Annotated in this window: 107 protein-coding genes and 8 pseudogenes (2 of these 115 only partly in view); 54 read left to right on the forward strand and 61 right to left on the reverse strand. The window is 69.9% G+C overall.

What is annotated here, in order from left to right:
* Positions 1 to 95, forward strand: the final stretch of a protein-coding gene (locus tag OHS81_RS35530) for a tryptophan-rich sensory protein (RefSeq protein ID WP_328390201.1). The gene continues 112 nt to the left of window position 1, outside the view; 95 of the gene's 207 nt are visible here — the last part of the coding sequence; the start codon falls outside the window, past its left edge; the stop codon is at positions 93 to 95.
* Between the two features lie 92 nt (positions 96 to 187).
* On the opposite strand, the gene OHS81_RS35535 is transcribed toward OHS81_RS35530, so the two are convergent.
* The 3 genes from OHS81_RS35535 to OHS81_RS35545 are packed head-to-tail and all read right to left on the reverse strand — an operon-like array spanning position 188 to position 2,825.
* Positions 188 to 1,021, reverse strand: a complete 834-nt coding sequence (locus OHS81_RS35535; protein ID WP_328390203.1) for an FAD:protein FMN transferase — start codon at positions 1,019 to 1,021, stop codon at positions 188 to 190.
* Positions 1,014 to 1,454 (reverse strand): FMN-binding protein, encoded by a 441-nt coding sequence (locus tag OHS81_RS35540; protein WP_328390205.1) that lies wholly within the window; start codon positions 1,452 to 1,454, stop codon positions 1,014 to 1,016. The genes OHS81_RS35535 and OHS81_RS35540 overlap by 8 nt, the downstream gene beginning before the upstream one ends.
* A 9-nt stretch (positions 1,455 to 1,463) precedes the next feature.
* The gene (locus tag OHS81_RS35545; RefSeq protein ID WP_328390207.1) at positions 1,464 to 2,825 is read right to left on the reverse strand and encodes a ferredoxin reductase family protein; all 1,362 of its coding nucleotides are present in this window, start codon (positions 2,823 to 2,825) and stop codon (positions 1,464 to 1,466) included.
* A 145-nt stretch (positions 2,826 to 2,970) separates the two neighbouring features.
* On the opposite strand from OHS81_RS35545, the gene OHS81_RS35550 reads away from it, so the two are divergent.
* Both OHS81_RS35550 and OHS81_RS35555 read left to right on the forward strand, forming a co-directional pair.
* On the forward strand, positions 2,971 to 3,705 hold the full coding sequence (locus OHS81_RS35550) for a response regulator transcription factor (RefSeq protein ID WP_328390209.1): 735 nt from the start codon (positions 2,971 to 2,973) through the stop codon (positions 3,703 to 3,705).
* Complete coding sequence (locus OHS81_RS35555) at positions 3,702 to 5,183, forward strand: sensor histidine kinase (protein ID WP_328390211.1); 1,482 nt, start codon at positions 3,702 to 3,704, stop codon at positions 5,181 to 5,183. Before OHS81_RS35550 ends, OHS81_RS35555 begins: the two co-directional genes overlap by 4 nt.
* 44 nt (positions 5,184 to 5,227) lie before the next feature.
* Here the strand turns inward: OHS81_RS35555 and OHS81_RS35560 are convergent, their stop codons facing one another.
* Positions 5,228 to 5,704 carry an ArsI/CadI family heavy metal resistance metalloenzyme gene (locus OHS81_RS35560; protein WP_328390213.1) on the reverse strand — a complete coding sequence of 159 codons (477 nt, stop codon included), beginning with the start codon at positions 5,702 to 5,704 and terminating at the stop codon, positions 5,228 to 5,230.
* Between the two features lie 79 nt (positions 5,705 to 5,783).
* Here OHS81_RS35560 and OHS81_RS35565 point away from each other — a divergent pair, with 79 nt between their 5' ends.
* From OHS81_RS35565 to OHS81_RS35575, 3 genes are read left to right on the forward strand one after another with little or no spacing between them, the layout of a single operon-like run.
* The gene (locus OHS81_RS35565) at positions 5,784 to 6,191 is read left to right on the forward strand and encodes an ArsR/SmtB family transcription factor (RefSeq protein ID WP_328390215.1); all 408 of its coding nucleotides are present in this window, start codon (positions 5,784 to 5,786) and stop codon (positions 6,189 to 6,191) included.
* Positions 6,188 to 7,279 (forward strand): ACR3 family arsenite efflux transporter, encoded by a 1,092-nt coding sequence (gene arsB / locus OHS81_RS35570; RefSeq protein ID WP_328390217.1) that lies wholly within the window; start codon positions 6,188 to 6,190, stop codon positions 7,277 to 7,279. The genes OHS81_RS35565 and arsB overlap by 4 nt, the downstream gene beginning before the upstream one ends.
* Complete coding sequence (locus tag OHS81_RS35575) at positions 7,272 to 7,691, forward strand: arsenate reductase ArsC (protein WP_328390219.1); 420 nt, start codon at positions 7,272 to 7,274, stop codon at positions 7,689 to 7,691. The genes arsB and OHS81_RS35575 overlap by 8 nt, the downstream gene beginning before the upstream one ends.
* A 137-nt stretch (positions 7,692 to 7,828) precedes the next feature.
* Here OHS81_RS35575 and OHS81_RS35580 read toward each other — a convergent pair whose 3' ends face one another.
* Positions 7,829 to 8,248 carry a CBS domain-containing protein gene (locus tag OHS81_RS35580; protein WP_328390221.1) on the reverse strand — a complete coding sequence of 140 codons (420 nt, stop codon included), beginning with the start codon at positions 8,246 to 8,248 and terminating at the stop codon, positions 7,829 to 7,831.
* A 274-nt stretch (positions 8,249 to 8,522) separates the two neighbouring features.
* Here OHS81_RS35580 and OHS81_RS35585 point away from each other — a divergent pair, with 274 nt between their 5' ends.
* The 4 genes from OHS81_RS35585 to OHS81_RS35600 all read left to right on the forward strand — a co-directional run bounded on the left by OHS81_RS35585 (position 8,523) and on the right by OHS81_RS35600 (position 11,372).
* Positions 8,523 to 9,209 carry a CBS domain-containing protein gene (locus OHS81_RS35585; RefSeq protein WP_328390223.1) on the forward strand — a complete coding sequence of 229 codons (687 nt, stop codon included), beginning with the start codon at positions 8,523 to 8,525 and terminating at the stop codon, positions 9,207 to 9,209.
* A 120-nt stretch (positions 9,210 to 9,329) separates the two neighbouring features.
* Positions 9,330 to 10,016: a CBS domain-containing protein gene (locus OHS81_RS35590; protein WP_328390225.1), complete on the forward strand. Its 687-nt coding sequence runs from the start codon at positions 9,330 to 9,332 to the stop codon at positions 10,014 to 10,016.
* A gap of 95 nt (positions 10,017 to 10,111) precedes the next feature.
* Positions 10,112 to 10,750, forward strand: coding sequence for a GNAT family N-acetyltransferase (locus OHS81_RS35595; RefSeq protein WP_328390227.1), 639 nt, complete (start codon positions 10,112 to 10,114; stop codon positions 10,748 to 10,750).
* 40 nt (positions 10,751 to 10,790) lie between these two features.
* Entirely contained in the window at positions 10,791 to 11,372 is a 582-nt protein-coding gene (locus OHS81_RS35600) for a CBS domain-containing protein (RefSeq protein ID WP_328390229.1), read from the forward strand.
* Positions 11,373 to 11,494: 122 nt separating this feature from the next.
* Here OHS81_RS35600 and OHS81_RS35605 read toward each other — a convergent pair whose 3' ends face one another.
* A complete protein-coding gene (locus tag OHS81_RS35605) occupies positions 11,495 to 12,070 on the reverse strand; it encodes an Rv1733c family protein (protein WP_328390231.1) in 576 nt (191 codons plus the stop codon).
* A 198-nt stretch (positions 12,071 to 12,268) separates the two neighbouring features.
* On the opposite strand from OHS81_RS35605, the gene OHS81_RS35610 reads away from it, so the two are divergent.
* Positions 12,269 to 12,976 (forward strand): response regulator transcription factor, encoded by a 708-nt coding sequence (locus OHS81_RS35610; protein ID WP_328390233.1) that lies wholly within the window; start codon positions 12,269 to 12,271, stop codon positions 12,974 to 12,976.
* On the opposite strand, the gene OHS81_RS35615 is transcribed toward OHS81_RS35610, so the two are convergent.
* On the reverse strand, positions 12,967 to 14,712 hold the full coding sequence (locus OHS81_RS35615; protein WP_328390235.1) for a sensor histidine kinase: 1,746 nt from the start codon (positions 14,710 to 14,712) through the stop codon (positions 12,967 to 12,969). The genes OHS81_RS35610 and OHS81_RS35615 overlap by 10 nt on opposite strands.
* A gap of 461 nt (positions 14,713 to 15,173) precedes the next feature.
* Here OHS81_RS35615 and OHS81_RS35620 point away from each other — a divergent pair, with 461 nt between their 5' ends.
* On the forward strand, positions 15,174 to 16,067 hold the full coding sequence (locus OHS81_RS35620; RefSeq protein ID WP_328390237.1) for a universal stress protein: 894 nt from the start codon (positions 15,174 to 15,176) through the stop codon (positions 16,065 to 16,067).
* 147 nt (positions 16,068 to 16,214) lie between these two features.
* On the opposite strand, the gene OHS81_RS35625 is transcribed toward OHS81_RS35620, so the two are convergent.
* On the reverse strand, positions 16,215 to 16,721 hold the full coding sequence (locus OHS81_RS35625; protein ID WP_328390239.1) for a hydrogenase maturation protease: 507 nt from the start codon (positions 16,719 to 16,721) through the stop codon (positions 16,215 to 16,217).
* A gap of 178 nt (positions 16,722 to 16,899) precedes the next feature.
* On the opposite strand from OHS81_RS35625, the gene OHS81_RS35630 reads away from it, so the two are divergent.
* The 7 genes from OHS81_RS35630 to OHS81_RS35660 all read left to right on the forward strand — a co-directional run bounded on the left by OHS81_RS35630 (position 16,900) and on the right by OHS81_RS35660 (position 22,115).
* Positions 16,900 to 18,054, forward strand: a complete 1,155-nt coding sequence (locus OHS81_RS35630; protein ID WP_328390241.1) for a 4Fe-4S dicluster domain-containing protein — start codon at positions 16,900 to 16,902, stop codon at positions 18,052 to 18,054.
* Complete coding sequence (locus OHS81_RS35635; protein WP_328390243.1) at positions 18,051 to 18,533, forward strand: cyclic nucleotide-binding domain-containing protein; 483 nt, start codon at positions 18,051 to 18,053, stop codon at positions 18,531 to 18,533. The genes OHS81_RS35630 and OHS81_RS35635 overlap by 4 nt, the downstream gene beginning before the upstream one ends.
* Positions 18,530 to 19,357 carry an FAD/NAD(P)-binding protein gene (locus tag OHS81_RS35640; RefSeq protein ID WP_328390245.1) on the forward strand — a complete coding sequence of 276 codons (828 nt, stop codon included), beginning with the start codon at positions 18,530 to 18,532 and terminating at the stop codon, positions 19,355 to 19,357. Before OHS81_RS35635 ends, OHS81_RS35640 begins: the two co-directional genes overlap by 4 nt.
* Position 19,358: 1 nt before the next feature.
* On the forward strand, positions 19,359 to 20,147 hold the full coding sequence (locus tag OHS81_RS35645; RefSeq protein ID WP_328390247.1) for an oxidoreductase: 789 nt from the start codon (positions 19,359 to 19,361) through the stop codon (positions 20,145 to 20,147).
* Positions 20,144 to 21,514, forward strand: coding sequence for a Ni/Fe hydrogenase subunit alpha (locus OHS81_RS35650; RefSeq protein ID WP_328390249.1), 1,371 nt, complete (start codon positions 20,144 to 20,146; stop codon positions 21,512 to 21,514). The genes OHS81_RS35645 and OHS81_RS35650 overlap by 4 nt, the downstream gene beginning before the upstream one ends.
* Before the next feature lie 249 nt (positions 21,515 to 21,763).
* Positions 21,764 to 21,928, forward strand: a complete 165-nt coding sequence (locus OHS81_RS35655; protein ID WP_328390251.1) for a hypothetical protein — start codon at positions 21,764 to 21,766, stop codon at positions 21,926 to 21,928.
* Between the two features lie 19 nt (positions 21,929 to 21,947).
* Positions 21,948 to 22,115, forward strand: coding sequence for a universal stress protein (locus OHS81_RS35660; protein WP_328391666.1), 168 nt, complete (start codon positions 21,948 to 21,950; stop codon positions 22,113 to 22,115).
* A gap of 11 nt (positions 22,116 to 22,126) precedes the next feature.
* On the opposite strand, the gene OHS81_RS35665 is transcribed toward OHS81_RS35660, so the two are convergent.
* From OHS81_RS35665 to OHS81_RS35670, 3 genes are all read right to left on the reverse strand, one after another.
* Positions 22,127 to 22,987 carry a universal stress protein gene (locus OHS81_RS35665; protein ID WP_328390253.1) on the reverse strand — a complete coding sequence of 287 codons (861 nt, stop codon included), beginning with the start codon at positions 22,985 to 22,987 and terminating at the stop codon, positions 22,127 to 22,129.
* A gap of 386 nt (positions 22,988 to 23,373) precedes the next feature.
* Positions 23,374 to 23,559: a cation-translocating P-type ATPase C-terminal domain-containing protein gene (locus OHS81_RS37560; protein ID WP_443058815.1), complete on the reverse strand. Its 186-nt coding sequence runs from the start codon at positions 23,557 to 23,559 to the stop codon at positions 23,374 to 23,376.
* Between the two features lie 260 nt (positions 23,560 to 23,819).
* Positions 23,820 to 24,362 carry a universal stress protein gene (locus OHS81_RS35670; RefSeq protein ID WP_328390255.1) on the reverse strand — a complete coding sequence of 181 codons (543 nt, stop codon included), beginning with the start codon at positions 24,360 to 24,362 and terminating at the stop codon, positions 23,820 to 23,822.
* Positions 24,363 to 24,783: 421 nt separating this feature from the next.
* Here OHS81_RS35670 and OHS81_RS35675 point away from each other — a divergent pair, with 421 nt between their 5' ends.
* Together OHS81_RS35675 and OHS81_RS35680 are read left to right on the forward strand one after the other, a co-directional pair.
* Complete coding sequence (locus OHS81_RS35675) at positions 24,784 to 25,245, forward strand: Crp/Fnr family transcriptional regulator (RefSeq protein ID WP_328390257.1); 462 nt, start codon at positions 24,784 to 24,786, stop codon at positions 25,243 to 25,245.
* Between the two features lie 176 nt (positions 25,246 to 25,421).
* Positions 25,422 to 26,297: a universal stress protein gene (locus OHS81_RS35680; protein ID WP_328390259.1), complete on the forward strand. Its 876-nt coding sequence runs from the start codon at positions 25,422 to 25,424 to the stop codon at positions 26,295 to 26,297.
* 23 nt (positions 26,298 to 26,320) lie between these two features.
* Here OHS81_RS35680 and OHS81_RS35685 read toward each other — a convergent pair whose 3' ends face one another.
* From OHS81_RS35685 to OHS81_RS35700, 4 genes are all read right to left on the reverse strand, one after another.
* A complete protein-coding gene (locus OHS81_RS35685) occupies positions 26,321 to 27,019 on the reverse strand; it encodes a helix-turn-helix domain-containing protein (RefSeq protein ID WP_328390261.1) in 699 nt (232 codons plus the stop codon).
* Positions 27,020 to 27,095: 76 nt separating this feature from the next.
* Complete coding sequence (locus OHS81_RS35690; RefSeq protein WP_328390263.1) at positions 27,096 to 28,142, reverse strand: zinc-dependent alcohol dehydrogenase family protein; 1,047 nt, start codon at positions 28,140 to 28,142, stop codon at positions 27,096 to 27,098.
* Entirely contained in the window at positions 28,139 to 28,900 is a 762-nt protein-coding gene (locus tag OHS81_RS35695; RefSeq protein ID WP_328390265.1) for a universal stress protein, read from the reverse strand. Before OHS81_RS35695 ends, OHS81_RS35690 begins: the two co-directional genes overlap by 4 nt.
* Entirely contained in the window at positions 28,897 to 29,577 is a 681-nt protein-coding gene (locus tag OHS81_RS35700) for a CBS domain-containing protein (protein WP_328390267.1), read from the reverse strand. Before OHS81_RS35700 ends, OHS81_RS35695 begins: the two co-directional genes overlap by 4 nt.
* 228 nt (positions 29,578 to 29,805) lie before the next feature.
* On the opposite strand from OHS81_RS35700, the gene OHS81_RS35705 reads away from it, so the two are divergent.
* A complete protein-coding gene (locus tag OHS81_RS35705) occupies positions 29,806 to 30,798 on the forward strand; it encodes an Acg family FMN-binding oxidoreductase (protein WP_328390269.1) in 993 nt (330 codons plus the stop codon).
* A gap of 130 nt (positions 30,799 to 30,928) precedes the next feature.
* Here OHS81_RS35705 and OHS81_RS35710 read toward each other — a convergent pair whose 3' ends face one another.
* Positions 30,929 to 31,246, reverse strand: coding sequence for a hypothetical protein (locus OHS81_RS35710; protein ID WP_328390271.1), 318 nt, complete (start codon positions 31,244 to 31,246; stop codon positions 30,929 to 30,931).
* Between the two features lie 213 nt (positions 31,247 to 31,459).
* Between OHS81_RS35710 and OHS81_RS35715 the strand changes: the two genes are divergently transcribed.
* Complete coding sequence (locus OHS81_RS35715) at positions 31,460 to 31,846, forward strand: CU044_2847 family protein (RefSeq protein WP_328390273.1); 387 nt, start codon at positions 31,460 to 31,462, stop codon at positions 31,844 to 31,846.
* Positions 31,847 to 31,954: 108 nt separating this feature from the next.
* On the forward strand, positions 31,955 to 36,085 hold the full coding sequence (locus OHS81_RS35720) for an nSTAND1 domain-containing NTPase (RefSeq protein ID WP_328390275.1): 4,131 nt from the start codon (positions 31,955 to 31,957) through the stop codon (positions 36,083 to 36,085).
* Between the two features lie 191 nt (positions 36,086 to 36,276).
* On the opposite strand, the pseudogene OHS81_RS35725 reads toward OHS81_RS35720, so the two are convergent.
* Positions 36,277 to 36,546 (reverse strand): annotated as a pseudogene (locus OHS81_RS35725) (IS701 family transposase); the annotation flags it as partial.
* A 172-nt stretch (positions 36,547 to 36,718) separates the two neighbouring features.
* On the opposite strand from OHS81_RS35725, the gene OHS81_RS35730 reads away from it, so the two are divergent.
* The 4 genes and pseudogenes from OHS81_RS35730 to OHS81_RS35745 all read left to right on the forward strand — a co-directional run.
* Positions 36,719 to 36,928, forward strand: coding sequence for a ferredoxin (locus OHS81_RS35730; protein ID WP_328390277.1), 210 nt, complete (start codon positions 36,719 to 36,721; stop codon positions 36,926 to 36,928).
* Positions 36,918 to 38,291 carry an NAD(P)/FAD-dependent oxidoreductase gene (locus OHS81_RS35735; RefSeq protein WP_328390279.1) on the forward strand — a complete coding sequence of 458 codons (1,374 nt, stop codon included), beginning with the start codon at positions 36,918 to 36,920 and terminating at the stop codon, positions 38,289 to 38,291. The genes OHS81_RS35730 and OHS81_RS35735 overlap by 11 nt, the downstream gene beginning before the upstream one ends.
* Positions 38,292 to 38,322: 31 nt before the next feature.
* Positions 38,323 to 39,522 carry a cytochrome P450 gene (locus OHS81_RS35740; RefSeq protein WP_328390281.1) on the forward strand — a complete coding sequence of 400 codons (1,200 nt, stop codon included), beginning with the start codon at positions 38,323 to 38,325 and terminating at the stop codon, positions 39,520 to 39,522.
* Between the two features lie 219 nt (positions 39,523 to 39,741).
* A pseudogene (locus OHS81_RS35745) lies at positions 39,742 to 39,885 on the forward strand (PIG-L family deacetylase); the annotation flags it as partial.
* Positions 39,886 to 40,378: 493 nt separating this feature from the next.
* Here the strand turns inward: OHS81_RS35745 and OHS81_RS35750 are convergent.
* Complete coding sequence (locus OHS81_RS35750) at positions 40,379 to 41,347, reverse strand: LysR family transcriptional regulator (protein WP_328390282.1); 969 nt, start codon at positions 41,345 to 41,347, stop codon at positions 40,379 to 40,381.
* A gap of 201 nt (positions 41,348 to 41,548) precedes the next feature.
* On the opposite strand from OHS81_RS35750, the gene OHS81_RS35755 reads away from it, so the two are divergent.
* The 3 genes from OHS81_RS35755 (at position 41,549) to OHS81_RS35765 (ending at position 43,517) form a co-directional block, all read left to right on the forward strand.
* Entirely contained in the window at positions 41,549 to 42,205 is a 657-nt protein-coding gene (locus OHS81_RS35755; protein ID WP_328390284.1) for a CatB-related O-acetyltransferase, read from the forward strand.
* Between the two features lie 5 nt (positions 42,206 to 42,210).
* Positions 42,211 to 43,101, forward strand: coding sequence for a Vgb family protein (locus OHS81_RS35760; RefSeq protein ID WP_443058882.1), 891 nt, complete (start codon positions 42,211 to 42,213; stop codon positions 43,099 to 43,101).
* Positions 43,102 to 43,169: 68 nt separating this feature from the next.
* Entirely contained in the window at positions 43,170 to 43,517 is a 348-nt protein-coding gene (locus OHS81_RS35765) for a YciI family protein (protein ID WP_328390288.1), read from the forward strand.
* A 97-nt stretch (positions 43,518 to 43,614) separates the two neighbouring features.
* On the opposite strand, the pseudogene OHS81_RS35770 reads toward OHS81_RS35765, so the two are convergent.
* Positions 43,615 to 43,991: pseudogene (locus tag OHS81_RS35770) on the reverse strand (transposase); the annotation flags it as partial.
* Positions 43,988 to 44,992, reverse strand: coding sequence for an alpha/beta hydrolase (locus OHS81_RS35775; RefSeq protein ID WP_328390290.1), 1,005 nt, complete (start codon positions 44,990 to 44,992; stop codon positions 43,988 to 43,990). The gene OHS81_RS35775 and the pseudogene OHS81_RS35770, both read right to left, overlap by 4 nt.
* A 119-nt stretch (positions 44,993 to 45,111) precedes the next feature.
* On the opposite strand from OHS81_RS35775, the gene OHS81_RS35780 reads away from it, so the two are divergent.
* The 4 genes from OHS81_RS35780 (at position 45,112) to OHS81_RS35795 (ending at position 49,123) form a co-directional block, all read left to right on the forward strand.
* Entirely contained in the window at positions 45,112 to 45,732 is a 621-nt protein-coding gene (locus OHS81_RS35780; RefSeq protein ID WP_328390292.1) for a TetR/AcrR family transcriptional regulator C-terminal domain-containing protein, read from the forward strand.
* A gap of 129 nt (positions 45,733 to 45,861) precedes the next feature.
* Positions 45,862 to 47,130 carry an FAD-dependent monooxygenase gene (locus tag OHS81_RS35785; protein WP_328391668.1) on the forward strand — a complete coding sequence of 423 codons (1,269 nt, stop codon included), beginning with the start codon at positions 45,862 to 45,864 and terminating at the stop codon, positions 47,128 to 47,130.
* A gap of 168 nt (positions 47,131 to 47,298) precedes the next feature.
* The gene (locus OHS81_RS35790) at positions 47,299 to 47,430 is read left to right on the forward strand and encodes a thiamine pyrophosphate-dependent enzyme (RefSeq protein WP_328390294.1); all 132 of its coding nucleotides are present in this window, start codon (positions 47,299 to 47,301) and stop codon (positions 47,428 to 47,430) included.
* A 220-nt stretch (positions 47,431 to 47,650) separates the two neighbouring features.
* Positions 47,651 to 49,123, forward strand: a complete 1,473-nt coding sequence (locus OHS81_RS35795) for an FAD-dependent monooxygenase (RefSeq protein ID WP_328390296.1) — start codon at positions 47,651 to 47,653, stop codon at positions 49,121 to 49,123.
* A 159-nt stretch (positions 49,124 to 49,282) separates the two neighbouring features.
* On the opposite strand, the gene OHS81_RS35800 is transcribed toward OHS81_RS35795, so the two are convergent.
* From OHS81_RS35800 to OHS81_RS35820, 5 genes are all read right to left on the reverse strand, one after another.
* Positions 49,283 to 49,996: a GntR family transcriptional regulator gene (locus tag OHS81_RS35800; RefSeq protein ID WP_328390298.1), complete on the reverse strand. Its 714-nt coding sequence runs from the start codon at positions 49,994 to 49,996 to the stop codon at positions 49,283 to 49,285.
* A 240-nt stretch (positions 49,997 to 50,236) separates the two neighbouring features.
* The gene (locus OHS81_RS35805; protein ID WP_328390300.1) at positions 50,237 to 51,064 is read right to left on the reverse strand and encodes an alpha/beta fold hydrolase; all 828 of its coding nucleotides are present in this window, start codon (positions 51,062 to 51,064) and stop codon (positions 50,237 to 50,239) included.
* Between the two features lie 438 nt (positions 51,065 to 51,502).
* Positions 51,503 to 51,934, reverse strand: a complete 432-nt coding sequence (locus tag OHS81_RS35810; RefSeq protein ID WP_328390302.1) for a hypothetical protein — start codon at positions 51,932 to 51,934, stop codon at positions 51,503 to 51,505.
* Between the two features lie 239 nt (positions 51,935 to 52,173).
* Positions 52,174 to 52,968, reverse strand: a complete 795-nt coding sequence (locus tag OHS81_RS35815; protein WP_328390304.1) for a class I SAM-dependent methyltransferase — start codon at positions 52,966 to 52,968, stop codon at positions 52,174 to 52,176.
* Positions 52,969 to 53,148: 180 nt separating this feature from the next.
* Positions 53,149 to 54,501, reverse strand: a complete 1,353-nt coding sequence (locus tag OHS81_RS35820; RefSeq protein ID WP_328390306.1) for a cytochrome P450 — start codon at positions 54,499 to 54,501, stop codon at positions 53,149 to 53,151.
* Positions 54,502 to 54,967: 466 nt separating this feature from the next.
* Here OHS81_RS35820 and OHS81_RS35825 point away from each other — a divergent pair, with 466 nt between their 5' ends.
* Positions 54,968 to 56,413, forward strand: coding sequence for an oxygenase MpaB family protein (locus tag OHS81_RS35825; RefSeq protein ID WP_328390308.1), 1,446 nt, complete (start codon positions 54,968 to 54,970; stop codon positions 56,411 to 56,413).
* Between the two features lie 90 nt (positions 56,414 to 56,503).
* The gene (locus OHS81_RS35830; protein WP_328390310.1) at positions 56,504 to 56,824 is read left to right on the forward strand and encodes a hypothetical protein; all 321 of its coding nucleotides are present in this window, start codon (positions 56,504 to 56,506) and stop codon (positions 56,822 to 56,824) included.
* A 532-nt stretch (positions 56,825 to 57,356) separates the two neighbouring features.
* On the opposite strand, the gene OHS81_RS35835 is transcribed toward OHS81_RS35830, so the two are convergent.
* Entirely contained in the window at positions 57,357 to 57,575 is a 219-nt protein-coding gene (locus tag OHS81_RS35835) for a hypothetical protein (RefSeq protein WP_328390312.1), read from the reverse strand.
* On the opposite strand from OHS81_RS35835, the gene OHS81_RS35840 reads away from it, so the two are divergent.
* The gene (locus OHS81_RS35840) at positions 57,555 to 58,100 is read left to right on the forward strand and encodes a hypothetical protein (RefSeq protein ID WP_328390314.1); all 546 of its coding nucleotides are present in this window, start codon (positions 57,555 to 57,557) and stop codon (positions 58,098 to 58,100) included. The genes OHS81_RS35835 and OHS81_RS35840 overlap by 21 nt on opposite strands.
* Positions 58,101 to 58,128: 28 nt before the next feature.
* Here the strand turns inward: OHS81_RS35840 and OHS81_RS35845 are convergent, their stop codons facing one another.
* Positions 58,129 to 58,260 (reverse strand): hypothetical protein, encoded by a 132-nt coding sequence (locus OHS81_RS35845; protein WP_328391716.1) that lies wholly within the window; start codon positions 58,258 to 58,260, stop codon positions 58,129 to 58,131.
* On the opposite strand from OHS81_RS35845, the gene OHS81_RS35850 reads away from it, so the two are divergent.
* On the forward strand, positions 58,229 to 58,768 hold the full coding sequence (locus OHS81_RS35850) for an aldo/keto reductase (protein ID WP_328391670.1): 540 nt from the start codon (positions 58,229 to 58,231) through the stop codon (positions 58,766 to 58,768). The two genes, OHS81_RS35845 and OHS81_RS35850, sit on opposite strands and share 32 nt — an antisense overlap.
* Positions 58,769 to 59,138: 370 nt before the next feature.
* Here the strand turns inward: OHS81_RS35850 and OHS81_RS35855 are convergent, their stop codons facing one another.
* Positions 59,139 to 59,900, reverse strand: coding sequence for an SDR family oxidoreductase (locus OHS81_RS35855; protein ID WP_328390316.1), 762 nt, complete (start codon positions 59,898 to 59,900; stop codon positions 59,139 to 59,141).
* Between the two features lie 189 nt (positions 59,901 to 60,089).
* Between OHS81_RS35855 and OHS81_RS35860 the strand changes: the two genes are divergently transcribed.
* Both OHS81_RS35860 and OHS81_RS37565 read left to right on the forward strand, forming a co-directional pair.
* Positions 60,090 to 60,962, forward strand: a complete 873-nt coding sequence (locus tag OHS81_RS35860; protein ID WP_328390318.1) for a helix-turn-helix transcriptional regulator — start codon at positions 60,090 to 60,092, stop codon at positions 60,960 to 60,962.
* Between the two features lie 348 nt (positions 60,963 to 61,310).
* Positions 61,311 to 61,418 (forward strand): annotated as a pseudogene (locus OHS81_RS37565) (IS630 family transposase); the annotation flags it as partial.
* 107 nt (positions 61,419 to 61,525) lie between these two features.
* On the opposite strand, the gene map reads toward OHS81_RS37565, so the two are convergent.
* Positions 61,526 to 62,293: a type I methionyl aminopeptidase gene (gene map / locus OHS81_RS35870; protein ID WP_328390320.1), complete on the reverse strand. Its 768-nt coding sequence runs from the start codon at positions 62,291 to 62,293 to the stop codon at positions 61,526 to 61,528.
* 65 nt (positions 62,294 to 62,358) lie between these two features.
* Here map and OHS81_RS35875 point away from each other — a divergent pair, with 65 nt between their 5' ends.
* Positions 62,359 to 62,664 carry a helix-turn-helix domain-containing protein gene (locus OHS81_RS35875; protein ID WP_328390322.1) on the forward strand — a complete coding sequence of 102 codons (306 nt, stop codon included), beginning with the start codon at positions 62,359 to 62,361 and terminating at the stop codon, positions 62,662 to 62,664.
* A 110-nt stretch (positions 62,665 to 62,774) separates the two neighbouring features.
* On the opposite strand, the gene OHS81_RS35880 is transcribed toward OHS81_RS35875, so the two are convergent.
* From OHS81_RS35880 to OHS81_RS35890, 3 genes are all read right to left on the reverse strand, one after another.
* On the reverse strand, positions 62,775 to 63,059 hold the full coding sequence (locus OHS81_RS35880; RefSeq protein WP_443058816.1) for a zinc-ribbon domain-containing protein: 285 nt from the start codon (positions 63,057 to 63,059) through the stop codon (positions 62,775 to 62,777).
* A 170-nt stretch (positions 63,060 to 63,229) separates the two neighbouring features.
* On the reverse strand, positions 63,230 to 63,463 hold the full coding sequence (locus OHS81_RS35885) for a hypothetical protein (protein ID WP_328390324.1): 234 nt from the start codon (positions 63,461 to 63,463) through the stop codon (positions 63,230 to 63,232).
* Positions 63,447 to 64,358, reverse strand: a complete 912-nt coding sequence (locus OHS81_RS35890) for a class I SAM-dependent methyltransferase (RefSeq protein WP_328390326.1) — start codon at positions 64,356 to 64,358, stop codon at positions 63,447 to 63,449. Before OHS81_RS35890 ends, OHS81_RS35885 begins: the two co-directional genes overlap by 17 nt.
* 546 nt (positions 64,359 to 64,904) lie before the next feature.
* Between OHS81_RS35890 and OHS81_RS35895 the strand changes: the two genes are divergently transcribed.
* The 8 genes and pseudogenes from OHS81_RS35895 to OHS81_RS35930 form a co-directional block, all read left to right on the forward strand.
* The gene (locus tag OHS81_RS35895) at positions 64,905 to 66,863 is read left to right on the forward strand and encodes a RiPP maturation radical SAM C-methyltransferase (RefSeq protein ID WP_328390328.1); all 1,959 of its coding nucleotides are present in this window, start codon (positions 64,905 to 64,907) and stop codon (positions 66,861 to 66,863) included.
* Positions 66,860 to 67,804, forward strand: a complete 945-nt coding sequence (locus OHS81_RS35900) for a TauD/TfdA family dioxygenase (RefSeq protein WP_328390330.1) — start codon at positions 66,860 to 66,862, stop codon at positions 67,802 to 67,804. Before OHS81_RS35895 ends, OHS81_RS35900 begins: the two co-directional genes overlap by 4 nt.
* A 22-nt stretch (positions 67,805 to 67,826) precedes the next feature.
* Positions 67,827 to 69,146 carry an MFS transporter gene (locus OHS81_RS35905; protein WP_328390332.1) on the forward strand — a complete coding sequence of 440 codons (1,320 nt, stop codon included), beginning with the start codon at positions 67,827 to 67,829 and terminating at the stop codon, positions 69,144 to 69,146.
* A complete protein-coding gene (locus OHS81_RS35910) occupies positions 69,124 to 69,357 on the forward strand; it encodes an MbtH family protein (RefSeq protein ID WP_328390333.1) in 234 nt (77 codons plus the stop codon). The genes OHS81_RS35905 and OHS81_RS35910 overlap by 23 nt, the downstream gene beginning before the upstream one ends.
* An 89-nt stretch (positions 69,358 to 69,446) precedes the next feature.
* Positions 69,447 to 72,926 carry a non-ribosomal peptide synthetase gene (locus tag OHS81_RS35915; RefSeq protein ID WP_328390334.1) on the forward strand — a complete coding sequence of 1,160 codons (3,480 nt, stop codon included), beginning with the start codon at positions 69,447 to 69,449 and terminating at the stop codon, positions 72,924 to 72,926.
* The gene (locus tag OHS81_RS35920) at positions 72,923 to 79,891 is read left to right on the forward strand and encodes a non-ribosomal peptide synthetase (RefSeq protein WP_328390335.1); all 6,969 of its coding nucleotides are present in this window, start codon (positions 72,923 to 72,925) and stop codon (positions 79,889 to 79,891) included. The genes OHS81_RS35915 and OHS81_RS35920 overlap by 4 nt, the downstream gene beginning before the upstream one ends.
* A complete protein-coding gene (locus OHS81_RS35925) occupies positions 79,888 to 83,820 on the forward strand; it encodes a non-ribosomal peptide synthetase (protein ID WP_328390337.1) in 3,933 nt (1,310 codons plus the stop codon). The genes OHS81_RS35920 and OHS81_RS35925 overlap by 4 nt, the downstream gene beginning before the upstream one ends.
* Positions 83,821 to 83,835: 15 nt before the next feature.
* Positions 83,836 to 83,934 (forward strand): annotated as a pseudogene (locus OHS81_RS35930) (ABC transporter permease); the annotation flags it as partial.
* Between the two features lie 48 nt (positions 83,935 to 83,982).
* On the opposite strand, the gene OHS81_RS35935 reads toward OHS81_RS35930, so the two are convergent.
* The 8 genes from OHS81_RS35935 to OHS81_RS35970 form a co-directional block, all read right to left on the reverse strand.
* Positions 83,983 to 84,189: a hypothetical protein gene (locus OHS81_RS35935; protein WP_328390339.1), complete on the reverse strand. Its 207-nt coding sequence runs from the start codon at positions 84,187 to 84,189 to the stop codon at positions 83,983 to 83,985.
* A 101-nt stretch (positions 84,190 to 84,290) separates the two neighbouring features.
* A complete protein-coding gene (locus OHS81_RS35940) occupies positions 84,291 to 85,799 on the reverse strand; it encodes a hypothetical protein (RefSeq protein WP_328390341.1) in 1,509 nt (502 codons plus the stop codon).
* 499 nt (positions 85,800 to 86,298) lie between these two features.
* Positions 86,299 to 86,637 (reverse strand): helix-turn-helix domain-containing protein, encoded by a 339-nt coding sequence (locus tag OHS81_RS35945; protein ID WP_328390343.1) that lies wholly within the window; start codon positions 86,635 to 86,637, stop codon positions 86,299 to 86,301.
* A gap of 2 nt (positions 86,638 to 86,639) precedes the next feature.
* The gene (locus tag OHS81_RS35950; protein ID WP_328390345.1) at positions 86,640 to 87,746 is read right to left on the reverse strand and encodes a tyrosine-type recombinase/integrase; all 1,107 of its coding nucleotides are present in this window, start codon (positions 87,744 to 87,746) and stop codon (positions 86,640 to 86,642) included.
* Positions 87,747 to 87,954: 208 nt separating this feature from the next.
* Positions 87,955 to 88,293, reverse strand: a complete 339-nt coding sequence (locus tag OHS81_RS35955; protein ID WP_328390347.1) for a hypothetical protein — start codon at positions 88,291 to 88,293, stop codon at positions 87,955 to 87,957.
* Between the two features lie 196 nt (positions 88,294 to 88,489).
* Positions 88,490 to 89,479 carry a hypothetical protein gene (locus tag OHS81_RS35960; RefSeq protein WP_328390349.1) on the reverse strand — a complete coding sequence of 330 codons (990 nt, stop codon included), beginning with the start codon at positions 89,477 to 89,479 and terminating at the stop codon, positions 88,490 to 88,492.
* A 78-nt stretch (positions 89,480 to 89,557) separates the two neighbouring features.
* Positions 89,558 to 90,055, reverse strand: a complete 498-nt coding sequence (locus OHS81_RS35965) for a DUF1772 domain-containing protein (RefSeq protein WP_328390351.1) — start codon at positions 90,053 to 90,055, stop codon at positions 89,558 to 89,560.
* 266 nt (positions 90,056 to 90,321) lie between these two features.
* Positions 90,322 to 91,071: a hypothetical protein gene (locus tag OHS81_RS35970; protein ID WP_328390353.1), complete on the reverse strand. Its 750-nt coding sequence runs from the start codon at positions 91,069 to 91,071 to the stop codon at positions 90,322 to 90,324.
* Positions 91,072 to 91,351: 280 nt separating this feature from the next.
* On the opposite strand from OHS81_RS35970, the gene OHS81_RS35975 reads away from it, so the two are divergent.
* Positions 91,352 to 91,807: a MarR family transcriptional regulator gene (locus tag OHS81_RS35975; RefSeq protein WP_328390355.1), complete on the forward strand. Its 456-nt coding sequence runs from the start codon at positions 91,352 to 91,354 to the stop codon at positions 91,805 to 91,807.
* Between the two features lie 66 nt (positions 91,808 to 91,873).
* Here the strand turns inward: OHS81_RS35975 and OHS81_RS35980 are convergent, their stop codons facing one another.
* Together OHS81_RS35980 and OHS81_RS35985 are read right to left on the reverse strand one after the other, a co-directional pair.
* On the reverse strand, positions 91,874 to 92,752 hold the full coding sequence (locus tag OHS81_RS35980) for a GNAT family N-acetyltransferase (RefSeq protein ID WP_328390357.1): 879 nt from the start codon (positions 92,750 to 92,752) through the stop codon (positions 91,874 to 91,876).
* Between the two features lie 187 nt (positions 92,753 to 92,939).
* Positions 92,940 to 93,215: pseudogene (locus OHS81_RS35985) on the reverse strand (IS5 family transposase); the annotation flags it as partial.
* A gap of 345 nt (positions 93,216 to 93,560) precedes the next feature.
* Between OHS81_RS35985 and OHS81_RS35990 the strand changes: the two are divergent.
* Positions 93,561 to 94,814, forward strand: coding sequence for an IS110 family transposase (locus tag OHS81_RS35990; protein WP_328390359.1), 1,254 nt, complete (start codon positions 93,561 to 93,563; stop codon positions 94,812 to 94,814).
* 107 nt (positions 94,815 to 94,921) lie between these two features.
* On the opposite strand, the gene OHS81_RS35995 is transcribed toward OHS81_RS35990, so the two are convergent.
* On the reverse strand, positions 94,922 to 95,806 hold the full coding sequence (locus OHS81_RS35995) for a DUF2268 domain-containing protein (RefSeq protein ID WP_328390361.1): 885 nt from the start codon (positions 95,804 to 95,806) through the stop codon (positions 94,922 to 94,924).
* Between the two features lie 434 nt (positions 95,807 to 96,240).
* Positions 96,241 to 96,330, reverse strand: a pseudogene (locus OHS81_RS36000) (alpha/beta hydrolase); the annotation flags it as partial.
* Positions 96,331 to 96,486: 156 nt separating this feature from the next.
* Between OHS81_RS36000 and OHS81_RS36005 the strand changes: the two are divergent.
* Positions 96,487 to 96,726 (forward strand): annotated as a pseudogene (locus OHS81_RS36005) (IS5 family transposase); the annotation flags it as partial.
* Positions 96,727 to 96,765: 39 nt separating this feature from the next.
* Here OHS81_RS36005 and OHS81_RS36010 read toward each other — a convergent pair.
* From OHS81_RS36010 to OHS81_RS36060, 11 genes are all read right to left on the reverse strand, one after another.
* The gene (locus OHS81_RS36010) at positions 96,766 to 97,536 is read right to left on the reverse strand and encodes a maleate cis-trans isomerase family protein (protein ID WP_328390363.1); all 771 of its coding nucleotides are present in this window, start codon (positions 97,534 to 97,536) and stop codon (positions 96,766 to 96,768) included.
* 73 nt (positions 97,537 to 97,609) lie between these two features.
* Positions 97,610 to 98,092: a MarR family winged helix-turn-helix transcriptional regulator gene (locus OHS81_RS36015; protein WP_128509163.1), complete on the reverse strand. Its 483-nt coding sequence runs from the start codon at positions 98,090 to 98,092 to the stop codon at positions 97,610 to 97,612.
* A gap of 78 nt (positions 98,093 to 98,170) precedes the next feature.
* Positions 98,171 to 99,058 carry an alpha/beta fold hydrolase gene (locus OHS81_RS36020; RefSeq protein ID WP_443058817.1) on the reverse strand — a complete coding sequence of 296 codons (888 nt, stop codon included), beginning with the start codon at positions 99,056 to 99,058 and terminating at the stop codon, positions 98,171 to 98,173.
* A complete protein-coding gene (locus tag OHS81_RS36025; RefSeq protein ID WP_328390366.1) occupies positions 99,055 to 99,717 on the reverse strand; it encodes an isochorismatase family protein in 663 nt (220 codons plus the stop codon). The genes OHS81_RS36020 and OHS81_RS36025 overlap by 4 nt, the downstream gene beginning before the upstream one ends.
* Complete coding sequence (locus tag OHS81_RS36030; protein WP_328390368.1) at positions 99,714 to 100,406, reverse strand: SRPBCC family protein; 693 nt, start codon at positions 100,404 to 100,406, stop codon at positions 99,714 to 99,716. The genes OHS81_RS36025 and OHS81_RS36030 overlap by 4 nt, the downstream gene beginning before the upstream one ends.
* Positions 100,397 to 100,942, reverse strand: a complete 546-nt coding sequence (locus OHS81_RS36035; protein ID WP_328390370.1) for a (2Fe-2S)-binding protein — start codon at positions 100,940 to 100,942, stop codon at positions 100,397 to 100,399. Before OHS81_RS36035 ends, OHS81_RS36030 begins: the two co-directional genes overlap by 10 nt.
* Entirely contained in the window at positions 100,939 to 103,293 is a 2,355-nt protein-coding gene (locus OHS81_RS36040) for a xanthine dehydrogenase family protein molybdopterin-binding subunit (protein ID WP_328390372.1), read from the reverse strand. Before OHS81_RS36040 ends, OHS81_RS36035 begins: the two co-directional genes overlap by 4 nt.
* The gene (locus OHS81_RS36045; protein WP_328390374.1) at positions 103,290 to 104,138 is read right to left on the reverse strand and encodes an FAD binding domain-containing protein; all 849 of its coding nucleotides are present in this window, start codon (positions 104,136 to 104,138) and stop codon (positions 103,290 to 103,292) included. Before OHS81_RS36045 ends, OHS81_RS36040 begins: the two co-directional genes overlap by 4 nt.
* A 43-nt stretch (positions 104,139 to 104,181) precedes the next feature.
* Positions 104,182 to 105,579 (reverse strand): MFS transporter, encoded by a 1,398-nt coding sequence (locus OHS81_RS36050; protein ID WP_328390376.1) that lies wholly within the window; start codon positions 105,577 to 105,579, stop codon positions 104,182 to 104,184.
* A gap of 115 nt (positions 105,580 to 105,694) precedes the next feature.
* Complete coding sequence (locus OHS81_RS36055; RefSeq protein ID WP_250050341.1) at positions 105,695 to 106,963, reverse strand: FAD-dependent oxidoreductase; 1,269 nt, start codon at positions 106,961 to 106,963, stop codon at positions 105,695 to 105,697.
* A 53-nt stretch (positions 106,964 to 107,016) separates the two neighbouring features.
* Positions 107,017 to 108,048, reverse strand: coding sequence for a hypothetical protein (locus OHS81_RS36060; RefSeq protein WP_328390378.1), 1,032 nt, complete (start codon positions 108,046 to 108,048; stop codon positions 107,017 to 107,019).
* A 786-nt stretch (positions 108,049 to 108,834) separates the two neighbouring features.
* Between OHS81_RS36060 and OHS81_RS36065 the strand changes: the two genes are divergently transcribed.
* On the forward strand, positions 108,835 to 109,455 hold the full coding sequence (locus tag OHS81_RS36065) for a flavin reductase family protein (RefSeq protein WP_328390380.1): 621 nt from the start codon (positions 108,835 to 108,837) through the stop codon (positions 109,453 to 109,455).
* 307 nt (positions 109,456 to 109,762) lie between these two features.
* Here the strand turns inward: OHS81_RS36065 and OHS81_RS36070 are convergent, their stop codons facing one another.
* The 6 genes from OHS81_RS36070 to OHS81_RS36095 all read right to left on the reverse strand — a co-directional run.
* Entirely contained in the window at positions 109,763 to 109,996 is a 234-nt protein-coding gene (locus tag OHS81_RS36070) for a DUF2277 domain-containing protein (RefSeq protein ID WP_328390382.1), read from the reverse strand.
* 28 nt (positions 109,997 to 110,024) lie between these two features.
* Positions 110,025 to 110,843 carry an alpha-ketoglutarate-dependent dioxygenase AlkB family protein gene (locus tag OHS81_RS36075; protein WP_328390384.1) on the reverse strand — a complete coding sequence of 273 codons (819 nt, stop codon included), beginning with the start codon at positions 110,841 to 110,843 and terminating at the stop codon, positions 110,025 to 110,027.
* A gap of 30 nt (positions 110,844 to 110,873) precedes the next feature.
* On the reverse strand, positions 110,874 to 111,434 hold the full coding sequence (locus OHS81_RS36080) for a hypothetical protein (protein WP_328390386.1): 561 nt from the start codon (positions 111,432 to 111,434) through the stop codon (positions 110,874 to 110,876).
* Positions 111,435 to 111,463: 29 nt separating this feature from the next.
* Positions 111,464 to 112,003, reverse strand: coding sequence for a methylated-DNA--[protein]-cysteine S-methyltransferase (locus tag OHS81_RS36085; RefSeq protein ID WP_328391676.1), 540 nt, complete (start codon positions 112,001 to 112,003; stop codon positions 111,464 to 111,466).
* A gap of 297 nt (positions 112,004 to 112,300) precedes the next feature.
* Complete coding sequence (locus OHS81_RS36090) at positions 112,301 to 112,471, reverse strand: hypothetical protein (RefSeq protein WP_328390388.1); 171 nt, start codon at positions 112,469 to 112,471, stop codon at positions 112,301 to 112,303.
* 35 nt (positions 112,472 to 112,506) lie between these two features.
* Positions 112,507 to 112,721, reverse strand: the 3' end of a protein-coding gene (locus tag OHS81_RS36095; protein ID WP_328390390.1) for a hypothetical protein. The gene runs 532 nt beyond the window's last position; the window shows 215 of its 747 coding nt (coding positions 533-747); its start codon lies off the right edge, out of view; its stop codon occupies positions 112,507 to 112,509.

The raw sequence follows: 112,721 nt of genomic DNA on the forward strand, positions 1-112,721 counted from the left end.
GTACGGCCGCCCGTGTCCTCCTGCCCTATGCGGCGTGGTGCGCCTTCGTCACCACCCTCAACCTCGCCATCGCCCGGAGCAACTCGTCCTGTTGAGACTCCCCTTCGGGGCGAAGGGTGCCGGCGGGCAGGGAAGAGCGCAGCGCATATCTCGGGAATGAGCGGAGCGTCCTCGGGCGGGTCGTCGCCTACAGGAACGGCCGCGGGGCGCTACCGGGAGGCGGCTCCTCATCCCGCCGACGTCCCGGGCCGACGACGTCGCACACCGATCCCGGGAAGTTTTGGGTGTGCCAGCTGCTGCCGTCCCATGCCACTGCGAAACCCTCGTGACCGTCGAGCCCCGCCAACCAGTCGCGGGCGCCCGCACCCATGGCGAAGGCCGCCGTGGCATAGGCGTCGGTCGTGGTGAGACTGCGGCCGACGACGGTGACCGAAGCAGGACCCGTCGCGGGAGTGCCGGTGTGCGGATCGAGAATGTGGGCCCCGCGTTCGGCGGTGCCCGAGGTCGCGACGGCCAGGTCGCGTCCGGTGACGACGGTGCACAGCTCGCCCGGGCGCAGTGGGTGAGCGATCCCGATGCGCCAGGGAGTGCCGGGCGCTGCTTCCCCGCTGAGCTGGAGGTCGCCGCCGCCGTTCACGCAGAGGTGATGGGCGCCGGCGGCCTTCAGGATCTGTGCGGCACGTTCGACCGCCCAGCCCTTGACCAGCCCGGTCGGATCGAGGCTGCCGTTCGCGGTGACGCTGAACCAGCCACCGGTGGCATGTCCCACCTGGTCACAGAGGTCGAGCACCTCGCATACCTCCGCGGGGCAGTCGTCGAGTCCCAGCTCTCCGCGTGCCAGCCGGCTGACGGCGCTGTCGGGACGGTACGTCGAGAAGACCTCGTCGACGTGGTGCAGCCACCTGACGGCTTCGACCAGGGCAGACTCGACGGCGGGGGTGCGGGCGTCGCGGATGTCGAAGGAGAACACCGTGCCCATCGTCCGCTCGACGTGACGCAGTCCGCGCCGGGCCTCAGACACCGGCCCGGTCCAGGGCGCTCTGCAACGACCGGATGTAGCCGGCACTGGTGTAACTGGCGCCGGACACTGCGTCGATGCGGGCGCTGTGCGTGCTCAGCGCTTCCTGTGTCAGGCGCGGGACGGCGTAGGTGGCGATCTCACGGTCGCGGCCGTTCTCGGACGGCGCGTGCAGCACCTTGACGGCGGTCAGCCGGCCGGCCTTGAGGGTGGCCGCGACCTGTACGGTGCCGTAACGCGTGCTGATCCGGGCGCCGGTATAGGTGCCTTCGGCCGGGTGGCCGCCTCGCTGCGGACGTCCGGTGGGCGACGGGGCAGGTGCGACGCCCGCCCGGGCCGGGTCGCCGGTCAGGCCGGCGGGCTGGTGCGGCTTGAGGGAAAGCAGGAGGACGATCAGCGCGCTGGTCGACGCTGCGGTCAGAACGGCTCGGCGCACGGGGGCTCCTCAGAACTCGAACGACTCGTGGTGGATACGGTGCCGGGGTATGCCGGCACCGCGCAGCGCGCGCCGGGCGGCGCCGGTCATACCGGGCGGACCGCACAGATACACGTCATGGCCGGCCAGGTCCGGTATCAGGCTCTTGAGTGCGCGGGCGGTCAACGGCGCGGAGTGCCCGGCCGGTTCATCGACGAAGTAGTGGACGGCCGTGCCGCGCGCGGCCGCGATCGCGTCGAGCTCGGCGCGCAGGGCGAGGTCTTCCGGACGCCGTGCCCGGTAGATGAGCGTGACCTCGCCGGGGAGGGTTTCGAAAAGAGCCCGCAGCGGGGTGATGCCCACGCCGCCCGCGAGCAGCAGCACCTTCGCCGACCGGCGGCGCGCTTCGGTGAAACCACCGTAGGGGCCTTCGGCCCATACGCGAGTGCCGGGCCGCAGCCGGGCCAGGGCCGCGCTGTGTCCGCCGGCCTCCTTCACGGTGATGCGCAGGTGGTGGGGGAGCGGCGGCGCGGAGAGGGAGTAGGGATTGGCGGTCCACCACAGGCCCGGCGCCAGGAAACGCCAGCGGAAGAACTGGCCCGGCCGGGCCCCGAGTTCGGTCAGCCGCTCCCCGGTGAGGTGCACCGACACCACGCCCGGTGCCTCGGGGCGGACGTCGGCGACGCGGAGCCGGTGGCGCAGGGCCCGTCGTACCGGGACCACGAAGCGGTACCAGACGATCAGCGCAGCCACCGTCGTGTACAGGGCGTACCAGCCGAGTTGGGCCGGCTTCCGGCCCACGAAGTCGGCCCCGTTGGCGAGCTGATGACCGAAGGCGAGGAAGACGGCCAGGTAGGTGGCGAGATGGAGGTAGTGCCAGGTCTCATAGCTCATGCGGCGCCGGGCGGCACGCGCCGAGACGAATCCGGTGCCGACCAGCAGCACGAAGCCCGCGGTCGCCTTGAGCATGTCCGGGTAGTCGAGGACGAGTGTGGTCGTCTCGTGCAGGACGTCGCTCCGCGAAGTGAGGGCGTAGCCCCAGACGATCAGCAGGGTGTGCGCCAGAACCAGCGAGATGGTGTAGCGCCCGCCCATGGCGTGCCAGCGCGCAAGGCGATCGGTGCCCAGGTTGTGGTCGAGGAGCGGAACGCGGGCCATCAGCGCGACCAGTACCGCGCAGGCGTAGCCGGCCAGCAGTCCGGTGATCCGGCCGGCGCCGGTGAGCCAGTCCGCCGGGCCCACCACGGACGCCGTTCCGGTCCACCACAGGGCCAGGATACCGGCGGCCCCCGCGCAGATGACGCCCTGGGCGAGCAGCGGAGCCGCGGGTGGTAGCCGCCGTGACGGGGCGCTGCCGGGGGCACCGCGGCGGGTGTGCGAGATGGCGCTCATGGGGGCTTCCCTTCCGTGGTCGGCGCCAGCGTCGCAGCGCAACCTCTGAAGACCCTCTGAGTGGCGGCCCGCCGAGCCATTCATAGGAAACTCAGAGCTGACTCATACCCGTGCACACCTCCGCGCGAGGGATGCTGGAGTCACCATGCACACTCACCGCATCCCCGCCCCGCTGCACAGCGCTGACGGCTCGCCGGTGCGGGTCCTCGTGATCGACGACGAGCCGGACCTCACCGAGGTGCTTTCCGGCGCCCTGGCCGGTGAGGGCTGGGAGGTCCGCAGTGCGGCCGACGGCGTCTCCGCGCTCGCTGTGGCACGGACCTTCCGGCCGCAGGCCGTCGTCCTGGACTGGATGCTGCCCGACATCGACGGTCTGCAGGTGCTGCACCAGCTGCGCCAGGAACTGACGACGGTCTGCGTCCTGTTCCTCACCGCACGTGACGCCGTCGAGGACCGGATCGCCGGGATCACTGCGGGCGGTGACGACTACGTGACCAAACCGTTCAGCCTGGAAGAGGTCCTGGCGCGGCTGCGCGGTCTGCTGCGCCGGGCCGGTATGGCGCATGATCCGGACGGGGACCGGTTGGTCGTCGGGGATCTCGTCATGGACGAGGAGGCGCGGGAGGTCGTTCGCGGCGGTGAACTGATCGAGCTGTCCCGCACCGAGTTCGAGCTGCTCCGGTTCCTGATGCGCAACCCCCGGCGAGTGCTGTCCAAGGCCCAGATTCTCGACCGGGTCTGGTCCTACGACTTCGGCGGCCGGTCACACATCGTCGAGCTCTACATCAGCTATCTGCGAAAGAAGATCGACGTGGGCCGGACTCCGATGATCCACACGGTCCGCGGTGTCGGATACGTGCTCAAGCCGGAGCCGTTGTGAACCGGCTCGTTCCGCGCACCCTGCGCAGCCAGCTCACCGCCGGTCTGGTCGTGCTCCTGGCGCTGGCCTGTCTGGCGGTCGGCGTCACCACGGTCGTCGCGCTCGAAGGGTTCCTGGTAAGCCGCCTCGACCAGCAGCTCTCCGCCTCCGCCGGCCGCTTCGCGGTGAGTCTGGAACACGAGTCCAGGCCGGACGCCGACAACCGGCCGGACACCCGCGGTCAGTCCGAGGGCACCTTGGGTGCCCGGCTGCTGCGCGGCACGCCGACCCAGGCTGCTGTCGTACGGGACCGGTCGGACGCCGCGGTGCCGCTGTCCGCCGACGACCGTCGGGCGCTGGCCGCGCTCCCGACCGACGGCTCCGGACACGGCATCCGGCTTTCCGCGCTGGGGCGGTACCGCGTCAACGCGGTAGTGGGCGACGATCACGACGTGCTGATCACGGGTCTGCCGCTCCGCCCGGTCGAGGAGACGGTGCACCGGTTGGTGGCGGTCGAGGCGGTGGTGTTCGGCGGGGCTCTCCTGGTCACCGGCGTGCTGGGAGTTCTGTGGGTACGTCTGTCGTTGCGTCCGCTGCGCCGTGTCACGACCACGGCCGCGAGCGTCGCCGAACTACCGTTGGCCAGTGGCGAGGTGGCGATGCCGGCGCCGGTGCCGGTGGCCGACGCGCGCACCGAGGTCGGGCAGGTCGGCACGGCCCTCAACCGGATGCTCGGCCATGTCGGCAACGCCCTGGAGCGTCGTCATGCCGGCGAAGAGCGACTGCGGCGCTTCGCCGCCGACGCCAGTCACGAGTTGCGGACGCCGGTGGCCAACGTCCGTGGCCATGCGGAACTCGCCCTTCGGCACAGGGGGCCGGTGCCCGGTGAGGTCCGGCGCTCCCTGGAACGGATCCAGGCCGAGTCGGAGCGGATGGGCCGTTTGGTGGACGATCTGTTGCTGCTCGCACGCCTCGACGCCGGCCGTGCCCTGGAGAGCAGGCCGGTGGATCTGACGCGACTCGTGCTCGACGCGGTCGACGATGCGCGGGCGGTCGGTCCGGGCCACCGGTGGCTGCTCGACCTCCCTGAGACGGCGGTGACCATGACGGGGGACGAACACCGCCTGCACCAGGTCGTCGGCAATCTGCTCGCCAACGCCCGGACCCACACCCCGCCGGGGACCGCCGTGACGGTGCGGCTGGCGGCTGACGACCGGGGAACCCGGCTGACGGTCGCCGACGACGGCCCTGGCGTGCCCGAGCAGGTCCGGCGGGAGGTCTTCGGCCGCTTCGTGCGGGGGGACCACAGCCGCTCGCGAGCGGCCGGTGGTACCGGCCTGGGACTGGCCATCGTGGAAGCCGTGGTCACCGCGCACGGCGGACAGGTCATGATGAACAGCCGCCCTGGGCACACCGAGTTCACCGTGACCTTCCCCCCCCCGGATCTTGAGCGTTGCTCGCGGGAACCGTCGAGCGGGGCTCGGCGCGGAGAAGGTTGAGCGCAGAGGCGCCCGGCCCCGCTGAGCGGTACGGGGCGAGGGCGTCAGTTTCCGCAGGCGCAGCCCGGGGCGGGATCCGCGTCGGCCGTCTCGCGCGCGCAGCAGCCGTTGCGGCTGGTTCCTGTGGACGGATCGGCGCTCCTGCCGAGGGTGTCGGCGTCGGCCTTGACGACGTAGACCTCCCATGGCTCCTTGCCGGGGCCGTGCACCCACACCTTGTCCTGGAGGGCGTAGCAGCACGAGGTGTCGTTCTCCTCGAAGGTGGCGAGGCCCGCGTCCTTGAGCCGGGTCGTCGCTGCCGTCACGTGATCCGTGGACTCGACTTCCACGCCGAGGTGGTCGAGGCGGGTTTCCTGTCCGGGGTCGCCCTCGATCAGCACGAGCTTGAGCGGCGGCTCTGTGAGGGCGAAGTTGGCGTAGCCCGCCCGCCGCTTGGCCGGTTCGGTGCCGAACAGCTTCGAGTAGAAGGTGATCGAGGCTTCAAGGTCGCTGACGCGCAGGGCGAGCTGTGCACGTGACATGGCGAGACTCCGATCGGCTTGCATTGATGCATGCCGATTCAAGGTTGCGTCCTGATTCGATAAACGTCAACATAGAGGCATGTCGAATCAAGAGCTTGAGGTTCCCGGGCAGGCCGACCAGGACGGCGCGTGCTGCCCGGGCCTGCTGTCCGCCCCGCTCGACGAGGGCCAGGCCGTGGAGCTGGCGACGGTGTTCAAGGCACTGGGCGACCCGGTGCGACTCCGCTTGCTGTCGATGATCGCCTCGCGCGCCGGCGGTGAGGTCTGCGTCTGCGACCTCACCCCCGCCTTCGACCTGTCGCAGCCGACGATCTCGCATCACCTCAAGCTGCTGAGGCAGGCCGGCCTCATCGACTGCGAGCGGCGCGGCACATGGGTCTACTACTGGCTGCTGCCGGAGATGACCGACCGCCTCGCGGGCATCCTCATGCGTCCCGCGGGCGAGCCCCTGCCCGCCCCCGCTGAGGCAGCAGGGGCGACCTCGTGAGCGCCGTACCCGAGCAGACGGTCGCCGGCCGCCTGTCGTTCCTCGACCGCTACCTCGCCGTGTGGATCCTCGCCGCGATGGCGCTCGGCCTGGGCCTCGGGCGCCTCGTGCCCGGCCTCGGGGACGCCCTCGCCGAGGTGACCGTGACCGGGGTGTCCCTGCCGATCGCGCTCGGCCTGCTCGTGATGATGTACCCGGTCCTCGCCAAGGTGCGCTACGACCGGCTCGACACCGTCGCCCGCGACCGCCGGCTGCTGCTGCCCTCCCTGCTGCTGAACTGGATCGTCGGTCCGGCGCTCATGTTCGCGCTGGCATGGCTGTTCCTGCCGGACCTGCCCGCATACCGCACGGGTCTGATCATCGTGGGGCTGGCCCGCTGTATCGCCATGGTGGTCATCTGGAACGACCTCGCGTGCGGCGACCGCGAGGCCGCCGCCGTCCTGGTCGCGCTGAACTCCGTCTTCCAGGTCATCGCGTTCTCGGCGCTCGGCTGGTTCTACCTGTCGGTGCTGCCCGGTTGGCTCGGCCTTGAGCAGTCCGGCCTCAATGTCTCCGTGTGGGAGATCGCCCGCAGCGTGCTGCTCTTCCTCGGCGTCCCGCTCGCCGCCGGCTACCTCACCCGCCGGATCGGAGAAAAGACAAAGGGGCGCGCCTGGTACGAGTCCGAACTGGTGCCGCGCATCGGTCCGTTCGCCCTGTACGGCCTGCTGTTCACGATCGTCATTCTGTTCGCGCTGCAAGGCGACGCGATCACCTCGCAACCGCTCGACGTCGCCCGTATCGCGCTGCCGCTGCTCGTGTACTTCACCCTGATGTGGGCCGGCTCCATGGCACTCGGACGCTCCGTCGGCCTCGACCACCCGCGGGCGACGACCCTTGCGTTCACGGCCGCCGGCAACAACTTCGAGCTGGCCATCGCGGTGGCCATCGCCACGTTCGGCGCCACCTCCGGACAGGCCCTCGCGGGCGTGGTCGGCCCGCTCATCGAAGTCCCCGTGCTGATCGGCCTCGTGTACGTCGCGCTGTACGCACGCCGCTTCTTCATCACCCCCGCACCTCTGACCGAGGAAGGCCCCGTGCATGTCTGACCACGCCCTGCCCGCCGTGCTGTTCGTCTGCGTCCACAACGCCGGACGCTCGCAGATGGCCGCCGCGTTCCTCACGCACCTGGGAGGCGACCTCGTCCAGGTGCGGTCCGCCGGGTCCGCCCCCGCCGACGCCGTGAACCCGTCCGTCGTCGCGGCGATGGCCGAGGTGGGCATCGACGTCTCGGCCGAGGTGCCCAAGGTGCTCACCGTCGAGGCCGTGCAGGCATCCGACGTCGTGATCACGATGGGCTGCGGTGACACCTGCCCGGTCTTCCCCGGTAAGCGGTATCTCGACTGGCAGTTGCCCGACCCCGCCGGGCAGGGCGTCGAAGCCGTACGGTCCCTCCGGGATGACCTCGAGCAGCGAATTCGCGGACTGCTCCATGAGATCGCCCCCGAGGGGCGGGCCTGACTCCTTGCCCCGGACGGGCCTCCGCCTTGCGCCCGCACCCACCAGAGGCCGAGAGGGCCTGCCCGATGCGTCTCGTGACTGTTGAGCGTGCTGATCGTTTCGGTCGGCGTGGGGCGGTTGGGGCGCTGTGGTGGTCGTCAAGCAGTCGCACAGATGGCTTCGACGAAGTGCCCTACCTTGTCTTCCGGCAGATGCCGGGCGAGGTCGGCCTCACTGATCATGCCGACCAACCGGTGATCGTCGATGACCGGTAGCCGCCGGATCCGGTGTTCTGCCATGGCGTGCAGGACCTGTGCGCTTCCGGCTTCGGCGCTGATGGTGAAAGGTTTGCCCTGGGCGAGCTCGCCGGCGGTCATCCTCTTCGGGTCCTTGCCCCTGGCGAGGCACTTCAGGACGATGTCGCGGTCGGTGATGATCCCGTGGAGTCGGTCATCCGGGCCGCAGATGGGGAGTGCGCCCACATCGAGGTCGTGCATGAGGCGTGCCGCGTCTTCCACGGTTTCGGTCTCCTGCACGCAGGTGGCGCCGCTGTGCATGATGTCGCGTGCGGTGGTCATAACGCTGACTCCTTCACGTTTGTCCGGGCAGAGCGTGACGTGATCCACTGCCTGCCGCCCTGCGAGCCGTATGAACAGTGTCTGGCTCTTGGGCTGCAGGTTGAAATGGGTCGAATGGCCCCGCCTTCCGTGGGCGAGCGGCGTGGCATCGTCCCGTCCCTGCCGATCGGCAGGGAAAGGGACCGGACGGCCCCTGCCCGGCCGGCTCGGTGCATTTCAGGCTGGAAGTGTCGTTGCCGGCCATGTGACCTCGTTCCGGGTACTAGGAGGCATCATGCTGAACACTCCGCACATCGTCAGGGATGTGATGACGAAGACCGTGGCCGCGGTCGACCGGGGGGCGCGGTTCAAGGAAGTTGTCGAGACCATGGAGGAGTGGAAGGTCAGTGCTCTGCCGGTGCTGGCGGGGGAGGGCCGCGTGGTCGGAGTGGTCTCCGAGGCCGATCTGCTGCCGAAGGAGGAGTTCCGGGAGTCGGACCCCGACCGTCTGGAGCAGCTGCGACAGGTGGACGACGTTCGCAGGGCGGAAGCGGTGACGGCGGGGGAGCTGATGACCAGCCCGGCCCTGACCGTGCGTGCCGATGCCACGCTCTCCCAGGCCGCACGGATGATGGCGCACGAGTCCGTCAAACGGCTTCCGGTGGTCGACGGGCACGGGATGCTGAGGGGCATCGTCAGCCGTGCCGATCTGCTGAAGGTCTTTCTGCGTTCGGACGAAGACCTCGCGGAGGAAGTCCGCCGGGACATCGTGGGCGCGCTGTTCGCGGCGCCGACCAAGGATCTCCAGGTGACGGTCGCCGACGGGGTCGTCACGCTCAGCGGGCGGGTCCGGGACACCTCGCTCGTCCCGGTGATCGCTCGCTTGGTGCGGTCGGTCGAGGGCGTGGTGGACGTGGAGTTCGATGTGACCGGCACTGCGTCCGTACGGCCCGAGCCGCCGGTGGCGGGACGGCAGAGGTGACCACGCGGTGCGGGGGGCAGCTGGGCGGTGACCTCACGCGGTACCCCCTCGGACCAGCGGCGGGCGGCATCCGGCCCGGCGGGCGGTGCAGGTGAGTAGGGCCCGTCCCGAGGAGGCGTCATGGAACACACTCCGCACACCGTCAGCGATGTGATGACCCAGACCGTGGTGGCGATCGGGCAGGAAGCGCCGTTCAAGGAGATCGTCCGGACCATGGAGCAGTGGAAGGTCAGCGCTCTGCCCGTACTTGCGGGGGAGGGCCGTGTGGTCGGAGTGGTCTCCGAAGCCGACCTGCTGCCGAAGGAAGAATTCCGGGAGTCGGAGCCAGACCGTATGGAGCAGCTGCACCGGCTGGACGATGTGCGCAAGGCCGGTGCACTGAGGGCGGGAGAGCTGATGAGCACGCCTGCCCTGACGGTGCAGGCCGGTGACACCATTGCCCAGGCGGCGCGGACGATGGCCTTCAAGTCTGTGAAACGGCTTCCCGTGATCGACGGTCAGGGGCTGCTGCAGGGCATCGTCAGCCGCTCCGACCTGCTGAAGGTCTTTCTGCGCTCCGACGAGGACCTGGCTGAGGAGGTGCGTACGGAGGTCGTCGGCCGGCTGTTCGGCGCCGCCTCGAAGGAGGTGGGGGTCACTGTCGCCGACGGTGTGGTCACCCTCCACGGCATGGTCCCTCACACCTCGCTCCTCCCCGTTGCGGCCCGCCTGGTGCGGGCGGTCGAGGGCGTCGTGGACGTGACGTTCGACGTCGCGGGCCCCACTCCTGCCCGGACGGGACCGCCGTTGGCGGAGCCGCAACTCTGAGGTGGCCCGGAGGCGACGGGGCAGGCACGTGGCAGGGCCTGTCGGTCCCTGTGACAGCACCGGACGGCCCTCGTGCGCCAGGGGCGTCACCGCCCATGGTGGGACTCAGGACCCTGCAGAAGGGCACCGCGATGACACGCACCGCATCTCGTGTGCAAGAGGTCTGTGCACTGCCTGCCGACGGAAGCACGGTCCGGCTGCGCCCCGCCCGCCCGGAGGATCGCGGACAGGTACTGCGGCTCTACGAGGAGATGTCCGTGGACAATCTGCGCAGCAGGTTCTTCGCGGTGAGCCGCCGCTCCGGCGAGCAGGCCGCGGACCGGCTCTGCGCCCTGGCCGCGCCCGGACACCGCACCCTGGTCGCCGTGCACGGTGACCGGCTGGTCGGTGTCGCCGAGTACGAGACCGTGGACGACCCCACGTCTGCCGGGATCGCTCTGGCGGTCGCCGACGACTTCCACCACCGCGGCGTCGGCACCCTGTTGCTGGAACACCTCGTCCACACCGCCCGCGAGAACGGGGTCGCGGTCTTCACCGCCGACGTGCTCGCCGACAACCACCTCATCCACACGGTCTTCGCCACGATCTACCTGAGCTTGCCGAGGCCGCATGCCATCCCGTCATCGCCAGGCCGGACGGAATCACCGCAGTCGACGCCCGGGTCCGCCTGCTGCCACGTCGCGCACACGACCCCTGCTTGCGCCGGCTTCCGTGAAGGCACCGACACGAGCTGAGAGCGGGTCCGAGATGAAGCGTCGATGCGTCGGAACCGTGATGACCGATGATGTCGTCAGCGCGCGGAGCAGGACACCCGCTGACGACATGGCGCGGTGGCTGGCGGAGTACGACATCAACGGCCTGCCCGTCGTGGATGCCGAGGACAGGGTGATCGGAGTCGTCTCCGCGACGGACCTGCAACGCAACCGGCGCACCACAGACACGGACGGCGTGCTCACCGCCGAGGCAGTGATGTCGGCTCCGGCCCGTACCGTCCGTGCCGACGACTCCGTAGTGCGTGCGGCCCGCCTCATGAGTACAAGCGGCATCGAGCGGCTCCCCGTGGTGGATGAGGAGGCCCGCTTGGTCGGCATGGTCACCCGGCGCGATGTGCTGCAGATCTTCGCCCGTCCGGACGCCGACATCCGCGCCGAGGTCATCGACGAGATCGTGGTGCGGGCGCTGTGGCTGAGCCCGCGGAGCGTACAGGTGGTGGTGTGTCAAGGCATGGTGACTCTCAGCGGGAGGCTGGAGTCCAGCGGTGCAGCGGCCATCGCAGTGCGGATGACGCGGCAGGTCGACGGCGTCACGGCCGTGGTCAACCGCCTCACCCATCGGTACGAGGCCCCGTACCGATAGCCGGTGCAGCTTGCGGCTGAGGTCTCCGAGCCGACCACTTCCGTGCCTCTTGCGCGGCCGTGGTCGGCGTGGAACACACGGGCGAGGCGGGACGGCCCTCGGAGTCACCAATCCGCCGCGGTTCAGGGCTGCCGGTGCCGCCACCGGAAGTCTGTTTCCGCCCAGTCCTTCTCCCACTGGGCGTAGCGCCGGCGGTTCAGCAGGACGACTCCGGCTTTGTTCGCGCCGATGAGCAGCAGACCTGTGGTGGACGCGGCGACAATGCCGACCGCGATGCTTTGGGCGACGGCCTCCCCTGGGGCGGCGGGATCCCGCAGCAGGGACCCGTACCGGTTTATCCATGCGGTGGTCCGATCGCCCGCCCGCAGACCTGGTGCCACGGTCGTCTCTCCTGTGTGTACTGTGCCGTCCGTGGCCGTCCAGCGCACCGTGGCGTGGACCCGGCCGCCGGCGCCGCCCGCGGAATCAACGCCGATGCGAGCGGGGGGATCTTCCGTGAGTATGGCGGACACGCTCTTCCCCTCGTGCCCCTGGCGCTGGGAGGAGGTGTCCAGCGCACTCGCGGCCGCCACACCGGCGGCAGGTGCCGTGACGGCGATCAGGACCGCAGTGGTCAAGAACATCCAGGATTCGGCCACGTCCGTCCCGCGCTTGAGCGGGTTGTCCCGCCACAGCAAGCGGATCTTCTTCAGAGGCATGAGGCACCCCTCTCGCCTCCTTTGACTTTGGCACGCCCGAAGAGCGCAGGTGAGGGGCCGAACGGCCCCACCAGGGGACGGAACGGCGGCCGCGGGTACGGCAGGCGTGGGACTGTTCGGCCCTGGCGGGCCGGTCCGGGACGCCGCACGATGGGTGGTAGGCGGGGGCGTTCCTCGTACCCCGGCCCGGAGGGCACCATGACCGACGCAGAGACATTCTCACCGCAGCGGCCGATCCGCGTGTTCCTTCTCGACGATCATGAAGTCGTCCGCCGCGGTGTGCAGGACCTGCTCGATGCCGAGCCTGACATCGAGGTGGTGGGTGACGCCGGTACGGCGGACCATGCGCTCGCCCGCGGCCCGGCGTTGCGGCCGGATGTCGCGGTGCTCGACGTACGGCTGCCGGACGGGGACGGAGTCTCCGTCTGCCGGGAGCTGCGCTCGCGCATGCCGGGGCTGGCTTGTCTGATGCTCACCTCGTTCGACGACGACGATGCGCTGCTCGACGCGATCATGGCTGGTGCGGCCGGCTATGTACTGAAGGAGATCAAGGGGGCAGATCTGGTCTCAGCGGTGCGCACGGTCGCCGCCGGCCGTTCCATGCTCGACCCGGCGACGACGTCGCGGCTGATGAGCACGCTGCGGGGCGAGGACTCCGGCGAGGAGCCCGAGGCGGACGTGCTGTCGGGCCTTTCACCACGGGAGAGGGAGATCCTCGGGCTGATCGGCGAAGGGCTGACGAACCGTCAGATCGGCAAGCGGCTCTATCTTTCCGAGAAGACCGTCAAGAACCACATCTCCCGCCTGCTGGCCAAACTCGGTGTGGAACGGCGTATCCAGGCGGCCGTCCTCGCCACCCAGGCTGCCCCGGCGCCGGACACGCCTGCCGGCGGTCTTCACGACTGAGGCATGCGGTGCGGATGTGCGTCCCCCCGAGGCAGCGGCACACACCACACCAGGCGGGTTCCGCCTTCCGCCAGTGCTTCCGTAGTCATCTCCCCGCCCATGCTTTCCGCCCGTTTGGCCAGGTTGCGCAAGCCGCTGCGCCGCCCGACTTCGCGGATTCCCACGCCGTTGTCCTTGACCGTCAGCGTCAGCCGCTGATCACGGACGATCAGGGACACATCCGCCGCACTGGCATGAGCATGCTGCGCGGTATTGGAGAGTGCTTCGCCGAGCACGGCCACCACATGCTCTGCGACCTCTGCCGTCACCTCCGTGTCGATGAGTCCCTCCATGCGGAGGGACGGCGTGAACCCCAGCGCGCCGGACGCCCGTTCCACCGAGAGGGTCATGCGGACCCGCAGGCCGTGGGCGGCCCGGCCGGAGTCATGGGTGCGGAGGCCGAAGATGGTGGACCGAATGATCTTGATGGTCTCGTCCAGATCGTCCACTGCCCGGAACAGTCGTTCGCTGGCCTCGGGGTGATCCACGAAGCGCAGCGCACTCTGCAGGGTCATGCCGGTGGCGAAGAGCCGTTGAATGGCCAGATCGTGCAGGTCACGCGCGATGCGCTCATGGTCCTTGAGCAGAGTCAGCTGTTCGGCGTCCTGTCGTCGGTCGGCCATCTCCATGGCGAGGGCGCCTTGGCCGGCGAACGTCAGGAGAGGCGCGGTCTCCGGCTCGGTGAAGGGATCGCGGCCGTGGAGCCGGCACAGCAGCAGCACACCGCGCACCCGCTTGCCGGTAATCATCGGGACGGCGACTGCGGGCCCCAGCCCCATCCAGCGGGGCGGGCCGATGGTGATTCTGGGATCGTGCTCGACATCAAGGCTGATCAAGGGACTCCGGGCGGTGAGAGCCGCCCCGACGAATGATCCGTGGCGGGGGAGGATCAGGCCTCTGTGCGCCTCGGCATCCACGCCGACAGCGAGAGCCACACGCAAGTTGTCGCCGTCGACCGGCAGTGCCAGCACTCCGAGGTCGGCGGAGAGAATACGCACGGCGTGATCGACGATCATCTTGAGGACGTCTGTCCCACCCACCCCGGGCAGCAGGCCGGCGACGATCTCACCATTGGCCTCCAGCCACCGTTGCCGGTAGCGAGCCTCTTCGTACAGACGGGCATTCTCGATGGCCACACCGGCCGCCACGGCCAGAGTCGACAGCACGGTTTCGTCCTCGGCATCGAACTCCCTGCCACCGCGCTTCTCGGTGAGGTAGAGATTGCCGAAGACCTTGTCACGGACCCGGATCGGCACCCCGAGAAAGGAGCGCATCGGCGGGTGATTCGGCGGGAATCCATACGACGCGCGGTGCTCGCCCAGGTCGGCCAGGCGTAGTGGTGCGGGATGGCGGATCAGTTCACCCAGAATGCCGTGGCCGGCCGGAAGGGGGCCAATGGCACGAGCCCCCTCCTCGGAAATCCCGACCGGAAGGAATTGGGAGAGCTGGTTGTCGTCACCGATCACGCCGAGCGCCCCGTACTCGGCGTCCACGAGGGCGACAGCGGCCTCGACGATGCGGCCCAGCACCTGCGACAGCTCGAGCCCCCGGCCCACGGACATCACTGCTTCGAGCAGGAGAGAGGGCGGGCCGCTCTTGCTCCCTCCCACCGCCCGCAGGCGCTCTTGCAGGTCATCCGGCAGCGCGCCCAGACGCGACTGAGCGTCTTCGGACCGGTCCGTTCTCTCGTCGTCCACGACACCCTCCGCGGTGGCCGCCCGGGACGCTGCCACACCTTCCACCGTACTGACCGTGGACGCCCGAGCATGTGGGGACGGGACGAGGCCCGCCGACTGAGCTGCGCGGAGAGACATGCGTTCATGCGTCTCGGTAGGCAAGGACCCGGACCGTGCGGTGGCGGGAGGCAGAAGAACAGTGGGCCGTTCGGCCCTTCGGCGGCGCCCATTGGCTCATTGAACGGGGACGGAGGAGCCAGCAGGCTCGATAGGCGAGCCGGGCACCCACTCGGCCTGACCGGGATCAGGCGACAAGGCGATCGCGGAGTACACCGCCGTCATCCTGACCGTAGGAATACCACGGGCGGGAAAGTGTGGCCCGCACCACCACGACCACGGCCGGGCGGCGCACGAGGGAGCGGTGACTCCGTGCCGGGGATGCAGGTCTGATTCCTTTCACCACCCCCGAAAGAAGGACAGTCATGGAGCCGGAAGTGATCACTGTTGGGCTGGACGGTTCACTGGAGAGCCTGGCAGCCGCACAGTGGGCAGCTGACGAAGCGGACCGGCGGAATTCCGTGCTGCGGCTTCTCCATGCCTGGATATTGCTGGCTGCCGAGGCGCCGGACACTCCGCCCGACCGCGATCAGAACGCCGGGGCGCGGCAGATCGTGGACCGGGCTCTGGACGAGGTCCGTGCACGCCATCCCCATCTGCAGATCATCGAGGATCTGGTGGGATCCGAGGCCGAGCCGGCGCTGCTGCGCGCGGCGGGCGAATCGCGGATGCTCGCGCTCGGGTCACGGGCTCTCACGGCTTGGGAGAGCTATGTGCTCGGTGATGTCAGTCTGGACGTCGTCGGTCGGGCCGAAGGGCCGGTCGTTCTCGTCCGAGGGGGCTGGTCCGCGAATCCGCCACCGCCGGAATTCGCGGATCTCATCCCTCGGTCCGAGCCGCGAATCGTCGTCGGCGTGAGCCTGAACGGGCCTTGCGACCCCCTGCTTGCCTTCGCGTTCGACGCGGCGGCGAGCCGCGGGCTTCCCCTGCAGGCTGTGCACGGGCGTTCGCTCCCTGTGCGCGCCTACGCGCCCTGGGGGGTCGGCCCCGACGTCGCGGAGGAAGTCATCAAGGAAGCGGACGGCGAGCTGCGAGAGAGCCTCCGCCCTTGGCGAGAGAGCTTCCCCGAGGTGCCGGTTCAGCTGACCGTGCTGCCGGAGAGCCCGACCCGGGCCATGGTGCAGACAGTCCAGGGGGCCGAACTTCTGGCGATCGGCCGCAGGCGGCACCATCCACCCCTTGCGCCACGTGTCGGCCCTGTCGCGCACGCCGCGATCCACCACGTGACCTGCCCCGTGGCTGTGGTCCCCCACGACTAAGGGCACGGCCAGGCCATGGCAGGCCATATGGGAGGTGTCGCTGCCGACGCTGAGGGGCTGGACTTCCCTGGGGCGGATCCGAACGGCCCCTTGAGGGGCGAGCCGCCGAGGGCTCGTGTCGAGGTGCCCGATGCCAGGAGCCGGGCCTCACCGGTCGGCCGGAGCGTGTCGCACGAGGTCCTCCTCGATCCGCTGGACGAGCGGTCCCACCGCGGCTGCGACCTGAGACGACAGCCCGGTACCGAGGCTGGTGTCGGCTGCTTCGACGGCGTAGACGAGCAGCTCTCCGGGGAGCCGGCCCAGTGTGCGGGCGAGTTGAACGGCGTCGCCCAGCGCGAAGCCGTGCGAGCTGGTCCCGCCAGGGCGCGTCTGCGGCAGATCGCCATCGAGCTGGAGGCGGTGCACATGCCCGGGACGGGCCGGGTGGGCGTGAGCGGCGTCCACGACGACGGCCAGGCGGGCGCCCTCCCACGCGCCGATCAGCCGGGTGGGATCGCCGTCGGTACATGTGAGCGTGACACCGCGGGGGAGCGGCCGCTGCTTGCCCCGTTGGGCGAGGCTGGTCACGACCGCCCAGCCGACGCCGTCGTCGTGCCGGTAGTCGTTTCCGACACCGATGACGGCGATCCGTGCAACGGCAGCAGAAGCGTCCATGAGGGGATGCCTTCCCCGTGCTGCCCGGTAAGCACCAGGCAGGGATTCGCGCCCTGACCAACCCGTCCGGGGGACCGAGAGGGCCGTATGGGGCAGCGCGGGGATCGTCGGCCCGTATCCGGGGACGAGGGCGGCACATACTTGCGGCGCTGAGATGATCCGTGCCGGAAGGCGGGCGATGACGGGCAAGGACACCACCGCGGTGATCGGCACGGACGGGCTGGATGCGCTGATCCGCGTCCTCGCCGCACGTGGCCGAACGGTCATCGGGCCGACCGTGCGCGACGGCGCGATCGTGCTGGCCGAGATCGCCGGCGGCGACGAACTGCCCTACGGCTGGGGCGTCGAACTGGAGGCCGGACACTACCGGGTGCGCCCCCGCGAGGACGGCGCGGCGTTCGCGCACAGCGCGGGCCCGCAGTCCTGGAAGACGTACCTGCACCCGCAGCGTGAGCGGCAGTGGACCGCCGACCGCGGGGCTGACGGCGCGCTGGTGATGACCGAGGACGACACGACGCCGTCGTCGTACGCCTTCCTCGGGGTGCGCCCTTGCGATCTGCGGGCCATCTCCGTGCAGGACCGGGTCCTGGCCGGCGGGCCGCACACCGACAGCCGCTACCGCGCTCGCCGGGAACGGGCCTTCCTGGTGGCGGCGGAGTGCACCGATCCGGGCGCTACCTGCTTCTGCACGTCCATGGGCGCGGGCCCCGCCGCGGACAGCGGCTACGACCTGGCGCTGACCGAGGTGGTCGAAGACGGCGACCACCGGTTCTGGGTACGGGCCGGCAGCGACGAAGGTGCGTCAGTGCTGGCTGAGCTCCCACGCCGGCCTGCCGACCACGAGACCGAGTCCGCGGCGCGGGAGCGGGTCGCCGAGGCGGCCGACCGCATGGGCCGCAGCATGCCACTGGTGGACCTGCAGACGCTGATGCGTGACACGTTGCAGGCCGACCGCTGGAACGATGTCGCCTCGCGCTGTCTGACCTGCGGCAACTGCACCATGGTGTGCCCGACCTGCTTCTGCACCACAGCCGAGGACGTCACCGACCTGAGCGGGGACCACGCCGAGCGGTGGCGCCGCTGGGAATCCTGCTTCGACCTGGAGTTCTCCCATCTGCCGGGCGGACCGGTGCGGGCGTCGGGCCACAGCCGCTACCGGCAGTGGGCCACACACAAACTCGGCACCTGGTACGACCAGTTCGGCAGCTCGGGCTGCGTCGGCTGCGGCCGGTGCATCGTCTGGTGTCCGGTGGGCATCGACATCACCGAGGAGGCCCACGCGCTGAACGCGGAGCGTGCGGCAGGAACGGCACGGGGCGAAGCGTCCTCATGACGGCGCAAGGACGCAGAATCCTCAGCGCTCTGGGGCCCGAACACCGTGACCGGCTGCTTGCTTTCGCACGTGGCGTCTCCCTGCCGGCCGGCCTCCGCCTCTTCGAGGAGGGCGGCGCGGCCGACCGGTTCTGGATCATCCGTACCGGGATCGTCGTCCTCGACGTGCATGAGCCGGGCCGTGGCGCCCTTGTCGTCGAGACCCTTGGTGAGGGTGAACTGCTGGGCTGGTCCTGGTTGTTCGAGCCTTACTGCTGGCACCTGGGCGCGCGGACCAGAAGCGACGTCGAGGCGTACGAGTTCGATGCGCACCGGGTGCGCGCCGCGATCGACGAGGACCCCGCCTTCGGCCTGGCGGTCACCCGGAGTGTCGCCGGCGTGGCGATCGGCCGACGGCTGCGCGCTGCCCGTACCCGCCTTCTGGACCTGTACGGCCCGCCCGGCAGCAGGACCGCCGCGGCCGGTGGTGAAGCGCCGTGACGGCCGCGAGCCCCGCCCCGGCCGCCCCGTTGCCCTACCGGGTGGTCGAGCGGAGGGACGAGACCTCCGATACCGCCGAGATCGTCCTCGAACCCGTGGTGTCGGCCCTGCCGCCCTTCGTCCCCGGGCAGTTCGCGATGGTGTACGCCTTCGGCATCGGCGACATCCCGCTGTCGCTGAGCGGCATCGCCGGGAGCCGGCTGACCCACACGATCCGCGCGGTCGGGGCGGTGTCCGGAGCCCTGCACGCCCTCCAACCCGGCGAGACGGCCGGCGTACGCGGGCCGCTCGGCACCCGCTGGAACCTGCCCGCCGCGGCCGGGCGAGACGTGGTGGTCGTGGCCGGCGGCCTCGGCCTGGCGCCGCTGCGGCCGCTGGTCCACGAGGCGCTGGCCGCGCCCCAGCGGTACGGACGGCTGAACATCCTCGTCGGGGCCCGTACCCCCGGCGATCTGGTCTGCACGCGGGACATCGACCGGTGGCGGGCGGCCGGTGCCCGTGTCCAGGTCACCGTCGACCGCCCCGATGACAGCTGGCAGGGGGACGTCGGCGTCGTGACCGCCCTCCTCGACCGGGCCCGGTTCGACCCGGCCGAGGCGGCGGCCTTCGTCTGCGGGCCCGAGGTCATGATCCGGGCCACCGCCCGCGACCTCGTCCACCGCGGGCTCGCTCCGGACCGGATCCGGATCTCCCTGGAGCGCACCATGCACTGCGGGACCGGTCACTGCGGCCACTGCCAGCTCGGCCCGTTGCTGCTGTGCCGGGACGGGCCTGTCGTCACCTGGAATCGCGCCGAACACCTGCTTTCTGTAAGGGAGTTGTGACATGGCCGCCGTGCCCGGTCCGCGTCCGCGGCTGGCCGTGTGGAAGTTCGCCTCCTGCGACGGCTGCCAGCTGACCCTGCTCGACTGCGAGGACGAACTCCTCGGCATCACCGAGCGGGTGGAGATCACCCACTTCCTGGAGGCGTCCAGCGGGCCCGGCCCGGGACCGTTCGACCTGTCGCTGGTCGAGGGCTCCGTCACGACCCCCCAGGACGCCGAGCGGATCCAGCAGATCCGTGCCGCCTCCCGCCGTCTGGTCACCATCGGCGCCTGCGCCACCGCGGGCGGGGTCCAGGCGCTGCGCAACTACGCCGACGTGGCCGAGTTCCGGGCCGCGGTCTACGCCCGGCCGGACTACATCGAGACCCTCGCCACCTCCACCCCCATCAGCGCCCATGTCCCCGTCGACTTCGAACTGCGCGGCTGCCCCATCGACCGAGGTCAGCTCGTCGAGGTCATCACCGCCTACCTCGCCGGCCGCACGCCCGATGTTCCCGCGCACAGCGTGTGCTTCGAGTGCAAGCGGCGCGGCACCGTCTGTGTGACGGTCGCGCACGGCACCCCCTGCCTGGGCCCGGTCACCCACGCGGGGTGCGGCGCGCTGTGCCCGGCATACGACCGGGGCTGCTACGGCTGCTTCGGCCCGTCGAACTCGACCAACTTCCCCTCCTTCATCCCGCTGTTGCGCCGCGACGGCATGGAAACCCTGGACGTGGTGCGGGTACTGCGCACGTTCAACACCGCCGCGCCGGAGTTCGAGACGGCCGTACGGAAGGAACTGCCCGGGTGACCCACCGCGAGTCGAAGGTGCTGCAGGTGGCGTCCCTCGCCCGCGTCGAAGGCGAGGGCGCGCTGCATCTGCGCCTCCACGACGGCGAGGTCGCCGAGGCCCGGCTGAAGATCTATGAACCCCCGCGGTTCTTCGAGGCGTTCCTGCGCGGACGTGCCCACACCGAGCCGCCCGACATCACCTCCCGGGTGTGCGGCATCTGCCCGGTCGCCTACCAGATGAGCGCCTGCCGCGCGATCGAGGACGCCTGCGGCATCGTCGTGGACGGCCAACTGGCCGCGCTGCGCCGGCTGCTCTACTGCGGCGAATGGATCGAGAGCCAGACCCTGCACATCTACCTGCTGCACGCACCCGACTTCCTCGGCGCCGACAGCGTCATCGACCTCGCGCGCACCCATCGCCCCCACGTCGAGCGGGGCCTCGCGCTCAAGCAGACCGGTAACGCCCTCATGGAACTGCTCGGCGGCCGCGCCATCCATCCCGTCAACGTACGTCTCGGCGGCTTCCACCGCGTCCCGGCCAGACCCGAACTGCGGCCCCTCGCGGAACGGCTCAAGCGCGCCCGGGACGACGCCGTGGCGACCGTGCGCTGGGTCGCCGGCTTCGACTTCCCCGACGCCGGGATCGACACCGCACTTCTCGCGCTCGCCGAACCGGGCGCATACGCCATCGCCTCCGGGACCCCCACCGCGATGGCCGCTCCGAGCACCGCAGGGCTGCCCGCCGACAGCGACCGTGCGCTCCCCACCCGTACCTTCCCGCTCCACACCTTCCCCGACCACGTCATCGAGACACAGGTGCCGCACTCCACCGCCCTGCACTCCCTGCTCGACGGGAACCGCCACCTCACGGGGACACTCGCCCGCTACGCCATCAGCGGCCGCTGGCTGCCCCCCGACGTGCTGCAGGCCGCACGGGAGGCCGGGCTCGGCGACCCACGTGAGGGAGCGGTGTGCCGCAACCCGTTCCGCAGCATTGTCGTCCGGGCGATCGAGGTCCTGTACGCGGTCGGCGAGGCGCTGCGCCTCATCGAGGCCTACGAGCCCCCACCACGCCCGTACTTCGACGTCCCCGCGCGGACCGGCACCGGCCATGGTGCGACGGAGGCCCCCCGCGGGCTCCTCTACCACCGCTACAGCCTCGACGCCGACGGAAACATCACCGCCGCCGCCCTGGTCCCACCGACCGCGCAGAACCAGGCCGCGATCGAGCAGGACCTGCGCCGCACGGTGCAACAGCGTCTCGGTGCCGGCCCCCATCCCTCTGACACCGAGCTGACCGCCCTGTGCGAACGCGTGATCCGCAACCACGATCCGTGCATCTCCTGCTCCACGCACTTCCTCGATCTGACCATCGCTCGCAACTGAGGAACTCAGGGCCCACCAGGACTGGTGGGGGGCCACCAGGCCCTGCCCGCAAGCACCGGGAGGCATCGCAGCGTTGGCGATCTGATGACGCCCCATGCCGCGATGCGCCGGGTTCCATGGACTTCCAGAGGCGCCCGCCCCGTCGTCGTCGGCATGGAATCCCACGCTCACCACCGAGTACCGCTCGCCTGGGCCGCGGACGAGGCGGAGCGCCGACGCTTGCCGCTTGTCGTCGTGCACGCTCAGGGAATGCCCGCACCGACCGGTCCGGACGGACACCTGCCGTCGTGGCAGGAGTGGTCCGGCACCGGACACCGAACGGCCGAGGACACGCTCGCCCAAGCCGTCTCTTTCGCCGAGTCACGCCATCTTGACCTGTCCGTAAGAGGCCTGCTGGCCGAGGGCGCACCATGAGGTGATCACCGGTCACCCGGTGGAAGTCCTCGTCCGTGAGTCACGGCACGGCCTCGCACTTGTCACAGGAACCCGAGGACTGGGTGGATTCGCCGGCATGCTCCTGGGCTCGGTGAGCCAGGGAGCGCTCCACGCACAGTGTCCGGTCGTCACCGTTCCCGTTCCGGACGGGCGTGCCAGTCGCTGACGCGGAGTGGGTCAGATGCGCGGGACGACCGCGACCGGGCAGAAGGAATGGTGCAGAACGGCGAACACAATGGGGCCGAGAAGCATCGGGGTGCGCTGCATTCGACGCCCGACGACCAACAGGCTTGCCTGTGAGCACGCCCCCAGCAGGACCGGTGCCACTCTGCCCCGCTGCACGTGTTCGACTACGTGGACACCGGGGTACTTCGCTCGCCAGGGCGCCAGGATGCCGGTCAGCATCTTCTCCTCGCCGACTGCGGACTGATCCTCCTCCGGAGGGTCGGCCGGGGCGGTGGGCACATAACGCCCGACATCCAGCGGCTCCCACGCCCGTACGGCGCGCACGCTCGTGCGGTGGGCCTCGGCGGCAGCAAACGCAAAGTCCAGCACTGCCTCACCCTGTGTCCCGGGCTCCTGGACGCCGACTACGACCTCGGGCCGTCCATAGGCGATGGCCTCTTCTTCGCGCACGGTGACCACCGGGCACGCCGCGCGTCCGAGGACGTGCAGGCTGACCGAACCGAGCAGGAACCCGGCTATCGCACCGTGCCCGCGCGATCCGAGCACCATCAGCGTGGCCTGCCCACTGTGGTCCACCAACGCGTCGACCGCTTGCTCCGAAACCTGCTCGGCCGTCACCGAGATATCCGGATGCAACTCGAGCGCCATGGCTTCGGCTGACGCGAGCACCTCGGCTCCATAGCGCTTCTTGTTCGCGGCCTCCCGGGCGATGGGGCGGTTCAGGGGCTGCGAGGTCCAGGAATGAAGAAGGTGCAGCGAGAGGCCTCGGGCCGCCGCTTCCTCGGCGCCCCAGCGCACGGCCGGCACGCTGTTACCGGTGCCGTCCAGCCCTACGACAACAGACCCGCCCATCACCAACCTCCACACAGCCAGGACTACAAGCCTCCTCGGCCCAGCATCGCCGCAGCCCAGGGGCACATACATGGGCCGAGCGGTCCTACCGGGAGGCCACGTGGCGCCCGGGAGGTGCCGATCACCCGATGCGCCGTGCACCTCTCGGGAAGGACCGACGCGGCGACCCGCTTCGGGTCCTTCGGCCCCTCGCCTTCCCGCCCCTCGTCAGGTGAACCTGTAGGTGTGAGGACACCGGCAGCGAGGAGGCGCCGCGACACGGCAACAGCCCCGGCCGGCTGCCTCGCCGACCGGGTACCTGAACCGGCTGGGCCGGGTGACTTCCAGCAGTTGCCGCCCGACGGTCTCTGCACGGCGCTGGAAGTACCACCGGACGGCCTGACGCCTCAGGAAGTGGCGCGGCGGAGCGGTTCGTGCGGGGGCCTGGGCGGGCGGTCCATCACATCGCGTTCGGGTGGTTCGGCTCCAAGTGCCAGGGCCGGCGCGGGCAGTTCGCCGTGCCTCGGGGTGCAGCGAGGGTCAACGACGGCGAAAACGCGTGGATGTTCACTTCCCTGTGCCGACTGTGCCATGGCCGGGGGCGGGCGAGCATGGGGCGAAGCGCCCGAGGAAGGGGCTGGATGGTCCTCGACCGAAAGCAGGGCCGGTCGGTCCCTCGGAAAGGGCCGACCGGACCCCCTCCAGGGCTGGGGTGTGAGCTTTACTGAAAGTGACGAGGAGGACGAGGAGGCGCGGAGCAGCGGAGCGAAACCGTGCACCGCGCAATCAGGGCCCGCGAGAAGTGGGCGGTCCTCCTCGCCGGTGTGTGTCCGCCTGATACCTGAAACGGCGGTCAGCCGGCTCTTCCTTCTGCGGGAACGACCGCGACGGTGCACGGCGCGTAGTGGAGCATCGCGTGGTTGACAAGTCCGAGCTGCAGCGCCATCGGGTCTCGTCGCCGTCGAGCTCCCACCACCAGCAGATCTGCGTGGGCAGCGGCCTGCAAGAGCGCCGGCCGCGCACGGCTCTCGACGACGAGGAGGACGCCGGAGAGCCCGTGTCCTCGGCTGCCGACGATGATCGCGGCGGCACGGTCGCTCGCGTCGACCAGTCCATGGACCGGGTCCTCGTTGCAGACGTCAGCCGCCAACACCACCTCCGGGCGTCGCGACCGCGCTCGCCCTTCAGCGGTGGAGACAACGGTCTGGGCGGCGCTTGCCCGTTGAACGCGTGGGGAGCTGCCGGGAGAGAGCGCGGACGCCTCGTAGGGTGCCCACAACGACGCGTACAACAGGCGCAGCGGGCATCCGCGTAGCGCGGCCTCATCAGCGGCCCAGTCCACCGCGCGCAGGGCGTCAGGGGAACCGTCGATGCCTACGACCAGGGGAAGGTCCATTCGGTTCACCGCCTGACGGGGGAGGAGGCGTGTCCACTGGATGCCAGGTTGCGGCCGGTGGAGAAGGGAGAACAGGGGCTCATCGGCCCAACGGCGGGCCGTTCGGCCTTCGGGGAGGACCGGTGTTCGCCTGCGCGGTGCCTCGACCCGGCGGAAGCTGGTGGGAGAGCACGAGTGCGCACGGCGGTGCGTCAGGCGGAGCTCAGTGGCTCCTGGGATCGGTCAGCCAGCGAGCGGCTCCCGCAGACCGATGTGGCGGCCGCCGGTCCCGGTGAGCTCCCGGCCTTGGGGCCCTTCGGCCCACCACACCACACCGAACAGCCCCTGCACCGTTCCCCGTCCGCGTGCGCACTCTGGTGGTGACCGGCTTGTGCAAAGCCGGCGGCCGCACGTCGTCGGCGGAGATCCGGGAGAAGCCGTCATGATCACCATGTCATTGCTCAATGGGCTTCCAGCCGACGGGCGCGAATGCCTGATGCGGTTCGCTCAGGAGGTGTCGTTTCCGGCAGGGGCACGGATCTTTGAGGAACGCGGGCTCGCCGACCGGTTCTGGATCATCCGCACCGGCTCGGTGAATCTCGACATCCAGGTAGCGAGTGGTCGGTCGGTGGTTGTTGACATGCTGAGCCATGACGACCTGGTGGGCTGGTCATGGGTGGTACCGCCGTACACCTGGCGCATGGGCGCGGAGGCGTTCACTCCCGTACGGGCATACGAGTTCGATGCGACAGCGGTGCGTGCCCTGTGCGAGGCGGATCCGGTCCTCGGACTGGCGGTGACCCGCCGAGTCCTCGACGTGGTCGCACGCCGTCTCCAGGCCACGAGGCTTCGTCTCGTCGATATGTGCGGGCCGGGAGCGAACACCATGCCGGCTCCGCCGTGAGGCAGCCGGGGACGAACCGCGGACGTGGTCGGCATGGAGTGCCTCGCCGGCCGCCTCGAAGGAGAGCCGAGCGGCCCACCCGTCGGCCGCCATCAGGCCCTGCTCCCCGATGTCTGACGGTGCGACGGTGACGGAAGGGGCACTTCTTCGCTGATGCGGGAAAGGCGGTGGGGACGATGGTGCGCCCCCTGGTCGTCGGCATGGACGGATCGGATGACGGTTTCCTGGCGCTCGATTGGGCGCTGGACGAGGCCGCCCTCCACGAGCTGCCGCTGCGTCTGGTGTACGCCTCACGATGGGAGCGTTACGAGGACGCGGCGCTCGGGCTGAGCCTGAAGCGCCCAGCCGGGGAGGTACTCGCCGATAACATCGTCGGGGCGGCGGTCGAACGCGCCCACCTGCGCAACGCCAACGTCGACGTCACCACACAGGTCCTGGGGGACGACCCGGAATCCGTGCTGCTGAGCGAAGGCGACCATGCCTCCGCGGTGATCGTCGGGTCACGCGGCCGTGGTGCATTCACCGGCCTGTTGCTGGGATCGGTAGGGCTGGCCGTAGCAGCCCGCGCCCGCTGTCCCGTGATCGTCGTACGCGGAGACAAGGCGGGGCTCGCGGGGACGCACGAGCGCGTCCTCCTGGGCGTCGGTGACTCGGCCAAAGGCTCGGAGGCCGTCCGGTTCGCCTTCCGCGAGGCCGCGGCCCGAGGCTGCACCCTCGATGCCGTCCGCACCTGGCGCTGCCCCGCGCACGAGACCACCGACCACCCGCTGCTCGCCGGAGATCCGGAGCGCTACCACGAGGGCCGGGCATCGGCCGTGCTGGACGAGGCGCTGGAGGAGACGGCCGGTGAATATCCGACGGTGCGGGTCCGGCGCACCACGGTGGAAGGGCCGGCCCACAAGGTGCTGACGCGGCGTTCCGCCGCCGCGGATCTGCTGGTGCTCGGAGCGCTGCGCCGTGACACTCGTCTGGGTCTCCAGCTGGGGCGCGTGGCGCACACCGCTCTGCACCACGCGGAGTGCCCCGTGGCGGTCGTGCCGCACTCGGCCTGAACACGGGGCCGCCCTCGGCTCTGTCACCCCTTCGATGATGCATGCGCACCCATGACACGAATGCGTCGGCCGGTGATCCGCGTCGGATGGATGGCGATCCACTGGTGACGTCCGTCGCCCACCCAGGGGCCGGTGTGGGCGCGTTCCTCCAGACGACGGGCCTCGTAGACGTTGGTGACCAGGTGGGCTCGCCCCACGACCAGGACGCTCCAGCCCTGGCTGAATGCGTCATCGATGTGATCCACCTCCATTGCGACCTCTTGGCCGGCCGCTGCGGCCGGCCCGGCTTCCGGTGCGGTGCGGTAGCCGATCAGCTCGTCGGCGACGGTGTAGTTCACGGGAAAGACCGCGGGTGCCTCCTCGATGGTGACCGCCACCCTGCCGACACCGTGGGTGGAGAGCCGTTCCCGGCACTCAGCGGGGCTGAGCACGAGCACTTCGGGATGCGCCGCGGCCTTGCCGAAGCCCGCCGGCAGCTCCATGGTGTCTCCCACCAGCTCGGCCACCGTGGTATCCAGCGCGCCGGCGAGGCTCAGCAGAAATCCGATGCCGGGCCGGGCAGCGCTCTCCTCCACGTACTGGAGATAGTCGGGCGAGGCAGCGGCGCGGGCCGCGACCTCCTCGCGGGTCAGCCCCAATTGCTGCCGGCGCAGCGCGACGCGCCGCCCAAGGTCACTGCTGGTCCGGACCGGCTCCGAGTAGCCGGGCTTCTTGTTCGTCATCGTGTACACATCCCTTCGTCGAGCGGTGTCGGCGGGGCGCCGGCCGTGGTTCGCCCAGCGGCCGCGGCCAGTTGGGTCATGGTGCGCGCCTGTTCAGGACGACCTTGAGCGCGCCGCTGTCGGCAGGGGTGGAGAAGACGGCGTAGGCCTCTTCCATGCGATTGAGGGGGAAGGTGTGTGTCACCAGCGACGACAGGTCGAGTCGTCCAGCAGACGCCATGCGCAGCAGCACGGGGGTGGTGCAGGTGTCCACGAGTCCGGTGGTGATCGTCACGTCTTTGATCCACAGATCTTCGAGGTGCAGCGTGGCCGGTTTTCCGTGGACACCGATGTTGGCGACGTGGCCGCCAGGGCGTACGACGCGGGTGCACAGCTCGAAACTCTCCGGCACCCCTACCGCCTCGATGGCGACATCGACGCCGAACCCGTCGGTGAGGTCCGACATCATGTCTTCGGGAGACTCCGAGACCTCCACGATGGCGTCCGCTCCCAGCCGACGCGCCGCCTGTAGACGGGAGTCGGCCAGGTCGACGGCGATGATCCGGGCGGGGGTGAGGAGCCGTGCCGTGACGATGGCCGCCAGCCCGATGGGTCCCGCACCGATCACGGCAACGGTGTCGCCCGGCCGGACGGCTCCGTTCAAGACACCCACCTCATAAGCCGTGGGGAAGATATCGGCCAGCATGACCGCGTCGTTGCTCGCCACGGAATGCGGCAGTGGATGGACGGAGAGGTCGGCGAACGGGACACGGACGTATTCGGCCTGAGTGCCGTCGATCAGGTGCCCGAGAACCCAGCCGCCGCCTCCCAGGCACTGGCCGTACCGCGCCTCCTTGCAAAAGCGGCAGCGGCCGCAGGCGCAGATGCAGGAAACCAGCACCCGGTCGCCGGGCCGGACCGCCCGTACGTCGTCACCGATCTCCACGATCTCGCCGACGGCCTCGTGCCCCAGCACCGTGCCCGGTGCCACGTCGGGCACATCCCCCGTGAGGATGTGCAGGTCCGTGCCGCAGATCGTGACGGCGTCGACCCGTACGACGGCGTCGGTCGGCTCCTGGACGTCCGGATCAGGGACCTGGTCCCACGAGGAGCGGCCGGGCCCGTGGTAGACGAGTGCCTTCATGGTGCGCCTCTCCGTGCACGAGGCGAGTGAGGTGCCTTCATGCCCAGCCTCTGGCGGAGCGCATGCCCGGCACATGGGCCGGTCGGTCCCCACGCGGGGTGCATCGGCCCCATCTGCCCGGGTGGCGAGAGCGGGGTGGATCGGTGGTCATCCCGGCGTTCGCGATCGACCGTACCGAGTCCACGAGGCAGTCCGCACAACACGCTGCCGTGTACGGCGCGCAGCGGGACGGCCCGCCGAGCGGCGGTTTCGAACGCGAACGCCAGCAGCCCGTCGCAGGCGGCGTGCAGACTGACGCCGACCGTCACATTGCCGCTTCCGATGCGGGCCGGGGTGTCCTGCCGGGCACGGACAAGCACAGTCGGGACGGCGGTGCGGGTCACCAGTTCCAGCCCGATCTCTCCCAGGGTGAAGCGTGCGGCGGCTCCGAGACCTCGCGATCCGAGAACCAGCAGGTCCGACTGTTCAGCCGCCTTGGCCAGGGCGTCCGACGGTTCTCCGCGCACCAAGCTCACGTCCACAGGAAGGTCGGGGTGGGACGATGCCACTGCTGTCTGAGCCTCATCGATGATCCGGTGCGGCCAGTAGTTCTCTTCCGCTTCCTCGGACGGCGCGCCGGTCGGCTCCGGGGCGAGCAGGATCCAGGCGTGCAGAAGCTGCAGCCGCGCCTTGCGCAGCTCCGCCTCCCGCGCCGCCCACAGCGCCGCGGACAGGGACTGGAGAGTGCCGTCCAGACCGACCGTGACGAGATCCTTCATGCGCGTGCTCCGCTCCCCTTGGCAGAGTCGGCGGCCATGGCCGGCTTCAGGTCTTCGGAGACCGACACGACGCCGTCGACGCCGGCGCACATGCGGACAAGAACCGGGGTGAGCAGAGGCTCGGCCACGGAGCCGTGCAGTGCCACCTGACCCTGGACGACGTCGGCGGTCACGCCTGCTGCGCCGAGGCGTGCGGTGCGTCCGATGATCTCCCGCGAGATTTCCTCCTGGATCGCCTTGTCCTGGCGGAGGAAGACGCGCAGCAGATCGCTGCGGCTGACGATGCCCAGCAGCGTCTCCGTCTCATCGACCACGGGCAGACGCTTCACGTTCTGCACCTCCATCAGCCGTGCCGCCTCCACCACGGTCCATTCCGGGTGAGCGCAGACCGCCGGAGCGGACATGAGTGCGTCGGCGGTGCACCCCTCGGCCCGGGCCCGCTGCCACGCCTCGAGGTGGGGCAACGGTGTCCGGCCGGAGAGATCGGACCGGTCAGCCGCCTTCCGCAGCAAGTCGGCCTCCGAGACGATCCCGGCCGGTCTGCCGAGGCCGTCGAGTACCGGCACGGCACTCACCGCGTTGTCGGCGAGGATCTGCGCGATGTCCTTGAACGGCGTGTCGAGCTGCACACTCACGACCTGCCTCGTCATGAGCTCACCTATCGTGCGGTGCTCCATCTCCGGCTCCTCTCCCCGTGGCGGTCGACGCCTTGCCCCCACTTCTCCAGCGTGGCCGGAGCACGGGCGCTCCCGGCATGAGCCACTCGGCCCCATCGGCCGGCCGGCAGGCCCGAAGGGCCCGAGTGGCCTGCGGCAAGGGACCTATGGCCCCTGACGCGACCACAGCGGCCCCACCACGCTGAAGAAGCCCACCGATCCACCGTCCGCCCCGTACGGGAGGCCCCGGTGTTCATCCAGACCCTCGACGACACGCTGGTGAAGACCCTCGTCGCTGACGCCGTCACCGCGCCGTCCATGCACAACGCCCAGCCCTGGTACTTCAGCTACGCCCGCCACAGCCGTACGTTCACCCTGTCCGCCGACCTCGAGCGCGCAATGCCGCACGCCGACCCCACGACCCGTGGCCTGCACCTGGGGTGCGGAGCTGCGCTGCTGAATCTGCGAGTGGCGGCATCTCATGCCGGCCATCGCACCTCAACGACCCTCCTCCCTGACCTGCATGCCCCGGCGCTCCTGGCCGCCGTGCGGCTGGACGACCCTCATGAGCACATGGACGAGTCCCTCCCCGGTCTCCATCCCGCCATCCGCAACCGTCACACCAGCCGCTCCCCCTTCACGGAACGTCAGATCCCGGAAAACATCCTCGCCACTCTCGCCGAGGCCGCGGCCCGGGAAGGGGCACAGCTGAGCTTCCTCACCACCCCGCACCGCGAGACCGTGCTGGATCTGATCATGCATGCCGAGGGCTACAACCGGATGGACGACGGCCGCGATGCCGAACAGCGCCGCTGGACTCACGACACCGCTGCCGAACCAGCCGTCGACGACGGCATCCCGGACTACGCCTTCGGCCCCCGCAAGCGCACCGGCTCGACCCCCGTCAGGGACTTCGCCGGCCGGGGCACCATGCCCGACCGCGCCTACGCCGACTTCGAGAAACGCCCCCAACTGGCCTCGCTCAGCACCATGGGCGACACCCCGGCCGACTGGCTACGCGCCGGCCAGGCACTGGAGCGTGTCCTGCTCCTGGCCGCCCTCCAGGGACTCGCCAGCTCCTTCGCGACGCAGCCCGTCGAATGGCCGGAACTGCGCTGGATTCTGCGCGACCCGCAGTCCGGCACCGGCTATGTGCACATGATCCTGCGCCTGGGGTACGGCCCACAGGGGCCCAGGACCCCGCGACGTCCGCTGGACCAGGTGCTCACGATCAAGCCGTGAATGACGGCTGGATGAGGGAGCGAAGGTACGGAGGCTGACGACATCGCGCCAGCGGGGCTGCTCCCTCCCGGCGACCATGCTGGGCAGGCCGGAGCACGGCCGAGCTGCAGACGGTTCCTCGCGTGCAGCATCACGCGCATCGCCGAGGAACGCACGGGCCGAACGGCCCCGCAAGGGTCCAAGCGGCGGCCGACCGGCCCACCGGGCGGCGTCCCTCGTCATCGAAGAGGACCAGTGACCAGCCGTCCCCGGCAGTAGCGGGTCTGGATCCGGTGTTCCCCGCGTAGGAGACCATGCCCGCGTAACGCGGGTTGCGGAGCATCTTGGCGACCGGCCCCCAGCGCAGGCGTGCCCGGGTGTCTTGTGCGTCGTCGAGCTGGCGGTCGACACCGGCTTCGAGGCCGAAGCGATCGGAGGGCTGTGGGCCCGGTGTCAGGCGTACGCTCACGGCGCACTCGCCTTCCTGGCGTACGGGGGTGGCCGCCCGTCAGAGGCCCTCCGGCTGGTGCACACGGCCCAGCAGTTCGGGGGCTAGGGAACGTGGAGCCCTGTGACGCGTCCCGCCGGGGCGTGCGTTCAGCGGATTGAGCCGGGTGCCAGGCAAACGTCTTGTGCAGGTTTGGTGGTGCGTGCTCGGCCGGTTTCGGCGTGATGGTTTGACGTGCTGTCCGGTCTGGCCGTCGAGGTGCAAAATGGCTTCTTGGAGGGGGAGCTGATGTCAAGTTTTGCGCGTATGCCGCTTGATGGTGGCGGGGCGATCTTGTTTGAGGCCACCGCGGAGCCTGAGGGGCCGGTGAAGGCCGGGCGGGTCAGCGAGGCGGTCCGTGAGCTGCCACAGACGTTGCAGGCTTCGCTGGCGCCGGTCCGGGAGACGGCACAGACGGTGCTGGAGCAGTTGAGGCAGGCCGGTCCTGATGAGGTCGAGGTCGAGTTCGGGGTGAATCTCTCGGCGAAGGCCGGAGCGGTGATCACCAACGGTGAGGCGGCTGTTCATCTGAAGGTCCGCGTGCTGTGGAAGAACGGGGAGCCGGCGGAAGTCGCTCGGTGAGACGGGGGTAGGACGGTGGAGGACGGTCTTTCGCTTGGCCCCGGTATCAGGCGGAGCACGGGAGGTGTGGGCGGTCATACGGGTCCCGGTGGTGAGCCTGCGTCCTCGGTGCCGGTTTCGGTCGTTCAGGTCCTCGCGGCGGACGGCAGCGTCGCAGGTGCGGGCTTCCTGGCCGGTGAGGGTATCGCCGTTACCTGTGCCCATGTGGTGGACCCCGCTGGGCAGGGCCCCGACGGACGGGTGGAGCTGGTCTTCCCTCATCTGCCCGACGCTCCGCGGGTGTGGGGTCGTGTGGTGGCCGGGCAGTGGCGGGCTGCGGAGGCGGAGGATGTCGCCGTCCTGCAGTTGGAGAGTGTTCCGGCGGGCGCAGGTGCGCTGGCGCTGGGGTCGGGGGCGGGGTGCCAGGGGCATCGGGTGTCCTCGTTCGGATTCCCCGTCCAGGCGCCGCCGGGCGGCCATTTCGGTTATGGCACGGCCGGTGACCTGCTGCCCGGCGACGACGGTGCAGGCTCCCTGTTGCAGTTGTCCGGGGCCAACGACCTCACGACAGGCTTCAGTGGCGGGCCGGTCGTCGACGAGGTGACAGGTCTGGTCATCGGGATGGTCACCTCGATCGCTTCCCCGGACGACCACCTCAAGGGGCTGGGGATCGCCTATGCTACGCCTGCCGAGGTATTGCGGCAGGTCCGGCCGGAGCTGACCGAGGACGAAGTGTGTCCCTACCGCGGGCTGGAGCCGTTCACCGCCGAGCACGCCGGGTGGTTCCACGGCCGGGACGGGGCCGTGGAAAGCGTGCTGGCGGCGCTGGGCCGGCAACGGCGGATGCTGTTGCTGCTGGGTCCTTCCGGTGCGGGCAAGTCCTCCCTGCTGCAGGCCGGTGTTCTGCCCGCCCTGGCCGCTGGTGGCTTACCGGGCAGCGACCGCTGGCTGCCCCTGCTCACCCGGCCGGGAAGGGATCTGCTCGCCGAGCTGGAACGCGCCGGACTGCCCGGAGCCGCCACCGACGGAATCCTTCCCGCGGTGGAGCGCCGCCTGGCCACCGAAGCCGACTGCGACCGCCTGCTCCTGGTCATCGACCAGTTCGAGGAAATTCTCACCCACCCCACCACCACAGACGGCGGCTCATCCGACAGCTGTCTGGCCGCCGCGGAAGAACTGGTGGCAGCCATCGACTCGCACGCAGCCCTCAGTGTCATCCTGGTCATGCGTGACGACTTCTACCCACGAATGGCCGCCCTGGCCCCCCGGCTACTGGAGGCCGCAGCGCCCGGACTGCTCAACGTACCCGCCACACTGAGCGTCCCGGAACTCCAGGCGATCATCACCCGCCCCGCCCTCACAGCGGGCGTGCGGATCGAGGACGGCTTGCCGGAGCGGATCATCACCGACGTCCTGGCCGCCGACCCCGCCCGGCAGGCACCGGTCACGCTGCTACCGCCCCTGGAACTGGCCCTGAGCCAGCTGTGGGAACGCCGCGACCACGGCCGGCTCACCCATCACGCCTACCAGAGCATTGGCGAGGTCACCGGCAGCCTGGCAAGCTGGTGCAACCGCGCCCTCAACAACCTGCCAGTAGACCACCGCCCGACGGCCAAGCGGATCCTCACCGCGCTGGTACGCCCCGCCGACGAAGCCCACGCCACCCCGGCAGCACGCCAGCAAGTCCCCCTCACCCGCCTGCGCGCCCTCACCACCGGCCCCGAGGCCGCAGATCCAGCGGCTGATGCGGCCTTCGACGAGGTAGTGGCTTGCTTGACCCGCTACCGCATCATCACCACCGGCACCACCACAACTCAGCCCGGCGACACCCCTGGTGAGCCGACGGCAGAGCTCATCCATGACGCACTCATCCGCGACTGGAGCGACCTGCGCGACTGGGTAACCCAGGACCACCGCTTCCAGATCTGGTTGCACCGCGCCGCCGAACAGCAGGCACGCCATGCCGAAAGCGGCCTTCCCGGGGACCTGCTGGACGGAACAGCTCTTGCCGAAGGCGTCGACTGGGCACATCAACGCCCCCTGCCGACAGACATCACCACGCTCCTGACAGCCAGTCGGCAGCACCAGCAGGCCGCAGTCCGCCGCACCCGACGCATCAACACGATCCTGGCCGGCATCCTCACCCTCGCCCTGATCGCCACCGCAGTGGCCTTCTGGCAACGACAGACCGCCCTCACCGCGCAACACAATGCCATCACCGCACAGCACGCGGCCCAATCACGACAACTGGCCGCCCGGTCCGCCACTCTGCTGGACACCGACCCCGACCTGGCCTCACTCCTTGCCATCCAGGCCTACCGGACCAGTCCCACCCACGAAGCAATGGGCAGCCTCTACACGGCCGCCGCACTCCCTCTCCGACACCGCCTTACCGGCCACACCAAGCCCGTGAATTCGGTGGCGTTCAGTCCCGACGGCAAGACCCTCGCCTCCGGCAGCAACGACCACACCGTGCGGTTGTGGGATGCAGCCACCGGCAAACCCCGCGCCACCCTCCACGACCTCAGCGGCGGGGTGAGTTCGGTGGCGTTCAGTCCTGACGGCAAGACCCTGGCCACCGGTAGCGGCGAAACCGTGCGGTTGTGGGAGGTAGCTACCGGCAAACCCCGCGCCACTCTCCACGGCCACACAAGCTTGGTGGGTTCGGTGGTGTTCAGTCCGGATGGTAAGACCCTCGCCTCCGGTAGCTACGACGACACGGTGCGGTTGTGGGATGCAGCCACCGGCAAACCCCGCGCCACCCTTCACGGCCTCAGCGGCGGGGCGGGTTCGGTGGTGTTCAGTCCTGATGGCAAGACCCTCGCTGCCGCCGCCAGCTTCGACGGCGTGCGGTTATGGGTGGTAGCCACCGGCAAGTCCCGCGCCATCCTCCACAGCCTCAGCAGCGGGGTGAGTTCGGTGGCGTTCAGTCCCGATGGCAAGACCCTCGCCGCCGGCAGCGGCGACACGGTGCGGTTGTGCGATGCAGCCACCGGCAAACCCCGCGCCACCCTTCACGGCCATAAAAGTCCGGTGAGTTCGCTGGTGTTCAGTCCGGATGGCAAGACCCTGGCCTCCGGCAGCGACGACGACACGGTGCGGTTGTGGGATGCAGCCACCGGCAAGTCCCGCGCCATCTTCCACGGCCACAGATATGGCGTGAGTTCGGTGGCGTTCAGTCCGGATGGCAAGACCCTGGCCTCCGGCAGCGACGACGACACGGTGCGGTTGTGGGATGCAGCCACCGGCAAACCCCGTGCCACCCTCCTCGGCACGGGCTTGCCGGATTCGGTGGCGTTCAGCCCCGGTGGCAAGACCCTCGCCACCGCCACCGGCATCAACGGCGTGCGGCTGTGGGAGGTAGCCACCGGCAAGCGCCGTGCCACCCTCAACGGCCACACAGGCGCGGTGATTTTGGTGGCGTTCAGCCCCGACGGCCAGACCCTCGCCGCCGTCAGCACTGACGAGACCGTGCGGTTGTGGGACGCAGCCACCGGCAAGCCCCGCGCCACCCTCCGCGGCCACACAGGCAGGGTGGGTTCGGTGGTGTTCAGTCCCGACGGCAAGACCCTCGCCACCGCCACCAGCTTCGACGGTGTGCGGTTGTGGGAGGTAGCCACCGGCAAACTCCGTGCCACCCTCCGCGGCCACACAGACGGGTTGAATTCGGTGGTGTTCAGTCCCGACGGCAAGACTCTCGCCATCGCTGCCAGCTTCGACGGTGTGCGGTTGTGGGAGGTAGCCACCGGCAAACCCCGCGCCACCCTCCACGGCCACACAAGCTCGGTGCGTTCGGTGGCGTTCAGTCCCGACGGCAAGGTTCTCGCCACCGTCAGCGACATCGACGGCCCCGTGCGGTTGTGGGACGCAGCCACCGGCAAACCCCGTGTCACCCTCCGCGGCCACGCTGACAAGGTGCGTTCGGTGGTGTTCAGTCCCGACGGCAAGACTCTCGCCACCGCCACCAGCGACGACGGCCCCGTGCGGTTGTGGGACGTAGCCAGCGCCAGATCCCGCGCCACCCTCCAGGGCGCCGGCGACGGAGTGCGCTTGGTGGTCTTCAGCCCCGACGGCAGGACCCTCTCCACCGTGAGTGACGGCAGTTACGTGCGACTGTGGGCCGTGGCCCTCCCTGATGCAGTCGAAGCCAGCCGGGAAATCTGTCGGGCACTGCACCGGAATTTCACCAAGGAAGAACGGTCTTCGTACCTGCAGGGCCAGGCGTCCGATCCACCATGTCCAGCCTCATCGGCCCACTGAAACGGCCCGTCGGCGTGGACGTACACCGCACCGTCGGCCGGGTCGGCGGTGCGCTTCTTCACGAGCTGCCAGTCATGATCAGTCTCTCCATCCGAGGGTTCCGTCCCGGAACCAGTCCTCTGCCACGATGATGGGGACAGTGCTGGTGATGTCGTTTCTGCTGCCCCCTTTTCGGTGGTCCGGGCTGCCAGGGCAGTCAGGGCAGTCAGGAAAGCGTGGGCGAGCATGGCCAGGGTGATGTGCCGGTACCAGCCCGGACAGCGGCGGGCCTCGTACTGGTCCAGGCCGCACTCGTTCTTGGCAGCCCGGAAGGCTACTTCGATCGCCCAGCGGGATCCGGCGACCCGGACCCGATCCGTGCCTGTGGTGCCGTTGGGCGCGTAGGCGACGGAGTACGCGATCTCATCGGTCCTGGTCAGGCTGCGGCGGGCCGGCATCCACCGCTGGTGACGTCGGGGTATCGACCCCGGGTCCTGCGGTGGTCTCCCCACCGGGCGGCGAAGCCCCGGCCAGCCGAGCGGACCGCTCGCTCGCGGGGCAGACGCCCGGTGTGACAGGTCGCAACGAGCGCCTGGTGCGACGCAGGCGTAGAAAGGGAAGGGGGCGCCGGTACGACTCAGGGAGTGGCTGGCCATGCAGATCGTTGTGGACCTCACCCGCTGCCAGGGCTATGCGCAGTGCGTCTTCCTCGCGCCGGAGGTGTTCGAGCTGCACGGGGAAGAGGGGTTGCTGTACGCCCCGGACGTCCCGGACGACCAGGTCGAGCGCGTGCGCCGGGCCGCGGCGGCGTGTCCGGTCCAGGCCATCCTCCTCGGCCGGGAGGTGAGCGCCGGTGCCCAGTGATCTGCACAGTGGCCGCATCGTCATCGTGGGTGCGTCGCTGGCCGGGTTGCGGGCCGCGGAGACGCTGCGCGAGCAGGGCTTTGCCGGCTCCTTGACCGTCGTGGGGGACGAACCCCATCCACCCTACGACCGTCCTCCGCTGTCCAAGCAGGTGCTCCTCGGCAAGGCCTCGGCGGACGCCACAGGGCTGCCGATGCGCCGGGACCCGGACGCCGACTGGCGGCTGGGAGTGCGTGCCACCGGCCTGGATCCTCTCGGGAAACGGGTGCTGCTGGCCGACGGCGAGTCGCTGCCCTTCGACCGGCTGCTGATCGCCACCGGAACCCGGGCGAGGCCCTGGCCCAACCCGGAGGAGGCCTCCCTGGACGGGGTGTTCACGCTGCGCACCCGCGATGAGGCCGTGGGGCTGGCCGAGCGGCTGGCCGCCGGGCCGGAGCGGGTGCTGGTGATCGGCGCCGGTTTCACCGGCTCGGAGATCGCCTCGGCCTGCCGGGAGCAGGGCATCGAGGTCACGGTGGCGGAACGAGGCCCTGCACCCCTGGTGGGTGCGCTCGGCGGGACCTTGTCGAAGCTTGCGGCCGTCATGCAGCGCAATCACGGTGTGGATCTGCGCTGCGGGGTGACGGTCACCGCCCTGCGCGGGGACGGGAAGGGCCGGTTCAACGGTGCGGACCTGTCCGACGGAAGCCGGGTCGACGCGGACGTGTGCGTCGTGGCGCTGGGGGCGGTCCGCAACGTCGAGTGGCTGGCGGAGGCCGGGCTGGCAGCGGGGCCGCGCGGTATCGCGTGCGACGCCGGGTGCCGGGTCTTCACCATGTACGGGATCGTGACCGACGACGTGTTCGTGGCCGGTGACGTCTCGCGGTTCCCGCACCCGCTGTTCGGGTACCAGTTGCTGTCCCTGGAGCACTGGGGCAACGCGGTCGCACAGGCCGAGGTGGCGGCGCACAACATGGTCAGTCCCGGGCCCCTGCGGCGACCGCACCTTGCCGTCCCGACGTTCTGGTCGAACCAGTTCGGGCTCAACATCAAGTCGGTGGGCGTGCCCACCTTCTCCGACCACCTGGTCATCGCCCAGGGCTCGTTGGAGGCGCGCCGTCTGGCGGTGGTCTACGGCTACCAGGGACGGGTCACCGCCGCGGTCACCGTCGACATGGCCAAATCGCTCGACTACTACCGGCACCTGATCGAGACGGCTGCTCCCTTCCCGCCCCCGCCCGGCGCGGCGGACCGGGCACTCGCTGCCGACGTCCCGATCCCTTCCGACGTGCCGGATCCGAAGGGACTGTCCCACGGCCCCACCGTGGCGCTCACCGGCTACCTGCCCGACCGCCGGCTGACGGTGGTGCAGCCCACCGGCTGACCCACGTCCCGCCCGACCACGAGGAGCCACCATGCCCTCCGACACCTTGCTGGCGCGGATCTCTGACTACGTGAACCGCCCCAACCCCTACCCGCTGTACGCGGAACTCCGCGCGGCCGGTCCCGTGGTGCGGCAGGCGGACGGCAGTTACCTGATCGGCACCTACCACGACATCGCCGCTCTGCTCCACGACCCGCGGATGAGCGCCGATCCGCGCTCTCGCAGCGCCCGGGCTCCGTCCGAGGAGACGGTCAAGCCGCCGTTCCTGCGGCTCGACGACCCCGAGCACCACAGGCTGCGCACCATGGCCATGCGGCCGTTCGGTCCGCCGCACAGCCCGGGCCGGATCGATGCCATGCGCGGCGAGATCGCCCACATCACCCGGGAACTGATCGAGGCGCTCCGGGACCGCGAGCAGATCGACGTCGTCGACGACTTCGCCTACCCCCTGCCCATCACGGTCATCTGCCGACTGATGGGTGTCCCTCGCGAGGACGAGTCACTGTTCCAGGGATGGACCGAGGCACTCGTCGCGTCCGCTGACATCGGGCCCGAAGAAGACACCACCGAACGGGACAAGGCAGCCATCAAGGCCCGGCAGGAGATGGGCCGGTACCTGGTCGACCTCGCCGAACAGCGCCGCGGCCGGCCCACCGACGACATGCTGTCCGCCTTCATCAACGAACCGGACCCCGCCCTGCAGCTCAGCAATGAGGAACTGGCGGACACCACCATCCTGTTGTTCATCGCCGGCCACGAGACCACGGTCAACCTGATCACCAACGGCGTCCTCACCCTGCTGCGCCAGCCCCGCCAACTGGACCGGCTGCGCCGCGAACCCGACCTGCTGCCCCGAGCGGTGGAGGAACTGCTGCGCTACGAGCCCCCGGTCCACATGCGCGAGAGGATCCCTCTCGTCGACATCGACCATGCCGGCGCCACGATCCCCAAGGGCACATCCGTCGTCCTGGCACTGGCCTCGGGCAGCCGCGACCCCAAACGGTTCCACGAGCCCGACCGGTTCGATCCCACCCGCCCGGACAACGAACACTTCGGCTTCGGCAGCGGCATCCACCTGTGCTACGGCGCGCCCCTCGCCCGCATCGAGGCCGAGACCGCGCTCGGCGCGCTGATCCCCCACCTGAGCACGGCACGCCTGGTCCAGGACCCACCCCCCTACCGGCAGAACGCCATGCTCCGCGGACCCCGCCACCTGCCCGTCCACCGGTGACTCGACTACCCGGCGGCAGACGCCGCAAGGACCGTTGCCCGGGTGAACGACGGGGATCGGACGACAGTGGCGTGGGTGAGGAAGGCCGCACAGGTCAGGTCGGCGGGAGCAGTCCGACCAGCTGACGCGCCGTGAGGGCCTCGCGGGGCTGCGGTCAGCGGCCTTCCCAGTGCGGTGGGTGCTTTTCGGCGAAGGCGTGGGCTCCTTCCTGTGCGTCGCGCCAGTCAGGGCGAGAACATCTTCTTCCTCAAGATGGGCAAGGAGAGGTTCGGCGAATTGAGGGACATGGAGACCTTCGTACGCGTCAAGGACGCCACCGGCGCGGCCGTACCCGAGAACGATCTCTTCGCCGGACTGCGCTGATCCGCCCGTCCGGCCGAGGCCCGTCCGCCCGGGCCCGGGGGAAAGCTCATCGGCCGCCCGGCGCGATCGGGCGGGTCACACACCCGGAGGCTTGTCCACGCGAGTTCCGCTCCGGCAGCCCGCTTCCAGGCACTCGCCGGCCGCGTCGACGCGTGCCCGCACTGCTGACCCGACACCGCGCTCGTCCCCACACCACCTGGCAACCGCACAGGTGGGAGACCTGCGGGCTGCTGAGTCGGAGGTGCGCGACAGCCCAGGTCACAAGCCCGGCGGTCTGCTCCGATCAGGACAGACCGCCGGGGAAGCGACACGAAGCTGAGGCTCCGATGTCCGACACGCCGTGAGACAGCGGAAGAAGCAGCAGGTCGCGCGGGCGGTCTCCGACACCAGCGGCGAGACCCTACAAGCGAAGCCAGTCGCCCGCTGCGCGCTGGCCTGCGGCGACTGAGAACCACTCACACCATGCGGTTGGGCCGGCTTCTTCCTGTCGGGCTCAGTTGCCGGGTGCTGAGGAGCGCGGACCACGACCAGCTGTGGCTCGTCCTGTTCGCTCTTCACGGGCTCCACCCCTGTCAATCTCGCGCGCCCCGAGTTCGCGGGCGGTCTCTATGAACGCCCGTACATGCGGCGCGGGGGCGGACTCGGGCAGGACGAGCGCCCATTCGGTGCGTGGCGCATCATCGATCGGGACCAGCACCACTCCGGGGTAGGTGTAATAGCGGGGGACATGACCGTTGAGCGGGCAGACCGCGCGCCCGGTGGCGACCAGGGCCAGGACCTCGTGGAAGGTCCTCGCCTGCGGGCCGCGGTGGACCAGGCGTCCACCCGGCGTCCGCTCCGGGCACATCGCCCGGTACCACTCCTCGGGAGTACGCCTGCCGGGGTCCGGAACTGTCCGACCGGCCAGATCCTCAAGCGACACGCGAGCCCGTGACGCCAGATCGGAGCCCGTGGCCACAGCCAGGACCCGGCCCTCGGTCAGCACTACAGGCCCGAGCCGGAGTCCGGGTTCAGGCACCGGGAGCCACATCAGTTGCGCCGCTACCTCGCCGGCCCGTATCCGGGCGAGCGGATCGCTGAAGTGGTACTCCACGAACTCCACACTGCACTGGGGGTGGCGGGCGCAGAACTCCTCGACCAGCCAGGCCAATTCGGAGGGGAGCGCGCCCATCGCACCCAGCCGCACGGTCCCGGAGCAACCGCGGGCAGTGTCCGCCGCACGGGTCAGGGCCTTGCGGATCAACCCGTAGCCGGGGTGGAGATCGTCGCGCAGTCGCCGGCCCAGGGGCGTCAGTGTCACGGTGCGGGTGCTGCGGTCGAACAAGGCGCCGCCCAGGCGGCGTTCCTGCCGGCTGACGGACTGGCTGACGCGTGCCTGGGAGAGATGCAGCCGCTCCGCGGTCCGGCCGAAGTGCAGTTCCTCGGCGAGCGTCAGGAAGATCTCGATGTCCCGCAGTTCCACGGCTCCCCCATTTATCACTCCCGCTTATGGCCGCCTTGCGGAAAACGGCGTTGCTCCGGCCGGACAGCCTAAACGAGACTGGGCCCTGTCCCACTGGCCCACCGGCACCCGGCTGGGAACAGCGTCAGCCCTGCCTGTCCGCCCCTTCTCCTGTCCGTATCGTCCGCCGCCGCGGACCGCACCACACAAAGGATCCTCGCCTTGGCACCTGATCCGACCACCGTTCACCCGCTGCCCGCGCACGACCGGGTGGTGTTCCTCAAACCGCTGGTCGCCTCACCGAAGATCGTCGTCGGCGAGTACACCTACTACGACGACCCCGGCGGCGCGACGGAGTTCGAGCACCACAACGTGCTGTACGCCTACGGGCCGGAACGCCTGATCATCGGCAGGTACTGCGCGATCGCCACGGGAACCCGCTTCCTGATGGCCGGCGCGGAGCATCCGACGGCGGGTGTGTCCACCTTCCCGTTCACCATGTTCGGCGGCCGCTGGGCCGAGGAAACCCTGGACATCGTCACGGCCATGCCCAGCCGCGGGGACACGGTCATCGGCAATGACGTCTGGTTGGGCCACCAGGCGACCGTCATGCCGGGTGTGCACATCGGCGACGGCGCCATCATCGCGGCCGGCGCCCTGATCACCGCCGACGTCCCTCCCTACACCGTCGTCGGTGGCAACCCGGCCAGGCCGATCCGGCAGCGGTTCACCGACGAGGACGTCGAGCGACTCCTCCGCGCAGCATGGTGGGACTGGCCTGTCGACCTGGTCACCGAACATGCCCGCACCATCATGGCCGGAACTCCCGCGGACATCGCACGCATCGCCGCCGAGCACGATCTGGAGAAACCCCTGTGACCCAGGTGTCCATCGACGAGCACGCTGTGACGGACAGCGAAGCCGGACCGTACGCCATCACCACCGGGCCGGACGGCGCACTGTGGTTCACCCTGGTCCACAGCGGCCGCATAGGTCGGCTGATCCCCGGCGGAGAACCGACGAGCCACCAGCTCGACCCCGCGTGCGGGCCGACCGTCATCGTCCACGGCCCCGACGACGCCCTGTGGTTCACCCAATACCAGGCACACCGGATCGGGCGGATCACCACCGGCGGCGTCATCGACAACTTCGCGATACCCACCCCCGGCTGCGGGCCCTTCGGTATCGCAGCAGGGCCGGACGGTGCCCTGTGGTTCACCGAGACTGCCGCCGACCGCATCGGTCGCCTCACCCTCGACGGCCGGGTCACCGAGTTCCCGCTCCCCGTCACGGGCGCGTTCCCCTCCGCGATCACCGCCGGCACCGACGGCGCGATGTGGTTCACGCTCAACCAGGCGAACGCCATCGGGCGGATCGGCATGGACGGCGCAGTGGCCCTCCACTCACTGCCGACCAAGGACGCCGCTCCGGTAGGCATCACCGCGGGGCGCGACGGGGCTCTGTGGTTCGTCGAGATCTCCGCCGGTCAGATCGGGCGGATCACCCCCGACGGGCAGGTCATCGAGTTTCCGCTGCCCGACCGCGCAGCCCGGCCCCACGCCATCACCGTCGCCGACGACGGCACTGCGTGGTTCACCGAGTGGGGCGGCAACCGCGTCGGCTCGATCACTCCCGACGGCACCATCACCGTGCACGACCTGCCCACCCCCGGCTCCGAGCCGCACGGCATCACCCTCGGTCCCGACGGCGCCTTGTGGGCAGCTCTGGAGAGCGGTGCGCTGGCTCGCATCGCCCCTGTGGACAACGCCACCTGACCAACGACTCCCTCACACCCGCCAACGTCGACAACGGCCGCCCGCACGGCGGCCGGAGAGGAACACCCGTGAAATACGCACTCGTGATCTTTGAGACAGATGAGTCACGCCGCCGGATCCAGGCCGACCGGGACACCTACCGCGCGGATTACCAGACCTGGATCGGCACGCTTGCGGCGGCCGGAAAGCTGGTCGGCGGCGACGCCCTGGAAACCGAGCACCACAGCCCGGCGACCGTGCGCAAGACGACCGACGGGGCGTCATCAGTGACCGACGGGCCCGCGCACACCGGCGAGGAGACCCTTGGCGGCTGGTTCGTGGTCGAGGTGGCCGACCGTGCGGAGGCTGTCGAACTGGCCAAGGCCCTGCCCACTCCGGAGACGATCGAGATCCGCCCGCTCCTCGAATCCGCCTGAGCCCCACCACCGTCGTACCGGAGCGGTTCGAACGGCAGCACCGCGCCTCGGAGCTGCCGTCGGCACCGTTGACGCCGTACCGCACGCCCGCCGAAGCTCAGGAAAGCCGGTCGATCGCTCTGACACGTCGGTAGGTGATCACGCAGCAGGCAACCTTGAGGAGGGCTTCATGGATGCCGTCACGTCACTCCCAGCGGATCCTCAGGCGGCGGAACCCGCGGATCCAGGCATCCGTGCGCTCCACCACCCAGCGGACACCACCGAGACCGGACCCGTGCGGCGTACCACGGCGGGCAATGACGGGCTTGATCCCGCGCTCCCGCAGCAAGCGGCGGTACTTGTCGAAGTCGTGGCCCCGATCGGCGAACAGCACGCGTGGCCGGTGGCGGGACGGCCGGTTCGATCCCTGACGCGGGGAATCGCGTCGAGTAGAGGCAGGAGCTGGGTGACGTCATGGCGGTTCCCGCCGGTCAGCGTATGTCCGACAGCTCCGGATCGTCGCTGATGAACGCGTCACCGTTCATGACTCCGAGCTCAGCAGTGACTCCGATGCCGTCGGCGAACGCCGCCGTCCAGGCGGAGACGGCCCGACGGCTCGCACGCACGCCGGGGGCCAGCACATCGAACATGTGCGGTACTCCGGGCACGAGGTGAACCTCGACAGAGTTTCCCGCCGCGCCCAGCCGGGCGGCGAACTCCAGCGCTTCGTCCCGTGCCGGATCGACTCCGGCGACCATGAGGTACGCGGGCGGCAGATTCCGCAGGTTCTCGGCGCGGGCCGGAACGGCATAACCGCTCCCCGGGTCGCTCCCTCGCAGGTACATCCCCCAACCTGCCTCGGCCCCATGGCGGTTGAAGAGCTTGGGGTCGGTGACCGCTCGCGCCGATGCGGTCGTCAGGCGGTCGTCGAGGACGGGGTAGCCCAGGTGGAGGTACCTGATGTGCGGACCCTCCCGGTCACGGGCGGCGAGGGCTACGGCCGTCGCCAGGGCGGCACCGGCCGAGTGCCCGCCCACGGCCAGGCGCGACGCGTCGAACCCCAGGTCACCCGCCTGGTCCGCCGCCCAGCCCAGTGCTGCGTAGCAGTCGTCGAACGCGGCGGGGTACGGGTTCTCCGGAGCGAGCCGGTAGTCGGGCGCGACGACGGCGATGCCCAGCTCGGCGGACAGCCGTCGGCAGGTGGCGTCCTCCGCGTTGGGGCCGCCCAGCACGAACCCGCCGCCGTGCATCCACACCGCGACCGGCAGCGGGCCCGCCCCCCTTGCGGCCGGCGTATAGAGCCGCAGGCTCAAAGGGTGCCCGTTCGCGGGGACGACACGGTCCTCGACGTCGACCGCACTGTCCGAGCTGCCGTCGCCACTGGCCGCGCTCGCAGCCGCACGTGCCGCCGACAGGTCGGCGAACACGTCGAGTGCGGGCAACGCCTCGTAGACGGGGAGGAACTCAGGATCCAGCAACACCATGGACTGCCACACCGTGGACTCCCTTCTCTTGTCCGCCGGACAATAACTGCCCCTTGTTCAGTGGACAAGAGTTGACGCCGTATATTGTCCGCCGGACAAGAGAGATTACGAGGGAGCGACAGGGGAGTGGCATGGGCATCAGCCGAGCAGCGGTCGTCGACGCGGCGCTGGAAGTGCTCGACGAGCAGGGCCTGGACATGGTGACCATGCGTGCCGTCGCGGACCGGCTGCGAGTGCAGCACAACACCGTTCGCTGGCACGTGGACAACAAGCACCGTCTGCTCGTGCTGATGTCGGACGCCGTACTCGCGGGCCTGGACGTCACCACCCTGCCCCGCCGGTGGGAGGACCGCGTCCGGGCCCTGGCGCGCTGGTGCCGCGGCGCGATCCTCGCGCGTCGCGATGCGGCCCGCCTGCTCGCCGGGCTCTCCACGACGGAGGCGAACACCTACCGGTTCGCCGACACGATGATCCAGACCCTGCTCGACGCGGGCTTCTCGCCCCGCACGGCGGCCTGGGCGAACTGGACCATTTTCTATCTGGTCCTGGGCATCACTCAGGAACAGCAGGCACATGCCGCCGAGCCGCCTGAGCGGGTGACGGAATTCGACGACCCCGACTACCCGGCGCTGAGAGAGGCCGCCGCGCATGTCACCGCCGGTAGCTACGAGGAGCGCTTCGAGTTCGCACTGAACATGCAAGTGGTCGCGCTTCGAGCGGAGTTGGACCGTGCGGGCGGCGTTCCGGCGTGACTCGGTCCGGGCCCGGAACGGTGTGACGTGCAGGCGTCGCCCGCCGGCGTTTCGCGGAACTCGGCGGCCGGAACCTGCGTTGTGCTTCCCACCAACATTCCCGGACACGGGAGAACGGAGGGACGGCCGATTCGAGTCACCATCGTGGGAGGGGGCATCGCCGGGCTGGCCTGCGCCCTGAGCCTGCACGCCGCAGGCTTCCGTCCGCAGGTGCGGGAGGCGGCACGGACCATCGAGGCGGTCGGCGTGGGTATCAACCTGCTGCCGCACGCGGTACGGGAACTCGCGGAACTCGGCCTGGCCGACGAACTGGCCGCCATCGCGCTGCCCCCGCACCGGCTGAGCTACCGCGACCGGGCGGGCGAGCCGGTGTGGGAGGAAACCCTGGGGCTCGCGGCGGGTTACCGCTGGCCGCAGTACTCCGTACACCGCGGCCGTCTGCACCTGATGCTGCTGGCGGCGGTGCGCAAGCGCCTGGGCTCGGACTGCCTCCGCACCGGTCTGCGCTTCCAGCGCTTCGAGCAGACACCGCACGGCGTCCGGGTTCATTTCCTGGACCGGACCGGCGGCACACCCGTGGCCGAGGACACCGACCTGCTGATCGCTTGCGACGGCATCGACTCGGCGGTACGCGCCCAGCTGTACCCGGCCGAAGGGCCCTCGCACGGGAACGGCGTCCACATGTGGCGCGGGGTCGCACCATACCCTCACCTCCTCGACGGCCGGTCGATCGTGGTGGCCGGCGGCACCCCCGGTGCGAAGTTCGTCGCCTACCCGATCGAGGACCGGGTGACGAAGGGCGGCGACGCCCTGGTGAACTGGGTGCTCGAAGTGCGCCGCGGCACACGCGCCGCACCGCTGGACCGCTCGAACCGCCGCATCACGACGGCGGAAGCCCTCACCGGCGTGACGGACTGGAGCCTGCCCTGGATCGACCTGGCGAAGCTGGTCGAACGGTCATCGGCGATCTTCGAGTACCCCATGCTCGACCGCGACCCCCTGCCGCGCTGGAGCTTCGGCCGGGTCACGCTGCTCGGCGACGCAGCTCACCCGATGTTCCCGATGGGCATGAACGGCGGATCGCAGTCCGTCGTCGACGCCCGGGTACTGGCCTGGTGCCTGGCCCGGGAGCACGACCCCGCAACCGCGCTCCGCCGCTACGACACGATGCGCCGGCCGACGGTCAACGCGATCGTCCTGGCCAATCGCGAGCTGGGACCGGAGAAGATCATCGCGCGGGCTGCGGAGCGCGGCGGGGCGCTGCCCGTCGACGAGGCCACGGAGATGGCGAGCGACTACAAGGAGCTGACCCGGGCGACAGTCGCACAGGTCAACTCCCGTGCCTCGTGGACCGTTTCGGGCGGGGCCGCGGACGCGGCCACGGATCCTGCACGGTGAGGACGCGCCCGCGGCAGGGGCTCCGTGACTGCCGCAGGATCGCTGTGCGTAGTCGGAACTGTTCGGCACTGCACGGGGGTTGCCCGTTCGGCTGATTATTCTCAGGGCGCGCTGTCCCGGCTGCCGGCGTTGAGCATGTTCCGCGCTCGGCGTTCGAACAGAATCGGGATGGGCCTCGGATTCGGGCTGCCCGCCGCTGTCGGCGCCCAACTCGGCGCCCCGGACCGCCCGGTGCTCGCCCTCATGGGCGGCGGTTCGATGCACTACGCGATCACGTCCCTGTGGACCGCGGCCCACTGAAAGGTCCCCTTGACGATCGTCGTCTCCTCCAACGACGAATACCGCGTCCGTCCAGCCCGTGCTCGTCGAGGACCGCCAGTGTGGCGGCGACGATATCGCCCTGTGTCGTACCCATCCGATGCGCCTTCCCGGTCGACTTCCGCCTCCCTCTTGTCCACTGGACAATTCCAGGGCATGCTCATCCTTGTCCAGTGGACAAGAGTGGGAGGAAGTGGTTGTCATGCTCGACGTGCTCATTGCCGGGGCCGGCCCGGTGGGGCTCTGGCTCGCCGCGGAATTGCGCCTGCAGGGGGTGGAGGTGGCCGTCGTGGAACGCCGGGCGGCACCGGACGGACGGTCGCGCGCGGTCGGCATGCAGGCCGGGACGCTGGACACCTTCGCCACCCGCGGCCTCGCGCAGCGGTTCATCGAACGCGGCACCCCGGTGCCGACCGGCCACTTCGGGGCGGCGACCACCCGGCTGGACTTCTCCACCGTCGGGGCGGCCCACCCCTTCATGCTGGCGCTCGGTCAGTCCGTCACCGAGCAACTCCTGGAGGAGCATGCGGTCACCGTGGGCGCCCGGGTGCTGCGCGGGGAGGAAGTCGTCTCGCTCACCCAGGGGCGGGACGCAGTCGAGGTGGTGATCCGGGCCGGCGGCACCCACCGGACGGTGCGGGCCCGCTGGGTGGTGGGCTGCGACGGCAGCCGCAGCGCGGTACGACAGGCGGCCGGCATCGACTTCCCCGGCCAGGACACCACGCTGACCGGGTGGCTCGCCGACGTAGAACTCGACGATCCGCCCACCGCGCCGCTCGCCGCCACCGGGCCGGCCGGTTCGTTCCTGGCGGCCCCGATCGGCGATGGCGTCCACCGGCTGGCGGGGCTCTCCACGGCCACCATGCACCGCGGGACCGGCGAACCGCTGACCCTGGAGGAGGTGCGCGGGCAAACCCGCATGCTGCTGGGACGGGACCTCGGCATCCGCACCCCCCGGTGGCTGTCGCGCTACGGCAACGCCACCCGTCAGGCCGCGCGGTACCGGGCCGGACAGGTGCTGGTGGCCGGAGACGCGGCGCACATGTTCTTCCCGGCCGGTGGGCAGGGCATGAACCTCGGCATCCAGGACGCCACCAACCTGGGCTGGAAACTGGCCGCCACCCTCCAGGGCCGGGCCCCCGACGGACTACTCGACAGCTACGACACGGAGCGCCGGCCGGCCGCCCGCGCCGTCATCGACAACACCCGCGCGCAGCTGGCCCTGTTCGCCGCGGCGAGCCCGGAGCAGATCGCCCTGCGCGAGGTCTGGTCCGCCGCGCTCGCCGAACCGCAGACCAACCGCCAGTGGGCCCGCCGGATCGCCGGCTTCGACGACCCGCTCCCCGCCGACACCACACCCGGTGCGCACCCGCTGAACGGCACCCGGCTGGCCGGCCTCGCCCTGGACACGGCCGACGCACCCACTGCCCACCCGTTGATGTACCACGGCCGACCACTGCTGCTGGACCTCGGCGGGACGCGGACACCGTGCCTCACGGATGGCCTGGAGCAGCGGGCAGGAACCGTCAACACCGAGGCGGCGCACGCGATCTGGCGGGACGTCACCGCCGTCCTGATCCGGCCGGACGCCCGGATCGCCTGGGCCAGCACCGACACCGACCCGCAGCGCCGGGCCGCGGACTGCCTCACCACCCTGCGCACCCTGTGCCGCTGAACGCCGCTCGGCGAGCCCACCCGCCGGCTCCGCTCGGCGGCCCTCAATCCCGGAACAGGCCGGATCGGCGCGCGACGCCCAGCCTCCAGGCGGGGGGACCCCCATCCATGCGTGCATCGTAAGGCGGGGAACCTCCCGGCCTTGAGCTCTTCCTGGGGTTCAGGAGACCCGGATGCTGGCCTCGGTGATCGATGAACTGGACATGAGCGTGTCGATGATCTGCTCTTGCGAGGCCCGTGCCCGAGCCTCCATGGCCGTGCGGGCCGCAGCAGGATCGCGCTCACGGATGGCATCCAGAATCGCGTGTCGCTCATGTGCGGCCGACGCCGAGAAGGGCAGCGACTTCAGGGTGATCCGCAGGATGCGTTCCAGCTCGTCGAAGACCCGGGTGATCGACTGCGCCAGCATGTCATTACCGCACCTGTTAGCGATGATCGTGTCGAACTCCAGGTTGGCGCGCAGGAAGGCGTCAACGCTCTCCGCATTGCCCAACTCGTAACTGACTTCGAGGAGTTCTTCCATTCGGGCGAGATCGTCGGCCGGGCAGCCGAGCTCGGCTGTGAGGCCGGCGGCTTCGGTCTCCAGCAGTTGCCGGAACGCGCAGAGTTCCCGCGCCCCCTTCAGGGTCACAGGCAGGATGCGGTAACCCGAGCGCGGCAGTGCCTGGACCAGCCCGTCGCGCTGCAGCCGAGTCAGGGCTTCCCTCACCGGCATCGCGCCGGCCCCGGCCAGGTGTGTCAGGTCCGACTTGGTGACACGCGCACCTGGCTCCAGCTCGAGTTCGATGATCCGCCGCTTGATCGCAAGGTACGCACGTTCGGTGGCGTTCAGGCTGGGGTGGTCTGCGCTGAGGATGACGGGCAGATACTTCACGTACCCATCCTATGGATTTGATATCCCAGTGAGAAGATCTTGGATCCTAGCGGTCGGGAGGCTGGGGGAGGAGATCCCTACTCGCCAACGGCCCCGCGCCCCTGGCGCAGCGGCCCGTTGCCGCCGCTCTTCTGTCTGGCTCGGTCCCCTCTGCCGGCATTCTCCGCAGTGGACGTCGCGGGTCCGCAATCGAATCCGTCGGCCAGAGGGCGGCAAAGCATAGGGGCCCAGGACAGACGATCAGGCCGTCGTCGTCTCCATGACAAAAGTGTCTGCGATCTGCGCAACCCACTCCGGATTCTCAAGCGGCGGGTAATGCCCGATGTCAGGCACCCGCAGCAGCTGTGCCACCGAGCCCATTTCCGCGACCGTGTCATCGACCAGCTGATCCTGCACGAAGAAATCGTCGGTGCCCTGCACGAGCAGGACCGGGCACCGCACATCGCCGAGCCGGCCGCGCAGATCATGGGAAGCCCACGCCTGACCGTCGCACTGCCCAGCCTGCTGGGAAGTGCTGCGCTGAAGCCACCGAAGTTCGACTTCCTGCCCGGATGTCAGCTTCTTGCTCGCCGAGGCCACCGCCGCATACTCGAGGTGATCCGTCCAGCCGGCATCGGGCGCGCTCGTCCGACCTGCCAGCAACGCAGCAGCCTCGGCCGACAGCGGTGTCCACGACGCTGCTTGCATCGCGACGACCCCTCGATAGCTGTCTCCATGGTGAGCGGCAAGATCCAGTGCTGTGAGGCCTCCGACTGAGGCGCCGAGTACAAACGGCGAGATTCCAGGCAGCACCGTGCGCGCGAACGCGTGCACGAACTCGGCGTGGTCGTGAATAGAAGTCCCCGGCTGCCACTGCGCTGGGTAGGAACGGCAGTGCCCGGGAAGATCGGGGGCGATCGCGCGGTATCCGCGTTCAGCGAGCAACGGCAGAAGGTGCCTGTAGACCCGAGAGTCGGTGGCCCCCGGGTGAATACACACGATCGGGATGCCTTCCCCGGCCTCGTCGAAGTAGGTGCGTGCACCGTTGACCGCGACATAGCGGCCCGTGATCGGTTCGAAGATCGTCATTGCTCAAGTCCTTGCTGACCACGTACAGAGATCTTTAGCCGTGCGGTAGCGGCCTGGCGTCAGCATCTCTCATGAGATCTCTGTAAAGCAATCTGAGATCTCAGATTGTGCCCGCAGCTGGTCCTCGAAGCCCCGTCGAACTGGATAGACGGCACGCTTGGCCGTAACGGCTCCTGGGTGCCCGACCCGCCGCCGACACCGCGCGGCCGGCCCGCGGCCCGGCCGACGCGGGCGGCGAGTTGTCCGCGGGTCAGCCGCGGACAGGAACCGGCGGACCAAACACTCAGTCAGGGTCGTCGTGGTACTCAGTGGGTCTCGTTCGGCGGCGTCACGATGATGCGGGTCGGGGATGCGAGGCTGTCGCCGCTGGGGTCGACCGTGTACGAGATGCCGAAAATGGCGGTGTCACCAGGCTTTAAGTCCGTTATGCGCGGCTGCTCACTTCCGGGGTGAACAGGGGTGGAGGTGCCATCGATGTCCCGACGCGGTGCGAGCGGCGGCGTAGCACGGTTTCCTCGTTCCTCCGGCCTGCTGGCCGGGTCGGCGCCGGCCCTGGCCCGTACGCGGATCTGTGTACGGGCCAGGGCCACCGTGAGGCAGCAGCGCTTGTCCGCGGTCTGACGACCAGCGCCGGACGGGTGTCCGTTTTGGTGGAGTGGTGTAATCCGTGTACTGCCCGGGGGAGTGGTGCAGCTTGACGGTGACGGTGTAGTCCTGACCCAGACCCGCCGCCCACTTCTGCGTGAAGGACTTGGCGAACAGGCCGAACCTGGCCATCTCCGCCGTCATCCGGGCGAGAGCCCTCTCCGTGTCGTCCCAGGCGCCCATGAAGTCCGTGCCGCCGTCGTGCGTCCAGCAGGATGTCGTCATGCTCCAGGGCCATACACAAACCCCTCCCACCCCAGGCGCAGCCGATACGCAGGTCGCCCATCAAGTCACATCGGAGGTATGCCCGACAGGTATGCATCTGGGGCTGATGACACCTTTCGGGCATAGGCGAATCCCGGACCACATCGAAGCGCGGCGTGGAACGCGCGTGTCAGCCATCGGAAACCCGCCCGCGTTGCCCGGAGTCGCCGGGAAGCAGGTTCTGAAGGCTGACCGCCGGGTCATGGCATGGGTCGTTGTGCGGTGACCGTGAAGTAGTCGAGGGTGCCTTCACGGTAGGCCCGCAGGAAGTTGCGGGGCCAGGTGCCGGGCTCCCACATGCGAGCCAGCCAGCGGTCCCAGCCCGGCCATACCGACGCCCCGATCGGGTGGGCGCGGACCCCGGTCAGGCCGGCCCGTTCGAGGCTGCCGGTGAGCTGCGGGATGGTGTGGGCAACGTCCAGGCCGGTGCGGTAAGTGTCGAGCAGTTCGGCCAGCCGCCCGGGTCGGGCCGGGTCGGCGTCGGGGACGAAGAAGCTGGCGATGACGGCACGGCCGCCGGGCCGCAGCACGCGTGCGGCCTCCCGGGCGAACGCGTCGAGGTCGCGGAAGTGCTGGGCGGCTTCCACGCTGTACAGGCAGTCGAACTCGCCCTCCGCGAAGGGCATGCTTTCGGCTGCTCCGTGGGCGAAGCGCAGCTGTTCGGGACGGTGGGCCAACAGATCGGCGTTGGCCTGTTCAGCCCGCTTGAGCTGCTGTGGATGGATGTCCATGCCGGTGACGTGCGCGAAGCCGTACTCCTTGAGCGCAACGGTGCAGCCGACCCCCAGCCCGGGTCCGACTTCCAGGGCTCGCGGCTCCTGCGCAGCCGCCAAGGTGGCGAGCACGTGGCGGTACATGGCCTGTTGGCTGCTGATCCGGTCGTGTTCGGTCAGCGGCCGGTCGAGGTCGATGTCCTGCCAGTGGCCGAAGTTGATGAACCCCCCGCCGAACAGGGGCATCGAGCTGAGATCGGCCGGACCATACGCTTCCTGCACTGCGGGCGGGATGGGGTACGGGACCGCCCCGGGACACTGCGTCATCTGCACCTCCGTGATCTGGAGCGCGCCGCCACGGGGGCGACCGCACACCCAGTACTACCCTCAGCAGCCGTCGGGGCGGGGGCGGTGCCGCCGTTCCCTTTGCCGCCCGTGCGCCGGTGGCGGCCTGCCGAGGTGTCACCTCACTTCGCGAGGAGCGACCCTCATCAGGAGGTTGGCGGGGTGGTTGGTAGAGGTCATGACTCCCCGTACCTGCGCCCCTGGGAGCGGCTCCAGACGCCACCGGCGGGCCACGGCCGCGACCACCGTGGTCATTTCCGCGCGCGCGAACGATTCACCGATACATCTGTGCCTTCCGGCGCCGAAGGGAAGGAACGCGCCGCGGGGAGCGGCCTTCTGGCCGGGCAGCCAGCGGTCGGGATGGAACCTCAGGGGGTCCTGGAAGTGGTGCGGGTTCCGGTGCAGGACGAGGGCGCTGAACATGAACTCGGCACCCGGGGGAAACCGGTAGCCCGCGAGTTCGACCTCCGTGGTCGCTCGTCGCATCGTGACGCCTCCGGGGTTGCGCACGCGCAGCGCCTCGTCCACCACCCGCTGCGTGTACGGGAGACGGCCGAGGCGTTCGAACGAAGGCGCCTCTCCGCTCCTCGTCCGCAGTTCCTCGTGGAGTTCCCGGTCGACGGCGGGGTGCCGGCCCAGCTCGTGGAAGAGCCAAGCCAGCCCGCCTGCCGTTGTCTCCGTGCCGGCGACCAGCAGTGTGATGAGTTCGTCGTAGACCTGTTGGTCGGTCATGGTGTTGCCGCTGTCGGCGTCCTGAGCCTGCAGGAGCATCGACAGCAGGTCCGGCTGCTCGGCGGAGAGGCCGGTGCGCCGGGTGCGGATGAGGTGGTCGATGGCCCGGCGCAATCGGTCGTGTGCGGCCGCAAGGCGGCGGTTGCCGGGAGTGGGGAGCTTCTGCCAAAGACCGGTCGGATCGATGGCCCGGTGGTACACGCCGCGGAGCACGACGGGCACGTCGCGGCGGATGTCCGCGGCAATGTGCGCGTCGAGTGCGGTCGAGAACAGCGTGGAGGTGACGATGGCGAGGGAGAGGTCAGTCATCTCCTGGGTGACGTCGATGACCTGTCCGGCCTGCCAGGAGGCGACTCGTTCGTCGGCCAGCCGCGCCATGGCTCGCGCGTAGTGATCGATCTGCCGGTGATGGAAGGCCGGCTGGATCAGGCGCCGCTGGCCGAGGTGGAAGGGCCCTTCGGAGGTGGCGAGGCCCTCGCCGAGGTAGTCGCGGAGCTTCTCGAAGGAGCGGCCCTTCGCGAAGTGGCCGGCGTCGGTGACCATCACCCGGTCGACGACCTCCGGTCCGGCGAGGACGTAGGTCGGTGTGGGTCCCAGGTAGACGGCAACGATCTGGTCGTACGCGGTGAGGGAATCGAGGAATTCCAGGGGGCGCCGCCACATTTCGAGTGCGTGGCCGATCAGCGGAAGGCGTCCGGGAGCGGTGGGAGGGGCCGTGAGGCGAGCGGCGGTGGCCATGTGTGCCTTCCTTTGGCCGCGGGCCCGTGCCTGCCCGGCGACCGAGTAGTACTCCTCGGGACGTGATGGACCGGTGATGCGGGTGCAGGCGTGCGGGACACACCGGGCACCACCCGCCCGGCGACGTCCCCACGGGGCGAGCAGTGCATACATCACGGAAGGTAGCGTGACGGACACTCAGTGCGATACCGGGATCTCGGTCAGTCGAGGGCACCAGGGGCTGGAATGAGCCGCCCAGGTGCACGCCGAGGCGTGCATCATGCGGGGCCTGGAGACGCGCGCGCCCGCTACCCCTCCAGCGCCGTTCCGGAAGCCTCGTGCAAACCCAGCGGCCTCGGACGGGTGAATTCGGGGACCTGGCCGCTCCCGGATTCCGGCAGGACCGTTGGGCTGGGCGGATAGCCGGATGATCGCTCTTCGGGCGTCCCCTGCTCATTCCTGTACACGTGCTGGAGGAGACGTCCCCTTGGCTACCGCTGATCTTCCTGGACCTGATTCGCTGCTGCGCCGCACGCTGGGGGAGTGGCGGATCGGGTTGGTGGTGTGGCGGCTGCTGGTTCTGCAGACCGCGGATCCGGCGGTCGCCGCCGGCATGGCCAACTTCTCCACCTACCGCGCGCACCCGTGGCGGCGTATCGAGCACACCATGGACAGCGGGAAGCGGCTGTTCTTCTCCGACCGTGAAGGGCTACGCCGTGAGGTCGCCCGTCTGGAGCGCACGCACCGCCGTCTGGCCGGGACCGACGAGCAGGGCAGGCCGTTCACAGCGTTGGACCCGGCGGTGCGGGTGTGGGTACTGGTCACCTTGTACGAGTGCATGACGGCGATGCGGGAACTGTCCGGACGCCCGCTGGCGCCGCCTGAACTGGATCAGATGTACGGAGAATTCCGCGCGGTGTGTGCCGAGTTCGGCCTCTCCGACGACCTGCTCCCGGCCACGGCCGCGGACGTGCCCGCGTATATGGAGCGCACGATCCGCGAGCGCCTCGAATACAGCGAACCCGTGCGCTACCTGCTCTTCGACATGCTCCGTGAAGCACCCGCACCCCGCCGCCTCGGCCACCTGAAGCCGGCCTGGCCGCTTGTGCGCACGGTAGCCGCCCACGTGATCGGTGCGCTGACCATCGCGGACCTGCCGGAAGCCTTCCGCGAGCGCTTCCACTTGCCCCGCACCCGCCGCGCGGCCCTGCTGTCCTTCCTCCTGCACCGTGGCATGCGTGTGCTGATGAATGCGCTGCCCGAGCACCGCCGCTACCGCACCCCGCTGGCCGGCAACTCCCCGACTTCGCAGCCTTCCACCGCCTCCACCGACCGTCCTTCCCCGCCGGAGGCAGGGCCTGTCCGGCTTCCTGCACCACGTCGCCGCAAGGGTGCCGATTCCCGCCCGGCGCGTCTGCGGACCTTCTTCCGCCAGGTCCTCGACCAGACCGGCGACGGCCGCATCAGCTCGGCCGATCTGCAGGCCATGGCGCACAACGTGTGCTGGCCGCTCGAACTCACCCCTGAGCGCGAAGCCCGCGTCTATGCCGCCTTCGAGACCTGGTGGCAGCACCTGCGGACCGGCATGGATGCTGACGACGACGGACAGGTGACCTGCGAGGAGTTCGTCACCGCCATGCTCACCGGGATCGACGCCGGACCGGGCTATCTCGAGCAGGGGTTGCATGTCGCGGTGCGGGCGATCTTCCACGCTGCGGACACCGATGGCAGCGGACACCTGTGCGCCGATGAGTACCGCACGATCTTCGGCGGCTCCCGGGTCCACCCCGCCGAACTCAACCACGGCTTCCGCCAGCTCGACCACGATGGAGACGGCCGCATCACCGAAGACGAATTCGTCCAGGCCTTCACCGACTACTTCACCGCCCGCACCGACAACACGGCCGGCAGCCAACTCCTCGGACGCCCGTAGTGACATGAGAGGGCTGCGTCGCGCAGTCCCCGGTGTGACCCGGCCGAGCACCAGGTCACGGCGGAGTCGGGGGCGGCTGGACAGCCACAGGTGTCCGCGACTGCGGACCACGCCGCGCATCACGGTGCCGAGTGCGTCTGCCGGCCAACGGCCTGGGTACGCCCTGGTCGCTCGGACGAATATCACGAGGCGCTCTACGAGGCGCTGCGGCAGACGTCGCGGGTCGGCGTCGTCTTCACCGCCGTCGATAAGCCCTTCCACGATCGGGAGGCCGGAAAGATTCGGCACCGGAGATCCTGGGACCTTTACAAGGACGACGGCGCGTCGCAGGAGCTGTGGGAGGCCGCCCTCCTTCTACGGGATCTCCTCGACAAGGGCTGGGACTTCTTCGCTCCGCATGCGCCGTTCTGACGTGCGCGGCTCATTTTACGGGTGAAGAGGCGGTATTTCGTCCGTGCACAATTCGGTCTTCCGCGGTCATCAGCGGCTGCTACGGTTCCGGCCCAAGCGAAGTGGCTGGGGGTGCCGGAATCCAGGACTCCGGCTCGCTCGAAGATGGCACCGGCTCATCGTGCGGTGCGAGGTGCACCTGCGGGAGAAGACGTTGGAGAGGGGCGGGCATGAGCGGCACCTATCTGCCGGGCACCCGGGGCGGCGAGGACCCGAACCTCCCCGGCGAGCGGCAGCAGAACGAGGAGCTGATCCGGTTGGTGATGAGCGACCCGGGCCCGGCGGCCGAACTCGCTTACCCTGCCCTCCTGAACGGCATCGACTACCTCTTGAGTGTCATTGACCTGCTCGACGGCCCCGACCCGGCGCCGCGCGCGCTCAAGTTCGCCGTCCTCCACCTCCAGGCTGCGACGGAGGTGCTGCTAAAGGCGTGCCTCGCAGGCATCGACTGGCGACTCGTCTTCACCAAGCCTGAAGAGGCGGACGAGGTGAGCTACAAGACCGGGGACTTTGCGAGCTGCGGAATCGCCGACACCATCAAGCGGCTGCGCCAGCACGGAGTGGCCATCTCGCCCGAGGAGAAGGGGGCGATCCCGCCTTCTCCAAAGAGCGCAACAAGCTCCAGCACTTCGTCGCCACGCTTGGCGCGGCCGCGATCGAGGCTCGTGCCGGCGTCGTCCTCGAGATCCTCATGCGTTTCATCGACACCCACCTGTGGCGAGGGATCGACGCCGATCACGTCGACGCGTACTTCGAAGACAGGGAGACGATCCGTGCCAGTGTGCCCCGGATCCGGGGCTACGCCACCGCCCGGATGGCTCAGCTCGCTCCCGCGCCGGAGCCCTTCAAGAGCACCACACTGCGCTGCCCCGCCTGCGGCATGTGGGCCGTGGTCGCGGAAGTGGATGAGAGCCACTGCCGCCTCTGCTTCACCCACTGGGAGTACGACATGGCGCTCCTCGTCGACTATGCGGTCGGCGTGCTCGGACTGTCGGTGAAGGACTTCCTTGACCACGACGGGGGCGCCCAGGTCTGCCCGGAGTGCCAGAGGCACAGCCTGCTCACCGAGGCGTACTTGGCCGAAGCGCCGGACAAGCCGCGCTCCTTCTGCTTCCACTGCGCGAGGCCCTTCGACGGCCTCGTCACGTGCACCCGCTGCACCCTGCTCTTCCAGCCGGAAGGAAACGGCGACCTGGTGTGCAGCGACTGCTGGACCACTGCGCTCGCATCGGACTGATCGACGACACGGAGAAAACCATTCGTTGTCACGTCCGGGCTGCGAGGTAGTGGGTCCAGCTGTCGTTGGCGTATCTGGCCCACGTCTCCGCTGTGGCGGGGCTGAGGCCGAACAAGTCGGCGACGACGATGGGCGGGAGTGTGGTGACGGCCTCGATCATCGCGGTGTTCCTGGGTCGCCGACAACAGCCTGCACCACCTCGGCGTGGATCACATCGAGTACTCCCTGTTCGAACGGGAAGTCGAGCAGCTCTTCCCCACCCTGGACGAACTCGGTATCGGCTTCGTCGCCTCCTCCCCCTCGGCCGCGGGCTCATCACCGGCACCGCCAAGCCCGCCGGCCAGTACGAGGCCACCGACATGCGCAACGTCGACCCGCGCTGGCAGCCGGGCAACTTCGAGAAGAACGTCGAAGCCGTCGACCGGCTCGCCGAGCTCGCGGCGGCCCAGGGTGCCACCGTCTCCCAGCTAGCCCTGGCCTGGCTCCTGACCCGGGGCGAGCACATCGTGCCGATCCCCGGCACCCGCAGCCCGAAGCGCATCGAGGAAAACGCCGGCGCCGCCGACCTCGCCCTCACCGACGCCGACATCAAGGCCATCGACGAGATCCTGCCGCTGGGGGGCTTCGGCGCCCGCTACACCGAGGGGCACGTGCCCACCTGGATCTGATGATCCACCTCGGGGCAGATGCCACTCAGGTCGGCTCCGGTGAGCTCAGCGCAGGGCGGCAAGACCGTCGGCGGCGCGGGCGTCACCGACGAGCCCATGCTGTCCATGGCTCTCCACCTGCGAGAGCAGGAGATGAGCCTGCGCGACATCGCCAAACGGCTCGTCTTACCGCGGGCGCGAAGATGGGACAGCACCCCTCGCCCGCCACCGTCATGCGGATGCTGCGCGAACACGACGAACGCGCGGTCGCGGCCTTGGCGACGTAGAGAGGCAGCGCAGTGGAGCCATCAAGCTCTCAAGATCAACAACTGGCGGCTTTTGGGCTTACCTCGGCTCTACCCCAGGAGGCCGCCGATCGGGGGGAAGGGTGTCAGTCTTGGCGGCTGGGGAGCATGGCCAGGGCCTGGGCGCGCTGTGCGACGAGGTCGTCGTAGGTGCCGTCGCGTTCGGCCCAGCGGTGCACGAGGACGCCCTTCACGAGGATCTCGTGGGGGGTGGGGTCCTGCGAGAGCAGGTGCATGACCTCGGTGGCGAAGTCGTCGAGCGGCAGCGCGTGTGGGTTCACCTTTTCCTGTCCTGCCGTGGCGACGGCCGGGGGGACAAGCTCAACGACACCGACACCGGTGCCGTCGAGCTGGGCGCGCAGTGCCTCGGAGTAGGCGTGCACCGCGGCCTTCGATGCGGCGTAGCTGGGCATGGGCGGGAACGGCAGGAAGGCGATGCCGGAGGTGACGGTGATGAAGGTGCCGGCACCCCGCCGGGTCAGGTGCGGGGTGAAGGCGTCGATGACCCGGATGGTGCCGAGCAGGTTGGTGTCGATCGTCGTTGCTGCCGCCTCGAAGTGCGCGGGGTCGCGCAGGTCCTCCAGGAGCATGACGCCCGACATCGTCACCACGGTGTCCAGCTCGGGGTACCGGGCGAGCACGGCGTCACGGGCAGATGCGACGGAGGCAACGTCGGTGACATCGATGCTGATTGTGCCGAAGCCCTCTCCGGCGAGTTCCACGAGTGCCTCCTGGCCGCGACCGCCAATGGCCACGGTGCTGCCCGCCGCGGCGAACCGCCGGGCCAGCTCTCGCCCGATACCCGAGGTCCCGCCGACGATGAGAACGGTGCGGTTGGAGAGATCCACGAGGTCTTCCCTTCAGTCCAGGGCGCCGCCGGCGTTCAGGCCCGCGGCGCAGACAGTGATGCTCTCTGTCTCTTTCAAAACAGTGCTATCGCAGTCTTGACGGCATTCGCCGGGTGTGGCAGGGCCCCCGTCTTCCCTGGTCCTGCCAGGGCCCCCTCTGAGACACGCGCACCGCATTACGGTGTCGGTATGAAGGATGAGGAATCCGGCAACCGGCTCGGCAGCTACCTTCGCGCCCGGCGTGAGCTGGTCTCCCCGGCGCAGGCAGGGATCCCACCTGGCGGTAACCGCCGCGTGCCCGGTCTGCGCCGTGAGGAAGTCGCCCTGCTCGCCGGAATCAGCCCCGACTACTACCTGCGACTGGAACGCGGCCGCGACAAGAATCCCTCACCGCAGGTCCTCGAATCACTCGCGCGCGTCCTGTGTCTCGACGACATCGAGCGGACGTATCTGCTCGGCCTCACGGCAGCACGCCCCAGGGCACCGCGCCGCAAGCGGCTCGAGCACGTACCGGCACGGGTGCACCAGCTCCTCGCCCACCTCCAGATCCCCGCGTTCGTCGAAGGGCGCGCTTTCGACGTCCTGGCCTCCAACCCCATGGCCGTCGCGCTCTCCCCGCGCCTGCGGCCTGGCCAGAACCGGCTTCGTTCCCTCTTTCTCGATCCCGAGGAACAAGCCTTTCACCAGGACTGGGCCAAAGCCGCCGCCAGCTTCGTCGCCGCTCTTCGCACCACCATCGGGGACGACACCGACAACCCCCGGTTCGTCGAACTCGTCGGAGAACTGGCACTGTCCAGTCAGCGGTTCCGCATCCTGTGGGCCCGACACGACGTCCGCAGTCTCGACGGAGGCACCACCACCGTCCACCACCCCGTCGTCGGTGAACTACGCCTCCACCGCGACAAACTCCCCATCGACGACGTCATCCTCGTCGTCTACTACCCCGACAAGGACAGCGACAGCGACGAGAAGCTGCAACTCCTCGCCGCACTCTCACAGACCGAACTCACCGGCACAGCACACAGCAGGGCAGCAGACGCCCCCCACCCGAAGACACCCTGACGAACACCGGCCGCCCGGCAGTACGGCCAGAACGGCCGCGCCACGATTTCCGCCATCCGCGGACCGCCTCGGCGCCCGGTCATCAGTCGTCGGTGGCGTCCAGGGCGCGCAGGGGCCGCAGGCCGCCTGGGGCCCGAAGTTGGAGCCGTTGCTGCTGTCTGAAGACGAGCGGGCTGAGTTGGAGCGGTGGACGCGTCGGGCGACATCGGCCCAGGCCCTGGCTCTGCGGGCGCCGGATCGTGCTGGCGTGTGCGGGGCCGGAAGTACCGCCGAGTGTCGCGGTTGCCCGGGATCTGCGGGTGACCGCGGACACGGCGGCGACGCTTCCTTGCCGAGCGGCTGGACGGACTGGTCGACGAGCCCCGGCCGGGCCGGCCGCCCACCATCAGCGTTGATCAGGTGGAGGTGGTGGTAGTCACCACGCTGGAACAGCTGCCGAAAAACGCCACCTACTGGTCGCGAACGTCGATGGCGCAGCACAGTGGCCTGTCGAAGTCGACCGTGGGCCGGATCTGGCGGCAGTTCCAGCTCAAGCCGCATCGGCGGACTCGGCGCTACCCCCCTTACGGTCGGGTGAGAATTTCGGCTCCGCTGTCGGTGATGGCGATGGTGTGCTCGCTGTGCGCGGTCCGGCAGCCTGTCGCGCTGCGCAGCGTCCAACCGTCGGCGTCGGTGACGAGTGTGGCAGTGTCGGCCATGACCCAGGGCTCCAGGGCGAGCAGCAGTCCGGGGCGCAGTTTGTATCCGCGGCCGGGCCGTCCGCTGTTCGCGATGTGTGGGTCCTGGTGCATGGTCGAGCCGATGCCGTGGCCTCCGAACTCGGTGTTGATCGGGTAGCCCGCCTTGCTGAGGACCGTGCCGATGGCGTGGGAGAGGTCGCCGATGCGTGCCCCAGGCTTGGCGGCGGCGATGCCGGCGGCGAGTGCACGTTCGGTCGTCTCGATCATCGCGACGCTCTCCGCTGGCCTGGCCTTGCCCACCAGAAAGCTGATCGCGGCATCCGCGGCCACCCCGCCCCTGGCTACGGCGAGGTCGAGAGTCAGCAGATCCCCGTCTGCCAGCGTGTAGCTGTGAGGCCGCCCATGGAGCACTCCGTCGTTGACGGCCGTGCAGATGTAGTGCCCGAACGGGCCGCGCCCGAACGAAGGCGCGTAGTCGACGTAGCAGGACTGCGCTCCCGCCTCGGTGATCATCTCCTTGGCCCACTGGTCGATGTCCAGCAGGTTCGTCCCGACCGTGCTGCGCTGCTTCAGCGTGTGCAGGATGTTTCCGACCAGGGCGCCGGTGTCCCTCGCCTGCTCAAGCCGCGCGGAGTTCAGGATCTCAATCATGGGGGACCTCTCATGTATGTCCAATAACTATCCCGGTCTAACTGTACCGGTATTAGAATGGGGTCATGGTCAGGTTGCCGCTCACCCCCGCCGAGGTAGAACGCGGACAGCGCCTTGGCGCCCTGCTCCGCCGAGCCCGGGGCTGCCGCTCGATGCTGGACGTGGCGCTCGCTTCGCACATCTCGCCGGAAACTCTTCGGAAGATCGAATCCGGCCGTGTGGCTACCCCCGCCTTCCCGACCATCGCAGCGATCGCCGACACCCTCGGCCTGTCTCTCGACGCCGTCTGGGCCGAGATCAGCCAGGCGGAGCGAACCATCGAGGATCAGTCGGCCCTGCCTGCCACACGGCATCCATTGCTGGTTTCGTAACGCCGCACTCAGAGAGTCAGCGGTTCACTGACCGTGCTGTGCCGGTACGCCTGCGCGCACGCTGATCACCTCGTCGACCAGCCCGAGCACCGCCTAGCGGACCTCGGCGGCTACACCGACCGGCCGCCTGTCGGCTCCGTCGCTTCCTGCCCGAAGGGCGCGAGCGCCCGCGCCCTCACGGTGTGCCTGCACACGGGGAAGGTGTGGGAGACCCGGTAGCCGACGCACTCGCGGCAGGCGGCGACATCGCCCTTCTTCCACTTCGGCATCGCGGTGCGGTTGGAGATCCGCTCCTCCCACTCGTGCCCGGCCGCACACCGCCACCACACCGCGACCTGCATCTTCGGCGTCGCCTTCTGCAACGTCAGCCCGCCGTTGCGCTCCTGAAGCCACACCGCGGCGACCTGCGGATACGCTTCGCCCAGCGAGACCCCTCACGCGCCACGGTCCCCTTCCTCTGCTCGGTCAGGCCGCCTGACCGAAGCCCTCGCTGGTGAGGTTCTCCTCCCGCAGTCGTGTGAAATCCCTCAGCTTCGGGTCGTACGCCTCCGGCTGGATGCCGAGCTCATGGGTGCTGTACTCGCCGAACCGCTTGATGTGCTCGGTCAGGTACGGCGAGAATGTGGGCCAGGTCCTCGGGGTCGATGGCGTAGCCCTCCTCCTGGAGCCGGCGCACGATCTCGGTGATGTCCAGGGCGTTGTGGAAGATCACCACGCTGGGGAAGTGGACGGCGCCGGGAGGGTGGACGCCTTCGGCCGCCACCTGTGCGAGATCGTCTGGCTCAGGTTCGGTGGGCATGCGAAGCACGAGATCTGGGGTGGTCAGCGCGAGCTGGGTGAGTGGCCAGTGGCGCATGGCGTGCCTCTCTGCGGTTCAGTAACCGTCGATGCCGATGATGTTGCCGAAGGGGTCGGTGAGCTGGGCGATCTTGCGACCATTCACGCTTCGGATTGGCAATCTTGGGGTCGAATGCCCGTGGTTCTACAGATCGGAACCCGGCCTCGATGAATAGCTGGGTGAGCTTTTCTTGGTCGTAGGCCCAGAGGTGAGGTGTGTAGTTGGGGGTGTCGTCCTGGTCGCGGAACAGGTAGTTGATCAGGTCAAGGAACGTGTTGATGTCGCCGAGGCAGTCCCGCTTCGGGTACCACCGTTCCACCATTTCGGTGGCGAGGTCCGGGTTGGTGGGGTAGTGGTGCAAAAGGAACGCGGCGTCGGGTACGCCCGTGACCAGCTGGCCGCCGTCGGTGAGTACACGGTGGGCCTCACGGGCGTAGTGCTTCGTGGATCGCGGGTAGTCGATGTGCTCCAGGAAGTGCTCGGAGAACATGAACTGCACACCGCCGCCTTGCAGGGGGATGCCTTCGCGGATATCCCACAGGAGGTCGGCGGGCGGTACGGCGTCGATGTTGAAGAAGCCGTCGATCCGGTGGGCGCCCCCGCCGATCTGTACCTTCTCGGGGGTGGCGTCGGTGCGGCCGTTCGGCCAGGCCCTGCTGCTGACCTGATGGTGGCGGCTGATCTCATGACGTAAGGGTCGAGGTCGACGGTGATCACCTGCCCTGTCGGGGCGGTCACGGCGGCCAGCAACTCGGCGTTGTAGCCGCCCGATCCGGGAAGCCGACGGGTTCGTGGAATCTCGAGGGGGAAGTTGCGGGAACCCAAGGGACATCCAGGCAATTATCGCTTCAGACATGCGGGTTCGCTGCTGGATCACGGGATCGTGACGGTTCAAGTTGCGACTCGCAGAAACTGCCCGTGCCACGTTGGTCAACGCCGTGCCGGTTGAGCCCCTCAGGGCGGAGAAGTCGGACCTTCGGTGAACGCGTACCACGGGATCCTGGGCTTTGTCGGCGTACGCGGCCCGCACGAGGCCCCCCGCCTCGACGGTCGACTACCGAGGCCCTGCACCTCCTACTTCAAGAGGCCCGCTTCCGCAACATCGTCCACTGGGCGCGATGACGAGGCGTACGTCCAGCGGTCGGGCCTCCCGTCCGCTGACGCAAGCGCTTGTTGCCACTTGGCCGGATCATCCCCCCGCCCCGACCGCGTCGTCCCGCGTGAGGACCGGCCGCCACGCCCGCGAAATCTTCGGCTAACACACGTCGGACCACTGCGAACGCACCTGTGCGGCAGCAGGAAAAGAACCCGAGCCCAACCGGACCACCCCGCGCCCGTCGGAATCACCGTTGGCCAGAACATCTCTGCCGACTCAAGCCATGGCGCACTAGACTCAGAACGAATGATCACGGGGAGGCCGCAGTTGTTGCATGTCGCTTTAGTGAACATGCCATTCGCCGACTGGAATCGTCCGTCATTCGCCCTGGGACAGTTGTCGACTCTCGTTCACCGGGAGTTCGACGACCGGGCGCGAGCGCACGTGTGCTATCTCAACCAGGACATGGCCGAGTTCTTCGGGACACGTCTGTACGAGGCCCTCTCCGTGAGTCACGATCATGTGGACACAGGGATCGGGGACTGGCTGTTCCGGCACATCGCCTTTCCCGGCGAGGCCGACACTGCCGCCGAGTACTTTCAGCGCTACTACCGGGGTGCCCGGTGGGCCGACTTCCGTGAGCAGATCCTGTCGGCGCGGGACGGACTGCGGGAGTTCTGCGAGGAACTGATTGACCGCTACCGGCTTGACGAGGCAGACATCGTGGGGTTCAGCTCGATGTTCGCCCAGCATGTGCCGAGTATCGCCCTGGCGCGGCTGATCAAGGAGCGCAGCCCGCAGACGCTCGTCGTGCTCGGCGGGGCGAACTGCGAGGCACCCATGGGCTCGGTAGTCGCCGAGCATGTGCCGGCCGTCGACTTCGTCTTCTCCGGGCCCGCGCTGAACACCTTCGGTGAGTTCCTACGGTGTGTCCTCGACGAGGATCTGGAGCGCGCCGATGCCGTTCCGGGAATCCTTTCCGAGCGGAACTGCCGCGACCCGCGCTTCCGCAAGGCCATCGGTGCGGAACGCGATATCGACGACTTCTTCCTGCCCGACTACGATAGTTTCTTCGAGGCGCTGGAGGGCCATCCGGAACTGCGGCGCACGGGTACCAGCAAACCCATGCTGTTCTTCGAGACGTCCCGCGGCTGCTGGTGGGGACAGCGTTCGCACTGCACCTTCTGCGGGCTGAACGGCGAAAGTATGGCCTTTCGGGCCATGGCTCCGGACCTGGCAGTCCAGCAGTTCGAGTGGCTATTCGGCTTTGCGCCCACCTACACCTCGCTCTTCTGCACGGACAATGTCATGCCACGCAATTACTCGCGTGAGGTCTTCCCTCGACTCGACCCGCCGCCGGGGGCCGAGATCTTCTACGAGGTCAAGCTCCCACTGAGCCGTCAGGACCTGCGCGCCATGACGGACGCGGGCGTCACCGTTGTCCAGCCCGGCATCGAGGCTCTGTCCTCCTCGACGCTCAAACTGATGGGCAAGGGCACGACCGCGTTCCAGAACCTGCAGTTCCTCAAGAACTGCGAGGAGTTCGGGATCAAGCCCGAGTGGAACCTGCTGATCGGCTTCCCCGGCGAGGACCCGACGGTCTACCGCAAGTATGCCGAGGAACTGCGCGACTTTGTCCACCTGGTGCCGCCGCACGGCGTGTACATGGTGCGCTTCGACCGCTTCAGTCCCTACTTCAAGCGGAGCGACGAGTACGGGCTCGTCCTGAAGCCAGTGGACTACTACTCCCTTACGTATCCCTTCGACGAGTCAGCGCTGGCCGATCTCGCGTACTTCTTCGCCGACCAGAACCTGGCGCCGTACATGCTCGATGCGGTCGAGTGGCACGACGAGTTGAGCGGGCTGGTCACCCAGTGGCGTGCAGCCTGGTACGGGGAGGACGGAGCAGCCCGTCGCGAGCTGCGGCTGGTCGCCGATGACGACGGCCGGCTCACGGTCCGTGACTCCCGTTCCGGGGCTCTCCGGACGCACCCGGTCGACGCGGTGACCGGCCGGCTGCTGCGCCGGTTGTCCTCGCCGGCCAAGCCCGAGCATCTGGCCCGGGACTGGCCGGAGGGGCCGGACGACCTGCAGCAACGCCTGGACACGCTCACCGAACAGCGGTTCCTCTTCGCGGAGAACGGCCGGGTGATGAGCCTGGTGCTGACCGGAGCGGACGGCGAGATCGAGGAACCCGCCCGGGAAGAGCCCGCCACGGTCGGCGCCCGGCTGCTGCTGCCGCTGTTGTCGGAAGCACCGCGATGACGGTCGAGACCACCCCGATGCTCCCGCTGGTCGTCGAGGGGCACGGCGAGTCGGCCGTCGAACGGCTGCGCGCCCGGCGGGAAGAACTCCGGACCGCGCTGCGCGAACGCGGTGCGCTGCTGCTGCGCGGCTTCGACGTCGGGAGCGCCGACGGCTTCGCGGACATCGTCCGCACGCTCTCCGGCGAGCCGCTGCCGTACACCGAGCGTTCCTCCCCCCGGAGCGTGATCAAGGGGAACGTCTACACGTCCACCGACTACCCGCCCGGCGAAGAGATCTTCCTGCACAACGAGAACTCGTACCAGGCGAGTTGGCCGCTGACCCTGTACTTCCACTGTGTGCGCCCGCCGCTGAGCCGGGGCGCCACCCCGCTGGCCGACACCAGGCGGGTGCTGGCCGCCATCGACGACGAGGTGCGCCGGGAGTTCGCCCGGCGCGGCTGGACGGTCGTACGCAACTACGGCGACCTGGTCGGCCTGCCGTGGCAGGAGGCGTTCGCCACCGAGGACCGCGCGGAGGTCGAGCGGTACTGCCGGGAGCGGGACATCGAGGCACAGTGGCTGCCCGGCGGCGGGCTGCGCACCCGGGCGGTACGGGAGGTCGTGCACCGGCATCCGGTGACCGGCGAGCTGGTGTGGTTCAACCACGCGACGGTCTTCCACGTCACCACGCTGCCGGAGTCAGTCCGGCTCGGGTTGCTGGAGATGCTGGGCGAGGAGAACCTCCCCAGCCAGACCTACTACGGCGACGGCGGACCGATCCCGGACGCCGTTGTGGACCATCTCCGGGCCTGCTACCGAGCCGCGGCGACCCGCTTCGACTACCGTGCGGACGACGTCCTGGTGATCGACAACATGCTGGTCTCGCACGGCCGAGAGCCATTCACGGGGCCCCGCCGGATCGCGGTCGCCATGGCGGAGCCGTACACCCCCGACCGCTAGCCCCAGGACGGAAGACCCTCGTATGTTCGCGCGTTCGCTCTGGTCCAACCGGGACTTCTCCGTCTTCTGGGCGGTCCAGGCACTGTCCGAGGTCGGCAACGCCTTCTCACTGGTGGCGCTTCCGCTGCTGGTGCTGCACACCACCGGGTCGGCGGCACAGATGGGGCTGCTCACGGCCGTCGCGGGCGCCACCGCGCTCCTCACCGGTCTGGTGGGCGGCTCCTGGGCCGACCGCTTCGACCGGCGGCGTCTGCTGATGCTGTGCGACGCCGCCCGGCTGGTGCTCTACGGCGCGATCCCGGTCTGCTGGGCCCTGAACCCGCAGATCTGGCTGCTGTACGTGGTCATGGCACTGGCCTCGGTCTTCGAGACGTTGTTCCGGATCACCTATGTCACCGCCGTGGCGAACCTCGTCGACAAGGAGCAGATCGTCGCGGCGAACGGCCGGCTGGAGGCGACCAACGCGATCGCCTACATCGCCGGCCCGGCCCTGGCCGGTGTGGTGGCCGGGTTCTTCGGGCCTACGGCCGCTGTCGCCATCAACGCGGGCAGCTTCGGGATCTCTCTCGTGGGCTTGGCCTTCATCAGGCTCAGGCCCACCGTGCGGTCGTCGGCCGACGAGGCCGAGAACAAGGCGGCCCGGGCCCAGGACCTGCGCTCCGGCTTCCGGGTCGGCGCCGCGTTCCTGTGGCGCACGCCGGTGTTGCGGGCGCTCACCTTGCTGCTGACCGTCACCACCTTCCTCAGCCTGGGCATGACCGACGTCTTCATCTACCACCTGCGGCACGGTCTTGGGCAGGACGAACGCACGGTGGGCTACGTCCTCGCGCTGGCCGGGCTCGGCACCTGCGTGGCCGCCGCCGCGACCGCCTGGCTGCGCCGCTCCTGGGGGTTCGGCCCCTGCTGGCTCGGCGCGATGAGTCTGTGCTCGGTGTCGGTGCTGGTGCTGGGCGGCACCGGGCAAGTGTCCGTGGCGGCCGTGACGATCTGTCTGTACTCCTTCGGCATGGCACTGGCGGGCGTCTGCTCGATGTCCCTGCGGCAGCAGGTCACGCCGGACCATCTGCTCGGCCGGGTCACCTCCGCGTTCTGGACGATCCACGGCAGCCTCGCGCCCCTCGGCGCGGCTCTGCTCACCGCCCTGGTCGGCCGGCTGGGGACACGTGGGCCGCTGACCGCGGTGGCGGTCGTCTTCCTGGCCGTGGTGGTGGCCGCCGCCTTTACTCCCATTCGACAGCGCCAGCCGGAGCAGACCGCCGTACCGCTCCCGCAGACGCGGCCCACTGATGCGCCGCTACCACAAGAGGAGAGTCACGGGGATGACGCCGAAGCCCGACGATGAAGACCGGCAGTACAAGGTCGTGGTCAACCATGAGGAGCAGTACTCCGTCTGGCCCGCCGACCGGGACAACCCGGCCGGGTGGTCGGACGCGGGCAGGACCGGCCCGAAGTCCGACTGTCTCGCTCATATCGAGGACGTGTGGACCGACATGCGTCCGCTGAGCCTGCGTCGTCGCCTGCGGGCGGGCGAACAGGACGGACGGAACGGATAGGACGCACCGGTGGCGGAGGGTGCCGACCGGGCGGGCCGACTCCCGGTCCGTCACCGCACCCGCCGTACCGCGAACCAGGGAAGGCCATCGTGCACGACGACCTGGAAAAACGACCGACGCCCCGCTCGGCGGGGGCGCCCCGGCTGCCGCTCTCCCACGGCCAGAAAAGACTTTGGTACCTGGAGCAGATCGCCGTCGCTGCCCCGGTCCACCATGTGTCCGCCGCCACTCTCATCGAGGGCCCGCTGGACGCCGGTCGACTGGCGTCCGCCCTGCGGGACTGTGTCTCCCGCCACGAGCTGCTCCGCAGTACCTTCGACGATCGCGGGGACGGGCCGCGCCGCACCGTCCGTGCGACGGCCGAGGTGCCGCTGCGGCGACTGGACCTCAAGGGAGGATCCGCGCCGGGGACGGACGCCCGGGGCGGATCCGTGCCCGAGGCGGAGCTGCGCGGTGTACTCGCCGAGGAGAGCGCCCGGCCCTTCGCCCTCGACCGCGGGCCCGCGCTGCGCGCCACCCTGGTGCGCACCACCGAGGAGCGGCACGTGCTGCTGCTCACAGCGCACCGCATCGTCGCCGACCGGGCCTCGCTCACTGTGCTGGAGCATGAACTGGCCTGCCGTTACGCGGCATTGAGCGAGGGCCTGGCGCAGCTCCCGCTCTCGCACGCGGACCGGCCGACCCTGGACCGGGCGGTCCTGGAGCGGGAAACCCGGGACGAGGGGCTGCCGTACTGGAAGCGGCGGTTGGCGGATCTCCCGCCGCTCGATCTGCCGCTCGACCGGACCCGGCCGAGGACACCGACCCGCCGGGCGACGGGCCGAGAGCTGCTCCTCGACGCCCGGCACGCCGAGGCCCTGCGACGGCTCGCCCGCGAGGAAGGCGTACCGGCGTCGACGGTGCCGGCGGTCGCCTTCGCCGTACTGCTGGCGCGCTGGACGGGTCGGCACGACGTGGTGTTCGGCACCCCCATGGACCGCCGTCCGCCGGCGTCCGCGAGGACAGCGTTCGGGCCTTACGAGGATCTGCTCCTGTTGCGGGTCGATCTGACGGGCCGTCCCTCCTTACGGGAAGCGGTGCGTCGCGTCGCACGCACCCGGGATGAGGCGGAGCGGCACGCCGACGTCGCCTTCGGACGGCTCGTTCAACTCTTCGATCAGGAGCGGGACTTGAGCCGACACCCGCTCTGCCAGGCGGTCTTCGTCGTGACGGGGGCGCGGCGTACGGGCTTCACCGCGGCGGGGCTCACCACGTCTGAACTCACCCTGGACGACGCGACTGTCCCCTACGACCTGCAGTGCACGGTGACTGATGACGACGGGCGGGGCGACCTCGGGGCCGAGTTGCGCCTCGCGTCCGACCTGTGGGTGCCGGAGTCGGCCGACCGCATGGCGACCGCCTTCCGCACACTGCTCACCGCCCTCGCCGAGACCCCCGACCGGCGGATCGGGGAAATTCCGGTGCTGTCGCCCGAGGACCGGGCCCGGGTCGACGCCTGGAACGCCACCGACCGTCCCCTGCCCGAACCGGCCACCGTGGACGGCCTGTTCCTCGCGTGGGCGGAACGCACCCCGCAAGCTCTGGCCCTCACCGACCGCACCGGAACCTGGACGTACGCGCGGCTGCGGGGGCGGGCCGACCGTGTCGGACGGACCCTGATCGCGGCTGGCGTCACCCCGGACTCCGTCGTCGCCCTGCACATGCGACGCTCCGCCGACCTGGTCACGGGCATGCTCGGCGTGCTCCTGGCCGGCGGCGCCCCCCTCGTCCTCGACCCCGGCCACCCCGAGGAACGACTGCGGTTCATGGCCGACGACGCTGAGATCTCGGCCGTCCTCAGCCGCGCCGAAACCCCCGCCTGGCTGCACGGCCTGGGCGTACCCGTACTGCGACTCACCGACGCGGAACACGACAGCGCCGATACGTCCGCCCCGCAGCGGCAGGGGCCTGCGCCAGCCGACCGGGAACCCGACACTCCTGCTGCTCCTGAGCCCGCACCCGCCCAGGCCCTCGCCACCGGCCCGCAGCGGCAGGGGCCCTTGGCAGCCGGGCCGGCACACGACAGGCCTGTGGCAGCTGGCCCGGAGCACGTCAGGCATTGCCCCGTCGGGCTGGCCGCGGTGGTGCACACCTCCGGGTCGACCGGGCGGCCCAAGGCTGTCGGGATACCCCATCGGGCCGTCGTGCGGCTGATCACCGCGACCGACTACGTGTCCATCGGCCCCGGCGACGTCCTCCTGCACCTTGGCGACCCGGCCTTCGACATCACCGCCTTCGAGGTGTGGGGGGCGCTGTGCAACGGCGCCCGCGTGGACGTGCTGCCCGGCGACGAACCCCTCGGACCCGACGAGGTGCTGGCCGCACTGCGTGAGCTGCGGCCGACGATCGTCGCCCTCACCGGCACCCTCTTCAACCGGGTGGCCGACATCGACCCGAGGGCCTTCGGCGGGCTGCGCCACCTGTTCGTCGTCGGAGAGGTGATGGACCCCCGTCGCACACGCGCGGTGCTGCGCGGCGGCGCGCCGCCCGAGCACCTGCACAACGGGTACGGCCCGAGCGAGAACGCGACGTTCTCCACGACCCACCTGGTGGACCGGCTGCCCGAGGACACCCCGAGCGTGCCCATCGGCTCCGCCCTCACCAACACCACGCTGCACGTGCTGGACCAGGAGCTGTGCCCCGTGCCGATCGGGGTGACCGGCGAGTTGTACGTCGGTGGGCTGGGGGTCGCCCGGGGTTACCTGGGTCGCCCGGGCCACACCGCGGAGCGCTTCCTGCCGGATCCGTTCGCCTCCGGGCCAGGGGCGCTGATGTACCGCACCGGAGACCTGGTGCGAAGGCTCCCGGACGGGGCGTTGGACTTCCTCGGCCGGGCCGACCAGCAGGTGAAGATCCGTGGCTACCGCATCGAGCCGGGGGAGGTCGAGGCGGCGCTGCTGGACCGCGACGACGTGCGCGAATGCGTCGTGCGGGCGGTCGACGTCGCCGGGGACCGGCGGCTCGTCGCCTACGTCGTCCCCGGGCCGGGGCGCCGGCCGTCCCCGCCGGAGCTGCTGGGCGGGCTGCGGGACCGGCTGCCGTCGCACATGGTGCCCGGCCATGTCGTCATGCTCGACGAGCTGCCCACGACGCCCAGCGGGAAGATCGACGGACGGGCGCTGCCCGGCATCGCCGAGGGCGCGGGCGACCCGCCGGACGGCGACACCGTACCGCCGAGGACGGCGACGGAGCGTGCCCTGTGGGAGATCTGGGCGGATGCCCTGCGCGTGCGGTCCTTCGGGGTGCACGACAGCTTCTTCCTCATCGGCGGTCACTCGCTGCTGGCCTCGGTGGTGCGCACCTCGGTCCGCGAACGACTCGGGGTTGCCCTGCCGTTGCGCACTCTGTTCGACGTGCCGACCCTGGCCGGCCTCGCCGTCGAGGTCGAGCGGGCCGCCGACGAGGCGGCGGCCGTACCAGTGTCCGCGCGACCGGACGACGGCTCGGAACAACTCGACGGCCTGGTGGCCGAACTGGAGCGGCTCGCCGAGTCCCGGCGCGCCGAGGGACGAGCGGGGGGATCCGCATGACACACACCACGAAGACGGCCGACGCGATCGACGCGGATCTGCGGGGCAGGATCGAACGCCTCCCCGCCGGGCAGAGGGCCCTGCTGCGCCAGCGTCTGTGGGAGCAGGGCGCCCCGACCGGGCTGCCCGCCCTGGACGACGACGGGGAGGCTCCCGCGTCCTTCACCCAGCGCCGGATGGCGTTCCTGTCCGGGCTGGATCCGGACAGCCCGGCCTACCACAGCCCCGTCGTGCACCGCCTCACCGGACCGCTGGACGACACCGCCCTCGAAGCCGCCCTCAACGACCTGCTGCGCCACCATGCCGTCCTGCGCACGGTCCTTCCGGTCCGGGACGGCCGTACCGTGCAGCGGGTCCTGCCGCACCGGCATCGCGCGCTGCCCGTCGTCGACCTGTCCGCGCTGCCCGGGCACGACCGGCAGGCGGAGGCCGAGCGACTCGCGCGGGCGGACGCCGAGGAGCGGTTCGACCTGGCCGAGGGACCGCTGATGCGGTTCCGGCTGCTCCGCCTCGCCGCCGACGACGCGGTCCTGGTGCTCACCTTCCACCACGCGGTCGTCGACGGCTGGTCGCTGGGCGTCCTCCTGAGCGATCTGGGCACCGCGTACGGGGCGCGCCTGGACGGGCAGGCGCCCGAACCGCCCGCCCACACGGTGCAGTACGCCGAGTACGCCCGCTGGCAGCACGAGTGGGCCGAAGGTGCCGAGGCCGCCAGCCAGTTGGACTACTGGGAACGCCGGCTGGCCGGTGCCCCGGACCCGATGCCGCTGCCCGCCGACCGCCCCCGGCCCGAGCGCCCCGAGGGGCGCGCCGAGTCCACGGTGTTCACCGTTCCCGCGCCTGTGACCGACGTGTTGCGGAAGGTCTCCGCGCGCACCGGCAGCACCCTGTTCATGGTGCTGCTCGCGGCGTTCCAGATCGTGCTCGCCCGGTACGGCGGCCACGACGACGTGGTGGTCGGCACCCCCGTCGCCAACCGGCGCTACCGCGGCTTCCACGATCTGGTCGGCTTCTTCGCCAACTCGGTCCCGCTGCGCTCGCGGGTCGCACCGGAGGCGTCCTTCGAGGACTTCCTCGCCGAGGTCCGTACGACGTGCCTGGAGGCGTACGAGAACCAGGACGTGTCCCTCGACCTGGTCGCCCGGCGGCTGCACCCGGAGCGCAGCCCCGGCAGGAACCCGATCTACCAGGTCAACTTCACCCTGCACAACACGCCACCGCGTCCGGTTCGCACCCTGCCGGGCGGGATCGGTCTCATTCCACTGGACCACCTGGACCACGACGCCGCCCGCTTCGACCTCGACCTGAACGTCTGGGAGACCGACACCGGACTGGAGGGCCGGCTCATCCACGCCACGGACCTGTTCGACACGGCGACCGGTGAACGGCTCGCCCGATCGCTGGGTGTCCTGCTCGACGCCGTGGCCGCCACCCCTGACACACGGATCGGTGAGCTGCCGCTGCTGACGGCCGTGGAGAGCGAGCAGGTCCTGCGCGAGGGCCATGGCGCGCCTGCCGACCGCCCCGAGGACACGCGCGTGGACCGGCTCTTCGCCGAGTGGGCGCGCACCGCCCCCGACGCAGTGGCCGTGTCGGCGCCGGGCCGCACCGACCTGACCTTCCAAGACCTCGACCGCCGCGCCAACGGCCTCGCCCACCGGCTGCGTGGCCTCGGCGCCGGTCCCGGCCGCGTGGTCGCGGTGCTGCTGCCCCGCACGCCCGAGGCGCTGGTCGTGCTGCTCGCCGTGCTGAAGAGCGGCGCCGCGTACGTGGCGCTCGACCCGGCCTATCCGAAGGCCCGGCGCGATCACATGCTGCACGACAGCGGGGCCGTCCTGCTGGTCACCGACGCACGACCGGGGGACCCGGCGGTCCCTGCCGTCCCGGACATCCCGACCGTCGTGGTGGACCCGGACCGGGTGGCCGAGGAGGCGACCGGGGCCCCGCCGGAAGGTGACGGCGGGCCCGACGACCTGATGTACCTGATGTACACCTCCGGCTCGACCGGCGGGCCCAAGGGCGCCATGCTCTCCCACCGTCAGGTCGCCAACTACCTGCTGTGGGCGGTGGAGACGTACCTGCCGCCCGGGGCGGACGGCGCTGTCCCCGTGCACTCCTCGCTCTCCTTCGATCTGACCGTGACGAGCCTCTTCGCCCCGCTGCTGGCCGGCCGGCGCCTGCTCCTCGCCGACGACTCCGGCACACCCGGCGAGGCCCTGCGCGCCTCGGCCGAGGCGGACACCGGCCTCGCCTTCGTCAAGCTCACCCCCTCGCACCTGAAGATGCTGGAGGGCTCCACGGCCCCCGCCCGTGCCGGGGCGTGGACCCGCACCCTGGTCGTCGGCGGCGAGGAGCTGCACGAGGAGCAGCTCGCGGCCTGGCGCACGGGTGCCGGAGCGCCCCGGATCGTCAACGAGTACGGCCCGACGGAGACCGCCGTGGCCTGCGCCGCGTACGACAGCGCGCACCCGGCCGGCGGCTTCGGCCGCGTGCCGATCGGCAGGCCGGTGCACCACGCGCGGCTGTACGTGCTCGACGAGGCGATGAACCCGGTGCCACCAGGAGCGCCCGGAGAGCTGTACGTCGGCGGGGCGGGCGTCTGTCACGGCTACTGGAACCGCCCCGGCCTGACGGCGGAGCGCTTCGTCCCCGACCCTTTCGGCGGCGAGCCAGGCGGACGTCTGTACCGGACCAGTGACCGGGTGCGCCGGACGGCCGGCGGAGACCTCGAATACCTGGGCCGCCTCGACGACCAGGTGAAGATACGCGGTCACCGGGTCGAACCGCAGGAAGTGGCCGCCGAGCTGGCCCGGGATCCGGCGGTCCGGGAGGCCGCCGTGATCGCGCACGGCCCCACCCCCGAGTCCCGGCAGCTGGTCGCCTTTGTCAGCCCCGACACCAACGTCGGCGCACCGTCGGACGCGGCGGCCGAGACGGACTGGGTGAGCCGCTGGCAGACGCTGTACGAGGACACCTACGGCTGCGCGGAGCGCCCCGCCGACCCGTCATTCGACCTGGCCGGCTGGAACAGCAGCTACACCGGCGAGCCGATCAAGGCGGACGCGATGCGCGAGTGGCTCGACGCCACGGTCGACCGCATACGCGCGCTGCGGCCGAACCGGGCCCTGGAGATCGGCTGCGGCACCGGCCTGATCCTCGCCCGGGTCGCCCCCGACTGCGACTTCTACCAGGGCGTCGACCTGTCCGAGCAGGTCGTCGAACGGCTGCGGCGTGAGATCGGCACCACCGTCGCTCCCGAGCGGATCGGGCTGCGGGCCGGCCCCGCCCATCTCGCGATCCGCCCGGGCGAGACGTACGACACCGTGATCCTGAACTCCGTGGTCCAGTACTTCCCGTCCGTGGACTACCTGTTGGCGGTCCTGGAGCGGGCGATCGACGCGCTGCCCGTCGGCGGCCGGGTGTTCCTCGGCGACCTGCGCAACCTCGCCCTCCTGGACGCCTTCCACGCCTCCGTCGCCGCCCACCGTGCGAAGCCGGGCACGGCCGACGCCGTCCTGCGTGCCGAGACCACCTGGCGCGTGGAGACCGAGAACGAACTCTGCCTAGACCCCCGGTTCTTCGGCGGACTGACCGCACGGTGGCCGCGGGTCGGATCGGTAAAGGTTCTGCCGAAGCGGGGAACGGCCGACAACGAACTGACCCGGTACCGCTACGACGTCGTGCTCACCGTCACCGGCGAGCGCACGGCGGACGAAGGCCCCGAGGTCGGGTCGGCCGGGTCACCGCCGGAGCGGGACTGGCAGGCGGAGGGCCTGGACGCCGACGGCCTGGACGCGCTGCTCGGCGCCGAACGCCCCGACCGGCTCATGCTGCGCGGCATCCCCAACGCCCGGCTGGCGGGGGACCTGCGGCTGCTGGCCCGGCTCTCCGGCGCGGCGCCGGACACGGTACGGCCGGGCGCCGACCCGGAGGAGCTGTGCCGCCTGGCCGGGCGCCACGGGTACGAAGCCGAACCGAGCTGGGCCGAGGGACGGCCCGACGGCTCCTACGACCTGCTGCTGTACCGCCGGGGAACGCCGCCGACGGCGCTGCCGCCGGTCGTCACCGCCACGGAGCCGCACCGGCTCGCCACCGCACCGCTGTGGCGCCCCGCGGCTCTCGCCGCACTGCCCGGGATCGAGTCCCGGCTCGCCGAACGCCTGCCCGGTCCCCTTCTCCCCGCCCGCTACGTCGTGCTGCGCCGGATACCGCTCAACGCCAACGGCAAGGTCGACCGCGCTACGCTCACGGACCTGCCCCTGACAACCGAGGACGAGGACGACACCGGGGGCTACGGGGTGCGGCCGGAGGTCGAACTCACGTCCACGCAACGGCGGATGGCCGCCATCTGGAGCGAACTGCTCGGCCGCGACGGTATCCGTGCCGAGGACGACTTCTTCGACCTTGGCGGGCACTCCCTGCTCACCTTCCGGCTCGTGTTCCGGCTGCGGGAGGAGTTCGAGGTGGAGGTGCCGATCCGCGGGCCGTTCGACGCCTCGACACTCGGCGCACTGGCCGCCCTCGTCGACGGCCTGGTCACCGAGAAGAACCGGCCCGTGCTGCCCGCGCTGGCCCCCGCCGAACGGGACGGGACCGTACCGGCCTCCTTCGCCCAGGAACGCCTGTGGTTCCTCCACCAGATGAACCCGGGCACCGCCCAGTACAACTTCCCGGTCCTCGTCCGGCTGACGGGCGAACTCGAAGTCGGCCTGCTGCGCCGGGCGGTGGCGGAGATCGTACGGCGGCACGAGGTGCTCAGGACCGTGATCACCGCTCGTGAAGGGCAGCCGTTCCAGACCGTACTGCCCGCCGAGCCGCCCGCGCTCCCGCTCACCGACCTGACCTCCTACCCGCCGGAGCGACGGGAACCGGAGGCGCGACGGCTGGCCAGGGAGCAGTACGCCGAGCCCTTTGACCTGGCCACCGGGCCCGTACTGCGGGCCGGGCTGCTCCGGCTGGGCACGGAGGACCATGTTCTGCTGCTGACGGTCCATCATGTGACGGTGGACGGCTGGTCCGCCGCCGTCCTGCTGAACGAACTGGCCGAGCTGTACACGGCGGGCCGCGAGCACCGAGCGCCCCGCCTGCCCGAACTGCCCGTGCAGTACGCGGACTACGCGGTCTGGCAGCGCCGGCTCGCCGAGGCCGGCCACTTCGACCGTCTGGTGGATCACTGGACGGCACGCCTGAGGGGCATCCTCGACCTGCCGGGGTTGCCCTTGGACCGGCCGCGCCCGGCGTACCCCGAAAACCGGGGCGAGAGCCTGCGCTTCCGGATCCCGGCCCCGACCACGGACGGGATGCGCGCGCTGTGCCGGGAGGAGGACAGCACCCTGTTCATGGCGCTGCTCGCCGCCCTGTACGCGGTGGTGAACCGGCGGACCGGGGAGACCGATCTCGTGGTGGGCTCGGACGTCGCCGGCCGCTCCGACAGCAGGACCGAACCGCTGATCGGCTTCTTCGTCAACCAGATCGTGCTGCGCGCCGACCTCACCGGCGCCCCGACCTGGCGCGAACTGCTGGGCCGCACCAAGGACGTGGCGCTGGACGCCTACGCGCACCAGGACCTGCCGTTCGAGGAGGTCGTCAAGGCCCTCAGCCCGCCCCGCACCCGCAACCAGAGCCCGCTTTTCCAGATCAAGCTGGTGCTCAACAACAACCGGCGGGCCGCCGACGCCATGGCCGGCCTGCGGCTGAGCCCGTTCACGCTGGACCTCATCGACACCAGCCGCTTCGACGTCACCCTCGTCCTGGAAGAGGACGACGACGGGGTCGCCGGGTTCCTCAACTACGACCCCGACCTCTTCGACGCGTCGACCATGGAGGAACTGCGCGAGCAGTACGTTGCGCTGGTCGCGGACATGGCCGCCCGACCGGACGCCTCGATCGCCGAAGCACCCCTGCCCACTACGGCTCCCACGGCCCGTTCCGCGCCGGGCAGGGCCAGGCGGCGCAGCCCCGGGGCCCTGCGCGGGATCAAGCCCACCAAGGTCGCCGTGGCCTCGGACGACGTGGTCGTACGGGAGCCGCTGCGGGACGGCGCCGACCTGCCGCTCGTGCTGCGCCCGGCCCGCCCAGACGTCGACCTGGTGGCCTGGGCCCGCTCGCACCGCACCCGGCTCGACACCGATCTGGAACGACACGGCGCCCTGCTGTTCCGGGGCTTCGCCGTCACCGACCCGGACGCCCTGGAACGCTTCGCCTCCGTGTTCGTCGACGACCTCTTCGGCGAGAACGGCGAGCACCCGCGCGCCGCACTCGGCGGCAACGTCTACACGCCGGTGTTCTTCCCGCCGGAGGAGAAGCTGCTCTGGCACAACGAGGACTCCTTCAACGACGAGGGCCCGACCCGCATCTGGTTCTGCTGCGCCCGCCCGGCCGACTCCGGCGGCGAGACACCCCTGGTCGACAGCCGCGCCGTCCACCGAAGGCTGGACCCGGCGGTGCGCGAGGAGTTCACCGCCAAGGGGGTCATGTACGTCCGCAACTACGGCACCGGACTCGGCCTCGACTGGCGGGACGTCTTCCGGACCGGGGACCGGGCCGAGGCCGAGGCCCGCTGCGCCCGACAGGGACTGCGCTACGAGTGGCACAGCGACCGGTTGCGCACCACCGCCGTACGGCCCGCCGTGCTGCGCCATCCGCGCACCGGCGAGTGGTCCTGGTTCAACCAAGCACAGCACTGGCACACCGCCTGCCTCTCCGCGGAGGTACGGGAGTCGCTGCTGTCCACCATGGCCCCGGAGGAACTCCCGCGCAGCTGCCGGTTCGGCGACGGCACTGAGATACCCGACGAGGCGATGCACGAGATCCTGCGGGTCTACCGGGAGCTGGAGGTCTCCTTCCCCTGGGAACGCGGTGACGTGATGCTGCTGGACAACATCCTCACCGCCCATGCCCGTAACCCCTTCCGCGGCGAGCGTGAACTCCTCGTCGCCATGGGCGACATGGTGAGGTACCAGTGACGGCGGAGGCGGAGCAGGTGCGGCGGGTGGAGGGGTTCCGGCTGTCGTTCCGGCAGCGGCGGCTGTGGGAGCTCGCAGAACGCGGCGTGCTGTCCTGGGCGCAGGTGCTCGTCACCGTCGACGGCGAGCTGGACACGGACCGGCTCACGGCCGCGCTGCACGACACGGTGGCCCGGCACGAGATTCTCCGCTCGGTCTACCGGCGGGTGCCGGGCGCCCGCAACGCGCTGCTCGTCGTCCACGACGCGGACCGTCCGGGCCCACGCTGGTCCCACGCCGAGCTGGGCCACCTGGACGAGACGGCGCGCCGCCGCAGGATCGACGAGGAGGCCCGCGCCCGGCGGAAGCAGCCGCACGGCGGGCCGGACGACCCGGTGCTGCGGGCCGCCCTCTTCGCCCTCGGCCCCCGCCGCCACGCGCTGCTGCTCACCACTACCGCCCTGGCCGCAGACGGTCACACGCTGAGGCTGCTCGTCGACGAGCTGGCCGAGCGGTACGCGGGCACACCGCCCACCGACGAGGTGCTGCAGTACAGCCAGTTCGCCGAGTGGCAGCACCAGGAATTCAGCGAGGAACCACCACACCATGCACTGGGCGGACCCACCTCATGGTTGTCCTTGCCGCTGCGTCGGCCTCCCGGCTCCGGCCGGCCGGAGCGCCGTACCGTCACCGCGCCCCTGCCGGACGCCGTCACGACGGCCGTCCACGACTACGCGCGGCGGCGGCGCGTGCGGCCGGGGGCTGTGTTGCTCGCCTGCTGGCAGACGCTGCTGGCCAGGATCGCCGGACAGCGTGACATCACCGTCGACGCGCTGCTCAGCGGCCGGGAGTTCGAGGAGACGGCCACCGTCCTCGGCCACTTCGCCCAGTGGGCGGAGATCCCCGCGCGGATCGACCCCGGTCTGGTCCTCGACGCCCTCGCCGCCCGCGCGGAACGCGCCCTGTCCGACGCCGAGGAGGCCCAGCAGGACACCCCGTCATCCGGTGCCGCGGAGCAGACGGGGCGCGACATCGGCTTCCTCTGCGCGGACACCCCGGCACCACGGTGCGCCGGCGGCGTCGCCTTCGCCGTGGCCTGGGACGACGTCGAGACCGAGTCCCACGCCCTACGGCTGACCTGCGCCCTGGGCGCGACGGAAGGCCGCACGACCTGGCACTACGACGGCCAGCAGTTCGACGACGCCTATGTCCGGGTGCTCGCCGACCAGTACGCCATACTTCTCGCCGAGCTGCTGGCCGCGCCCGCCACCCCCGTGCGCGAGGCGAGCTTGCCTCCCGCGGCCGGCGCCGCCCAGCTGCGGGCCCGCCTCCCGGAGCCGGCGGACGGCCGGTGTCTGCACGGCCTCGTCGAGCGGCAGGCCCGACGGTCCCCGGACGCCCTCGCCGTCGTGGCCGGAACCGATCGGCTGACCTTCCGGGAACTCGACACGCAGGCGGACCGATGGAGCGGCGTGCTGCGCGCCCGGGGCGTCCGCGTTGAAACCCCGGTGGCGGTGCGGGCGGCCCCCTCGGCCGCGCTGGTCGTCGCCCTGCTGGCCGTGCTCAAGGCCGGAGGGACGTATGTGCCGCTCGATCCGCTGCTCCCGCCCCTGCGGACCCGGGAACTGCTGGAGCGGGCCGGATGCCGCATGCTGCTCACCGACCGCCCGGACGAGGCGGTGGCGGCCGAGGGCGTCGCGTGCGTCGACCTGCGCAACCTGCCACCCGCCGGTACGGGCGCGGGAGCCGAACCCGGACGGTCGTGCGAGGCAGGCCCGGACCACCTCGCGTACATCATGTTCACTTCCGGATCCTCCGGGACACCGAAGGGGGTGATGCTGCCGCACCGGGCTGTGTGCGACTACCTGCTGTGGAGCGCTCGAACGTACGTCGCTGCAGGCGCCGTTCGCGACGACGGAGAGGACGACAACCAGGGCGACGGCGCGGACGGCCGGGGCGGAGCGATGGCGCACTCCTCGATCGGCTTCGACCTCACCGTGACGAGTCTGTTCCTGCCGCTGATCACAGGTCGTCCCGTCCTCCTCGACCCCGCCTGGCGGGACGCCCTCGCCCTCTCCGCGGACCTGGCCGACCGGACCGGCCTGGACCTGCTCAAGCTGACCCCGTCGCACCTGAAGGTCGTCAACCAGTCCGTGGAACCAGGGGACTTCACCGGCACCACCGGCTCCCTCGTCCTCGGCGGTGAGGCCCTCGACAGGAGTGCGGTCGACACCTGGACGACACACGCCCCGGGGACGAGGATCTTCAACGAGTACGGGCCGACCGAGACCGCCGTCGGCGTGTGCGTGCACGAGGTGGGCGCCCACGACGGCCCCGGCCTCGTCCCCATCGGCCGGCCCATGGACCACGCCGAGGTCCTCGTCCTGGACGAGGACCTCACCCCCGTGCCGGTGGGCGTGCCGGGTGAGATCTACATCGGCGGCACAAGCCTCGCCCGCGGATATCTCGGAGCCCCGGCCGCCACCGCCGAACGGTTCGTACCGCACCCCTTCTCACCGGAACCCGGCCGCCGTTTGTACCGCTCGGGCGACCTCGCCTGCGTCGGCCCGGACGGCCTGATCCGGTACCTGGGGCGGGTGGACGACCAGATCAAGGTCAACGGGGTACGGGCGGAGCCCGAGGAGATCCGGGCCGCGCTGCTGCGGCACCCTGGCGTGCGGGACGCCGCCGTCGTCCTGGTCGCGGACGAGGAGTACGGCGACCACCTGGCCGCCTGTGTCGTCGCCGACGACGTCCACACCACGACGACGCAGGCCCTGCACGCCCACCTGGCCGAGCGGCTGCCGGCCCAACTGGTGCCGACCACATATGCCAGGACCGAGGCGATACCCCTCACATCGAACGGCAAGGTGGACCAGGCCGCGGTGCGATCCCTCGTCCAGGCCGGCAGCACCGGGTCCCCAGTCTCGTCGGCGGGCGGGGCCAGCACACCACCGGCCGACCTGGTGGAGGCCGCCGTGGCCCGGGTCTTCGAGGAGCTGCTCGGCGTCGCCCCCGTCGGCGCGGACGACGACTTCTTCACGCTCGGCGGCCACTCCCTGCTGGCCGTACGGCTGATCGCACGGCTCAACGGGGAGTTCCACGCCGAGCTCCCGGTCCCCGTGCTCTTCTCAGAACCGGAGGCGGGGCCGGGGCCGGATCATGAGGTGGGGCGGCCCTCAAGGGCGGCCACGCCGAAGCACCTGGCCCGGCTGCTCAAGGCGCGCAACGCCGTCCCGCACGCCCTTCCGGACGACATCGTGGCACTGAGGCCCCGGGGCGAGGGCACCCCTCTGTTCTGCGTCCACCCGGCAGGCGGCGAGGCCACCGGCTTCCGCCATCTCGCCGCCTGCCCCGAGCTGCGCGGCCCGCTGTACGCCCTCCAGACATCGGCGGACGGTGCCGACCACGAGGACCGGAGCGTCGAGGCACTGGCCGCCAGTTATCTGGCGGCCGTACGCGCGGTGGCGCCGACCGGCCCGTATCTGCTGCTGGGCTGGTCCATGGGCGGGCTGGTGGCCTTCGAAATGGCCCGGCTGCTCGAACTGCAGGGTGAGCGCGCGGAGATGGTCTTCCTCGTCGAGAGCTACCTCTCCGCACAGCTCCCGGAGTTCGACGAGGACGACGAGCGGGAGAAGCCGGGTCACGTAGCGGCGGAGGAGGACATGAGCGCCGCCGAGTTGCTCCGGCTGGACCTCCGACGGCGCACCAACCGCGCCCATCTGTGGGCCGCCCGGGCCTACCGCCCGTCGCGTTACGCCGGCCCGGTCGCACTCGTCCAGGCCGACAAACAGGATGCGGACTTCCGGCGCACCGCGATCCGCTCCTGGTCCCGTGTCTGTGCCCCCGCCCGGCTGACCCACCACGTCCTGGAAGGAGACCACCTAACCCTGTTCGAGCCACCGTACGTTACCGAACTCGCCCGCCTGATCGACCGGATGACGCGGTAGTCCACCGGACGCAGGAGCGTGGTTCTCATCGGCGCCGACGCTGTGGCCGTCGGCTTCCGGTCCACCAACGTCACAACCCTGGAGTGGCTGGCGGCGTTCAAGCTGGCAGCGCTGAGTAGGAGCCATCGTGACCTCGGAGGCCAACTGCCGGGCGGAGCGGACCTATGGTGCGATGGGGTCGGTGGGGAACCTCTCGGGGTGGGCTGACCTGAGGTAGTCCATGGCCGTGTCCTCCGTGATCCCGAAGACCGTCATCAGGTGAACCGGATCGGCGGTCGCCCGGGCCTCGTCCAAGATCCTGTCGATGAGCACCTGCTCTGCGTTGATTCCGAGGCGCCGAAAGAAGTACTGGAATGCCTTGTGGCTCATTTGAGGACCCTCAGGATCATGCGCAGTCACCCGCGTGACCAGCAGGTGTGGGTTGGTTGAGCGCGGCCAGCGCGCGGCACGTTCCTTGAGCATCGTGGCGATCAGGGACAGCGTGAAGTCGTCCAGTAGACGAGCCGCGTCTGTCTACCGGAGGTACCTCGCACACCGAGGGTCCCCTTCGACCGGTTCAGATCGGACAGCAGGGTCCCGCGGATGGTGTGCGCCCGCAGCGCGTGGATGGCTGTCAGCGCGACCGCGACCCTGCCTGACGCGGTGGGAACACGGTCAATGAGCCCGACGAGCCGGTCCGAGGGCACGGGCCTGCGGACGGCTACGCGGAACGCGAAGGTGGCTGAGCGGGCAGGATCGTGAAAGATGACCCGCTCCCGCTTGAGTGCCTTGAACAGGGACCGCAAGGCCGTGAAGACACCATCAACACCGGAAGCGTTGTCGAGGGCTTCTTGGACATGAACTGTGGTGATCTCGCGTAAGGAGGTGACCGACGGGCCCCACGATTCCAACAAGGGCGTCGCGTAGCCGAGATAGCCGTATACCGTCTTCCAAGGAAACGGGCGCGATGGCCGCCTGCCCTCGCCGCGCAGCACTGCAATCCATACGTCGACCTCGGGGAGCAGATGGGCAGCGATTTGTCGGCGTAGGCGGGCGACACCGGCTCGGTGGGGGTCAGCGTGCCGTGCGTGGTCAGGGATGAGCAGACCGCGCTCAGTGAGAAAGGGGATGAGCCGGCGGGCGTTGTAGGAGTTTCCCATACAGGCGATCGCCCACAGGTCGGCTTCTTCGATCGGGGCGTCCACGCCCAGCCACGCCGTGATCATGGTCAGTGTCCGTTGATGGGCGCTGGCGACCCGTGGGCGCCACTGCTGACGGGCGGCGAGCTGGGCGAGCTCACGGCGAAGTGCTTCGGCCCGGTCGCTGAGCGCGGGCAGCTCTCGCTGGTGCAGAACTTCCCAGTGCCGCGGCGGGGCGGGGAACAAAGTGAGCTGACCGGCAGTATGGATGGCGGGAGATACCAAGAGCTGTCGGCGGTCACCGGTCTCTTCGGCGGCGACTGGGCGCCGGATGCCGTCCTCTCCTGTGACGAGTCGATACCCGCGCCAGCGTGGCCGCAGCCCGGCCCCATCCATCCATAACTGGACGCCGGACGTCAAAGCCTGCTCTCCGATGTGAGCAAGGGCGTACAGGCACATCCGGCATCGACCCTGCTGCAGTGGCAGGTTCCGTCCGCAGCCCGCACACACGCCGACCTGGCGGTGGGCCTGCTTGAAGCGCTGGCACGGCAGGCACAGCCGGGCTTCGTCGGCCTTCCACGCCAGGCAGTGGGCGCAACTGGAGGCCAGCGCGACCATCTGGTGGGTCAGCCGCATGATCTCAGCTCGCTCTACCTGCGGTCCGAGCCCGGCGCGGTCGAGGACTTCCGCTATCAGCGCTGGTCGGCGCGGCAGTCGAAGGATGGAGTCGAGGCTGACTCGGAGTGTCCCGGGCGGACGTACGGTCAGAGCGTGGAGGCAGTCCGACAGGAGGCCGATGTCGCGGACCCACGGACCCCGTGCCTCCGCCGTCGCGTCGATGGCCGCCCGGACGGCGTCCATCTCCCGGGAGTAGCCGGCTGTCGTGAAGTCTCTTGCGGACATCTTTCCCTGCCTCACAACAAGGAGGGACAACTGCCCGGGGATCGGCGGTGGGAACGAAGCAGCCTGTTCTTCCTTTCGCTGCCGCTGCTGGACTCGCTCCATTTGCCGGTGGTACACGCGAGGCCGGCCGGCCGTCGACCGCAGCACCTCGGGGAGGATCAAGGACAGCTGCAGAGGCCGCGGTCGACCTGCCCTGGGCATGCCCATTTCCCCCGAGGCGACGCGGCACTCCAGCGCACACAGGCGGCACATCCCGTGCTGGTCGAGGGTGACCTCCCGCGGCCATCTGCAGTGGCGGCACCGTCCGACACCATGGTTCGCGGGGTGCCAGTCAGTGCATGGCTGGCACACGCCCCGGGGCCGCACCGTGCCCCAGGCGCCGCATCTCCGACACGAGGCAGGTCCACGCTCCGCCCACCTCTCCCACTGCTCCTCTCGAAAGCCCATGGGCTGCGGTCTAGTTCGGCGGAAGCGACTTGCGGCCGGACCCGCCGGGACGGACAACCGGCCGTGCCGCCTCCGACCCAGGCTTGCCGCCCGCGACCGCGCGAGGTGCCTCGTCCCGTACAGCGCGATGCGACTCCGGCTCCGCCTGCATCAGGTCCGCCACCGTGCAGTCGAGCGCCGCACAGATCATGTCCAGGTCCTCCAACCGCACGGTGACCGGCTGGCTGCCCCACAGCGCAGCGACCTTGCTCAGCGACGGACTGAACCCCACTTCCTTGAACGCCGCGAGCAGCTGCACCGGCCGCCAGATGTCCCGCTGCGCGGCGACCATCCGCAAGTTCCACTTCACCGCTATGCCCTTCCCCTCAGCCGCTGGACCGCCCGGTGCGATGCTTCCAGGCTCGCTTTCTCCGGATCAGCGCGAACCGACGAAAGATACCCAACCGTCGTCGTTGCCCAGCGATGGCCAAGAATTTGCTGTACATCCCACAACGGCATGCCGTCCTCATAGTGGTGGGTCGCGCAGGCGTGCCTGAGCAGGTGCGGAAATAGATGAGTGACAGGCCCGGTCAGATGGAGCTTCGAGGCGCCCCGCAGCGCCCGGCGAAACGCATCCGGGCCGACCGGCGGGGCAATCGGCACATTCAGCGCCGCCACCCCCTTCGGCAGCCGCTCGGACGGGAACAACGGGGCGCCCGGATCACTGGGATCGTCAGTGAACTCCCCGCGAATCTCCTCCAGATACCACCACAGAAGGTCCCGGCCCTCCTGGAACAGATACGCCTGCCGCTCGCGCGGACCGGACCGCCGTGCACCCTTGCCCTGGACAACGAACCGACCCCATTGACCCAGCTCCCAGTGGATGTCGCCGATGGTCACGGCGCACAACTCCGCAGCTCGCACCGCCGAGATGTATGTCAGTTTCGCCATCACATAGTCCCGGCAGGCCACCGGGTACTTCCGCGCGTCCGGCAGCGAACCGCGCCACGAGGCGAAGAGCTCCTTCGTCGCCCGCTTCGACGGCGGGATCCGCAGCCCGAAGTCCCCACGGTGAACAGAGCGGTTGAACGGATCGACCGGCGACTCGACAGCCACGCCGAAGCGCCGGGCGATCTCCCCGGCGTACCGCTGCTCGAGGAAGTGGAAGTACCCGTCGATCTTCAGCAGCTTGCCCCGCAGCGTGGACGTCGCACGCTTGCCGACCCCGGCGAAGTACTGATCCAGGTGCCGCGGCGTGATCTGCCACGGTGGCAGGTCATAGAAATCGCATACCTCGACGACGGGTTGAACTTGACGGTGCAGGGTGGTGGGAGCCAGACCCGCGACGTCGCGCGCCCACAGGTACTCCATCAACGTGTCCTGGAAGAACGCGTCGGCGTCGCCATCGGTGACGGTAGCGGCCGCGCGGCGCTGCAGGGTGACAACGTCCGCGAGCCTGGTCTCCGTGGGAGGCAGCACAGGCTCTTCGGGCGCCGTGTCCGGGGCCGGAGGGTGCACCAGCGTGAGCCAGCGACTTCCAGAATCTGCCACGGACAAGGAAGTTACAGCGATTACACGCAGAATCCAAGAGTTACTACCGAGATCTCACCCCATCGAGCGGGGTCAGGATTCGGGGCAATCTACCTGCTGAAATGCAGGTTCGTGGCAGATCAGGGAGCGAGCGAACCTATCGGGACTCCAGTACCTCGAAGACGGTCATGCCCGGCTCAAGGTGCAGGTGCTCGGCCATGTCGGCCTGGAGCCAGGAGGCCGAGACCGAGCTGATTGCCGTTCCGGATTCGTCGCGGCGGGTGACGACGGCCAGGTCATCGTCGTAGGCGGTGCTCAGGGGGGATTCGGGGGCGAAGCGGTGCCGCGGCACTCTCCGCAGTGCCTGCTGGACGCGCGCCGAGGGTGCCCAGCCCTTGGCGATCACGGTGTCCGTCATCTGCTGGCGCAGTCGGACAGCCTCGGCCGGCTCGCCGCCGACGGCGGGGGGAACCTCGGCGTGGGGGGAGGAGTGCACCGATGGCAGGCTGGGCGGCACCCCCGGCCACACCGCCTCCAGGGCCTGCGAGGAGGGCGCGAAAACGGATCCGACTGGTGAAGAGGCAGTACTCCAGGCATGCAGTATTCGAGGTGACGCGACGCATAGGCCCTGAGTCCTTTTCGGCACCCGGGTGCAAGTAACTGGCGGGAAGCCGCGTCGAGGTACGGAGCTCCTAGGCCAAGACGTCAATGCGGCCTGCACACGCGTTCAGGATGGCGCGGAGGTCAGCACGCGCCGGGTCGGCGGCATCGACATCGGCCGCTTCGATCCCGGCCAGCACTTTCCTCTCTACATCGGCTATCGCGTCATCGGCGAGGAGGGGTAGCCCGAACCGGCGGTATCCGCTGTCTACGGTGGTGCAAAGGTCAAGTTTGAGGACATCCCAGCTGCGGCGGGCCGCCATCCGCTTGTCGGCGGGCTTGTCGCCCGCCTGCTGGCCGGCGCGCGACCTCGGGAGCCGGTCCCTCAGCTTGCTCGCCGCCCGGTCGCGACCTTTCGCATCGTCGAGCTCGTCCATGTCCCGAAGCAGATTCTGCACGTCGATGTGGGTCTGCGTGCACAACTTGCGCGCCCGCGCGAAAGTCTTGTGGGTGACCACGGCCATGGCGACTATGAGGGTCAGGGCAGTGGAGATCAGCGGTGCAGGGTGGGTGAGGACAAACCGTGCGCTCAGAAACGCGGCGACGGCGCCGATACCAGCCGCGTTCGCGATGGTCCGGAAGATGGCGGCCCGTCGAATGCGACCAGGGAGCCGTCGAAGGGCGTAGTCCTTCGGCTCAACCCACCGTACGGCCAAGGGAACCACGAAGTAGATCAGGCCCAGTGATGTGGCGGCAGTGCGGTAGTCACCCGGCTGGGCCGCTCCCCATATGGCCTTGGCCGCGGTGAGAACAGGGCCCCCCAGGAAGAGGAGCAGGAAGATCGCCAAAAAGGCGACCTTCTGATTCCCCTCGCGAAGCGGATTTTCATCCAGAAACCGCTTCAGGGCTGACATCCCGCAGACTGCGATGGCCCAGCCGCCAAGGAAGAGGGTCATGCCGAGCCGCTGCTGGGAGCTCTTGTAGAGGCTGTTGCCGTAAACGATGGCCGATAAACCGAGGGGAATCCAAGCAAGCTTCCAGTGGGCACGGATACGGCCGATGCTCCGCTGCCAAAGTGTCATAGCCCCAACTGTGCGAGCGCGCACTGGGCGCCGAGCGTGATTTGAGGCAGACCAGAGGAATGTGATGCAACACCACAACTAGGACCTGTCCGCCCGATCGTGTACGGGGCGGACAGCCACTCGCAGTCTGCCGACTGCGAGGGCGATCAGTAGAACAAACGCTGCGAAGGCGGTGAGCGTACGCATGTTGTTGAACAGCTCCCAGCGCCGCAGGATCTCCGCGTGATCGGCCGGGGCCGAGGTGAGCGCCCACTGCTTGATCCGTCCGTTGATCGGCACATTGCCGAACCGGGTTATCAGGAAGGACGCGAGGGCCAGTAGACCTGCCGCACCCGCGAGCAGTCGGGTGCGCCCCGCTGTCAGGACGGCGAACGTGAGGGAACTCAGGATCGACGCGCCCATCGCCGTCTGCATGGTGATGCCGTTCATCTTCATCAGTTCGGCGTGGAATGACAGCCGCATCGCAAGTGGTACGGCGTTGAAGGTGGGGACGAGATTAGCTGCGCCGTAGCCGAACGCGCCGGCGAGGAGGCCGGTGGAAAGCAGGGCGAATCCATGGACGAGTCTGATGCGCATGTTCGTCGGCTCCGGTGCATTGGCTTGGGGCGGATGAGTTGCCCGTGGGGTCGGCCCTGATAGGCGATGAGCCGGGAGCCGAGGCTGGCTTCAAGGGTGGCCGGGTATCCGTCAGAAGTCCAAGATCCTGTACTTCTGACATCCAGAACCATCTGTTCTGAACCATCGGCAGCTGGGGTAATTCGCCACTGTGGCGCCGGACGCAAGCCCTTAGGGGGCAAATGGCCTGTTTTGGATGGAAGGGGCGGTTTTCAGCCCTGCACTCTTCAGTGCCCTTCAAATCCCTCCGGCGGGTCCACTTCGTCGTTCGCGCAGGCAGCGAGGTAGTCCGCCCAGCTGTCCTGGGCGTGCCGAGCCCACCTGTGAGCGCTGGAAGCGCTGATGCCGAAGAGGTCACTGATCACGATCGGAGGAAGGTCGGCCACGGCTTCGAGCATGGCGGTGTTGCGCGCACTGATGACTTCCAGGCCGTGTTTCCGCAGCTTGTTCACCATCCTCTGCGCCGTAATCGGACGGTGGGCAGGCAGGCCTGGAAGCAAGTGGGTAGGGCGACCGTCCTGTGGCGGCCGGAGCATGGAGCGGACCGTCGGTCGTGAGACCTGTTCCTCGATGAGCAGTACCAGCTTGGGCGGCAGGAGGACGGGGTTCCGTTCGATGGTGAGGTAAGCGTCGTCCCCAGTGCGTTCGAACCGGTCAGTGGTCAGTTCGACCAGGCGGACGACGGGCAGGCCGTAGAGCCCGATCAGGGCGCCCGCGATGCGGACGTCGAGGGGGAGTTGGTCGTCGTTCAGGCAGCGTTTCAGTTGTTCGTTCAGCGCGGTTTCGGTGATGAACTGGGATGGGAGGCCGGTTCTCTCTGCCGTGAGGGCCATCTTGGTGTTGAGTCGTCGGGCACTGGACCATCGGATGAAAGCTCCGATCGACCTTCTGCGTGTGGGGTGAGTTGTGAGCCAGAGGTCCAGGTCCTCCTGGCCGGCCGCGGCCAAGTCGAGCTGCTTTTCATCGAGCCAGTTCATGAAGTCGATCGCGGCACGGATGTCCTTGCGGTCGCTGGTGGCGGCGCCGATGGTGTATCGGCCGCGGGATGACCGGCGTCGTGCGTCGCGGTCGCGAATGCTGTGCTCTGGTGGAGTGGATTCGTGACTCTCGGTGGCTATTTGAGTGCGCGAGCGGCAGCAGCTGTAGTCGTCCGTCCCGATGGCGCCACTGGATGCCTGCAGCTGCTTGACCTCATGTTTGGTTGAGGTTCTACGTTCATCTCACCAGTCAAGACCCCTAGATGGTGAGGGCAGAACGATGGAGTACTCGCACAGCGACACCGAACTGGTCAAGCAGCCGATTGGTTATTGGAGCGGGGCCGCTAGCAAAGCAGTCGTCACGAACATCCGGGCCGGGCTGGCACAGTTTGATGTCACCCAGCCCCAGTGGTGGGTTCTGAACCAGGTGGCCACCAGCGAGAACGGCCGGACCCGCGAGGAAGTGATGGTAGTCCTGCAGGGCTACTTGGACGTGGGAGCCGCGCTTGCGGGGGAGATCGACGCCCTCCTCGACCGGGACTTGCTCGCGCTCGACAAGGAGAACCGCCTTCGGCTGACCTCTGGGGGAGATGCGGTCTATCGCCAGTGCGCAGAGCGCCAGTGGGCCATGCGAAAGCAAGCCCACGACGGCATCACTGATGAGGAGTACCTGGTTACCCTCAAGGTACTGCAGCGGATGATCCGCAACGTCGGAGGCGAGGCATGGCACCACTAGGGCCTGTTGTGAAAGTGCCGACGGGCCGGACGAGGTGATGCCCAGGTCCGGCCCGTCCGCTCGTCTCTACAGGTCGAGCTGGTACTGGAGTGTCGTGTGCGTGGGCACGTAGCCGAGGCTGTCGCTGATGTGTCTCATGTGCGTATTGCTGTCGGCGGTGTCGGTCAGGAGGCCGCCGAGGTCTGGATAGCGCCCGTGGGCTTGCCGCATCGACTCTGCCTTCATCCATCGGCCGAGGCCGTGTCCACGGTGCTCGGGCAGCACGCCGGTGCCGTAGTGCCGGCCATCACCCGTGCCATTGCCGGGGACGACGAGTTCGGTGAATCCGGCGATCGAGTCGGCGGCAGTGTCGATGGCGACGACCGTGTGCAACTGGTCGCCGCGCTCTTCGACGGCCTTCGCCGCAGCCCGGACCCGGTCCACGTCCCAGGCCACGGTGCCGTAGTCGGTGTCGTCCATCGGCATGTCGTCCATGGCGCGGCGTGAGGCGGCAAACGTCTGGGCGAGGGCGTCGGGGACGGTTCCCTGCCATGACGCCAGCCGGTAGCCGGGATGTGGACGCTCGATGATCTCGGCGAGGGCGATGGCGTCCACGTCGGCCAGTGGCAAGCGGGCGAACCTCAGGGTGAGCACCTTGCGGAAGCCGCGGGCCGGCAGGAAGTGGTCGCCGGGCGATCCGGCTTGGGCCTGCGCCATGACGCAGCGTCGGGCGTTGTCCCGGGCGGCGGCCACGGCCGTGTCGAGGAGCCGGGAGCCGACGCCCTTGCGGCGCTCCACGGGATGGACCTGGAGGGTCAGTTCGGCCAGGTGCTCTTGTCCGCCATCGAACAGGCGAAGAAAGGCCGTCCCGGCGGTGATGGAATCGGCGTCGGACGCCAGCCATGCAAGGCGTCGGCTGTGCGCCCCGTGAGCGGGGTCGGTCAGTGGGGTGATGCGGAGCGACAAGGTGTCTCCGACGTGAGGAGGTGGCAAAGGTCAGTACGCGGGCTCAACTGCTGGGCACTCCTGCGCATGTGCTCCACACCTCCTTGTCGACAGCGCCGGTCCGGATCAACATGGACGGCTGGGCGAACTTAGCTGGCCTACCGGTTCCTCGGCAAAGGGTTAACTGAAGGCCGGTGCGGCCGTGGGGTCACAGCCACTCGTTGATGGCCGCGACCAGCACGGTTGCTTCGTAGCGGACGGCGAGTTTGTCGTATCTCGTGGCCACGGCCCGGTGGCGCTTGAGGCGATTGATCCCGCATTCGACCGCGTGCCTCTTGCGGTAGTCGGTCTTGTCGAACGTCGGCGGCCGACCGCCGCGGGAGCCGAGCTTCTTACGGTTGCGGATCCGGTCCTTCTTCTCCGGGATCGTGCACCGGATCCCACGTCGGCGCAGGTAGGCACGGTTCTTCCGGGAGCCGTACGCCTAATAGGCGCCGTGGGTCGGCCGTTGGGCCAGTCCTGGCAGGGGCCGGGTGAGACGTCTGGTCTGTACGCAGCGCCTGGGAGCGCTTCGACAAGAGGGACGCATACGCGGCCCCTGCCGTGCCGAATTCGGTCGGCATACCGTGCCGTGGTTCGAGCCGTTCCCAGGGCCACCTCCCGAACAGCCGGAGCCGTGGAGCTCTTCACGAGAGCGAGGACCCTGGGCGCAGCTGGGGCCACGGACGGCTGATGGGGTGGTGCGCCGGCGAGCGCTTCTATTAGGTCGCCGGGTGGTCCCGCCTCGGCTCGACGCCGAGGGACAGCGAAGGCTCGAAGGGAGCACGTGATGCACGTGACCTGCGGAATCGACTGGGCGGAGGACCACCACGACGTGGCAGTGGTCGACTCCGACGCCCGAATGCTCGGAAAGCTCAGGATCAGCGACGACGCGGCGGGCTTCCAGGACCTGCTGCGACTGCTCGCCGAGAACGGCGACAGCCCGGACGATCCGATCCCGATCCCGATCCCGATCGCGATCGAGACCTCCCGCGGATTCCTCGCGGCCTGCCTGCGGGCCTCCGGCCGCCGGGTCTACGCCAGCAATCCGATGGCTGTCGCCCGTTACCGCGACCGCCATGTCGTCTCCCGCAAGAAGTCCGACCACCAGGACGCACTTGTCCTGGCGAACATCCTGCGGACCGACGCCCAGCAGCACCGACCGCTGCCGGACGACTCCGACCTGGCCAGGGCGATCGCCGTCCTCGCCAGAGCCCAGCAGGATGCGGTCTGGGACCGCACCCGAGCCCACAACCGGCTCCGGTCGCACCTGCGTGAGTACTACCCGGCGATCCTTGAGGCGTTCGCAGACAAGCGGGAGCGGCTGCTGGCGCGTGAGGCCCGCGCGATCCTGGCGATCGCGCCCACTCCGGCCGAGGCCGCCCGCCTCACCCGCAGCCGGCTGAGGGCCGCCGTCACGCGCGCCGGCCGCCAGCGCCGGATCGACGCCGAGACCGACCATCTCCTCGAGGTGTTCCGCCGGCCTTCGCTCCGCCAACCGGCCTTGGTGGAAAAGGCGATGGGGCGCCAGACACTCGCACTGCTCGCCCAGCTCGACGCGGCCTGCCGAGCCTGCGAGGACCTGGCGCGTGAGACCGAGGAGCTCTTTCTTCAGCATCCCGACGCGGAGATCATCACGAGCTTTCCCGGTCTTGCCGTGCTCAGCGGCGCTCGGATACTCGCCGAGATCGGTGACGACCGCACCAGGTTCGGCACCGCCCGGGACCTGAAGGCCTACGCCGGAAGCGCCCCGGTGACCCGTGAATCCGGCAAGAGCCGCCGTGTCAGCCATCGCCGGATCAAGAACAGCCGCCTGGCCGAGACCGGCCGGCACTGGGCGTTCGCCGCGCTCACCGCCTCACCCGGAGCCCATGCTCACTACAACCGCCGACGAGACACCGGCGATCGCTACCACGCCGCCCTGCGTCGGCTGTTCAACCGCATGCTCGGCCAGCTCCACCACTGCTTGACGACCCACCAGAAGTTCGACGAAGCAATCGGCTTCGCCCCGCCGGCACTGCCCCCGCTCGCAGCAGCTGCTTGACCCGGTAGCTGCATGGCCCCGGACTCCCAGCTCTGTCCCCAGGGGAAAAGTAGCTTCGTGTGATGCTCGTCGCGAGTTCCTGGACCGTCCACTCCATCGTTCCCGTGTTACCCGCGGCGGAGCGTGGCGGCGATGATCTCCGAGCTGTCGGCGTGCAGGGCCTGCGCCGCCGTCTGCCCGGTCGCCGCCAGGTAGGTGTCGACCAGCCTGTTGCCCGCGGCGTACCCGGCGCCCATCGGCAGTCCCACCGGGGTGAGGCCGAAGCGCTCGGCGCTGGGGTCGCCGTGCAGCCAGGCAGTGAAGTTCTGCATGCCTGTCACGTCGAGCCCGGTGAGCACCTTGCTGAAGATCTCGTCGTCATGCAGGTGGGGCACGCCGATGCGGGCGGGGCCGAGCTCGTCGCCGTAGAGCTGTCGGGCGAAGGCGTCGGCCAGGCCCTCGGAGACGATGTGCTCGCCGACCGTGACGATCGTCGGGTCCCACACCACCCCGCCCGGGCCGAACCGCACGTTGTGGTGGAGTTCGTGCACGGCGGTGGCCTCCAGCCGCTCCACGTTCTCGGGGAAGGGCCAGAACGTGATCACGATGTGGCCCGAGATGCCGCCGAACCCGGTCACTCCTTGGCAGGGACCCATGAAGTGATCGTCACCCGGATCGCCGAGCACGAACGCCACGGTGATGTCCGGGGCCCCCAGCCCCGGCGTCGCCTCCAGCAGTACGGTGAGAGCGTCGTCGAGGGCGCGTTGCATCCGCTCCCAGGCTCCGGCCGCCGCCAGGGTTTCGAGCGCGTCGAGGCAACGCTCCTCGTCGCGGTCGATGGGGAACCCGGACGTTTCGAGGTGCAGGGCCACCAGGTCGACCTCGCCGGGGTAGTAGCGGTACATGCCCCTGGTGGGCTCCAGCATCGAATGCAGCAGGTCAACGCGGTCCGCGACCGGGGCCAGCAGGATTCGCCTCATGGCGGAGTAGGTGTCAAGAACAGTGATCGACATGGCTTCGATGCTAGAAGTTGACGCAGCGTCAAAGTCAAACCCCGGCGCTCTTCGTCGAGGTACGGTCGGCATGCCGTCACCCAGTCCCGTCATGACCGGCGGTTCGCCGCTGCGATGGTCACCGGAAGTACACCAACAACAGAGCGTCCACCTGGTACAAGAAGACCGGCGGCTCCGGCATCACGGCCCGCGTCGGTTACCACCGGGGGGATCGACTTCCTGGAGCAGCTGGTTCAGTCAGTCCAGCGGGACGACCAAGACAGGTAGCTGGAACAACGGTTCCTACTGCTCGAGCACCGTGGGTCTTCTCGCGGTGCCAGGCCGGCAGACGTTCCAGACGCCCCTGGCCGACTGCAGCTGACCGTCCGTCCGTGCCCGGCCGCCGCGGGGCAGGGCGGGCACGGGCCACCTTCTGTCAGCTCTCCAGGATGAGGAGTACCGGCAGCACCTTCCGGCGTCCACAGTACGCCGGGAATCTCACCGAGGGTAAAGAGCCGTTCGGAGACACCGTCGGACGACGCCTCAAAGAGCGTTTCGTTCCGGTGAGGATGTTTGGTTACGTTTCAGGTAGTGGATCGCCTTGGGGCTGCTGCGGCCGTGGACGGCTCTTGTGCCTGGTGCGTCATGTGACGACGTGTCGGGGCTCGTTTCGACGTTTTCGCTCCTGTCTGATCCCAAGACACGCCGGCCTCGGCATCGACGCCGAAGCCCTCCGCCGAGACCCCACATGGCAAGGCTTCAAGGTCATTCCCCGACGCCGGCTCGTGGAGCGGCCGTTCGGCTGGCTCATGCACCACCGCCGACTCGCCCGCGACTACGAAACCCACCCCCACCGCTCCGCAGCCATGATCAACCTCGCAATGGTCGACCTCACAAGCCGACGCCTCACCCGGGAATCCACCCTGAATTGGCGCGACACCCGAAGCACGAACCAACCCTTACCGGAACAAGGCGCTCTTTCAGGCCGCGGCGCGGCCGGGCACACCGCCGCTCAGCAGGCTGCCCGCGCCGGGGACGAACGTGGGCAGGCCCAGTTCGGTGAGGATGCGGTACGCCGTGGCGGCGGCCGCCGAGAGCACCGGCAGGCCGGCCGCGTCCTCCACGGGCTGGAGCGACGGCAGTGACGGCATCTGGACGCAGGCGGACAGGACGAGGGCGTCGGCCCGCGACAGGTCCAGTCGCCGCCAGTGGTCGCGCAGATCCGCGGGGTCGAGGCGGGCGACCGCCAGATTGTCCGGGACCTCCAGGCTCAGCGCGTCCACGACCTCGATGCCCGCGTCCTCGATGTAGTCCGCGACCAGGCGGGTGAGTGGCTTCATGTACGGCGTGATGATCGCGACCCGTCCGGCCCCCAGGGCCTTGATGCCGTCGAGCAGGGCCCCGGCGCTGGAGATCACCGGCGCCTGAGCGCCCTGGGAACGGAGCACGCCGGTGATCTCGGCCTCGGCGGTGCAGTGATGCCCCGGGCCCTGAGCCATGATCGCCACAAGGCAGGCCGTGGCGACCACGTCGGGCCGCGCGTCGGCGAGTTCCAGGGCCGCGCGCTCGGTCTGCGCATTCATGGCGCGCAGCTGCTCGGGCGTCACATGCTGCATACGCATCCGGCTGCTGTGGAAGACGAACCGGTCCTCGGGGAGGACGGCCTCGCGCTCGCGCAGCATGCGCGGCAGCTCCGTCTCCATGGTCAGGTTCGAGCTGGGCACGATCATGCCGATGTGGTGGTCGGTCACGGGATCCTCCGGATGTCCGGTGTACGTACGGTCGTTGACGACCCAGGACCCGTGGTCCGCCGCGGCGGACGGGCTACGCGTCCTCGGTCAGTCCCTCCCAGTGGTCGGCGAGGGACGTGAGCAGATGCACGATCTCTTCGCGCCCCTCGGCTCCGAACGGCTCCAGGAGCCGTTCGTCGAGCCGGCGGGCGCGGCTGTTCGCGTCGTGGAGGGTCCGCTCGCCCTCCTCGGTCAGATAGAGCAGCTTGCGGCGGCCGTCGTCGGCGGCCGTCCTGCGCACGATCAGGCCCCGCTTCTCCAGCCGCCGGGCGACGTCCGCCATCGTCGACGTGTCCAGGGCCACCGCCGACGCCATCGACCGCTGGTCGTGCCCCGGCGCCGCGTCCACGGCCTGCAGCACCGCGAACTGCGGCCCGGTGAGCGTCGGGTCCACCGCGCGGATCCAGACCGCGAGATACGCCTGGTAGAGGCGCCGGACCTGGTAGCCGGGGGCTGCCGTCAGCGCGGCGGGAGCCCGGGGCGGTGTGGACGGCGAGGGTGCGGTTTCGTCAGCCATGAGCTCACTTAAGCACGGCTCTTGATCGGTTCGGCAGCCGGATCGGGACGGTCCGGGAAGGGGGACCACGGGCGGCCGTCAGGTCAGCATCGGGCGCAGCGCCTCGCGCAGCGCCGCGAGCGCGGCGGGCGGGTTGTCCCAGAACAGCATGTGGCCGGCGTCCGGGATTTCGGTGAGCGCGGCCGTCGGGTGCAGCCCGGCCGCCTCCGCTGCGCCCTCGGCGGTGACGACGGGACTGTCCGCGCCGTACAGCAGCGCCGTGGGGCCCGGCACCGAGGGCCACCAGTTGAAGAAGTCCTCGCTCTCGAAGCCGCGGTGGGTGGCCACGACGGCCTCCTTCGCACAGCTGGCCAGCCAGCGGGCCCGCAGTTCCTGTTCCGTGCGCGGCCAGCGCGGCCACGCCCGGGCCACCTCGTCCGCATCCGTACCGCGCACGGCCTGGGCCAGCTGGCCCAGGAACGCGTCCAGTGCCGTCGGGTAGGGCCCGCGCCCCGGTCCGCTCATCGGCGGGTCGCCCAGCACCGTGCCCCGCAGCGCGACCTTGCCCCGGACGGCGGTCACGGCCGCGATGCGCGCGCCCATGGAGTGCCCGAAGAGCACCGGGCGGTCGAGTCCGAGCTCCGTGACGACGGCCTCGGTGTCCTCGGCGTACTCCTCCAGGCCGTAGGAACCGCCGTCGTCGGACAGCCCGCGGCCGCGGATGTCGACGACCAACGGACGTACGAGATCGGTGAGTTCACGCGCAACGAAGTCCATCGTGATCGCGGGGCTGGTGATGCCGGGCAGCACGATGAGCGGGACGCCGGGGCCGCCGTAGTCCAGAACGTGCAGGCGCGTGCCGCCCGAGCGCACCCAGCGGCTCGCGGCGGGTACGTCGGCGAGATCGGCGAGCGCGGACTGCGACAGACAGCGGGCGGGCGGGGTGGGGGGCATGGGGTCCTCCGGCGTCGGACTCGATGGGGTCATGGGGCGCTCCCGGGCAGGCCGCCGAGGTACGCGAGGGCGTCCTTGAGGTCGATCACATCGCCGTACTTGGCCTGGATGTCGAAGAGATTCGCCTCGTGCGGGCCCGGCGCCCGGTCGCCGACGCACGCGCGGGGCACCAGCACCGAGAACCCGGACTGCACGGCGTCCACGGCCGTCGCCCGCACACAGCCGCTCGTCGTCGCCCCGCACACCAGCACGGTGTCGCAGCCGAGGCCGGTGAGCAGGGCGGACAGCGAGGTGCCGAAGAACGCGGAGGCGCCCTTCTTCACGATCAGATGGTCCCAAGGCGCGCGCGGCAGCCGCGGATCGACCGCGACCTCCGCGCTGCCTTCGAGCAGGGCCCGCATGCCCTGCGCCTTGTGCAGCCAGGTGACGGCGTCACCCGCCGCCTCGGCCGGCGTGTAGGCGATCGCGGTGAAGACGACCGGCACCCCGGCCGGACGCCCCGCCTCGATCAACTCGCCCGTGGCGCCCACGACGTCGGTCAGGTCCGCGCCCGACGGGAAGCCGTCCTCGGTGAAGCCGCGCGTGAGGTCGACCACGACGATCGCGGGCCGGGCGCCGCGGCGCACGGGGGCGCCGAAGCCCGCCCGCGCGTAGGTGCGGTCCGTCTCCCGTCCGTACCGCGCGGCGCTCATGACGCCCTCCGCCGGGCCCGCAGCTCCCGCGCCTGGGCGCCGAGCCGGCCGAGCAGCCAGCCTTCGAAGAGGCCGAGCGCGAATGCCCCGGCGACCAGGCCGTACTTGGCGGCAGCGGGGCCGAGCAGCATCGCCAGGCCGTCCAGTTCGGCGTCCTGCGCGAGCGCCGGCTGCGAGGCGGCGGGCTGCCGGGCGGGGGACGGGGGTGCAGCCGCGCCCTGCGGGCCAGGCGCTCCGGTGACCCGGTCCTGGTCCAGCAGGCTCCCCAGATTCTGTGCGAACTGCTGCAGGATCCGGTCCGACACGGCCGCGATCGCGCCCTTGCCGAACTGGGCGATCTTGCCCCGGATCACCAGATCCGTGGACAGCTGGAGCAGCGCGCCCTCGGGCGCCGCCACCACCTCCAGTGCGACGTCGGCCTCCGCGTCCCCGCTGCCGTGGGTGTCGGTCCCGCGGGCGTGGACCCGCAGCCGCCGCCGCTCGGCGTCGACCTCCAGGAACCGGACCGTGCCCGCGTACGCGGCGCTGATCGGCCCCACCTTGATCTTCACCCTGCCCTGCCAGACGTCACCGTCCTGCCCGTCGAGCGCGCCGCCCGGCATGCACGAGGCGACCCGTTCGACATCGTTCATCAGCGCGAAGACCTCGTCCGGCGAGGCCTTGACCGGGACCGCGTTGGTCAGCTGCATACGTCACTCTCCTTGCTGTCACAGCGGCTCGCGCAGGCCCGGCGCCGGGCCTGCGCGCACCCGTCGATCGCCTCGACGATGGTCTGGTAGCCGGTGCACCGGCACAGATTGGCGGCGACGACCTCCCGGATCTCCTCCTTGGTCGCCTCCGGCCGCTCGGCGAGGAACCCCTCGGCGAGCATCAGGAAACCGGGCGTGCAGAACCCGCACTGCAACCCGTGGTGGGTGCCGAACGCCCGTTGCAGATCCCCGAGTTGGTCACCCTCGGACAGCGACTCGACCGTACGGATCCGGGCACCTTCGGCCTGCGCCGCGAACATCAGGCAGGCGCGTACGGGCCGGTCGTCGACCAGCACGGTGCAGGCGCCGCAGATGCCGTGCTCGCACCCGACGTGCGTGCCGGTCAGCCGCAGCTCGTGACGGAGTACGTCGACGAGGGTGCGCCGCGGCTCGGTGATCACCTCGTGCTGCTCGCCGTTGACGTCGAGGGTGATGAGCTGCACCTCCCGCTGCGCCGGCGCGGTGGTGTCGGTCATGATGCGGCCTCCAGGTTCAGGGCGCGGTGCACGGTCTCGGGAGTGACGGGTGTGTGGTCGAGCTCGACTCCCGTGGGGCGCAAGGCATCGTTGACGGCGTTGAGGACGGCGGCGGGCGCCCCGATGGTGCCGCCCTCGCCTGCGCCCTTCGCGCCGGTTTCGGTGAACGCGGAGGGAGTCTCCAGGTGGTGGATCAGGACATCGGGGATCTCGTGGGCGGTGGGCACCTTGTAGTCCATGAAGCTGGTCGCCGACGGCTCGCCCATCTCGTCGTACGTCACCTGCTCGAACAGCGCACCCGCGATGCCCTGCGCGATGCCGCCCCGGCACTGCCCCTCCACGACCTGCGGGTTGATGGCGACGCCGCAGTCCTCGACGCATACGTACCGCAGGATCTCCACCTGCCCGGTGCCCTGGTGCAGTTCGACGACGACGCCATGGGTGGCGTTGGAGAAGGTGCCGTCGGTGAAGACGTCGAAGGTGGCGGTGGCCGCCAGTCCCGGTTCGATGTCCTTGGGCAGCAGGTGCGCCCGGAGGTAGGCGATATCGGCGATGTCCTCGTAGGTGAGTACCTCGGAGGTGTCGTCCCGGCGGCGGGCGGCACCGTCCGTCAGCTCCACCTCGTCGGTGTCGATGCCCCAGCGGGCCGCGGCGATGGCGCGCAGCTTGTCGCCGAGCTTCGCCGCGGCCAGGCGCACCGCGCTGCCGCCGACGGTGATGGAGCGGCTGGCGAAGGTGCCCCAGCCGTAGGTGATGCGGTCGGTGTCGCCCTGGTGGAGCCTTACCTTGCCGATGTCCAGGCCGAGTTCATCGGCGACGATCTGCGCCATCGTCGTCTCGTGGCTCTGCCCATGGCTCATCGTGCCGGTGGTGACGGTCACCGCGCCGCTGGTGTCCATCCGTACCTCGGAGATGTCGAAGCCCGGCACGACCTGCATCTTGCGCTGGGCGAAGGCCGTGGAGCCGTATCCGGTGCGCTCGCTGAAGCATGCGTAGCCGATGCCGAGGTGCCGCCCCTCGGCCGCCGCCGTGGCCTGCTTCTCGTACCAGCCCTCGTCCTGGACGAGCCGCTCGCACAGATTCAGCGACTCAAGATAGGAACCGGGGTCGTAGGTGATGAGGTTGACGCCCGTGTACGGGAAGTCGGTGATGACGTTGCGGCGGCGGATCTCGACCGGGTCCAGGCCCAGTTCGCGGGCCGCGCGCTCGAAGAGCCGCTCGACGACCATCACGTACTGCGGGCGGCTGACGCCCCGGTAGGGCGCGGTGGGTGCCTTGTTGGTGGTGATCGCCCGGCCGCGCACCCGGTAGGCGGGCACCTTGTAGACACCGGGCATCTCGGCGGACGCCATCAGCGGCTCGATGCCCGCCGTGAACGGGTAGCAGGAGTAGGCGCCCATATCGCACACCACATCCGCGTCGAGCCCCAGGATCCTGCCGTCCGCGTCGAAGGCGGCACGCACCTGGTAACGCTGTTCGCGGGCGAGGAACGACGCGGACAGGGCGTCCTTGCGGTCCTCGATCCACTTCACCGGCCGGCGCAGCCGCAGCGCCGCCGCGGCGGCCGCGATCTCCTCGCGTCCGACGACGCACTTCTGGCCGAAGCCGCCGCCCATGTCGGGCACGACGACCCGCACCGCGCGCTCGTCGAGGCGCAGGCTACGGGATGCCACCGTCCGGACCTGGTGCGGGACCTGGGTGCAGGTCTGCAGGACGAGCTGTTCCTCGCGGTCGTCCCAGTGCGCCACGACGCCGCGGGTCTCCAGCGGCAGCGCGTTCTGCCGGCCGGTCCTGGACTCGACGTGGACGACGCAGGGCGCGGACGCGAAGATCTCGTCGATGCCGTCCGTCGCGAAGAGGGAGACGTCCACAAGGGTGTTGCGGGCGGCCTCGTCGTGGACGAGCGGAGCGCCGGGTGCCAGCGCCGCCTCCTCGGAGGTGACCGGCGGCAGCGTCGTATAGCTGACCTTGGCCGCCTCCAGGCCGTCCTCCGCGGCGTACGCGTCCCGGGCCACCACGATCGCGACGGGCTCCCCGACGTAGCGGACCTTGTCGCGGGCGAGGACGGGCATCGCGGTCGGGACGTACTCCGAGAGGGGGCGCCCCAGCTGGGCGGTGATGTCGCCCAGCTCCAGATCGTCCGCCGTGAACGCCGCCACGACGCCCGGGACATGGCGTACCGCCGAGAGATCGACCGAGGAGATCTCACCATGGGCGACCGTGCTGCGTACGAACTGGGCGTGCAGCATGCCGGGCAGCGCGATGTCGTCGACGAACCGGCCGCGCCCGGACAGCAGCCGCGGATCCTCGCGGCGCGCGACCGACCTGCCCACCAACTTCCGTTCCTTCACCGGGACTTCGCCTCCTCACAGGCGCGCCGGACCAGCGTCCGGACGAGTTCCTTGCGATAGCGCGTGCTGCCGGACGCGTCGGCGGGGGGCTCGACGGCTGCCGCCGCCGCCGACGCGCAGTCGTCGAAGGAGCCGCCGCCGGTCAGCACGGCCTCCGCCTCCGGCACCCGTACCACCGCGGCCGCCACCCCGCCGAGCGCCACCCGGCCGCCGCGTACGGTTCCTTCCTCGATGTCGAGGTCCACGGCGGCCGCCACAAGAGCGAAGTCACCGCGTCGCTCGGCGAATTCGGTGAGTGCGGCGTGCGGAGCGGGACGCGGGAAGACGATCTCGACGAGGAGTTCATCGGGGCCGAGGGCGGTCGTGTAATAGCCGAGGAAGAAGTCCGCGGCCGGGATCCGGCGCTCGCCGCGCGGGCCGCGCGCCACGAACTCGGCACCGAGGACCACCGCGAGCAGACACCACTCGGCGGTGGCGTCGGCGTGCGCGATGCTGCCGCCTACCGTGCCGCGCGTACGGATCGGCAGATGCCCGATCCAGCCCATGGCGTCCCGCAGGACCGCGAAGCCCGTCCCGAGCACCCCCGCAGGGTCGGTCTCCACCGTGTGATGGGTGGTGAGCGCCCCGATGCGCAGACCGCCGTCGGCGTCCCGGTGCAGCCGGCCGAGTTCCCGGATGCCGGCGATGTCGACGAGATGGCGCGGGCGGGCCAGCCGGAAGTTCATCATCGCGACGAGGCTCTGTCCGCCGGCGATGACCTTGGCGTCGTCACCGAGCTCGGCCAGCAGCCGGGTGGCTCCGTCGACGTCGGGGGCCCGGTGATACCGGAACGGGGCGGGCTTCATGCTCCTCCTGTCGTACGTGGTGTGCGCTCGCGCGGCCGGACCGTCAGATGGCTGCCTGCTCCGGCACCGTCCGGGGCGCGGACACGCGCAGCTCCTCGTCGTCGCCGTCCAGGGCCCGGCCCTTGGTCTCCGGAGCCGCCACCGCCATCCATACGACGGCCACCAGCACGGCGAGCCCCAGGAGCGCGAACGTCACCGGGAGCCCCAGCACGGGCCACATCACCGAGCCGAACAGCAGCGGGGCGAAGCCGGTGAGCGCCCGGCTGACCGACGAGGCCCAGCCGAAGCCGCTGGCCCGCAGGGGAGTGGGGTACAGCTCGGAGACGTATGCGTACATGGCGGGGATGGTGAGCTGCATCAGGAAGCCGAACCCGGCGATCGCCACGGCCGACCCGGTAGGCACCTTCATCACCAGCGCGAACACCACCAGTGCGAGCGCCGCGAGCGGCGCCGAGATCCCGATGAGCCACTTGCGGCCGACGGCATCGACGAGCGCGGTGGAGACCAGGACACCGACGATGCCGACGCCGCTCATCAGGGTGGTGCTCATGAAGGCGGCCGTTTCACCGAGGCCCTCGTCCTTCAGGATGGACGGCAGCCAGCTCAGCGCCGCGTAGTAGACGAGCATGACCGTGGCGAACAGCAGCCAGGCCGCGGAGGTGATGCGCGGGCTGAACTTCCAGATCCGGCGCAGCTGTTCGGCCGCGGCGGCAACTGCGCGCACCCCGGTCTCGGCGACGGGCTCGGGGATGACGTACGGCTCGACAGGCGCGCCGGTGCGGGCGACGAGGTCGTCGATGACCTGCCGGGCCTCGGCCTCCCGGCCCTTCTTCGTCAGATAGATCGGCGACTCGGGGATGCCGCGGCGCGCCCAGAACAGCAGCAGTGCGGGCAGCACCATCGTCGCCAGCATCCACCGCCAGTTCCCGTCGAGGGACAGCATCGCCGTCGACACGAGCCCGCACAGCGTCACGCCGATCGGCCACCACAGGTCGAGCGCGGTCAGCACCCGGCCCCGGTACTTGCGCGGCGAGAACTCGCCCACCAGCGCATAGTCGACGGGGATGCAGCCGCCGAGCCCCACGCCGGCGAGGAAGCGCAGTGCGAGAAAGACCGGGTACGTCGGGGCGAGCGCGCCGAGCACCGAGAACAGGGCGAAGATCAGCAGCGTGACACTGAAGGCCTTCTTGCGGCCGATCCGGTCCGCGACCGCACCCCAGGCGACGGCGCCCACGGCCATGCCGACGAGGTTGGCGGTGGCCACGAGGCCGCGCCCGCCGAGCGAGAGGTCGAAGTGTGTGCCCAGCAGCGGCATGAGGAAGCCGTTCAGGGCGATGTCATAGGCGTCGAAGAGGTAGCCGAGGCCACCGATGATGAAGATCTTTCCCTGGACGGACCATCTCCAGGGGAGTTCCTGAACGATCTGATCGCCTGTTTTCACGTTCGCTCCACGGTGTTGCGTGTCGGATACGTGCCGCACCATCGCGGACGCGCTGCCGGCGGCTTGGCCGTGCGGGTCTTGCGGGAAGCGTGCGGGTCTTGCGGGAGGGGAGGTCTCAGCGGGCGAACCGGTAGGAGAACGCGCCGAGATCGGGATCGTTGAGCGGGGTGCCATCCCACAGCCAGTCGTACGAGAGGTCCGACTCGCCGTCGAAGGTCTTGAGCTTCTCGTCCCTGGCCCGCTGCTCGGGGCCGTCGGGCAGGTGGTAGAAGGTCTTGTTCTGCAGCGACGCGTCCTGGACCATCCCGGCGTGCTTGGCGCGCCGGTCGACATAGCGGCGCAGCGCCCCTTCGATGCCGTCGGCCGTGACCGCGCCGAGCTCCTCGGCGAGCACCGCTGCGTCCTCCATGGCCTGTGAGGCGCCCTGCGCCTGGTAGGGCAGCATCGCGTGGCAGGCGTCGCCGAGGAGGGCTGTGCGGCCGTCCATCCACACCGGGTCGCGGCGCCGGTGGTAGAGAGCGAAGACGGAGACATCCTCCTTCGCCTTGGACAGCATCGCCGGCACACGGTCGTCCCAGCCGGGGAAGGCGTCGACGAGATCCTGCGCCGTCGCGGGGACGGCCCACTTCTCGCGGACCTCGTCCGTGCACGGTACGCAGGCCACGATGTTGAGGTACTCGCCGCCGCGGATCATGTAGTGGACGAGATGCCGGTCGGGCCCGTACCAGATGGTGCTCTGGTAGCGGTCCACGAGCCAGCGCGTCGCCGGGTCGGCCGCGATCAGATCGCCCGGGATCAGCGCCCGGTAGGCCATCTCGCCGGAGAACAGCAGTGTGTCGGGGGCGCCCATCAGATCGCGTACCTGCGAACGGATGCCGTCGGCGCCGATGAGCGCGTCACCGGCGTAGCGCCGCCCGTCCTCGGTGACCGCCACGGGGCGTTCCGGGTCCGTGCGGTCCAGCTCGACGACCGTGCTCGCGGTGTGCACCTCCACGACGGGGCCCGGCCCTGCGGGGTCGAGGCACCCGTCCAGCAGGATGCGGTGCAGGTCGGCGCGGTGGTAGTGCCAGTAAGGGGCGTTGAACTCGTCCTTGCAGCGCTGCCCCAGCGAGGTCAGGCCGACGATGCTGCCGTCCTTCCAGCGGCGCCGCACCTGGTCGAGCGGCTCGGTGTGGATGGCCTCCATCTGCCGGCGCAGCCCGAGGCCCATCAGGATCCGGCTGGCGTTCGGCGCGGTCTGGATGCCCGCGCCGACCTCGCCGAGCTGCGACGCCTGCTCCAGGACGGTGACCCGCAGACCGCGCTGCCGCAGTGCCAGCGCGGCGGTCAGCCCGCCGAGACCTCCCCCGACGACGGTGACTTCGTACGACTGACTGGACGCCACTCTTCCTCCAACTCACGGGCGGGTACGGGCGATTCGTGCGCGAGGTGGCGGGCTCAGCGGTCGGTGAGCTGCCCGTCGGTGACCACCTCGGTGCCATCGACCGAGACGGTGCAGCCGCGCATGGCGATGTCGAGATGGGCGTACGACTCGCGGCCCAGCACCGGGTGGGGGCCGGTCGACCAGAGGAAGTTCCCGGCGAAGGCGCGGGCGTCCATGCCCATCAGATCGTCCTTGCCGTACATCGCGGTGGCGAACCAGTCGGCCGTGCGCATCAGGCCCCAGCCCATGTGGGAGAGGCTGCGCGCCCACTGGTCCTGCGCGTCCTCGAAGAACATGGACAGCATCTCGGCCTCGGCGCCGCCCGAGACCTTCTCGATGTGTCCGCCGACGATCTGCAGCGTGACGGGGTTGCGGACGTACTCCTTGAAGGGCAGCAGGATGTCACCCTCGGCCAGCACGAGCTGCCCGTCGGAGACCTCCGGCCAGCACAGCACCATCGTGCTCGGCCAGTGGTCCCAGCGGCCCGGATCGTCGGCGAATCCGCACTGGAACTCCGGCTTGGCGCCCGCGAGCTGCACGCTCAGGTCGGTGCCGGCGTCCGAGGTGACCCGCATGACGGACGACCGCTTCAGCAGGTCGACACCTTCCTGCACCTCGGCCTTGTCGCCCTCCGCGGGCAGATTGCGGATGAGCACGTCGGGGGCATCGCAGACGAAGATGATGCGGGTGCCGGCGCGCAGGATCTCCTGCTGGACCGGCGCGTGGATGAAGCCCTCGCGGGTCAGATCGACGACCAGGTCCGCGGACTTCAGCAGGTCCTGTGCGGTGCTGTCGTTGAGGACGGAGACCAGACCCGGGCCCGCACCGGTGTGGGTGCTCGGCATCGGCGCGGGGCTGCCGCCCGGCACGGTCGCGGCGATGACATGCGCACCGCATGCCTTCGCCGCACCGAAGGCCGCCGCCACGTAGTCGCCGCGGCTGCCGGGCTCCGAGAGCACGACGACATGCTCGCCGCTGCGCACCTTGCACAGCCGCAGCTCGCGGGTGAAGGCGTCGAGCAGATCGACGGACGAAAGATCGAACACGGGGTTCCTCCCAGGGCTCGCTTACGGGTGCCGAGCACGGCCTGCGCGCCGGCCGCGGGCATGCGGCGACCACGCTCAGGACGCGTCGATCGAAGGGAATGGGGGAGCGGGGGGGCAGGGTGGACTCGCCCCGCCGTACAGGGGTTGAGCAGCGGATTCGTGACGGTGGGGGCCGCCCGATGGAGATAATCCGAACACGTACGATCTGGCTTGGCAAGGGGGCGTGCGCCGAGTCGACGCCGAACTTTTCTGATGGCTCATCAGGGAAATCCCGCGCCCCGGGACTGGCCTGGGCTTCGGCACCTCGACTGCATCCCGGGCGCGCGTTACGCCCCGGTGAATGGTTCCGCGACTGTTTACGGTGCCCTTGCCGTAGGCGCCTGACGTATGCGGCGAGTGCCGTTCCGGTCACGCACGGTCCTGTCGAGGCAACCCGACGTGGCATCGCCCCGGGCACCTCCGCCCCGCACGCCCTGCACGGTGATCGCCCGGTCGGCCGCACGGATTGTTGCGCCGGGGCCGATCGGGTACCTGGCCTTTGGCCGCGGACTCGCGAACGCGCCTGTGGTGGGCGCGCGCGGACGGCACGGCCGCCGCGCTGCCGCCGGTCGGGGGGTCGGCGGCGTCCGCGCGCTATGTCCTCCCAGACAGTCACGGCTGTCGTCATGGCGTCGGCTCCTGGTGCTCGTCGGCTCCGATACCGGGCACTTTCCGCCGAACTCAGGGGTTTGGTGGTGCCGTGGATCCGCTATAGGATCCGCGGCCGCCTCCTGGATACTGATCACCATGCGTACCGACTTTGATCCCGCTGCCATGTCCCGCAACGAGTTCTACAAGCTCCTGACCGCGGTGGTGGTGCCGCGGCCCATCGCCTGGGTCTCGACGATCAGCCCTGATGCCGCTTCGGCGAACCTGGCCCCCCATTCCTTCTTCACGATCGCCAGCGTCGCGCCGCCCGTTGTGCAGTTCAGCTCCGTCGGACGCAAGGACACCCTGCGCAATATTGAGGCGACCGGGGAGTTCGTCGTCAACCTTGCGCCGGAGGAGCGCTTCAAGCAGATCAATGACACAGGCACCGATTTCCCGCACGGGGTGAGTGAATTCGAGGCGGCCGGGATCGAAGTCGAGGCGAGCCTGCGAGTCAAGCCTCCGCGGGTGGCAGCCTCACCGGTGGCGCTGGAGTGCGAGGTGCACAGCACCCTGGGCATCGGAGATTCCACCGTCGTGTTCGGTCGCGTGGTGCATGCGGCTGTCTCGCAGGACGTGCTGGTCGACGGCCATCCCGAGATCTCCCGGCTGAAGCCCCTGTCGCGGCTGGGGAAGGACGAATGGGGGACGGTCGGCGGGGTGCGGGAGATCTCTCGTATCCGGCATGCGGACTGGCGGGGGCCCGCCGACGCACGATAGGGGCAGGGAGGACCGGGGGACCCAGGAGGGAACGGGGCAGGGCGGGGAGCGCGCGCCGGACGGGCGAGCCGGCGGGAGCAGGGAGAGGGGAGCAGGGAGAGGGGGCTCGGGGCCGGGTACTGCGTACGCGATGGGTCGGGCCCCCTGCCGCTTCCTCCCTTGCGTACGTGCGGTGCTCGCGCGATCACCCCACGGCGAGCGTGTCCCCGGGTGCCGCCCATGGTGAGGGTGCTGTCGCCGGAGACTCAGCCGGTGATCCAGGGGGTGGGCCAGTCGGTGGTCGAGGGGCGGTTCGTCGAGGGGCGGTTCAGGGACGCGAGGCCCGGCGGCCGGCGGAGCCGCGGATCTGGAGGCCGTCGAGGAGTTCCTGGGTCGCGGCCGCCACGGCGTCCACGGCCTGGTCGAACACCTCGCGGTTGTGTGCGGCCGGGGCGCGGAATCCGGAGACCTTGCGGACGTACTGCAAGGCAGCGGCCCGGATGTCCTCGTCGGTGACCTCGGGGGTGGTGGGTGGACGGAGCGTCCTGATGCTGCGGCACATGAGCCCAGTCTGCCTCGGGGCGCGGCGGTTATCCGTCGAGTCCGGTCACCCGCATGGTGATGTTGAGGCGCCCGGAGGTCAGGCCGGACGCGGGGTCGCCGGTGCCCGGCCTGACCTTGGGCACTCCGTGGTACGCGAAGCGGGATGGTCCGCCGAAGACGAAGAGATCACCGGAGGCCAGCTCGATGTCGGTGTACGGCTTGGTGCGCGTCTTGGTATTGCCGAACCGGAAGACGCAGGTGTCGCCGATGCTGAGGGAGACCACCGGCGCGCCGGAGCGCTCTTCCTTGTCCTGGTGCATGCCGAGCTTCGCCCGGCCGTCGTAGAAGTTGATCAGTGCGGTGTCGGGCGTGTAACCGTTGCCCGCGGCGGCGTCCTGGTACGCCTCGACCAGCGCCCGGCGGCCCAACTCGGCCATCCAGTAGGGGAATTCGGCTACTCGGGCGCCGTTCACGTCATCGGCGGTGCGGGTGTATGCGTACGGCTGCCAGTGCCAGCCGATGCACACGGTCTGCACGGACATCACACCGCCGCGCGGCAGCTTGGTGTGCCGGATCGGGGCCGGACCGCGCGCCCAGCCGCGGCAGGCGGTGACGAGCTCGCATTGCTGGGCCGTGGTCAGCCAGCCGGGGACATGGACGGCGCCGGGGGCGATCTCTCGGCCGCCGCCTGCGCGGGCCTGGCTCCGGCCGGCTGCGGCGGGGTGAAGGGGCTCTTGAAGGGGTCCGTGGGGAGGGGCCGCGCCGGGGTCCGGCCCGCTGCTGCCGGCGTCGTCCGGTCCCTGTCTTCTCGGGGCCGCAGGTTCTGGTTCCCCGAATTCCTCGAAGCCGGGAAGTGGCGTGCTCATGTACTCCTGCCTTGCCTCATCGCTCGCTGATTACAGCGTGCCACGGGGACCAGCCGTCGGCGGACGGGCCGGTAGCTGATGGGTGACCCAGCCGCGGTCGATGGTCCAGGTGCTGCCGTCGGCGGCGGCACCGCGCATGCCCTGCAGAGTCGACGGGCCGGCCAGGGCGGGTACGCGGGAGTCGCCGAGAGTCGCGAAGCCGTAGGTGCGTGCCGGGTCCCATTCGGTGCTGTGACGCAACCGGCGGCTCATCTGGGCCCAGCCGAGAGGTGCGGCGGCCACCACCCAGGCGTCAGGCTCCCCGGCCGTGAGCCGGCGCGCTGCCCGGAGCCAGGAAGCGGCGGATTCCGGCCAGTCGACCACGGCGAGCACCGGCAGCCGCCCGAGGGTACGCCAGGCCTCGGCGAACGCCGCCGCTGCCGACCGCGATGCGGTGTCCCGGCTGTGCCCGACGGCCACCGTGGCGACCCGAGCCCCGGGCACGGTCAACAGGCGGAGCAGGGCGGCGAGTTCGGCGTCGGAGTGCGGGGCGGGGACGGGGAGGGCGCCGTATGCGGTCGTCTCCGCCGGGGAAATGAGGGGAGAGGTCATGACCGAAGGGATACCGGGCGAGGCCGGGCTCAGATGAGCGTCGGCTGAAGGGCGCCCTCATGGGTGAGCAGCGCGGTTTTGCGTTCGACCCCCGCCGCGTAGCCGCGCATCGAGCCGTCCGCGCCGATCACCCGATGGCAGGGGCGCACGATCAGCAGGGGATTCGCCCCGATCGCCGCGCCCAGGGCTCGCACGTCGGCCCGCGACACGCCGAGGTCCTCGGCGAGTCGGCCATAGGTGGTCGTGGTGCCGTACGGGATGGCGTCCAGTGCCTGCCAGACGCGCTCCTGGAATTCCGTGCCGCTGGTGCGGAGGGCGAGCTCGAAGCGGAAGAGCTCGCCGGCGAAGTAGGCGCTGAGCCGGCGGGCGACCTCGGTGAAGGGGCGGGGGTCGCGGCGCCAGTGCGGCTCTACGGTGGCGGCGCCCCGCTGCTGAGGCATGGAGAGGGAGGTCAGGGCGGTGCCACCGGGTGCGGTGGACGATTCCTCGCCGACGAGCAGCAGCTCGCCCAGGGGGCTGTCGAGCGTCGTGTAGCTGGTGGTGGCGGTGGATGCCGCGTGGGAGGTCATGGCGCTCTCCTCGTTGGCGTGTGGTGCTTTCACTTCCCGAGTCTGCGGGCTCACCCGCGCCATGGCTGGCGGAAATCGGACGTTACGGTTACGCCCCGGTCGGCAACGGCCTGCGGCTGCAGTCCACCGGTCACCCGCCCGCCACCGGTCACCCACCGGTCACCCTTCACCCACCGGTCACATCCATCACCCACCGACCACGGCGATCGCTCGCCATCACCTGTCGCGCACCGGCCACCGGCGTGTCGCACCGCCGTACACACGACGGCCGACACGCCGACAGTGTCCCCGGGGGAGCTACCTCAGGCCGATCTGGAACACCTTGTCCGAGCCCGCCTCGCCCTTGCCGTTGAGTGGTGTCCTGTCCTGGGCGAGATCAGGTGTCCGGGCGTCGCCCGTGGTGCCGTAGAGGTAGCCGTCGGGGCGAACGTGGATCCTCCGTCGGAGCTTCCGGAGATGAACGGCCAATCCGGTCAGAGGAATTGGCCGCATCCCCTCGACACTCAGGGGTGGTAATGCTCGGCGACCTGCGTCGCCACGCCGTCCTCGACGGTGACCCGGACTTTGAGGGAGTTCGTCCTGGCGGCCTCGTCCAACTGCGATTCGGTGCACGGGGAGGTGCCGTAACCGTTTTCGTCCATCGTGACGTCGCCGTCCGGCCCACCGCACATGGCAGCGGCCCCCAGAGCCTTGGTCTGCGGGCCGATGTCGAATCTCT

Source organism: Streptomyces sp. NBC_00400 (genome assembly GCF_036048035.1).
In the GTDB taxonomy this organism is placed as follows: Bacteria; Actinomycetota; Actinomycetes; order Streptomycetales; family Streptomycetaceae; genus Streptomyces.

Coding starts and splice junctions, on each gene's coding strand:
- OHS81_RS35885 (WP_328390324.1), bottom strand. CDS start 63,463: ATGCCCACCGAACCTGAGCCAGACGATCTCGCACAGGTGGCGGCCGAA.
- OHS81_RS35680 (WP_328390259.1), top strand. CDS start 25,422: ATGGTGCGCCCCCTGGTCGTCGGCATGGACGGATCGGATGACGGTTTC.
- OHS81_RS37560 (WP_443058815.1), bottom strand. CDS start 23,559: ATGGCACAGTCGGCACAGGGAAGTGAACATCCACGCGTTTTCGCCGTC.
- OHS81_RS35805 (WP_328390300.1), bottom strand. CDS start 51,064: ATGACGATCTTCGAACCGATCACGGGCCGCTATGTCGCGGTCAACGGT.
- OHS81_RS35890 (WP_328390326.1), bottom strand. CDS start 64,358: ATGTCTGAAGCGATAATTGCCTGGATGTCCCTTGGGTTCCCGCAACTT.
- OHS81_RS35600 (WP_328390229.1), top strand. CDS start 10,791: ATGACCGATGATGTCGTCAGCGCGCGGAGCAGGACACCCGCTGACGAC.
- OHS81_RS35565 (WP_328390215.1), top strand. CDS start 5,784: ATGTCGAATCAAGAGCTTGAGGTTCCCGGGCAGGCCGACCAGGACGGC.
- OHS81_RS35820 (WP_328390306.1), bottom strand. CDS start 54,501: ATGGCCACCGCCGCTCGCCTCACGGCCCCTCCCACCGCTCCCGGACGC.
- OHS81_RS35690 (WP_328390263.1), bottom strand. CDS start 28,142: ATGAAGGCACTCGTCTACCACGGGCCCGGCCGCTCCTCGTGGGACCAG.
- OHS81_RS35990 (WP_328390359.1), top strand. CDS start 93,561: ATGCACGTGACCTGCGGAATCGACTGGGCGGAGGACCACCACGACGTG.
- OHS81_RS35575 (WP_328390219.1), top strand. CDS start 7,272: ATGTCTGACCACGCCCTGCCCGCCGTGCTGTTCGTCTGCGTCCACAAC.
- OHS81_RS35840 (WP_328390314.1), top strand. CDS start 57,555: ATGCGTTTCATCGACACCCACCTGTGGCGAGGGATCGACGCCGATCAC.
- OHS81_RS35975 (WP_328390355.1), top strand. CDS start 91,352: ATGGAGTACTCGCACAGCGACACCGAACTGGTCAAGCAGCCGATTGGT.
- OHS81_RS35700 (WP_328390267.1), bottom strand. CDS start 29,577: ATGGAGCACCGCACGATAGGTGAGCTCATGACGAGGCAGGTCGTGAGT.
- OHS81_RS35595 (WP_328390227.1), top strand. CDS start 10,112: ATGGTGGGACTCAGGACCCTGCAGAAGGGCACCGCGATGACACGCACC.
- OHS81_RS35665 (WP_328390253.1), bottom strand. CDS start 22,987: ATGGGCGGGTCTGTTGTCGTAGGGCTGGACGGCACCGGTAACAGCGTG.
- OHS81_RS35670 (WP_328390255.1), bottom strand. CDS start 24,362: ATGGACCTTCCCCTGGTCGTAGGCATCGACGGTTCCCCTGACGCCCTG.
- OHS81_RS35550 (WP_328390209.1), top strand. CDS start 2,971: ATGCACACTCACCGCATCCCCGCCCCGCTGCACAGCGCTGACGGCTCG.
- OHS81_RS35900 (WP_328390330.1), top strand. CDS start 66,860: ATGACGGTCGAGACCACCCCGATGCTCCCGCTGGTCGTCGAGGGGCAC.
- OHS81_RS36015 (WP_128509163.1), bottom strand. CDS start 98,092: ATGGCTGACGAAACCGCACCCTCGCCGTCCACACCGCCCCGGGCTCCC.
- OHS81_RS35625 (WP_328390239.1), bottom strand. CDS start 16,721: ATGGACGCTTCTGCTGCCGTTGCACGGATCGCCGTCATCGGTGTCGGA.
- OHS81_RS36035 (WP_328390370.1), bottom strand. CDS start 100,942: ATGACCGACACCACCGCGCCGGCGCAGCGGGAGGTGCAGCTCATCACC.
- OHS81_RS36075 (WP_328390384.1), bottom strand. CDS start 110,843: ATGAGCACGCCACTTCCCGGCTTCGAGGAATTCGGGGAACCAGAACCT.
- OHS81_RS35790 (WP_328390294.1), top strand. CDS start 47,299: ATGGGCCTCGGATTCGGGCTGCCCGCCGCTGTCGGCGCCCAACTCGGC.
- OHS81_RS35940 (WP_328390341.1), bottom strand. CDS start 85,799: ATGGACGCCGTCCGGGCGGCCATCGACGCGACGGCGGAGGCACGGGGT.
- OHS81_RS35920 (WP_328390335.1), top strand. CDS start 72,923: ATGACACACACCACGAAGACGGCCGACGCGATCGACGCGGATCTGCGG.
- OHS81_RS35610 (WP_328390233.1), top strand. CDS start 12,269: ATGACCGACGCAGAGACATTCTCACCGCAGCGGCCGATCCGCGTGTTC.
- OHS81_RS35605 (WP_328390231.1), bottom strand. CDS start 12,070: ATGCCTCTGAAGAAGATCCGCTTGCTGTGGCGGGACAACCCGCTCAAG.
- OHS81_RS36020 (WP_443058817.1), bottom strand. CDS start 99,058: ATGACCCCATCGAGTCCGACGCCGGAGGACCCCATGCCCCCCACCCCG.
- OHS81_RS35630 (WP_328390241.1), top strand. CDS start 16,900: ATGACGGGCAAGGACACCACCGCGGTGATCGGCACGGACGGGCTGGAT.
- OHS81_RS35730 (WP_328390277.1), top strand. CDS start 36,719: ATGCAGATCGTTGTGGACCTCACCCGCTGCCAGGGCTATGCGCAGTGC.
- OHS81_RS35965 (WP_328390351.1), bottom strand. CDS start 90,055: ATGCGCATCAGACTCGTCCATGGATTCGCCCTGCTTTCCACCGGCCTC.
- OHS81_RS35585 (WP_328390223.1), top strand. CDS start 8,523: ATGCTGAACACTCCGCACATCGTCAGGGATGTGATGACGAAGACCGTG.
- OHS81_RS35875 (WP_328390322.1), top strand. CDS start 62,359: ATGGTCAGGTTGCCGCTCACCCCCGCCGAGGTAGAACGCGGACAGCGC.
- OHS81_RS35655 (WP_328390251.1), top strand. CDS start 21,764: ATGCCCGCACCGACCGGTCCGGACGGACACCTGCCGTCGTGGCAGGAG.
- OHS81_RS35935 (WP_328390339.1), bottom strand. CDS start 84,189: ATGAGCCACAAGGCATTCCAGTACTTCTTTCGGCGCCTCGGAATCAAC.
- OHS81_RS35545 (WP_328390207.1), bottom strand. CDS start 2,825: ATGAGCGCCATCTCGCACACCCGCCGCGGTGCCCCCGGCAGCGCCCCG.
- OHS81_RS35905 (WP_328390332.1), top strand. CDS start 67,827: ATGTTCGCGCGTTCGCTCTGGTCCAACCGGGACTTCTCCGTCTTCTGG.
- OHS81_RS35560 (WP_328390213.1), bottom strand. CDS start 5,704: ATGTCACGTGCACAGCTCGCCCTGCGCGTCAGCGACCTTGAAGCCTCG.
- OHS81_RS35645 (WP_328390247.1), top strand. CDS start 19,359: ATGGCCGCCGTGCCCGGTCCGCGTCCGCGGCTGGCCGTGTGGAAGTTC.
- OHS81_RS35810 (WP_328390302.1), bottom strand. CDS start 51,934: ATGACGACATCCTGCTGGACGCACGACGGCGGCACGGACTTCATGGGC.
- OHS81_RS35895 (WP_328390328.1), top strand. CDS start 64,905: ATGATCACGGGGAGGCCGCAGTTGTTGCATGTCGCTTTAGTGAACATG.
- OHS81_RS35780 (WP_328390292.1), top strand. CDS start 45,112: ATGGGCATCAGCCGAGCAGCGGTCGTCGACGCGGCGCTGGAAGTGCTC.
- OHS81_RS35910 (WP_328390333.1), top strand. CDS start 69,124: ATGACGCCGAAGCCCGACGATGAAGACCGGCAGTACAAGGTCGTGGTC.
- OHS81_RS35675 (WP_328390257.1), top strand. CDS start 24,784: ATGATCACCATGTCATTGCTCAATGGGCTTCCAGCCGACGGGCGCGAA.
- OHS81_RS36065 (WP_328390380.1), top strand. CDS start 108,835: ATGCGTACCGACTTTGATCCCGCTGCCATGTCCCGCAACGAGTTCTAC.
- OHS81_RS36070 (WP_328390382.1), bottom strand. CDS start 109,996: ATGTGCCGCAGCATCAGGACGCTCCGTCCACCCACCACCCCCGAGGTC.
- OHS81_RS36080 (WP_328390386.1), bottom strand. CDS start 111,434: ATGACCTCTCCCCTCATTTCCCCGGCGGAGACGACCGCATACGGCGCC.
- OHS81_RS35795 (WP_328390296.1), top strand. CDS start 47,651: ATGCTCGACGTGCTCATTGCCGGGGCCGGCCCGGTGGGGCTCTGGCTC.
- OHS81_RS35580 (WP_328390221.1), bottom strand. CDS start 8,248: ATGACCACCGCACGCGACATCATGCACAGCGGCGCCACCTGCGTGCAG.
- OHS81_RS36085 (WP_328391676.1), bottom strand. CDS start 112,003: ATGACCTCCCACGCGGCATCCACCGCCACCACCAGCTACACGACGCTC.
- OHS81_RS35860 (WP_328390318.1), top strand. CDS start 60,090: ATGAAGGATGAGGAATCCGGCAACCGGCTCGGCAGCTACCTTCGCGCC.
- OHS81_RS35850 (WP_328391670.1), top strand. CDS start 58,229: ATGGGCGGGAGTGTGGTGACGGCCTCGATCATCGCGGTGTTCCTGGGT.
- OHS81_RS35685 (WP_328390261.1), bottom strand. CDS start 27,019: ATGACGAACAAGAAGCCCGGCTACTCGGAGCCGGTCCGGACCAGCAGT.
- OHS81_RS35620 (WP_328390237.1), top strand. CDS start 15,174: ATGGAGCCGGAAGTGATCACTGTTGGGCTGGACGGTTCACTGGAGAGC.
- OHS81_RS35845 (WP_328391716.1), bottom strand. CDS start 58,260: ATGATCGAGGCCGTCACCACACTCCCGCCCATCGTCGTCGCCGACTTG.
- OHS81_RS36030 (WP_328390368.1), bottom strand. CDS start 100,406: ATGCAGCTGACCAACGCGGTCCCGGTCAAGGCCTCGCCGGACGAGGTC.
- OHS81_RS35970 (WP_328390353.1), bottom strand. CDS start 91,071: ATGAACTGGCTCGATGAAAAGCAGCTCGACTTGGCCGCGGCCGGCCAG.
- OHS81_RS35740 (WP_328390281.1), top strand. CDS start 38,323: ATGCCCTCCGACACCTTGCTGGCGCGGATCTCTGACTACGTGAACCGC.
- map (WP_328390320.1), bottom strand. CDS start 62,293: ATGATTGAGATCCTGAACTCCGCGCGGCTTGAGCAGGCGAGGGACACC.
- OHS81_RS35695 (WP_328390265.1), bottom strand. CDS start 28,900: ATGAAGGATCTCGTCACGGTCGGTCTGGACGGCACTCTCCAGTCCCTG.
- OHS81_RS36025 (WP_328390366.1), bottom strand. CDS start 99,717: ATGAGCGCCGCGCGGTACGGACGGGAGACGGACCGCACCTACGCGCGG.
- OHS81_RS35590 (WP_328390225.1), top strand. CDS start 9,330: ATGGAACACACTCCGCACACCGTCAGCGATGTGATGACCCAGACCGTG.
- OHS81_RS35960 (WP_328390349.1), bottom strand. CDS start 89,479: ATGACACTTTGGCAGCGGAGCATCGGCCGTATCCGTGCCCACTGGAAG.
- OHS81_RS36045 (WP_328390374.1), bottom strand. CDS start 104,138: ATGAAGCCCGCCCCGTTCCGGTATCACCGGGCCCCCGACGTCGACGGA.
- OHS81_RS35635 (WP_328390243.1), top strand. CDS start 18,051: ATGACGGCGCAAGGACGCAGAATCCTCAGCGCTCTGGGGCCCGAACAC.
- OHS81_RS35995 (WP_328390361.1), bottom strand. CDS start 95,806: ATGTCGATCACTGTTCTTGACACCTACTCCGCCATGAGGCGAATCCTG.